This window comes from Micromonospora sp. NPDC000121, assembly GCF_042899165.1.
In the GTDB taxonomy this organism is placed as follows: domain Bacteria; phylum Actinomycetota; class Actinomycetes; order Mycobacteriales; family Micromonosporaceae; genus Micromonospora.
The window spans coordinates 112932-225461 of record NZ_JBIAZP010000004.1 but is presented as its reverse complement, the minus strand read 5'-3'; the positions used below and the strand labels follow the sequence as shown (position 1 = coordinate 225461).

At 74.4% G+C, this 112530-nt stretch carries 104 protein-coding genes and 1 tRNA gene (2 of these 105 running past the window's edge); 42 read left to right on the top strand and 63 right to left on the bottom strand.

The features are described 5' to 3' along the window. On the bottom strand, positions 1-52 hold the beginning of the coding sequence (locus tag ACFY23_RS14520) for a hypothetical protein (RefSeq protein WP_350683662.1). The gene continues 410 nt to the left of window position 1, outside the view; only the first 52 of its 462 coding nucleotides appear in the window; its start codon is at positions 50-52; its stop codon lies off the left edge, out of view. 149 nt (positions 53-201) lie between these two features. Here ACFY23_RS14520 and ACFY23_RS14515 point away from each other — a divergent pair, with 149 nt between their 5' ends. From ACFY23_RS14515 to ACFY23_RS14485, 7 genes are all read left to right on the top strand, one after another. Continuing rightward, complete coding sequence (locus ACFY23_RS14515) at positions 202-630, top strand: hypothetical protein (protein ID WP_350683664.1); 429 nt, start codon at positions 202-204, stop codon at positions 628-630. Between the two features lie 164 nt (positions 631-794). Next, positions 795-1022 carry a hypothetical protein gene (locus ACFY23_RS14510; RefSeq protein WP_350683666.1) on the top strand — a complete coding sequence of 76 codons (228 nt, stop codon included), beginning with the start codon at positions 795-797 and terminating at the stop codon, positions 1020-1022. Next, positions 1013-2446, top strand: a complete 1434-nt coding sequence (locus tag ACFY23_RS14505; RefSeq protein ID WP_350683668.1) for an FtsK/SpoIIIE domain-containing protein — start codon at positions 1013-1015, stop codon at positions 2444-2446. Before ACFY23_RS14510 ends, ACFY23_RS14505 begins: the two co-directional genes overlap by 10 nt. Continuing rightward, positions 2443-3105, top strand: a complete 663-nt coding sequence (locus tag ACFY23_RS14500) for a DUF2637 domain-containing protein (protein ID WP_350683670.1) — start codon at positions 2443-2445, stop codon at positions 3103-3105. Before ACFY23_RS14505 ends, ACFY23_RS14500 begins: the two co-directional genes overlap by 4 nt. 65 nt (positions 3106-3170) lie before the next feature. Then, complete coding sequence (locus ACFY23_RS14495; protein ID WP_350683671.1) at positions 3171-4883, top strand: replication initiator; 1713 nt, start codon at positions 3171-3173, stop codon at positions 4881-4883. 77 nt (positions 4884-4960) lie between these two features. Then, positions 4961-5158: a helix-turn-helix domain-containing protein gene (locus ACFY23_RS14490; protein ID WP_350683672.1), complete on the top strand. Its 198-nt coding sequence runs from the start codon at positions 4961-4963 to the stop codon at positions 5156-5158. Continuing rightward, entirely contained in the window at positions 5158-6399 is a 1242-nt protein-coding gene (locus ACFY23_RS14485; protein WP_350683674.1) for a site-specific integrase, read from the top strand. Before ACFY23_RS14490 ends, ACFY23_RS14485 begins: the two co-directional genes overlap by 1 nt. A gap of 73 nt (positions 6400-6472) precedes the next feature. On the opposite strand, the gene ACFY23_RS14480 is transcribed toward ACFY23_RS14485, so the two are convergent. After that, positions 6473-6549 (bottom strand) — tRNA-Thr (locus ACFY23_RS14480). Between the two features lie 333 nt (positions 6550-6882). Here ACFY23_RS14480 and ACFY23_RS14475 point away from each other — a divergent pair. Further along, positions 6883-7974 (top strand): sn-glycerol-3-phosphate ABC transporter ATP-binding protein UgpC, encoded by a 1092-nt coding sequence (locus ACFY23_RS14475; protein ID WP_350683676.1) that lies wholly within the window; start codon positions 6883-6885, stop codon positions 7972-7974. Between the two features lie 193 nt (positions 7975-8167). On the opposite strand, the gene rlmB is transcribed toward ACFY23_RS14475, so the two are convergent. Together rlmB and cysS are read right to left on the bottom strand one after the other, a co-directional pair. Further along, on the bottom strand, positions 8168-9298 hold the full coding sequence (rlmB, locus tag ACFY23_RS14470; RefSeq protein WP_350818948.1) for a 23S rRNA (guanosine(2251)-2'-O)-methyltransferase RlmB: 1131 nt from the start codon (positions 9296-9298) through the stop codon (positions 8168-8170). Next, positions 9298-10713, bottom strand: coding sequence for a cysteine--tRNA ligase (cysS, locus tag ACFY23_RS14465; protein ID WP_350681670.1), 1416 nt, complete (start codon positions 10711-10713; stop codon positions 9298-9300). The genes rlmB and cysS overlap by 1 nt, the downstream gene beginning before the upstream one ends. A 63-nt stretch (positions 10714-10776) precedes the next feature. On the opposite strand from cysS, the gene ACFY23_RS14460 reads away from it, so the two are divergent. Further along, the gene (locus ACFY23_RS14460) at positions 10777-11424 is read left to right on the top strand and encodes a helix-turn-helix domain-containing protein (protein WP_350681672.1); all 648 of its coding nucleotides are present in this window, start codon (positions 10777-10779) and stop codon (positions 11422-11424) included. 134 nt (positions 11425-11558) lie between these two features. Then, entirely contained in the window at positions 11559-12545 is a 987-nt protein-coding gene (locus ACFY23_RS14455) for a hypothetical protein (RefSeq protein WP_350681674.1), read from the top strand. A 125-nt stretch (positions 12546-12670) separates the two neighbouring features. Here the strand turns inward: ACFY23_RS14455 and ACFY23_RS14450 are convergent, their stop codons facing one another. Both ACFY23_RS14450 and ACFY23_RS14445 read right to left on the bottom strand, forming a co-directional pair. Then, positions 12671-13378, bottom strand: coding sequence for an HAD family hydrolase (locus ACFY23_RS14450; protein ID WP_350681676.1), 708 nt, complete (start codon positions 13376-13378; stop codon positions 12671-12673). 13 nt (positions 13379-13391) lie between these two features. After that, a complete protein-coding gene (locus ACFY23_RS14445; RefSeq protein WP_350681678.1) occupies positions 13392-14357 on the bottom strand; it encodes an EamA family transporter in 966 nt (321 codons plus the stop codon). 76 nt (positions 14358-14433) lie between these two features. Here ACFY23_RS14445 and ACFY23_RS14440 point away from each other — a divergent pair, with 76 nt between their 5' ends. Beyond that, entirely contained in the window at positions 14434-14979 is a 546-nt protein-coding gene (locus tag ACFY23_RS14440; protein ID WP_350681680.1) for a CGNR zinc finger domain-containing protein, read from the top strand. A gap of 111 nt (positions 14980-15090) precedes the next feature. Here ACFY23_RS14440 and ACFY23_RS14435 read toward each other — a convergent pair whose 3' ends face one another. Then, positions 15091-16491, bottom strand: coding sequence for a class II fumarate hydratase (locus ACFY23_RS14435; RefSeq protein WP_387036059.1), 1401 nt, complete (start codon positions 16489-16491; stop codon positions 15091-15093). A 215-nt stretch (positions 16492-16706) separates the two neighbouring features. Between ACFY23_RS14435 and ACFY23_RS14430 the strand changes: the two genes are divergently transcribed. Continuing rightward, positions 16707-19148: a hypothetical protein gene (locus ACFY23_RS14430; protein ID WP_350681684.1), complete on the top strand. Its 2442-nt coding sequence runs from the start codon at positions 16707-16709 to the stop codon at positions 19146-19148. 61 nt (positions 19149-19209) lie between these two features. On the opposite strand, the gene ACFY23_RS14425 is transcribed toward ACFY23_RS14430, so the two are convergent. From ACFY23_RS14425 to ACFY23_RS14415, 3 genes are all read right to left on the bottom strand, one after another. Beyond that, positions 19210-20877, bottom strand: a complete 1668-nt coding sequence (locus tag ACFY23_RS14425; RefSeq protein ID WP_350681686.1) for a fumarate hydratase — start codon at positions 20875-20877, stop codon at positions 19210-19212. Positions 20878-20944: 67 nt separating this feature from the next. Then, positions 20945-22384 (bottom strand): PQQ-binding-like beta-propeller repeat protein, encoded by a 1440-nt coding sequence (locus tag ACFY23_RS14420; RefSeq protein ID WP_350681688.1) that lies wholly within the window; start codon positions 22382-22384, stop codon positions 20945-20947. A gap of 127 nt (positions 22385-22511) precedes the next feature. Further along, complete coding sequence (locus ACFY23_RS14415) at positions 22512-23000, bottom strand: Lrp/AsnC family transcriptional regulator (RefSeq protein WP_350681690.1); 489 nt, start codon at positions 22998-23000, stop codon at positions 22512-22514. Between the two features lie 178 nt (positions 23001-23178). Between ACFY23_RS14415 and hppD the strand changes: the two genes are divergently transcribed. The 4 genes from hppD to hisC are packed head-to-tail and all read left to right on the top strand — an operon-like array spanning position 23179 to position 27152. Then, positions 23179-24384 carry a 4-hydroxyphenylpyruvate dioxygenase gene (hppD, locus tag ACFY23_RS14410; protein WP_350681692.1) on the top strand — a complete coding sequence of 402 codons (1206 nt, stop codon included), beginning with the start codon at positions 23179-23181 and terminating at the stop codon, positions 24382-24384. A gap of 11 nt (positions 24385-24395) precedes the next feature. Further along, the gene (locus ACFY23_RS14405) at positions 24396-25115 is read left to right on the top strand and encodes an RDD family protein (protein ID WP_350681694.1); all 720 of its coding nucleotides are present in this window, start codon (positions 24396-24398) and stop codon (positions 25113-25115) included. A gap of 22 nt (positions 25116-25137) precedes the next feature. Next, positions 25138-26052, top strand: a complete 915-nt coding sequence (locus ACFY23_RS14400; RefSeq protein ID WP_350681696.1) for an RDD family protein — start codon at positions 25138-25140, stop codon at positions 26050-26052. Then, complete coding sequence (gene hisC, locus ACFY23_RS14395) at positions 26049-27152, top strand: histidinol-phosphate transaminase (RefSeq protein ID WP_350681698.1); 1104 nt, start codon at positions 26049-26051, stop codon at positions 27150-27152. Before ACFY23_RS14400 ends, hisC begins: the two co-directional genes overlap by 4 nt. Positions 27153-27265: 113 nt before the next feature. Here the strand turns inward: hisC and ACFY23_RS14390 are convergent, their stop codons facing one another. From ACFY23_RS14390 to ACFY23_RS14355, 8 genes are all read right to left on the bottom strand, one after another. Continuing rightward, entirely contained in the window at positions 27266-28285 is a 1020-nt protein-coding gene (locus tag ACFY23_RS14390; protein ID WP_350681700.1) for a hypothetical protein, read from the bottom strand. A 79-nt stretch (positions 28286-28364) separates the two neighbouring features. Next, positions 28365-28907: a hypothetical protein gene (locus ACFY23_RS14385; protein ID WP_350681702.1), complete on the bottom strand. Its 543-nt coding sequence runs from the start codon at positions 28905-28907 to the stop codon at positions 28365-28367. A gap of 59 nt (positions 28908-28966) precedes the next feature. Continuing rightward, positions 28967-29500: a hypothetical protein gene (locus tag ACFY23_RS14380; protein WP_350681704.1), complete on the bottom strand. Its 534-nt coding sequence runs from the start codon at positions 29498-29500 to the stop codon at positions 28967-28969. Between the two features lie 57 nt (positions 29501-29557). Further along, positions 29558-30808, bottom strand: coding sequence for a PQQ-binding-like beta-propeller repeat protein (locus ACFY23_RS14375; protein ID WP_350681706.1), 1251 nt, complete (start codon positions 30806-30808; stop codon positions 29558-29560). A 186-nt stretch (positions 30809-30994) separates the two neighbouring features. After that, positions 30995-31468: an SRPBCC family protein gene (locus tag ACFY23_RS14370; RefSeq protein WP_350681708.1), complete on the bottom strand. Its 474-nt coding sequence runs from the start codon at positions 31466-31468 to the stop codon at positions 30995-30997. Positions 31469-31569: 101 nt separating this feature from the next. After that, entirely contained in the window at positions 31570-31779 is a 210-nt protein-coding gene (locus ACFY23_RS14365) for a DUF397 domain-containing protein (RefSeq protein ID WP_350681710.1), read from the bottom strand. Positions 31780-32008: 229 nt separating this feature from the next. Beyond that, on the bottom strand, positions 32009-33208 hold the full coding sequence (fahA, locus tag ACFY23_RS14360) for a fumarylacetoacetase (RefSeq protein ID WP_350818946.1): 1200 nt from the start codon (positions 33206-33208) through the stop codon (positions 32009-32011). Further along, entirely contained in the window at positions 33205-34086 is an 882-nt protein-coding gene (locus tag ACFY23_RS14355; RefSeq protein WP_350681714.1) for a hypothetical protein, read from the bottom strand. Before ACFY23_RS14355 ends, fahA begins: the two co-directional genes overlap by 4 nt. 95 nt (positions 34087-34181) lie before the next feature. Between ACFY23_RS14355 and ACFY23_RS14350 the strand changes: the two genes are divergently transcribed. Then, entirely contained in the window at positions 34182-35348 is a 1167-nt protein-coding gene (locus ACFY23_RS14350; RefSeq protein ID WP_350681716.1) for a cupin domain-containing protein, read from the top strand. A 164-nt stretch (positions 35349-35512) separates the two neighbouring features. Here ACFY23_RS14350 and ACFY23_RS14345 read toward each other — a convergent pair whose 3' ends face one another. Genes ACFY23_RS14345 through ACFY23_RS14330 form a run of 4 tightly spaced genes read right to left on the bottom strand, consistent with a single transcriptional unit; the run spans position 35513 to position 38285 of the window. Then, complete coding sequence (locus tag ACFY23_RS14345; RefSeq protein ID WP_350681718.1) at positions 35513-36538, bottom strand: tetratricopeptide repeat protein; 1026 nt, start codon at positions 36536-36538, stop codon at positions 35513-35515. Between the two features lie 10 nt (positions 36539-36548). Beyond that, positions 36549-37031, bottom strand: a complete 483-nt coding sequence (gene ispF / locus ACFY23_RS14340) for a 2-C-methyl-D-erythritol 2,4-cyclodiphosphate synthase (protein WP_350681720.1) — start codon at positions 37029-37031, stop codon at positions 36549-36551. A gap of 16 nt (positions 37032-37047) precedes the next feature. Next, positions 37048-37743 carry a 2-C-methyl-D-erythritol 4-phosphate cytidylyltransferase gene (ispD, locus tag ACFY23_RS14335; RefSeq protein WP_350681722.1) on the bottom strand — a complete coding sequence of 232 codons (696 nt, stop codon included), beginning with the start codon at positions 37741-37743 and terminating at the stop codon, positions 37048-37050. A gap of 56 nt (positions 37744-37799) precedes the next feature. Continuing rightward, positions 37800-38285, bottom strand: coding sequence for a CarD family transcriptional regulator (locus ACFY23_RS14330; RefSeq protein WP_007073334.1), 486 nt, complete (start codon positions 38283-38285; stop codon positions 37800-37802). 326 nt (positions 38286-38611) lie between these two features. On the opposite strand from ACFY23_RS14330, the gene ACFY23_RS14325 reads away from it, so the two are divergent. After that, the gene (locus ACFY23_RS14325) at positions 38612-39307 is read left to right on the top strand and encodes a hypothetical protein (protein ID WP_350681724.1); all 696 of its coding nucleotides are present in this window, start codon (positions 38612-38614) and stop codon (positions 39305-39307) included. Positions 39308-39431: 124 nt separating this feature from the next. Here ACFY23_RS14325 and ACFY23_RS14320 read toward each other — a convergent pair whose 3' ends face one another. From ACFY23_RS14320 to ACFY23_RS14305, 4 genes are all read right to left on the bottom strand, one after another. Then, the gene (locus ACFY23_RS14320; RefSeq protein ID WP_350681726.1) at positions 39432-40139 is read right to left on the bottom strand and encodes a hypothetical protein; all 708 of its coding nucleotides are present in this window, start codon (positions 40137-40139) and stop codon (positions 39432-39434) included. A gap of 38 nt (positions 40140-40177) precedes the next feature. Next, a complete protein-coding gene (locus ACFY23_RS14315) occupies positions 40178-41227 on the bottom strand; it encodes a type III polyketide synthase (RefSeq protein ID WP_350681728.1) in 1050 nt (349 codons plus the stop codon). 103 nt (positions 41228-41330) lie between these two features. Continuing rightward, entirely contained in the window at positions 41331-42497 is a 1167-nt protein-coding gene (locus tag ACFY23_RS14310) for an acyl-CoA dehydrogenase family protein (protein ID WP_350681730.1), read from the bottom strand. Between the two features lie 42 nt (positions 42498-42539). Then, positions 42540-43433 (bottom strand): methyltransferase domain-containing protein, encoded by an 894-nt coding sequence (locus tag ACFY23_RS14305; protein WP_350681732.1) that lies wholly within the window; start codon positions 43431-43433, stop codon positions 42540-42542. Positions 43434-43478: 45 nt separating this feature from the next. Here ACFY23_RS14305 and ACFY23_RS14300 point away from each other — a divergent pair, with 45 nt between their 5' ends. From ACFY23_RS14300 to disA, 4 genes are all read left to right on the top strand, one after another. Further along, complete coding sequence (locus ACFY23_RS14300; RefSeq protein ID WP_350818945.1) at positions 43479-44318, top strand: UbiA family prenyltransferase; 840 nt, start codon at positions 43479-43481, stop codon at positions 44316-44318. A gap of 139 nt (positions 44319-44457) precedes the next feature. Then, positions 44458-45213 carry a hypothetical protein gene (locus ACFY23_RS14295; RefSeq protein WP_350686641.1) on the top strand — a complete coding sequence of 252 codons (756 nt, stop codon included), beginning with the start codon at positions 44458-44460 and terminating at the stop codon, positions 45211-45213. An 88-nt stretch (positions 45214-45301) separates the two neighbouring features. After that, a complete protein-coding gene (radA, locus tag ACFY23_RS14290; protein WP_350686640.1) occupies positions 45302-46756 on the top strand; it encodes a DNA repair protein RadA in 1455 nt (484 codons plus the stop codon). Positions 46757-46899: 143 nt separating this feature from the next. Further along, a complete protein-coding gene (gene disA, locus ACFY23_RS14285) occupies positions 46900-48081 on the top strand; it encodes a DNA integrity scanning diadenylate cyclase DisA (protein ID WP_350686639.1) in 1182 nt (393 codons plus the stop codon). A 30-nt stretch (positions 48082-48111) separates the two neighbouring features. Here disA and ACFY23_RS14280 read toward each other — a convergent pair whose 3' ends face one another. The 3 genes from ACFY23_RS14280 to ACFY23_RS14270 all read right to left on the bottom strand — a co-directional run bounded on the left by ACFY23_RS14280 (position 48112) and on the right by ACFY23_RS14270 (position 50055). Next, a complete protein-coding gene (locus tag ACFY23_RS14280; protein WP_350686638.1) occupies positions 48112-48825 on the bottom strand; it encodes a hypothetical protein in 714 nt (237 codons plus the stop codon). Positions 48826-48961: 136 nt separating this feature from the next. Continuing rightward, complete coding sequence (locus ACFY23_RS14275) at positions 48962-49546, bottom strand: peptide deformylase (protein WP_350686637.1); 585 nt, start codon at positions 49544-49546, stop codon at positions 48962-48964. Beyond that, positions 49543-50055, bottom strand: coding sequence for an ACT domain-containing protein (locus ACFY23_RS14270; protein ID WP_350686636.1), 513 nt, complete (start codon positions 50053-50055; stop codon positions 49543-49545). Before ACFY23_RS14270 ends, ACFY23_RS14275 begins: the two co-directional genes overlap by 4 nt. 141 nt (positions 50056-50196) lie before the next feature. On the opposite strand from ACFY23_RS14270, the gene ACFY23_RS14265 reads away from it, so the two are divergent. Further along, a complete protein-coding gene (locus ACFY23_RS14265) occupies positions 50197-51096 on the top strand; it encodes an A/G-specific adenine glycosylase (protein ID WP_350686635.1) in 900 nt (299 codons plus the stop codon). Between the two features lie 188 nt (positions 51097-51284). Here ACFY23_RS14265 and ACFY23_RS14260 read toward each other — a convergent pair whose 3' ends face one another. From ACFY23_RS14260 to lysS, 4 genes are all read right to left on the bottom strand, one after another. Continuing rightward, the gene (locus ACFY23_RS14260) at positions 51285-51941 is read right to left on the bottom strand and encodes a C39 family peptidase (RefSeq protein WP_387036035.1); all 657 of its coding nucleotides are present in this window, start codon (positions 51939-51941) and stop codon (positions 51285-51287) included. Between the two features lie 674 nt (positions 51942-52615). After that, a complete protein-coding gene (locus tag ACFY23_RS14255) occupies positions 52616-55147 on the bottom strand; it encodes an ATP-dependent Clp protease ATP-binding subunit (protein WP_387036032.1) in 2532 nt (843 codons plus the stop codon). Positions 55148-55596: 449 nt separating this feature from the next. Then, the gene (locus tag ACFY23_RS14250) at positions 55597-55947 is read right to left on the bottom strand and encodes an Lsr2 family protein (RefSeq protein WP_342672168.1); all 351 of its coding nucleotides are present in this window, start codon (positions 55945-55947) and stop codon (positions 55597-55599) included. Positions 55948-56056: 109 nt separating this feature from the next. Further along, on the bottom strand, positions 56057-57565 hold the full coding sequence (gene lysS, locus ACFY23_RS14245) for a lysine--tRNA ligase (protein ID WP_350685925.1): 1509 nt from the start codon (positions 57563-57565) through the stop codon (positions 56057-56059). Between the two features lie 91 nt (positions 57566-57656). Between lysS and ACFY23_RS14240 the strand changes: the two genes are divergently transcribed. After that, complete coding sequence (locus ACFY23_RS14240) at positions 57657-58397, top strand: class I SAM-dependent methyltransferase (protein WP_350685923.1); 741 nt, start codon at positions 57657-57659, stop codon at positions 58395-58397. 51 nt (positions 58398-58448) lie between these two features. On the opposite strand, the gene ACFY23_RS14235 is transcribed toward ACFY23_RS14240, so the two are convergent. The 7 genes from ACFY23_RS14235 to ACFY23_RS14205 form a co-directional block, all read right to left on the bottom strand. Beyond that, entirely contained in the window at positions 58449-59207 is a 759-nt protein-coding gene (locus tag ACFY23_RS14235; RefSeq protein ID WP_350685921.1) for a type III pantothenate kinase, read from the bottom strand. A gap of 32 nt (positions 59208-59239) precedes the next feature. Continuing rightward, positions 59240-60136, bottom strand: coding sequence for a carboxylating nicotinate-nucleotide diphosphorylase (gene nadC, locus ACFY23_RS14230; RefSeq protein WP_350685919.1), 897 nt, complete (start codon positions 60134-60136; stop codon positions 59240-59242). Next, a complete protein-coding gene (locus tag ACFY23_RS14225; protein ID WP_350685917.1) occupies positions 60133-61827 on the bottom strand; it encodes an L-aspartate oxidase in 1695 nt (564 codons plus the stop codon). Before ACFY23_RS14225 ends, nadC begins: the two co-directional genes overlap by 4 nt. An 87-nt stretch (positions 61828-61914) precedes the next feature. Continuing rightward, entirely contained in the window at positions 61915-62808 is an 894-nt protein-coding gene (locus ACFY23_RS14220) for a septum formation family protein (RefSeq protein WP_350685915.1), read from the bottom strand. Positions 62809-63007: 199 nt separating this feature from the next. Next, complete coding sequence (panD, locus tag ACFY23_RS14215; protein WP_350685913.1) at positions 63008-63430, bottom strand: aspartate 1-decarboxylase; 423 nt, start codon at positions 63428-63430, stop codon at positions 63008-63010. A gap of 36 nt (positions 63431-63466) precedes the next feature. After that, a complete protein-coding gene (gene panC, locus ACFY23_RS14210) occupies positions 63467-64315 on the bottom strand; it encodes a pantoate--beta-alanine ligase (RefSeq protein WP_350685911.1) in 849 nt (282 codons plus the stop codon). A 29-nt stretch (positions 64316-64344) separates the two neighbouring features. Beyond that, entirely contained in the window at positions 64345-65322 is a 978-nt protein-coding gene (locus tag ACFY23_RS14205; protein ID WP_350685909.1) for a Rossmann-like and DUF2520 domain-containing protein, read from the bottom strand. 153 nt (positions 65323-65475) lie between these two features. On the opposite strand from ACFY23_RS14205, the gene ACFY23_RS14200 reads away from it, so the two are divergent. From ACFY23_RS14200 to ACFY23_RS14190, 3 genes are read left to right on the top strand one after another with little or no spacing between them, the layout of a single operon-like run. Further along, positions 65476-65787, top strand: coding sequence for a hypothetical protein (locus ACFY23_RS14200; protein ID WP_350685907.1), 312 nt, complete (start codon positions 65476-65478; stop codon positions 65785-65787). 4 nt (positions 65788-65791) lie between these two features. After that, the gene (locus ACFY23_RS14195; RefSeq protein ID WP_350819430.1) at positions 65792-67039 is read left to right on the top strand and encodes an SAM-dependent methyltransferase; all 1248 of its coding nucleotides are present in this window, start codon (positions 65792-65794) and stop codon (positions 67037-67039) included. Then, the gene (locus ACFY23_RS14190; RefSeq protein WP_350684989.1) at positions 67036-68223 is read left to right on the top strand and encodes an NADH-quinone oxidoreductase subunit D; all 1188 of its coding nucleotides are present in this window, start codon (positions 67036-67038) and stop codon (positions 68221-68223) included. The genes ACFY23_RS14195 and ACFY23_RS14190 overlap by 4 nt, the downstream gene beginning before the upstream one ends. Before the next feature lie 22 nt (positions 68224-68245). On the opposite strand, the gene ACFY23_RS14185 is transcribed toward ACFY23_RS14190, so the two are convergent. From ACFY23_RS14185 to ACFY23_RS14170, 4 genes are all read right to left on the bottom strand, one after another. Then, a complete protein-coding gene (locus ACFY23_RS14185) occupies positions 68246-69916 on the bottom strand; it encodes a hypothetical protein (RefSeq protein WP_350684990.1) in 1671 nt (556 codons plus the stop codon). A 115-nt stretch (positions 69917-70031) separates the two neighbouring features. After that, entirely contained in the window at positions 70032-71036 is a 1005-nt protein-coding gene (locus ACFY23_RS14180) for a glycine betaine ABC transporter substrate-binding protein (RefSeq protein ID WP_350684991.1), read from the bottom strand. 392 nt (positions 71037-71428) lie between these two features. Beyond that, positions 71429-72151, bottom strand: coding sequence for an ABC transporter permease subunit (locus tag ACFY23_RS14175; protein WP_350684992.1), 723 nt, complete (start codon positions 72149-72151; stop codon positions 71429-71431). Positions 72152-72206: 55 nt separating this feature from the next. Then, entirely contained in the window at positions 72207-72893 is a 687-nt protein-coding gene (locus ACFY23_RS14170) for an ABC transporter permease (RefSeq protein ID WP_350684993.1), read from the bottom strand. Positions 72894-72895: 2 nt separating this feature from the next. Between ACFY23_RS14170 and ACFY23_RS14165 the strand changes: the two genes are divergently transcribed. Then, positions 72896-73897 (top strand): ATP-binding cassette domain-containing protein, encoded by a 1002-nt coding sequence (locus ACFY23_RS14165; protein WP_350684994.1) that lies wholly within the window; start codon positions 72896-72898, stop codon positions 73895-73897. A 111-nt stretch (positions 73898-74008) separates the two neighbouring features. Here ACFY23_RS14165 and ACFY23_RS14160 read toward each other — a convergent pair whose 3' ends face one another. The 7 genes from ACFY23_RS14160 to folP form a co-directional block, all read right to left on the bottom strand. Continuing rightward, positions 74009-74506, bottom strand: a complete 498-nt coding sequence (locus ACFY23_RS14160; protein WP_350684995.1) for a hypothetical protein — start codon at positions 74504-74506, stop codon at positions 74009-74011. Positions 74507-74565: 59 nt separating this feature from the next. Beyond that, a complete protein-coding gene (locus ACFY23_RS14155; RefSeq protein WP_350819428.1) occupies positions 74566-74880 on the bottom strand; it encodes a hypothetical protein in 315 nt (104 codons plus the stop codon). Between the two features lie 84 nt (positions 74881-74964). Beyond that, positions 74965-76179: an ABC transporter permease gene (locus ACFY23_RS14150; protein WP_350685033.1), complete on the bottom strand. Its 1215-nt coding sequence runs from the start codon at positions 76177-76179 to the stop codon at positions 74965-74967. 119 nt (positions 76180-76298) lie between these two features. Further along, positions 76299-76841 carry a DUF3180 domain-containing protein gene (locus ACFY23_RS14145; RefSeq protein WP_350685034.1) on the bottom strand — a complete coding sequence of 181 codons (543 nt, stop codon included), beginning with the start codon at positions 76839-76841 and terminating at the stop codon, positions 76299-76301. Positions 76842-76860: 19 nt separating this feature from the next. Continuing rightward, the gene (gene folK, locus ACFY23_RS14140) at positions 76861-77385 is read right to left on the bottom strand and encodes a 2-amino-4-hydroxy-6-hydroxymethyldihydropteridine diphosphokinase (protein WP_350685035.1); all 525 of its coding nucleotides are present in this window, start codon (positions 77383-77385) and stop codon (positions 76861-76863) included. Next, positions 77382-77747: a dihydroneopterin aldolase gene (gene folB / locus ACFY23_RS14135; RefSeq protein WP_350685036.1), complete on the bottom strand. Its 366-nt coding sequence runs from the start codon at positions 77745-77747 to the stop codon at positions 77382-77384. The genes folK and folB overlap by 4 nt, the downstream gene beginning before the upstream one ends. Next, the gene (gene folP, locus ACFY23_RS14130) at positions 77744-78658 is read right to left on the bottom strand and encodes a dihydropteroate synthase (protein WP_350685037.1); all 915 of its coding nucleotides are present in this window, start codon (positions 78656-78658) and stop codon (positions 77744-77746) included. The genes folB and folP overlap by 4 nt, the downstream gene beginning before the upstream one ends. 343 nt (positions 78659-79001) lie before the next feature. Here folP and ACFY23_RS14125 point away from each other — a divergent pair, with 343 nt between their 5' ends. The 7 genes from ACFY23_RS14125 to ACFY23_RS14095 are packed head-to-tail and all read left to right on the top strand — an operon-like array spanning position 79002 to position 87421. Next, on the top strand, positions 79002-79316 hold the full coding sequence (locus ACFY23_RS14125; protein ID WP_091101477.1) for a hypothetical protein: 315 nt from the start codon (positions 79002-79004) through the stop codon (positions 79314-79316). 13 nt (positions 79317-79329) lie between these two features. Then, complete coding sequence (locus tag ACFY23_RS14120; protein ID WP_088976442.1) at positions 79330-79692, top strand: hypothetical protein; 363 nt, start codon at positions 79330-79332, stop codon at positions 79690-79692. Positions 79693-79741: 49 nt separating this feature from the next. Continuing rightward, positions 79742-83137, top strand: coding sequence for an ATP-binding protein (locus ACFY23_RS14115; RefSeq protein WP_350685038.1), 3396 nt, complete (start codon positions 79742-79744; stop codon positions 83135-83137). 1 nt (position 83138) lies between these two features. Then, positions 83139-85085 (top strand): MFS transporter, encoded by a 1947-nt coding sequence (locus ACFY23_RS14110; protein ID WP_350685039.1) that lies wholly within the window; start codon positions 83139-83141, stop codon positions 85083-85085. Further along, positions 85082-85639 (top strand): hypothetical protein, encoded by a 558-nt coding sequence (locus ACFY23_RS14105; protein WP_350685040.1) that lies wholly within the window; start codon positions 85082-85084, stop codon positions 85637-85639. The genes ACFY23_RS14110 and ACFY23_RS14105 overlap by 4 nt, the downstream gene beginning before the upstream one ends. Next, complete coding sequence (locus ACFY23_RS14100) at positions 85636-86805, top strand: M23 family metallopeptidase (RefSeq protein ID WP_350685041.1); 1170 nt, start codon at positions 85636-85638, stop codon at positions 86803-86805. The genes ACFY23_RS14105 and ACFY23_RS14100 overlap by 4 nt, the downstream gene beginning before the upstream one ends. Before the next feature lie 13 nt (positions 86806-86818). Further along, positions 86819-87421 carry a hypothetical protein gene (locus ACFY23_RS14095; protein ID WP_350685042.1) on the top strand — a complete coding sequence of 201 codons (603 nt, stop codon included), beginning with the start codon at positions 86819-86821 and terminating at the stop codon, positions 87419-87421. Between the two features lie 4 nt (positions 87422-87425). On the opposite strand, the gene ACFY23_RS14090 is transcribed toward ACFY23_RS14095, so the two are convergent. Further along, positions 87426-87989 carry a hypothetical protein gene (locus ACFY23_RS14090; RefSeq protein WP_350685044.1) on the bottom strand — a complete coding sequence of 188 codons (564 nt, stop codon included), beginning with the start codon at positions 87987-87989 and terminating at the stop codon, positions 87426-87428. Between the two features lie 195 nt (positions 87990-88184). Between ACFY23_RS14090 and ACFY23_RS14085 the strand changes: the two genes are divergently transcribed. Together ACFY23_RS14085 and ACFY23_RS14080 are read left to right on the top strand one after the other, a co-directional pair. Further along, complete coding sequence (locus ACFY23_RS14085) at positions 88185-90743, top strand: FtsK/SpoIIIE domain-containing protein (RefSeq protein ID WP_350819426.1); 2559 nt, start codon at positions 88185-88187, stop codon at positions 90741-90743. Further along, positions 90740-91504 (top strand): hypothetical protein, encoded by a 765-nt coding sequence (locus ACFY23_RS14080; protein WP_350686508.1) that lies wholly within the window; start codon positions 90740-90742, stop codon positions 91502-91504. Before ACFY23_RS14085 ends, ACFY23_RS14080 begins: the two co-directional genes overlap by 4 nt. 105 nt (positions 91505-91609) lie before the next feature. Here the strand turns inward: ACFY23_RS14080 and folE are convergent, their stop codons facing one another. The 4 genes from folE to ACFY23_RS14060 all read right to left on the bottom strand — a co-directional run bounded on the left by folE (position 91610) and on the right by ACFY23_RS14060 (position 95580). Then, positions 91610-92275, bottom strand: a complete 666-nt coding sequence (gene folE, locus ACFY23_RS14075; protein ID WP_350686509.1) for a GTP cyclohydrolase I FolE — start codon at positions 92273-92275, stop codon at positions 91610-91612. A gap of 38 nt (positions 92276-92313) precedes the next feature. Beyond that, positions 92314-94338, bottom strand: coding sequence for an ATP-dependent zinc metalloprotease FtsH (gene ftsH, locus ACFY23_RS14070; protein ID WP_350686507.1), 2025 nt, complete (start codon positions 94336-94338; stop codon positions 92314-92316). 428 nt (positions 94339-94766) lie between these two features. Next, positions 94767-95342 (bottom strand): hypoxanthine phosphoribosyltransferase, encoded by a 576-nt coding sequence (gene hpt, locus ACFY23_RS14065; RefSeq protein ID WP_350686506.1) that lies wholly within the window; start codon positions 95340-95342, stop codon positions 94767-94769. A 100-nt stretch (positions 95343-95442) separates the two neighbouring features. Further along, a complete protein-coding gene (locus ACFY23_RS14060) occupies positions 95443-95580 on the bottom strand; it encodes a hypothetical protein (protein ID WP_350686505.1) in 138 nt (45 codons plus the stop codon). A 150-nt stretch (positions 95581-95730) separates the two neighbouring features. Between ACFY23_RS14060 and ACFY23_RS14055 the strand changes: the two genes are divergently transcribed. After that, positions 95731-96690, top strand: coding sequence for a helix-turn-helix domain-containing protein (locus ACFY23_RS14055; protein ID WP_350686504.1), 960 nt, complete (start codon positions 95731-95733; stop codon positions 96688-96690). A 6-nt stretch (positions 96691-96696) separates the two neighbouring features. Here the strand turns inward: ACFY23_RS14055 and ACFY23_RS14050 are convergent, their stop codons facing one another. The 4 genes from ACFY23_RS14050 to dacB form a co-directional block, all read right to left on the bottom strand. Continuing rightward, the gene (locus ACFY23_RS14050) at positions 96697-98340 is read right to left on the bottom strand and encodes a gamma-glutamyltransferase family protein (RefSeq protein WP_350819424.1); all 1644 of its coding nucleotides are present in this window, start codon (positions 98338-98340) and stop codon (positions 96697-96699) included. Between the two features lie 48 nt (positions 98341-98388). Then, on the bottom strand, positions 98389-99381 hold the full coding sequence (gene tilS / locus ACFY23_RS14045; protein ID WP_350687205.1) for a tRNA lysidine(34) synthetase TilS: 993 nt from the start codon (positions 99379-99381) through the stop codon (positions 98389-98391). A 9-nt stretch (positions 99382-99390) separates the two neighbouring features. Continuing rightward, entirely contained in the window at positions 99391-100461 is a 1071-nt protein-coding gene (locus ACFY23_RS14040; RefSeq protein WP_350687204.1) for a zinc-dependent metalloprotease, read from the bottom strand. A gap of 112 nt (positions 100462-100573) precedes the next feature. After that, positions 100574-102328, bottom strand: coding sequence for a D-alanyl-D-alanine carboxypeptidase/D-alanyl-D-alanine-endopeptidase (gene dacB, locus ACFY23_RS14035; protein ID WP_387036003.1), 1755 nt, complete (start codon positions 102326-102328; stop codon positions 100574-100576). 154 nt (positions 102329-102482) lie between these two features. On the opposite strand from dacB, the gene ACFY23_RS14030 reads away from it, so the two are divergent. Next, positions 102483-102989, top strand: coding sequence for an inorganic diphosphatase (locus ACFY23_RS14030; protein WP_350686387.1), 507 nt, complete (start codon positions 102483-102485; stop codon positions 102987-102989). A gap of 37 nt (positions 102990-103026) precedes the next feature. On the opposite strand, the gene eccD is transcribed toward ACFY23_RS14030, so the two are convergent. After that, positions 103027-104427 carry a type VII secretion integral membrane protein EccD gene (gene eccD, locus ACFY23_RS14025; RefSeq protein WP_350686389.1) on the bottom strand — a complete coding sequence of 467 codons (1401 nt, stop codon included), beginning with the start codon at positions 104425-104427 and terminating at the stop codon, positions 103027-103029. Between the two features lie 101 nt (positions 104428-104528). On the opposite strand from eccD, the gene eccCa reads away from it, so the two are divergent. The 3 genes from eccCa (at position 104529) to ACFY23_RS14010 (ending at position 110986) form a co-directional block, all read left to right on the top strand. Next, the gene (gene eccCa / locus ACFY23_RS14020; protein ID WP_350686391.1) at positions 104529-108488 is read left to right on the top strand and encodes a type VII secretion protein EccCa; all 3960 of its coding nucleotides are present in this window, start codon (positions 104529-104531) and stop codon (positions 108486-108488) included. Between the two features lie 88 nt (positions 108489-108576). Continuing rightward, on the top strand, positions 108577-109941 hold the full coding sequence (gene mycP, locus ACFY23_RS14015) for a type VII secretion-associated serine protease mycosin (protein WP_387035998.1): 1365 nt from the start codon (positions 108577-108579) through the stop codon (positions 109939-109941). Positions 109942-110128: 187 nt separating this feature from the next. Further along, positions 110129-110986 carry a phosphatase PAP2 family protein gene (locus tag ACFY23_RS14010; RefSeq protein ID WP_387035995.1) on the top strand — a complete coding sequence of 286 codons (858 nt, stop codon included), beginning with the start codon at positions 110129-110131 and terminating at the stop codon, positions 110984-110986. A 117-nt stretch (positions 110987-111103) separates the two neighbouring features. On the opposite strand, the gene ACFY23_RS14005 is transcribed toward ACFY23_RS14010, so the two are convergent. Next, positions 111104-112282: a MarP family serine protease gene (locus ACFY23_RS14005; RefSeq protein WP_350819422.1), complete on the bottom strand. Its 1179-nt coding sequence runs from the start codon at positions 112280-112282 to the stop codon at positions 111104-111106. A gap of 64 nt (positions 112283-112346) precedes the next feature. After that, positions 112347-112530: the final stretch of a CoA pyrophosphatase gene (locus ACFY23_RS14000; protein ID WP_350679304.1), read on the bottom strand. The gene runs 509 nt beyond the window's last position; 184 of the gene's 693 nt are visible here — the last part of the coding sequence; its start codon lies off the right edge, out of view; it ends in the stop codon at positions 112347-112349.

The window sequence follows — 112530 nt, the reverse complement described above, 5'->3', positions numbered from 1 at the left end:
AGTGGCCGTAGTGGACGGAGACGGAGATGTTATGCGCGGCAAGGGGTTCCACGTGGCTGAGACTCTCAGCGCCCTCTGACACTCCGACATGAACCAGCCTCATTAGACCTTGCTTGTGTTTACAAGCTGACGTAGCTTGTTAGATCAACCGGTTGTCAGGTAGACGACTGGTAAGGCTAGGAGGCTGTCCACGTGGTTCCGATGACGTTGAAGGTTCCGGTCCCGTCCGAGTACGTGTTCCCCGCCGGGGCGCTCTGCCTTGGTGTGTCGCCGCAGATCGACTTTGAGCGGCGTGGTGAAGCGGACAACCAGGCGCGGGACAAGGAGACCGGGGAGCGGGTCTGGGTGGTGCGGGTGATGGACCTGGACCCGGAGGCGGGGAAGTTCGGTCGGTCGACCGAGGTGAAGGTGAAGGTGGTGGCGGCGCAGCAGCCGGTGCCGCCGCCGTCGACGGTGCCGGGTTACCCGCCGGCGGTGGAGTTCGAGGGCCTGACCTTGACCCCATATGTGGATTCGCAGCGGTGCAAGCCGGGCCGCTCGTCGGGTGACTGCCGTTCCCGGATGGCGTACTCGCTGCGCGCCACCGCGATCCGGCCGGCGTCGGCGGTGCCGGGTTCGGTGGCGGCCTGACTGGTTGTCGTTTGGCGCGCGGGGCGGGGCGTTTCCCCGCCAAGAGTCCCGGCCCGTCCCGCGCTCTTCCATCCCTCACGTGTGAAGGAGGGCGTGATGCCCACCGTAGTTCCCCCTGCCCTGAACTGCTTTGAGAGCTGCTGCTCGTCGGGGTGGTGGTTCTGATGTCCCGTACCCGTCTGGTCGGTCTGCGGCACGCCTACCGGGAGGTGGAGGCGGCCTTCCGGTCCGTGCTGCGGTTGCCGCCGGCTTCGGCGCGGGTGTGCGCGATCCGCTGCCCTCGCTGTGAGCAGTGGGTGAAGCCGCGCCGGTTCGACCTGCGGCGCATGTCGTGCCGCTCGTGCATCGCCACCCTGGCCCGTCCTGGCAGGGGTGGTGACCTGTGCCTCTGATCAACATCATTCCGGGCGACAAGATCCCGGTGGCGCCGATGAACGTGCGCCTGCCGGCGTGGCGGGTTCCGGGTTGGCTGCTGGTGTTCTGGTGGCTGGCCCGGGGCCTGTTCCGGATCACGGTCCTGGCGGTGCGGTACTGGTGGCTCACCACCCCGACCGTCGCCTCTCTGTGGGTGCGGGCCGAATACGGGGGCCTGGTCCTGGCCGGCGTCGTCCTGGTCGTCACCGCCGGCTGTGCAGCCTGGTGGCGGTGGCACCCGTCGTCGTGGCTGCGGTTCGGCTGGTACCCGATCGTCAGCCGCGTCCGGGCTCTGACGGTGTATCGGCGACGGTGGGCGTCGGTCATGGCGACGTGTGGGCTGGCGACGGCGTTCGCCAGTGACCGGTACGTGCCCCAGCTTCTCAAGGTGCGCTGTGACCGGCACGGCGACGAGGTGACGGTACGGATGCTGCCCGGTCAGATCCCGGACGATTGGGGGCAGGCCGCGGAACGCCTCGCCTACGCCTTCCGCCTCCGCCAGGGCCAGGCCCGGTCCACGGACCGGCCGGACCAGGTCGTGCTGCGGTTCCTCCGCCGTGACCCCCTGGCCGGCACGGTGGCGCCGCTGCCGGTGCCGGCGGTGCCGGACCTGGCCAGGCTGCCGCTCGGTGTGCGGGAGGACGGGCAGCCCTATGAGCTGCGCTTGGCCGGCTCGCATGTGCTGATCGCGGGGGCGACGGGGTCGGGCAAGGGGTCGGTGTTGTGGTCGCTGATCCGCTCGCTGGCCGGTGGCGTGCGGTCGGGGTTGGTGGAGCTGTGGGCGTTCGACCCCAAGGGCGGCATGGAGTTGGCGGCCGGGGTGCCGCTGTTCGCCCGGTTCTCCTACGACGACCCCGACGGCATGGCCGGCGTCCTGGAAGAGGCCGTCAAGCGGATGCGCCTGCGGGCGGCCCGCCTGCGCGGGATCGCCCGCCAGCACACACCGACTGTCGACGAGCCGTTGATCGTCCTGGTGGTCGACGAGCTGGCGGCGTTGACGGCGTACATCACCGATCGGAAGGTCCGCGACCGGATCAAGGAAGCCCTCGGCCTGCTGCTCAGCCAAGGGCGCGCGGTCGGGGTGCATGTGGTGGCGGCGTTGCAGGACCCGCGTAAGGACGTGCTGCCGTTCCGGGACCTGTTTCCCACGCGCATCGGTCTGCGGCTGACCGAGCCGGAGCAGGTGGACATGGTCCTCGGCGACGGCGCCCGCGACCGGGGAGCACTGTGCGACCGCATCCCCGAATCCGCCCCCGGGATCGGGTTCGTCGTCCTCGACGGCGTCCGCGAATCCGTCCGGGTTCGGTTCGCCTACCTCACCGACGACGACATCCGCGAGCTGGGTCGTGACTACCGGCGGCTCTGCGACGACACCAGCGACGAGCAGGAGGTGACCAAGTGAAGGCCAACGCGGATCGGGTGGAGGGCGTGGTCCTGGTGCTCATCGTCCTGACCGTGGGCGGGCTGGCCGGAGCGGCATCGTTCACCCACGTCCACGACTGGACCATGGCCAACTCCCCGGCCGGTACCGGGGACTGGTTTGGCTGGGCCAACGCCGCCATCTCCGAACTCCTCCCCTTGGCGGCGCTGCTCACCATCCGGCGGCGACGCCGCACCGGCGGACCGATCGGCTACCCGATGTTCCTGCTCGTCTGCGCCGTCGCGCTGTCGCTGTCGGCGCAGCTCGCCGTGGCCAAGCCGGGCGTGTCCGGGTGGCTGCTGTCGGCCGTGCCAGCGCTGGCGTTCCTCGGCCTGTCCAAGCTCGTCTTCTCCACCACCCCAACGACAACGGCACCCGTCGACAAGCCGGCAGACGCCGACGGCTGGGGCGACGTCCCGCCCGGCTACGACCCGATCGAGGACCGGCCGTCCCTTGACGGCGTCGACGAGGACCAGGCGGCGACAGTCGCCCTGGAGACCACCGACGAGCAGCCGCGCCCGGCAACCCTCCGTCCGGTCTCCCCGATGCCGGTGGAGCGGCGGCCGGGACTGGTGCCCGTGCCGGCGGCGGCGTTCGCGCCCCGCAACGGCAGCGTCTTCGGCGGGGAGCGTGACCGGTGAACCAACTCGAACTCATCCCCACGACTCCCGTCGAACAGCCCCGCCCGGGGTCACGGGCGGACAGGATGCGCAAGCCCCTGGCCAAGGACGCGCTCAAGCAACTCGCCGAACAGAATGGCGTCTGCGTCCGCCCCCTGGCCCTGCGGCGCACCGACACCGCCACCGGCCTGACCGAGGTAGTGGAGGTGCCCTGCGGGGCGACGCTGGCGGCGAAGTGCAAGCCGTGCGCGGAGCGGGGCCGGCGGCTACGCATCCAGCAGATCCGCGAGGGCTGGCACCTCGCCGATGAACCCGCCGTCCGCCCCGACAAGCCCGGTGAAGACGTCCTCGCCCTCGTACGGGTCCGGGCACACTTGGAGTTCGAACGGGAAGCGCTGCACTACCAGCCGATGACCCCGGACGAGCGGGCCGCGCAGATCGCCGACGTGGACGCCGCGATCGCGGAACTGGACGAAGCCCTCGCCGAAACCAGCCTGCGCGGCCACCTCACCCCGAAGGAACGCGACGAACGACCCCGACGCAAGCGGTCCACCCGGCGGCGGCAAGATTCGCCGGACCTGCCCCGGCTGCCGGTCGACCCGCGCACCGTGGGCCGTGCCTACTCGGGCAAGGCAGGCAAGACGCACCGGCCGTCGATGCTCATCACGCTCACCTTGGGCTCACACGGGCCGGTGCACTCCCACCTGCGGCGGGGCGCCTACGTCGCCCCGTGCGAGTGCGGCCAGCGGCACGGCCCCAACGATGCTGTGCTCGGCACGCCAGTCGACCCCACGACATACGACTACCGGCGGGCCGCCCTGGACGCGATCCACTTCGCCCGGGTCCTCGACCGGTGGTGGCAGAACGTCCGCCGCGCCGCCGGCTGGAACGTCCAGTACGCCGGCGCCGTCGAGCTGCAACGACGCCTCGCCCCACACGCCCACTTCGCCATCCGCGGCACCCTGCCCCGCCGGCTGCTCAAGCAGATCGCCGCCGCCACCTACCACCAGGTGTGGTGGCCGGCCTTCGACGAGCCGGCCTACCCCGTCGACAAGCCACCGGTCTGGGACGTCGACCGACAGGCGTACGTCGACCCGAAAACCCGGGAGCCGCTGCCCACCTGGGGTGAAGCCCTCGACGCCCTGGAAGAACCCGACAGCCGCCCCGCCTACGTGGCCCGCCTCGGTCGGATTGACGCCCGGGGCATCGAACAGGGCACCAAGGATGCCGAACGGTCCATCCGGTACGTGACCAAGTACGTCACCAAGGACCTGACCGACCAAGCCAAGCCGCGCTCCGACGCGCAGAAGGCGCACTTCGACCGGCTCCACGCCGAACTGGCCGTGCTGCCGTGCTCGCCGACGTGCGCGAACTGGCTGCTGTACGGAGTCCAGCCGGACGGCGTCAAGGCCGGCTTGACCCCCGGCCGGTGCACCGGGAAGGTCCACCAACGCTCCACCCTCGGCTTCACCGGCCGCCGCGTCCTCGTCTCCCGCCAATGGTCTGGCAAGACCCTGGCCGATCACCGGGCGGACAACCGGTCCTGGGTGCGGGCGATCCTCGCGGGCGGCATGGCCGACACCGAGGAGCACGACCAGGCGGCCGACGAGACGGACGGCTCGAAGCGCTACCGGTTCGAACTCGCCCGACCCGAAGACCCTGACGTACCGCCCATGGAACACCGCCTCCTGCGCGCGATATCCGCCCGCATCCGCTGGCGCTCCGACCTCGACACCGCCCGGCTACGAACAGCCGCCGGCGGGTCAGCAACCGGCCAACCCGTCACACCCGTGGCTTGAATCCTCAAGGTGGTTCCTCCGCTGACCCGGTGCCCACCGCAGCTTGCCCTGGCCCGTCTCACGAGGAAGGCCAACCGATGTACGCCCCGACCCCGATCGATCCTCGCGTGCTGCGCGTCGAGGAAGCCGCACGAGCGCTCGGCATCGGCCGCTCGCTCGTCTACGACCTGATCCGCTCCGGCCGGCTCCGCTCCTTCAAGGTCGGCAGTCGCCGACTCATCCCGGCCGCCGCCATCGACGAGGTCATCACCACACTCATGGAAGAAGCTGCCTGATGCCCAGAGAATCCAAGCCACGCCAGACCACCGCCCGCCGTAACCCGAACGGCGAAGGCTCCATCTACCAGCGGTCCAGCGACGGCCGCTGGGTCGGACAGGCATACGTGCTCGCCACCGACGGCACCCGCAAGCGCAAGTTCGTCTACGGCGCGACCTGGGAGGAGGCCCACGCCAAGCTCGTCGAACTCAAGTCGAGATCCCAACGTGGCATCCCCGTCCCGGACCGGGCCTGGAAGCTCGCCAACTACCTGCCCTACTGGCTGTCCGCGTACGTCACTGACCTGAAGCCGACCACGGCACGCGGGTACGAAAGCGCGGTACGGCTACACCTGATCCCGGCCCTCGGCACCAAGCGCCTCGACGGGTTGCAGGTCCAGCACGTCAAGGCGTTCATGGACGAGTTCCGCCGTAAGTGCCTCTGCTGCACGAACGGTCTCGACAAGATCCGTCCGGTCGACAGGCGGTGCTGCTCCGTTGGCCGGTGCTGCCAGCGGTACCCGAGTGCCCGGCAGATCCAGTTCGTGCACGCCGTGCTGCGCAACGCGCTTCAACACGCGATGCGGGAGGAACTGGTGTCGCGCAATGTCGCCAAGCTAGTCCGCGTCCCATCGCCGCGCTACAAGGTTGGCAAGGGCCTGTCCGTCGACCAGGTGCGCAAGATCCTCGCTGCCTCCGCTGGTCACCGCCTGCACGCGCTCTACGTCGTGGCCGCGACGATGGGGCTCAGGCGCGGCGAACTGGTCGGCCTTCGCTGGTCGGATGTCGACCTGGATGAGGGCACACTGCGGGTTCAGCAGACCGTGCAGCGGGTTGCCGGGCAGCTCCACGTCCTAGACGCCAAGACCGAGGACTCGGAGGCGGTGCTGCCTCTGCCCGAGGTCACCTGGCTCGCCCTCTTCGAACATCAGGAGCGGCAGCAGAGCGAGCGGGCCGCGCTCGCCGAGGTGTGGGAAGACCACGACCTCGTCTTTCCCTCGGAACGGGGCACCCCGATCGAGCCCACCAACCTCAGTCGCTCGTTCGCCCGGCTTCGGGAGGCCGCCGGCCTGCCCGGTGTCCGCCTGCACGACCTGCGGCACACCGTCGTGTCGCTGCTGATGGAGCTGGGCGTCCCGCCGCACGTCGTCCAGGCGATCGCTCGGCACGCCGACGTGAAGATCACCCTCAAGGTCTACGCCCACGCCAACCTCGACGCGATGCGTCAGGCGCTCGGCAAGCTCGACGGGCGGCTGTCATGACCCCGGCTGCTGTCAGCGTTGCTGTCAACCGGCCGGCTCATGACAGCGCCGGGCGCGAAATGCCTGATGGAATTGGAGCCCCCGGCCGGGATCGAACCGGCGACATCTCGCTTACAAGGCGAGTGCTCTGGCCAGCTGAGCTACAGGGGCGCGTGGTGCCGACGTCAGCATAGCGACTGACGTCCGGATTTCCCGCTCGGCAGGCCCCGCGAGCACCGGAAACGTCCACACGTCGGCCCGGCACGCGCGACGGCGGGGGCGATTGATGTCCGCCCGTGCCCGAGTGACCGGTATGTGTATGCCATCCGTCCCATCCGATGCCTCCCGTCTTGGCATGCGCGGGAAAGCCGTTTACCGTGCAGTGACACGGATGACACCTCGATCATCGGCGCGTCGCCCGTGGGCCGGTGCACGCACGTGCCGGCCGCTCCTTCCACTCGGATCGTCCGGCACGTTCCTGCCGGTGAAAGGAAGCACCTGACCATGGCTACGGTCACCTACGCCAAGGCGTCCCGGATCTACCCGGGCACCGAGCGCCCCGCCGTCAACCAGCTCGACCTGGAGATCGGTGACGGCGAGTTCCTCGTCCTGGTCGGCCCCTCCGGTTGCGGCAAGTCCACCAGCCTGCGGATGCTCGCCGGCCTGGAGGACGTCGACCAGGGCTCGATCCACATCGACGACCGGGACGTCACCCACCTGCCCCCGAAGGCCCGCGACATCGCGATGGTCTTCCAGAACTACGCCCTCTACCCGCACATGACGGTGTACGAGAACATGGCGTTCGCGCTGAAGCTGCGCAAGACCTCCAAGGCCGAGATCGACCGGCGGGTCAAGGAGGCGGCGGGTCTGCTCCAGCTCGAGGAGTTCCTGGGCCGCAAGCCGAAGGCCCTCTCCGGCGGCCAGCGCCAGCGGGTGGCCATGGGCCGGGCGATCGTCCGCGAGCCGCAGGTCTTCCTCATGGACGAGCCGCTGTCGAACCTCGACGCGAAGCTGCGTGTGCAGACCCGTACCCAGATCGCGTCGCTGCAGGCCAAGCTGGGCGTCACCACCGTCTACGTCACCCACGACCAGATCGAGGCCATGACCATGGGCCACCGGGTGGCGGTCATGCTCGACGGCGTCCTCCAGCAGGTGGACACCCCGCGGGCGCTCTACGACACCCCGGCCAACGTCTTCGTCGCCGGCTTCATGGGCTCCCCCGCCATGAACATCAAGACCGTGCCGCTGAACGAGAAGGGTGCCGCGTTCGCCGAGATGCACATCCCGCTCACCCGCGAGCAGGTCGAGGCCGCCCGCGCCGACGGCGGCGACGGCAAGGTGACCGTCGGCTTCCGGCCGGAGGACTGCGACCTGGTCAGCCCGACCGAGGGCGGCATGCCGGTCGTCGTGGAGCTGGTCGAGGACCTCGGCTCGGACGCCAACGTCTACGGCCACGCCGCGCTGGAGGGCAACAACGAGCGCTTCGTGGTCCGCACCGACCGGCGCACCATGCCGAACATGGGCGACACCGTGTTCGTCAAGCCGCGCGAGGGCCGCAGCCACGTGTTCAACGCGGCCACCGGCAACCGCATCTGACGTACGACGTCACGGGGGTGTCCACCGATCGGTGGGCACCCCCGTTGTCGTCCCGGGCCCGGTGCCGGGCGGTCACCGACGCGCGACCGATCCGGCTCCGCACAGGTCGAGGCGGAGCGGGCCGCGGTGGATCCACGGAAAGGAGAAGGGGCGGCCCCGCCGGCGGGGCCGCCCCTTCTCCGTGTCTGCGGGCTCAGCCCTCGGCGGCGCGGCGGCGTGCCACCTCGGCGAGGGTGACCGCGGCGGCGACGCTGGCGTTGAGCGACTCGACGTCGGACACCATCGGGATGCTCACCGTGAGGTCGCAGGTCTCGCCGACCAGGCGGGAGAGCCCCCGACCCTCGGAGCCGACCACGACGACCAGCGGGCCGACCGCGGCCTCCAGGTCGTAGAGGTCGGTCTCGCCGTCGGCGTCCAGGCCGACCACCACGAAGCCGGCGTCCTGGCACGCCTTCAGCGACCGGGTCAGGTTGGTCACCTGGGCGACGGGCACCCGCGCGGCCGCGCCGGCGCTGGTCCGCCAGGCGGTCGCGGTGATCCCGGCCGCCCGCCGCTCCGGTACGAAGACGCCCTGCGCGCCGAAGGCGGCGGCGGACCGGATCACCGCGCCGAGGTTGCGCGGGTCGGTCACGCCGTCCAGCGCCACCAGCAGCGGCGCGGTGTGCTCCAGCGCCGCCGCGACGAGGTCCTCGAAGGGCTCGTACGCGAACGGCGGCACCTGGAGCCCGACGCCCTGGTGCAGCACCCCGCCGGTCATCCGGTCCAGCTCGGCGCGGCTGATCTCCAGGATGGCGATGCCCCGGTCGGCGGCCGTCCGGACGATCTCGTTGACCCGGTCGTCGATGTCGATGCCCTGCGCGGTGTAGAGCGCGGTCGCCGGCACCTGGGCGCGCAGCGACTCCAGGACCGGGTTCCGCCCGACCAGCAGCTCCGGGGCGTCCTTGGCCGGGTTGGACTTGCGCCCCGGGGCCACCCGGGGACCGCCGCGGCCGGCGGGGCGACCGCCCCGGCCGGCGGTGCCACGCCCGCCACCCGGCGTGCCCCGGCCACCGCCCTTGCCCCAGGTGGTGTCCTTGGTGCCGGGCTGGCCGATCTTGGGGGCGCGCCCCTCCTCGGCCGCCGCCCGGCGCTCCTTGTCCTGCTTCCAGGCGGTGCGCTGGGGCAGCTTCTCGGTGCCCGAGTACGCCTTGTGCCACGGCCGCTCGTCGGCGGGCAGGGTCCTGCCCCGCCCGGCGAGGGCGTCCTTGTTCTTGCCGCCGGAGCCCTTCGGGGCTCCCGCCTTCGGCGTCAGTCGCCGGCCACGGCGCTGCGAGTTGCCGGCCATCAGTCCTGCTCTCCAATAGTCCAACGGGGGCCCTGGGGGGTGTCCTCGACCACCACGCCGGCCTGCTTGAGCTGGTCGCGTACCGCGTCGGCGGCGGCCCAGTCCTTGCGACCGCGGGCCTGCGCGCGCTGCTCCAGGGCCAGCGCGACCAGGGAGTCCACCACGCCGCGCAGGTCGTCCGCGCGGCCGCCTCCGGTCCACGCCGGGTCGAGGGGGTCGACTCCGAGGATATCCAGCATGGCGCGGGCGGCGGCCAGCGCCGTGCGGACGGTCACATCGTCGCCGCCGGTCAGCGCGGTGTTGCCGTCGCGGACCACCTCGTGCAGGACGGCGAGCGCGGCGGAGGTGTTCAGGTCGTCGTCCATCGCCGCCGCGAAGGCGCCCGGCAGCTCGCCGAGCTGGCCGGCGCCGACGCGCTCGGCGGCCCGCTGCACGAAGCCCTCGATCCGGCGGTACGCGACGGCCGCCTCGCGCAGCGCGTCCTCCGAGTAGTCGATGCGGGAGCGGTAGTGCGCGGCGGCGTAGTAGTAGCGCAGCTCCACCGGGCGCACCCCGAGCGAGTCGACGTACGCCAGGTCGAGGGCGTTGCCGAGCGACTTGCCCATCTTGGCGCCGGCGATGCTGAGCAGCCCGTGGTGCACCCAGTAGCGGGCGAAGGGCAGCCCGGCCGCCTGCGACTGGGCGATCTCGTTCTCGTGGTGCGGGAAGGTGAGATCCAGCCCGCCGCCGTGGATGTCGAACTCGGCGCCGAGGTAGCGCCAGCACATCGCCGAGCACTCGATGTGCCAGCCCGGCCGGCCCCGCCCCCACGGCGACGGCCAGTAGGCGTCCGCCGGCTCGTCGGGCTTGGCGCCCTTCCAGAGCGCGAAGTCGCGCGGGTCCCGCTTGCCCCGGTCGGGCGCGTCCCCGGCGGACTGCATGTCGTCGGGGGACTGGTTGGACAGCGACCCGTACGCCGGCCAGGAGCAGACGTCGAAGTAGACGTCGCCGGAGCCGTCGGTGGCCGGGTAGGCGTGCCCGTCGGCGATCAGCTTGGCGATCAGCTCGTGCATCTCCGGGATGTGCCCGGTGGCCCGCGGCTCGTAGGTCGGGGGCAGCACGTTGAGCGCCCGGTAGGACTCGGTGAGGATCAGCTCGTTGGCGTACGCGATCGACCAGAACGGCCGCCCCCGCTCCACCGACTTGACCAGGATCTTGTCGTCGATGTCGGTCAGGTTGCGGATGAAGGTGACCTCGTAGCCGGCGGCGAGCAGCCAGCGACGCAGCACGTCGTAGTTGACGCCGGAGCGAAGGTGACCGATGTGCGGCGGGGCCTGGAGGGTGAGACCACACAGGTAGACCCCCACCTTGCCGGCTTCCCGCGGGACGAAGTCCCGCACCGATCGGGTGGCGGTGTCATACAGGCGTAGCGTCACCGTACAAGGGTAGCCGTCCGCGCTTTCCGGGGTCGTCCGGAGCCGGGTCGTACGCTGCTGGGCGTGGACACGACGGCGCGGGGCGGGGAGACGGCGCAGACGCTGGACCGGGGGCTGCGGCTGCTGCACCTGGTCGCCGACGCGCCGGGCGGGCTGACCGTCACCGAGGCGGCGAACCGGCTGGGCATCGGCCGGGCGGCGGTCTACCGGCTGGTGGGCGCGCTGACCGCGCACGGGATGCTGCGCCGCGACGGCGAGGGCCGGCTGCGCCTCGGCGCCGGGGTGCTGCACCTGGCCCGGCGGGCCCAGCCGCTGCTCGCCGAGGGGGCGCTGCCCGCGCTGCGCAGGCTCGCGGAGCAGGCCGGCGCGACCGCCCACCTGACCGTGGTCGAGGGCGGGGAAGGGGTCGCGCTCGCCGTGGTGGAGCCGACCTGGACGGCGTTCCACGTCGCGTACCGGACGGGGGCGCGGCACCCGCTGGAGCGCGGGGCGGCCGGGCGGGCCATCCTCGCGGGCCGGGCGGGCGCCGCCGGCCCGGTGAGCACCGCCGGAGAACTCCAGGCCGGGGCGTACGGGGTGGCCGCCCCGGTGCTCGGCGTACCGGGGCTGGAGGCGAGCGTCGGGGTGGTGGCGCTGGCCCCGCTGGACGCCGAGGTGGTCGGCGCCCAGGTGCTCGCCGCCGCCACCGCGATCGCCGCCGCCCTCTCCTGACCACCCGCCGACCGAGCGCCACTACCACATCCGCCGGCCGTCGTGGCGGTTGTCCACAGGAGGCTCCCCGGCAGGCGGGCCGGCTCGTCCACAGGGGCGCCGGGGCGGGCGGCGTGGCCGGCACCCTGGTCCACATGCCACCCTCACCGCACCGGCCCAGCACCCTGGCCTGGCAGGTCTTCCGCGGCTCCGACGCGGTCCGGCGAGGTCTCGTCACCGAGCACCAGCTGCGCAGTTCCGCCTGGATCCGCCTCCGCCACGACGTGTACGCCGACGCCCGGCTCGACCGTGATCACGCCCTGGCGTGTCGGGCGGCCGCCCTACGGCTGCCGCCCGAGGCGGTGGTGGCCGGCCCCTCGGCGGCGTACCTGCACGGCGTCGCGCACGCCGCCACCTTCGCCGACGACGTGCACGTCCTCCTGCCGAGGACGATCCGGGTCGGCCCCCAGCGTGGTCTGCGCGCACACTCCGTGGGACCGGCCACGACGCCACCGACCGCACCTGCGGCGGTGGGCGGCCGGCCACGGGATCGGGTCCAGCCGTCCGCCCGTCCGGCCGGCGGCACGTCGCCGGCGCTGCCCGTGACCGCCGGGCCACCGCCGAGGACGGCACCGGCCGCGGCGGCGTGGGAGTCGGCGGTCTGGTTGGAGCCGCTGCGTGCGGTCGGCATCATCGACGCCCTCCTCAGACAGGGCCTCACCAGCCGCGACGCGCTCGCCGAGACCGCCGACCGGAACGCCGACCGCCCCGGCGGCAGGCGGGCGCGCTGGGTGTTCGGCCTGGCTGATCCGGGGGCTGGGTCGCCCGCCGAGTCGCAGCTGCGGGTCCGGCTGGTGCTGGCCGGGCTGCCGCGCCCGGTCACCCGCCACCCCGTCCGCCTGGCCTCGGGACTCGTCCTGCACCCCCAGCTGGCCTGGCCTCGGCACCGGGTCGCCGTCGAGTACGCCGGACGCCGGCACGCCGCTACCGACCACCCGCAGCTCGACCGCCACCGGTTCGACCAGCTCGTCGGAGCGGGCTGGCTCGTGCTGCACGCGACGCGCCGACGCCTGCACCAGGAGTTCCCGGCGTTGCTGGTCGAGGTCCGCGCCGCCCTGGCGGCCCGCGGCTGGCGGCACTGACCCACGTGCCCGGCGCGCAGGGTGACCGGGGCAGGGCCAGCCCATGGGACTTTCTGTCGAAGCTTCGAACAGTCACGGGCACTCCGTGATCCGCTCGAAGCCTGGGCTGGGCCGCTGTCCGGCGACTACGCAGGCGCTACGGCTCCGCTAGGCGCCGACGAGAGTCGCTCGACCACCTCCGGCAGCTCCCACAGGGCGGACACCTCGGCGTCCGGGAGCAGCCCCGCCGGGCGGGACAGGCCGAGCCGGTTGAGCCAGACAGCCCGCAGGCCGGCCCGACGGGGCCCTTCGACGTCGTGCGCCGGCGAGTCGCCGACGTGCACGATCTGCTCGGCCGGCACCCCGGCGGCCTCCACCACCGCCGCGTAGAACCCGGGTGCGGGCTTCTTCGGCAGGCCGTTCTCGTGTGCGTACAGCTCGAAGGCGAACTGCCCGGTCAGCCCGCAGCGCTCGGCGCGGCTGTTGCCGTTGGTGGCGAAGCCGAGCGTCCAGCGCTGACGCAGCGCCGCGAGCACAGGCAGCACGTCCGGGTACGGCCGGGTCAGCGCGAAACGGCGGGCGAAGAACAGGGCCGCGAGGTCGTCCAGGTGGTCGTCGAGCCCGGCCCGGGCCAGGGACCGGGCCAGCGCCGCCCGGCGGATCTCCCGCACGGGCGCCGCCGCGAGCTCGCCGAAGACCGCGTGCCAGTCCGACTCCAGGTCTGCGAGGGACACTCCGGCCGCCGCCGGGGTCAGCCGCCGCATCTCCCCGAGTACGGCCACCAGCCCGCCGGTCACCGCCGGGCGCAGGTCGAGCAGGGTCTCGTCCGCGTCGAACACCACTGTGGTCAGCACGACCGCAAGGGTGTCACGGCAGGGCGGGCTCGGCGGGGCGCGGCTCCGGGCGTTCCGCGGGCCGGGGCGCGCGCAGTTCGTCGACGCGCACCAGCGCGACGCCGGCGACGATCAGGGCGCCGCCGAAGAGCTGCACGACGGTCGGCAGCTCGCCCAGCACCAGCCAGGCGATGAGGACGGCGAACATCACCTCGGTCAGGCCGACGAACGACGACAGGCGGGCCCCGAGGATCCGGGTCCCGGCGATCCCGGCGAGGTACGCGACCACCGCGGCAACCAGCGAGAGGCCGGCGATCGGGAGCAGCCAACTGGTGCGCTGCCCCGCGAAGGTGACCTCGCCGAAGGTGGCCCGCAGCGGCAGTGCCCCGACCGCCCCGAGCAGCAGCAGGACGACCGCGCCGACTGCCATGCCGCCGCTGGCCATGGCGACCGAGGGCAGGCCCGCGTCGGCCCGCCCCGCGAGCACGAAGTAGCCGGCGAGACCGACGGCCGCCCCCAGCCCCCACAGCACGCCCACCGGGTCGAGCCGGGTGGCGCCGGTCAGGTCGAGGACGAAGAACAGGCCGGCCATCGCCGCCGCCGAGCCGGCAACGGTCAGCCGGCGGGGGCGGTGCCCGTGGACCAGCCACATCCAGCCCACGACCAGGATGATGCCGAGGTACTCCAGCAGCAGCGCGACGCCGACCGGCAGGTAGCGGACCGCGTTGAAGAAGCAGACCTGCGCGGTGGCGACCCCGAGCAGCCCGAACACGCCGATCGCGGCGAGGTTGCGCCACAGCACGTCCCACTTCCCGCGCAGGGACAGCGCCGCCGGGACCGCCACCACCAGCGCGGCGATGCCGACCCGGGCGGCCACGGCGGCCTCGGCGGACCACCCGGCGTCGATCAGGGAGCGGGCGAACGTGCCCGAGGTGGCGAACGTGACGGCGGAGAGCAGGGCGAGGCCGAGCCCGAGCCCGGCGGCGGGTGGTTGGCGCATCGGTCCGCTCCTAGCTGTCATGAGTCAAGCGTGGCTATGCTCATGACGCTAGGCCGGCGCACCGACAGGAGTCAAGTTGCCTTTCGCCCATGACACGGACTGCTCCCTGACCGCGGCCGCCGCGCTCGTCAACACCGACGGCCCCCACGGCGACGGGCTGCCCGACATCGCCGCCCTGGACGCCTTCTACGCCGCGCACGCCTACACCGGGCGGCACGAGCACACCGAGGCCGAGCTGCGGTCGGTGCGCGACCTGCGCCCCCGGCTGCGCCGCATCTGGTACGCCGACACCGACGAGGTCGTCGCCATCGTCAACGGGCTGCTCCGCGAGAACCACGCGTTGCCGCAGCTCATCACGCACGACGACGAGCCGTACCACCTCCACGCCGTGCCGCGCGACGCGCCGCTGGCGACCCGGATCGCCGTGGAGGCGGCGATGGCGATGGCGGACCTGGTGCGCTACGGCGAGCTGAGCCGGCTGCGGATCTGCGACCACCCCGACTGCACGAACGTGCTGGTCGACCTGTCGAAGAACCGCTCCCGCCGGTTCTGCGACGCGGGCTGCGGCAACCGCGCCGCGGTCGCCGCCTACCGGGCCCGCAAAGGCCGCCCCCGGCCGTGAGTCGGCCCCGAAACGGCGCTGGGGCCTGACAGTGCCCGCCTCCTGACTCGGCCGACGGGACCGAGCGGGGCGAACCCGACCGGGGCGGGAACCGACCGGCCGCGGCGTGGCTCAGGGGTGGGTCATGCGGAGCAGGTCGAGCGCCTCGTCGAGCTGGGTCTCGCTCAGCCTGCCCGAGTCGACGTGCCCCCGGGAGATGACCACCTCCCGGATCGAGACCTGCTTGGCCAGCGCCTCCTTGGCGATCGAGGCGGCCTCGTCGTACCCGAGGTGGCGGTTGAGCGGGGTGACGATCGACGGCGAACCCTCCGCGTACGCCAGACAGACCTCGGCGTCCGCGACCAGGCCGACCACCAGGCGGTCGGCGAAGAGCCGGCTCGACGCGGCGAGCAGCCGGATCGACTCCAGCAGGTTGCGGCCCATCACCGGGAGCATGACGTTGAGCTCGAAGTCGCCCTGCGAGCCGGCGAAGCCGACGGCGGCGTCGTTGCCGATCACCTGCGCGCAGACCTGCCGCATCGCCTCGGCGACCACCGGGTTCACCTTGCCGGGCATGATCGACGAACCCGGCTGGAGGTCGGGGATGCGCAGCTCGCGCAGGCCGGCCCGGGGGCCCGAGCCCATCCAGCGGATGTCGTTGGCGATCTTGTAGAGGCCGACGGCGATCGTGCGCAACTGCCCCGAGGTCTCCACCAGGGCGTCCCGGGCGCCCTGCGCCTCGAAGTGGTTACGCGCCTCGGTCAGCGGCAGCCCGGTCGCGCCGCGCAGCCTCTCGATGACCTTCGCGGCGAAGCCGAGCGGCGTGTTGATGCCGGTGCCCACCGCCGTCCCGCCGAGCGGCAGCTCGGCCAGCCGGGGCAGCGACCCCTCCAGCCGCTCGATGCCGTAGCGCACCTGGGCGGCGTACCCGCCGAACTCCTGCCCGAGGGTCACCGGGGTGGCGTCCATCAGGTGGGTACGCCCGGCCTTGACCACCGTCTCGAACTCCACCGCCTTGCTTTCCAGCGCCTCCGCGAGGTGGGCCAGCGCGGGCAGCAGGTCCCGCGCGACGGCCTCGGTGGCGGCCAGGTGGATCGACGACGGAAACACGTCGTTGCTGGACTGCGAGGCGTTCACGTCGTCGTTCGGGTGCACGTCCCGGCCCAGCTCACGGCTGGCCAGGGTGGCGATGACCTCGTTGGTGTTCATGTTCGACGACGTGCCGGAGCCGGTCTGGAACACGTCGATCGGGAACTGGTCGTCGTAGCCGCCGTCGGCCACGTGCGCCGCCGCGGCGGCGATCGCCGCGGCCACGTTCGCGTCGATCACGCCCAGCTCGCCGTTGACCTCGGCCGCCGCCCCCTTGATCTGGGCCAGCGCCCGGATCTGGGCCGGCTCGATGCCCCGGCCGGAGATCGGGAAGTTCTGCACCGCGCGCTGCGTCTGCGCCCGCCACAGCGCCTCGGCGGGCACCTCCACCTCGCCCATCGAGTCGCGTTCGATCCGGTAGCCCGTCGCCTCTGGAGTCGTCACGCCTTCCATCCTGCCGCGTCGACGAGGGACTCGCAGATGATCGCCCAGTCCGGCTCGGCGCGCAGCGGCACCGCAGCGCGCCGGTCCGGCGACGCGTCGGGACGCACCGGCGCCAGCCGTCAGGTTCGTCGCCTGATCATCCCCGCCGCCCGGCCGAAAGTCCGGCGCGCGACACAAACTGACGGACTTAAACTCATGAAAATCCCATCTCTCCAATGGAGGGTTCCAACTTGCACAGCAACGGGGGCTCCACCGGTGTGCCCGTCGCACGCCGCCGGCGCGTTCCGCGCCGACTCCTCGCCACTGGCCTCGCCGCCCTGCTCGCCGCCACCGGCACGCTGATCGCCACCGCACAGCCCGCCGCGGCCGGGCTCACCTTCCTCCGCCCCACGAGCGTCGCCGTCACGGACGCCGAGCGCCCCAACGACACCTTCCCCGCGACCGACGGCACCGTGCCGGTCGGCTCCTGGAAGGACTCGGACGGCGACAAGCACACGTCCCGGGCGTACTTCACCTTCGACCTGACCCGGTACCACGGGCAGCGGATCATCAGCGCCCGCGCCATCACCGGCGAGCGGACGGTCAACGACTGCGACAAACCGCGACAGCTGGAGCTGTGGCTGACCGACACTCCGACCACCCCGCCCACCTGGAAGAACGCGCCCACCGCGCAGAAGAAGATCGCCGATCTGAGCCTGCCGGAGGCGCCCTGCCCCTGGGACTACCTCTCCAAGCTGGTCACCGACACCGTCGCCACCGCGGTCACCGCCCAGCAGGACACCGTGACCCTCATGATCCGGGTCGGTGACGGCGAGGAGGACCTCCACTACGGCCGGCGGATCACCAACCTCGGCCTCTCGCTGGAGCACAACGCGACGCCGAACGCGCCCGGCAAACTGAGCGTCAGCGGCGTCGCCTGCACGGACGAGACCTTCATCGGCTCCACCAGGCCCGAGTTCCAGGCCGAGGTGACCGACCCGGACGTCAACGAGACCGGCGGCAGTGACCAGGTGACGGCGACCTTCGCCTGGTGGCCGGTGGACCGGCCCACCGAGCGGACCGAGTACACCTGGCCCTACTCGATGCACGCGCCTGCCCGGTTCCGCTACGTGGTGCCGGAGGGGCAGCTGGTCCACGGTGGGCGCTACGCCTTCGCCGTCCGCGCGACCGACCAGTACGGGGACACCTCGGACTGGTCGGCCGAGTGCCGGTTCACGGTCGACACCCAGAGGCCGGCAGAGCCGGCCGTCGTCTCGACCGACTTCCCGCGCTACCCCGAGCAGTCCGTCATCGGGCCGAACGTCCCGGGCCGGTTCACCGTGACCGCCAACGGCTCGGACGACGTCGTCCGGTACCAGTACTGGGGTTACGACGGATCAGGGCAGGTCGCCGCCGACGGGCTCGGCGGTGGCGGCACCTTCACCTACACCGCGAAGCGCCCCGGCCCGCACCGTGTCGAGGTGTACAGCGTGGACCGGACCGGCAACCGCTCAGCCACCGTCAACTACGAGTTCTGGGTCCGGGACACCGCACCCCGGGTCACCGACGGCAACCCGGAGGGCCGGCTGGGCCAGCCGCGGGAGATCACCTTCTCCCCGGTGATGGCGGACGTGACCGAGTACGTGTGGTGGTTCAACGGCCAGGAGCGCACCGTCGCGGCCAACGCCGACGGCGTCGCCACGGTGACGGTGACCCCGACCGAGATCCAGAACACGCTGCGGGTGCGCAGCCGCACCAGCGGCGGCGTGCCCTCCGGCGACGCGGAGTACAACTTCCGCGTCCGGACGTCACCCTTCGTCACCTCGGAACAGTGGCCGGACGGCGGGACGCCCGGCGCGCCGGCGGGCACCGAGGGGACCTTCGTGTTCCGGCCGGCGATGGACGACGTCGTCGAGTACGTCTACAGCTTCGACTACGGCGACCCGCAGACCGTGCCGGCCGGCCCGGACGGCAGCGCCACGATCACCCACACTCCGCGCGACGCGTCGAACTACACCCTTGAGGTGTTCAGCCGGACCGGCGCCGGGGTGCAGTCGGAATCCACCTTCTACTCGTTCTCCCCGGCCTCCGTCGCCCCTGAGGTGAATTCGGAGGTGTACCCGCGGAACCTGACCGGTGGCGGGCCGGGCGTCCCGGGCACGTTCACGTTCACGCCGCACGCCGGCACGAGCGGGGTCACCTCGTACGTCTACCAGTTCACGGGTGAGCCGGAGCGGACGGTCGAGGCCGGCGCCGACGGCACCGCCACCATCGAGTGGACTCCGCGGACGTCCAACAGCGAGTTCGGCGGCTGGACCCAGCTCCAGGTGCGGGCCAGGACGGCCGGCGGAGTCGTCACGGACGCGCAGTACTACTCGTTCCGGGTCAACCCGCAGAGCCCGCTGGTCACGTCCGACGTGTTCAGCCACCAGGGCGGGGCAGTGGTCGGCCAGACCGGCGAGTTCGTGTTCACCAGCCAACTGGCCGGCAGCACCGAGTTCGTCTACTCCATCGACAGCGGCCCGGAGCAGACCGTCGCGGTCGGCGCGGACGGCACGGCCCGGGTGACGTGGACGGCGGACTCGGCGTACAGCCACAACCTCAGGGTTCGGAGCCGGACCGCGGCCGGCGTGGTCTCCGGCGAGACGTACTACAACATCTGGATCGACTGGAGCTGACGCAGGACACACCGAAGGGGCGCCGGGGTGGCCCGGCGCCCCTTCGCGTACGTGCGTCGGGTCAGCGGCGGCCGACGGTCAGCACCGGCTTGGTGACCTCGGCGAAGAAGTCGTTGCCCTTGTCGTCGACCACGATGAAGGCCGGGAAGTCCTCCACCTCGATCTTCCAGACCGCCTCCATGCCCAGCTCCGGGTATTCCAGGACCTCGACGTGCTTGATGCAGTCCTGGGCGAGCCGGGCGGCGGGGCCGCCGATCGAGCCGAGGTAGAAGCCGCCGTGCTGCTGGCAGGAGCGGGTGACCTGGGCGGACCGGTTGCCCTTGGCGAGCATCACCTGCGAGCCGCCGGCGGCCTGGAACTTCTCCACGTACGCGTCCATCCGGCCGGCCGTGGTCGGGCCGAACGAGCCGGACGCGTAGCCCTCCGGGGTCTTGGCCGGGCCGGCGTAGTAGACGGCGTGGTCGCGCAGGTACTGCGGCATGGGCTCGCCGGCGTCCAGCCGCTCGGCGATCTTGGCGTGCGCGATGTCGCGGGCCACCACGAGCGGGCCGGTCAGCGAGAGCCGGGTCTTCACCGGGTACTTCGACAGCTCGGCCCGGATCTCGTCCATCGGCCGGTTGAGGTCGACCCGGACCACCTCGGAGGAGTCGAGCTGCGCCTCGGTGACGTCGGGCAGGTAGCGCGCCGGGTCGGTTTCGAGGCGCTCCAGCCACACGCCCGACGGGGTGATCTTGGCGACCGCCTGCCGGTCCGCCGAGCAGGAGACAGCGATCGCCACCGGGCAGGACGCGCCGTGCCGGGGCAGCCGGACCACCCGCACGTCGTGGCAGAAGTAGCGCCCACCGAACTGCGCGCCGATGCCGAAGTTGCGGGTCAGCTCCAGCACCTCGGCCTCCAGCTCCAGGTCCCGGAAGCCGTGCGCGGTCATCGAGCCCGAGGTGGGCAGCGCGTCGAGGTACTTGGCGCTGGCGTACTTGGCGGTCTTCAGCGCGTACTCGGCGGAGGTGCCGCCGATGACGATGGCCAGGTGGTAGGGCGGGCAGGCCGAGGTGCCGATCAGCCGCAGCTTCTCCTCCAGGAACTGCATCATCCGCGTCGGGTTCAGCAGCGCCTTGGTCTCCTGGTAGAGGTACGACTTGTTGGCCGAGCCGCCGCCCTTGGCCATGAAGAGGAACTTGTACGCGTCGGCGTGGCCGTCCGGGTCCTCCGCGTAGAGCTCCACCTGCGCCGGCAGGTTGCTGCCGGTGTTGCGCTCCTCCCACATGGTGAGCGGGGCGAGCTGCGAGTAGCGCAGGTTGAGCCGGGTGTACGCCTGGTAGACGCCGCGCGAGATCGCCTCGGCGTCGCTGCCGTCGGTCAGCACGTGCCGGCCGCGCTTGCCCATCACGATCGCCGTGCCGGTGTCCTGGCACATGGGCAGCACGCCGCCGGCCGCGATGTTGGCGTTGCGCAGCAGGTCGAGCGCGACGAACCGGTCGTTCGGCGAGGCCGCCGGGTCGTCGATGATCGACCGGAGCTGGGCCAGGTGCGCGGGGCGCAGGAAGTGCGCGATGTCGTGCATCGCCTCCGCGGTCAGGGCGGTGAGCGTCGTCGGCTCCACGGTGAGGAACCGGCGGCCTCCCGGACCGTTGACGACGTCGACGCCCTCGTCGGTGACCAGGCGGTATTCCGTCTGGTCCGGACCGGTCGGCAGCAAGGGAGCGTACGAGAACGCGGCGGCACTGCTCATGAGCGGAAAGCCTAGGGCAGAAGGGTCGATCAGTCCCACCCGCCGGGTCGGTCCTGGGATGCCGCTCTCACCCCGGGCAGAGTTCGCGCTTCGGGCCGCAGCTGTCCACCGGCCCGGGGACCCCCGCCGTGCCGCCGGGGCCGGGAACGCCACCGCGTCCGGGGGCGCCGCCGTCGCCCGGGGGCGCCGGGGCGACCGCCGTGCCGTCGAAGCGGACGTACCCGATCTCCCGCCCCTCTCCGACGACCATGCCGTTCGGGCCGACCGCGAGGGCGTTCGCCGCGGTCCGCAGATTCGCCAGCTCCCGCCCGGTACGCGGGTCGAGCGCCACCAGCCGGGACGGCTTCTCGTCGGCGACCACGGCCGCGTACGGGGTGAGGGCGGCACCCGCCTTCGCACCGGCGGGACGGGTCCACCGGACGCGCCCGGTGCCCAGCTCGTGGCTGACCACCGTCCGCTTGTCGGCAGGGCGGACCAGGGCGTAGCGGTCGTCGACGGCGAGCAGCCGCTCCCCGGCGGCGGTCACCAGCAGCAGCCGCCCGTCGTACCCGTCGAGGACCGCCTCGCGGGCGTCCGGGGCGACGCCGATCAGCACGTTCCGCGCCCCCTGCGGGTCCTCCCGCTGCACGCAGCCGGCGTTGTCGGCGGTGCGCAGGTTGACCCCGGCCCGCTGCCAGGTCTCCCGGCCGGTCGCCGGGTCGCGCCCGGAGATGGCGAAGTAGCAACTGCCATCCTGGGAGCGGGCGGTGATCCGCAGGAGCCGGCCGCCGACCACGGACAGCCGCTCGTCCCGGCCGGGCTCGACGTTTTGGAGCACCCGACCGCTGGCGGTGTCGAGCACGTGCACCCGGCCGTCGATGGGGAAACCGAGCAGCGGCGGCACCGCCTCCGGCCCCGCCACGTCCTCGTCGATCCGGACGGCGTCGAGCCGGCGGGTGTCGAGCAACCCGGGATTGTCCCCGAGCAGCCCGCTGCGCACCCCGGGCACGAAGGCCGTCCACAGCGGGGCGGTGCCGCGCGGCTCCCAGGCGCTGATCGTGCAGTCGGTGGCGTCGACGCAGCGGGCGTCGAGCAGCAGGTTGCGGTACGTCCAGACGGCCACCGCGTCGCCGTCGCGCCGCCGCGTGGCACCGGTGGTCGGGTCGAGCACCTCGTACCCCTTGACCAGGAGCTTGCCCACGACGACGACCGCGTCCCGGTCGCCGCCGGCCACCGCGGACCAGTCGGCCTTGCGCTCCCACAGTTGGTCGCCGGTGGCGAGGCTGCGCGACTCCACCCGGGTGCGCTGCTCGACCACCACCGTGTCGCCGGCGATGGTCACGCTGCGCGGGGTGCCGCCGACCCGCTGCTGCCAGACCACGTCCGGCTCGGAGATCGGCTCGCTGCGGTCGACCCAGTCCCACACGCCGGGGAACGGGTTCCACACCCCGGTGGCGGCGAGCACGACGACCACGATCAGCGCGAGCAGCAACCCGCCACGCCATCCGAGGCCGCCCGCCTTCGCCACACGCACACCGTAGCGACGACCGCCGCGCTCCCGCCGTCCCGCGCCGCCGTGTCGCCGCCCTTTCTCCACGCGGGTGCGGTAAGGAAGGGCCCCCTGTTATCGCTTTTTGTACAGGAAGGGCCCCTCCTCACCCCCGGGCGGCGGAGCGGACCAGGGGGAGGGTGCGGTACGGGATCTGCTCGGCCAGCGCGATGATCGTCGAGGCGCGGCGGATGCCCTCGTACGAGACGATCTGGTCGATCACCCGCTGGAGGTCGGTGTTCGAGCGGGCCACGATCCGGCAGAGCAGGTCGCTGGAGCCGGTGATGGTGTGCGCCTCCAGCACCTCCGGGATCGCGGCCAGGTGGGCGGTGACCGGGTCGTGCCCGTGCCGCTGGCTGATCTCGAGCGTGACGAAGCTGGTCACCCCGAACCCGATCGCCGCCGGGGAGATCTCCGGGCCGAATCCGCCGACGACCCCCCGCTCGACCAGCTTGTCGAGCCGGGCCTGCACGGTGCCCCGGGCCACCCCGAGGCGCCGGGAGCATTCCAGCACCCCGATCCGCGGCTCCTCGGCGAGCAGTTCGATCAACCGCGCGTCGAGGGCGTCGAGCTGCACAACCTGACCAGCGTTCATGGCTTAACACCCTACTGAATGCGCAACCTGACCAGCGATCTGGCCGACAGTTGCCCAGTGAGCCGGGTCACCGCGATCCTCGCCACAGGGAACGGCGGGCAGCGCGCGCAACAGCCCGACCACCCGCACCGACCACGGCGGCGGCCACGAGGCCGGCCGGTACTTGAGGGAGACCGCGATGACCCAGGCGATCGACCGACCCCACGGGAGCGACGACGTCGACATCGACGTGCTCGTCGGCGCCGTCGACCACGACATCAGCCGCGACCCGTTCCCCGTCAAGGGCCTCGACCACGTGCACTTCCTGGTGGGCAACGCCAAGCAGGCGGCGCACTACTACTCCACCGCGTTCGGGATGACCTGCGTGGCGTACCGGGGGCCCGAGCAGGGCTACCGCGACCACGCCCAGTACGTGCTGACCAGCGGCTCGGCCCGGTTCGTGTTGACCGGCGTCGTCCGCCCGGACGCCGAGGGCGCCGAGCACGTGACCAAGCACAGCGACGGCGTCTCCGACATCGCGCTGGAGGTCCCGGACGTCGACGCCGCGTACGCACACGCCACCGCGCAGGGCGCGACCGGCCTCGTCGAGCCGCACGACGTCAGCGACGAGCACGGCACCGTCCGGCTGGCCGCCATCGCCGCGTACGGCGACACCCGGCACACGCTGGTCGACCGGTCCCGCTACACCGGCCCCTTCCTGCCCGGCTTCGTGGCCCGCAAGCCGATCGTGGACCGGCAGCCGATGATCGACGCCGGCGTCCAGCCGAAGCGCTTCTTCCAGGCCGTCGACCACGTGGTCGGCAACGTCGAGCTCGGCCGGATGGACGAGTGGGTCGACTTCTACAAGCGCGTCATGGGCTTCTCGAACATGGCCGAGTTCATCGGCGACGACATCGCCACCGACTACTCGGCGCTGATGAGCAAGGTCGTCGCCAGCGGCACCCGCAAGGTGAAGTTCCCGCTCAACGAGCCGGCGATCGCCCGCAAGAAGTCGCAGATCGACGAGTATCTGGAGTTCTACCAGGGCCCGGGCGCACAGCACATCGCCGTGGCCACCAACGACATCCTGGCCAGCGTCGACGCGATGCGCGCCGCCGGCGTCGAGTTCCTGGACACCCCGGACTCGTACTACGACGACCCGGAGCTGCGCGCCCGGATCGGCGAGGTGCGGGTGCCGATCGAGGAGCTGAAGGCCCGCAAGATCCTGGTCGACCGCGACGAGGACGGCTACCTGCTCCAGATCTTCACCAAGCCGGTGCAGGACCGCCCGACGGTCTTCTTCGAGCTGATCGAGCGGCACGGCTCGCTCGGCTTCGGCAAGGGCAACTTCAAGGCGCTCTTCGAGGCCATCGAGCGGGAGCAGGAGAAGCGCGGCAACCTGTAACACTGTCGAGCGTGACGCAGCCTCCGACGTACCCGACGCCGCCGGCCGGTGGGCCCACGCCCGCCGCCGGCGGCTTCGCGCCGCCCACCGGTCCCACCAGCCAGGGGTACGCGGTGCCGCCGCAGTACGCCCCGCCCGGGCACGTCCCGCCGCCGGGCTGGACCCCACCGCCGGGTTGGGCGCCGCACCCCGCGCCGCCGCCGCTCGGCCCCGGCGGTCAGCCGCTCGCCAGCTTCGGCGACCGGCTGCTGGCGTACCTGATCGACCTCGGGATCAGCATGCTGGTGGCGATGGTCCTCTTCCTGCCGGCGTTCATGCTCTTCTTCTGGAACATGACGGACGACCTGACCCGGACCAACCCGGACGGCACGCTGGTCGAGCCCGACCCCGGCTCGTTCGTGACGGACTTCTTCCTGCCGATCCTGCTGCTCGAACTGGGCCTGGTGGTGGTGCTGCTCGGGCTCTACTGGCTCTACCACGTGGAGTACATGAAGCGCACGGGGCAGACGTACGGCAAGCGGGTGATGAAGCTGCGGGTCGTGCCGCTCGACCCGGCCGCCACGCTGGACCGGCGGATGGCCGGCAAGCGGTACGCCGTGCAGCACGTCGCCGCGACGTTCCTCCCCGGCCTGAGCTACCTCGACGGGCTCTGGCAACTGTGGGACAAGCCCTGGCAGCAGTGCCTCCACGACAAGTTCGCCGGCACCGTCGTCGTTAAGGTGTCTGCGTGAGCGAGCGCAGCGAGGCCAGGCCGTGAGCGTCGAACCGGGCTGGTACGTCGACCCGGCCGACCCGGACACCCGACGCTACTGGGACGGCGGGGGCTGGATCGGCGCGCCGATCCCCGTCGACGCCACCCCGCCCGAGGGCCCACCGCCGCCCGAGCCGCCGCCCGCCCCGACGCCGCCCGCGGCCCCGGTCTCCGCGCCGGGCGCACCCGCGGACCGACCGCCCCACCCGGGGCGGCCGCATCCCGGTCAGCCCTATCCCTGGCAGCCGCCGCAGGGCCTCGGCCATCCGCAGGGCCCGCCGCCCGGCTGGCCGCCGGGAGGCTGGCCGGGACGGCCCCCGGAGCCCCGCCCGCACGGGCTCCCGCTGGCCGGGTTCGGCGCCCGGCTGATCGCCCGGCTGATCGACTTCGCCATCGTGTTCGCGCTGAACGCCGTGGTCAACGGCTGGTTCGTGTGGCGGCTGGTCGAGGAGGTCACCCCGTACTGGCGGGAGGTGTTCCGGCGGGCGATGGCCGGCGACACCTCCACCGAGGGGCTGCCACAGCCCAGCGAGCAGGCCGGCGGCCTCCAGGTCGTCATCCTGCTGATCGCCACCGCACTCTGGCTCGCGTACGAGGTGCCGACGACGGCCGCCGGCGGGCAGACCTTCGGCAAGCGGGTGGTGGGCATCAAGGTGCTCCCGATGGCCGCCGACGAGCCGCTCGGCTTCGGCCGGGCGCTGCGCCGGTGGAACACGCTCGGCCTGCCCACCCTGCTGTGGTACTGCTGCGGCCTCGGCCTGCTGCTCCAGCTCGTCGACGCACTCTCCCCGCTCTTCGACCACCCGCTGCGCCAGGCCCTGCACGACAAGCGGGCGCAGACCGTGGTGGTCCAGCTCCCCCGCACCCGCCGGACGACCCCGGACGACCGCACCGACCCCTCGGGAGACACCCCATGACCGACACCGGACGCCACCAGCCGGCGCTGCGGCTGACCCGCGCCGACCTGGACGCGCTGCCCAACTACGTGCCCGGCCGCAGCCCGGCCGACCTGGCCCGCGAGCTCGGGCTCCCCGAGGCGATCAAGCTGGCCAGCAACGAGGTCCCGTACGGGCCGCTGCCCGGCGTGGTGGAGGCCGTCGCCGAGGCCGCCGCCGGGGTGCACCGCTACCCGGACATGGGCGTGGTCGCGCTGCGCGAGGCGCTGGCCCAGCGGTACGGCGTGGACGCCGACCGGATCGCCACCGGCTGCGGCTCGGTGGCGCTGGCCGAGCACCTCGTCCGCGCCACCTGCCTGCCCGGGGACGAGCTGCTCTACTCGTGGCGCTCCTTCGAGGCGTACCCGATCATCGCGGCGACCAGCGGCGCGACCAGCGTGCGGGTGCCCAACGACGCCGGGCACGGGCACGACCTGGCGGCGATGGCGGCGGCGGTGACGGACCGGACCCGGATGATCCTGGTCTGCAACCCGAACAACCCGACCGGCACGTCCGTCCGCCGGGCCGAGCTGGACCGGTTCCTCGACGCGGTCGGCGAGGACGTGCTCGTGGTGATCGACGAGGCGTACCGGGAGTTCGTCACCGACCCCGAGGTGCCGGACGGCCTCACCTACCTCGACCGGCCGAACGTGGTCGTGCTGCGGACGCTCTCCAAGGCCTGGGGCCTGGCCGGCCTGCGGATCGGCTTCCTGGTCGCGCAGCCGGCGGTGGCGGCGGCCGTACGCAAGGTCGTCACGCCGTTCTCCACCAGCATGGCCGCGCAGGCCGGCGCGCTCGCCGCGCTCGGCCAGGCCGACGAGGTGCAGCGGCGGTGCGCCCTCGTCGTCGCCGAGCGCGACCGGGTGACCGAGGCGCTGCGCAAGCTCGTCCCGGACGTGCCGGGCAGCCAGGCGAACTTCGTCTGGCTGCCGCTGGGCGAGCGGGCGGTGGACTTCGGCAAGGCGTGCGAGGCCCGGGGCGTGATCGTCCGGCCGTTCCCCGGCGACGGGGTGCGGGTCACCATCGGCACCCCGGCCGAGAACGACGCCTTCCTCGCCGCCGCCGAGGCGGCGCTGGCCTGAACCGGGTCGACCCGACCAGGCCGGCCGACGGGCCATCCCGCGGCCGGCCGGGTCGGGGCATCGTGCCGTGACCGGGTCGGTCCGCCATCCCCCCGCGGACCGACCCGGACGTCTCAGGCGGCCGGCACCGGCGGCCGGAACCGGGCCCGCCGGCGGTACGCGTAGACCGCGAAGAGCGCCAGCACCAGCCCCGAGGTGACCAGCCCCCCGGTGAGCATCTCGTCGGAGCCGTCGGCGGCGCTGGCCGCGGCGGGAGCCGCGCCGAAGCTGACCGTGCCGGTGCCGGTCCGCTTGGTCCAGCCGCTGGCCAGGGCCAGCTTCGCCGACCAGGGACCGTCGGGCAGGCGGCGGTCCAGGGCGACCCGGACGGTGGTCGTGCCGCCCAACGCGAGCGTGCCCGCCTCCGCCTTCACCGGCCCGGCCGAGAGCCCGCCCGGCCCGTCGGCGAGCCACAGTTCGCCGGCCAGGTCCAGCGCCCGCTTTCCGGTGTTGCGCACCTCGGCGGTGACGAAGGGAGTCCCGTCGGCCTCCCGCCCGCCGGTCAGCGGGGCGATCTCGAAGCCGGAGGGAGGCTCGCCGCCCGGCCCGACGGAGAGGTAGACCCGGATCCCGACCCGGCCGACGTTGCGCACGTTCTGGCCGTCGGCGCCAGGGACCTCGGCCCACACGACGGCGTACCGTTCGCCGGCCTCGGCGGCGCGGGGCACCGCGATCGTCACCAGGACCTCGGTCTTCTCGTCCGGCGCCAGGTCCAGCTCCCGACGGTTGACGGTGATCCAGCTGCTCAGCTCGTTCCCGGTGCGGCCGGGCGCGAAGACGAATCCGTCGCCGGTGACGTCGGCGGCGGCGGCGTAGACCGAGACCGGGCGGCGATCCTCGGACGGGTTCTCGACCATGATCCGGCGCTCGATGGTGGTGCCGGGGCGGAGGTGGTCGACGACGTACTTGTGCGCCCGGGTGTCGTCGCGCCGGTTCACCGGGGCGTCGAGCAGGCGCACCCCCACGGACGTCGGCGGGCCGCTGGAGCTCGGTTGCGCCGAGGGGCGGGGCGAGCCGCTGCCCCCGATCGGCTCGACGGCCGGCACGCCGGCCTCGGGCACCCCCGGCGCCGCGAGCGCCGCCCGCCCGCCCACGAACGCCGGCCCGGGCTGCGCGGCCGACGCCGACGCCCCGGCCGTGAGCAGGACGGCCAGGGCGAGGGCGCGGGTGCGGTCAGGCCACCGAATGGGTGATCACCCCCGTGTAGGTGCCGCCGACGGCGGTCTCCGGCACCGCGATCCGGATGTCCGGCGCCCAGCTTGCGGAGTTGTTGCCGCTGCCCGAGGTCTTGGAGAAGGCGGTACGCGGCGTGCTCAGGCTGATCGCATCCGCCTGGGTGGGCTGGCCGGGTACCAGATCGCCGGTGCCAGTTCTGCCGGTGAACCCGCCGGACCAGTACTCCACCAGTGCCGGCGAGATGGTCTCCTCGGGGGTGGCGTCGCCGGTGGCGAAGGAGCTGGCCGAGACGTTGACGCTCCAGGTGGCGTTCAGCGCGGCGCGGCTGTCGGTGACTGTCACCGTGCCGAGTTCGCCGGTCAGCACGCCACCGGAGAAGACGGAGCCGAGGTTCACACCCGAGGGGACGCTGATGTTCAGGTCGGCGGCGGCCACGGTAAAAGTGACGATGGTGTCACCTGTCGGCGCGGCTGCGGCGGGCGTCGCCAGGGCCACCACGGCGGCCGTGGCGGCGGTCAGGGCAAGAAGCGGCTTCTTCATGCGGCTCACGCTAAACATCCCTCCCGCACGCGGTCGGCATGATTCCGACAAATCACCCATCAGGCGACAGAGTGGACAATGGTGCCCCGGTAGCCGCCGGCGACGACCCCGACCGGGATGGCGACCCTGATCGTCGGCGACCAGGCCACGGCGTTGTTGCCGTTGCCGCCGGTCTTGCGGAACGCCTCGCGGGCCACGCCCAGGGTCACCGCCTGCGCCGAGGTCGGCTGCCCCGGCGCGAGCGTGCCGCCGCCGGCGCTGCGCACCGCCGGCCCGGACCAGTACGAGATCCGGTCGGCGGCGATGGTCCGCCCGGGACCACCGGTGCCGACGATGAAGTCGGTTGCGGACACGGCGGCGACCCAGGTGTTGGGGTCCACCGACCCGCGCGAGTCGCGTACCTCCACCGTGCCCAGTTGGCCGGTCAGGGTGCCGCCGGTCATCCCGGCGCCGAGGTGCACCGCGGCGGGCACGGTGATGTCCACCCCCACGGTCCTGGCGAGCCGGACCGCCCGACCGGACGGCGCGGCGTCGGCCGGCGACGCCGTGACCAGGATCAGGATCGCACCCAACAGGGCAGCCAGGAGACGCACAGTGGGACTATAAGTAACTTATGTCCGCTTTGTCGAGCAGGCGGGGCGCCCCGCGTTTCACGTCGCGGCGAGGATCACCGGTTCCGAGGTGAGGTAGTAGCGCTGGTCGTCCCCCGTCGGATCGACCGGCTCGCGGAGCCGCTCCACGGCCACGAAGCCGTCCGCCGCGTACGCCGCGCCGGGCGCCCAGCCGACCCCGTCCGAGCCCGCGTTCAACGCGAACCAGGACCGCTGCGCGCCCGTCACCGGGTCCAGCGTCACCAGGTCGTTCGTCTCGGTCAGCAGGTGCACCCGGCCGGGCTGGACCGCGAGCAGCCGCGCCGCCGGCAGGTCGGGACGGCGCCACAGCTCCGCCCCCGTGCGGGCCGAACGGGCGACCAGCACCCCGTCCACCACCGCCACCGCCGTCCCGTCGACGAGGTCGGCGTCCGGCCGGTCCAGGGCGGGGGCGGGGACCGGCTCCCCGTCGCCGATCAGCCAGCCCCGGCCCGCGTCCTCCCCCGGCGCGGCCGTCCGCAGGGCGACGCACCCGACCCGGCCGGTCCCGCAGCCCACCGGCGTCGCCACCAGCTCGTCGCCGGCCCCGGGCGGCCGCCAGCGGACGCCGACCACGCCGGTCGCGGCGTCGCGGAACTCCACCACGGCCGGGCCCGCACACGCGTCCACGGTGATCAACTGCCCCGACGCCGTCGTGCCGACCGCCTCCCGGCAACCGGCGTCCGCGTCGGCCCGCCACAGCTCACGACCGTCGGCCAGGTCGATACCGCGGACATCCGCGCCCGCCGCCACCACCACCTGCCGGCCATCGGCCGCCCGGGCGACGAAGACGCCCCGAGGGTCCCAGACCGTGGCCGCACCGGTGCGCCGCACCGTCCGCTCCCCGACCGGCGCCGGCCCGTCCGCCTCCCAGGCCACCCGGCCGGTACGCGCGTCGAGCGCCACCAGCCGCCCGTCCGACCAGCGGCTGACCACCGTCGTCCCGCTCGCCACCACCCCGTCCAGTTCCGCCGGCCAGCGCCGGTACGACCAGTACGGGGTGGTCCGGTGCCGGCCGGTGACCGGCCGGTCCGCGTAGACCTGACGGTGGGCGGCGTAGACCCGCAGCCGGCCGTCCACGATCAGCGGGGCGACCGGGAGCCGGCCGACCACTCCGACGGCCGCGGCGGCGGCCGGCGGGTACGCGCCCCGGGCGGGCGTGCTGACCTCGGCGGGGGCGAGCACCCGGTAGACCGTCGCCGCGACGGCGGCGGTGGCGAGCAGCGCCGCGACCGCCACCACGATCCGTCGCCGGCCCTTCGGGAACCCCATGCGCACCTCCGCCCGGCACCCTACCCAGCGGGGCCGGTCACGGCCCTGTCAGGTCGCCGCGCCCGCCCGGCCCCCCGTCCCCGGCCTTCGGTCCGGGGCGGGCGTCGCCGAGGCAGCGGACCCGGGCGGCGGCCCGCGCCACCGCGGTCGAAGACGACCTCGGAGATGCCGGCGGCCTTGGCCCCCTCAGGCCGCCTCGGCGGTGCCGGTGGCCGCCGCCGCAGCCAGGTCGGCGAGGTCCTGCCGCAGGGCGCGCTCGACCGCCCGGGCGGCCAGCCCGCCGAGCAGCAACGCGACCACGCGGCCGTACGGGGCGGTCGGCACCGCCTCCTGCTCGACGGTGACGGCGGTGCAGCCGCGACGGCGCCGCTCGACCGGGCGCAGCGTCCAGGTGATCCGGTAGTCCACCCCGGCGCCCCGCGAGCCGAGCACCAACCGCCGGGGCGGCTCGGCCTCGACGACGACGAACTCCTCGACCAGCGCCGTGCCGTCGGGCTGGGAACGGGTCTCCCGCCAGGCGGTGCCCGGGCCGAACGCGCCGGGGGTGAGCACCTCCACCGGGCCGGTGAAGCGCCGGGTGCGGGCGGTCAGGTCGGTCAGCAGCCGCCAGAGGTCGGCGTCGTGCGCCTCCACGAACTCCGTGACCGCCACCGTCGACATGCCACCTCCCGTGGCGTCGACGGTACGCCGGGTGAGCGCGGAACGGGGCCCCCGGAGCGGAATTTCCACCGCCGAGGGCCCCGATCTCGGGCCGGGGCCCGTCAGCGGCCGAAGTGACCTGCCCGGATCGCCCCGACGAAGGCCGCCCACCCCGGCGGGCTGACCGCCAGTGTGGGGCCGGCCTGGTCCTTGGAGTCGCGTACGCCCACCACACCGAGGACGTCGACCAGGTTGTCCGCCACCTCCACGCAGAGGCCCTGGTCGTTCGAGCGGCTGCTGGTACGCCAGACCGCGCCCGGGAGATCGTTCATCGTCGTCACCTTTCCTGTCGTCGGGACGCCCGCCGGCGGCCGGGACGGCACCGGAAAGGCGTCCGGCCCGGCCCGGCGCGGCATGGCGACGGAATCCGCGACGATCAACGGGGAAACGACGGGCCCCGGTCGCACCATCTGTGCGACCGGGGCCGTTGCGCGCGGAGGCGGGCGGGGACGGCTGGCGGGCGTGGCGGGAGCCGTCCGCCCGGCCAGCGAGGCGGGCGGGTCAGCGCGCGGCGACGACCGTCCCGGTCACCTCGCCCAGGGCGATGGTGGTGCCGTCCGGGCCGGGCGCGGTGGCCGTGATGCTCACCGTGTCGCCGTCCTCCAGGAACGTGCGGGTCTCGCCCCCGGCGAACTTCACCGGCTCGGCCCCGCCCCAGGTCAGCTCCAGGAACGAGCCGACCTGCCCCCGCTCCGGCCCGGAGACGGTGCCCGAGGCGTAGAGGTCGCCGGTGCGCAGCGAGGCGCCGTTGACGGTCAGGTGGGCCAACTGCTGCGCCGGCGTCCAGTACATGGTGGCGAAGGGCGGCTCGCTGACGCGCTCGCCGTTCCACTCCACGACGAGGCGCAGGTCCAGCCCGAGGTGCGGCACGTCGCGCAGGTAGTCGGCGACCGGCGGGTCCTGGTCGGGCGCGGGGACGAAGGCGTCGCCGAGCGCGTCCAGCGGGGTCACCCAGGCGGACACCGAGGTGGCGAAGGACTTGCCCAGGAACGGGCCGAGCGGCTGGTACTCCCAGGCCTGGATGTCCCGGGCCGACCAGTCGTTGACCAGCACCACGCCGAACACGTGGTCGGCGAAGTCGTCGACGGAGACCCGGGTGCCCAGCCGGCTGGGCACGCCGACCACGAAGCCGACCTCCGCCTCGATGTCGAGGCGTACGGACGGGCCGGTGACCGGCCCCTGCGGGGTGGCCCGCTGCCCGCTGGGCCGCACCACGGGGGTGCCGGAGACGACCACCGTGCCGGCCCGGCCGTGGTAGCCGATCGGCAGGTGCTTCCAGTTCGGCAGCAGGGGCGGCTGGCCGGGGCGGAAGATCTGCCCCACGTTGCCCGCGTGGTGCTCGGAGGAATAGAAGTCGACGTAGTCGGCCACGTCCTCCGGCATCTGCATCCGCACCTCGTGCAGCGGCACCAGCAGCGGCTCCACCGCCGGCCGGTGGGCGGCGTCGGTGAGCAGCTCGGCCACCCGCTGCCGGACGGCCGTCCACTGCGGGCGGCCGAGGGCCATGAAGTCGTTGAGGGTGGGTCGGCCCAGCGTGCCGGCCGCCAGCACCAGGCCGGCCGCCTCCGCGCCGCCCAGGTCGAGCACGAAGTCGCCGATCCGTACGCCGACCCGCGGTTCGCCCTCCCCGTGGCGGAACACCCCGTACGGCAGGTTGGCCACCCCGTACGGCGATCCCTCGGCACCCGTCACCCAGCTCACGCGTCAAACCCCCCGTTCACCAGCCCCAGCCGGATCAGATCGGTCAGTGGTTCCAGGATGCTGCACGAGCCGAAGCCGACCCACAGCGGGCGCGTGGCGGCCAGCCCGCCCTCGACGCGCTGCAGCAGCGGGCGCGGATCGGTCGCGGTGAGCAGTTCGGCGACCCGCGCCACCGCGGCGCCGTCGGCGGCGGCCAGCGTCGCGGCCAGGACGTTGGCGAAGCCGTGGTGGGCGAAGCCGGTCTCCGGGTCGAGGTGCCGGACCGCCTCGTGCAGCCCGGCGGTCAGCTTGAACGGCAGGCCCCGGTCCCGGCAGGCGCAGATCACCGCGGCCAGCTCGGCCGGGGTCGGGAAGAGTTCGGCGGCCAGCCCGCCGGTGCGGAACTTCGCCGCGACCGGCAGCCCGTCGGCGCGGGCCGCGGCCAGCGCGTCCAGCGCCCCCATCAGCCCGAACGTCAGCGGCACCTCGGCGTAGACGGCGAGTCCGCCGTCGGCGGGACCGTCGGCCCGGTTCGCCCTCCGGGCCAGCCCGATCAGGTCGGCCAGGCCCGGCAGCGGGTCCTCGCCGCGCTTGGCGACGGCCGCCTCGATCTGGCGGACGCGGATGCGCGGGTCGGCCCCCGTTCGCGCCTCGTCGAGCCGGGCGACCGGCACGTCCCCGATGACGCCGACCTCGATCCGCTCTCCCGCGTCGAGCAGGTCGGCCAGCTCGGCCAGCCGCGTGGCGGGGACCAGGAGGGGACCGACGAGGTCCGCGTACCAGGAGGCGCGGTGCCGCCGGTGCGCGGCGACGGCGTCGGGCAGCGGCGCGCTGCCGGGCGGGAAGACGGCGGCGTCGTCGACGAGGCCGTCGAGAAGCGCGGGCACCTGCGTTGACACGAGACAAGAATGTACGGGACGCTACGAGGAACGGACAACAGCGTCCGATTACCGGACGTCGTTGGATCGGTGAACGGGACGAACCGGGAGGCGAGATGCCGTACTACCGCAGCGTCGGCGAGGTGCCACGCAAGCGCCACACCCAGTTCCGTCAGCCCGACGGCAGCCTCTACGCCGAGGAGCTGATGGGCCAGGAGGGCTTCTCCTCCGACTCGTCCCTGCTCTACCACCGGCACGCGCCGACCGCGATCGTGGCGGCCGAGGAGTTCGCCCCGCCGGCGTTCACCCGGGTGCCCAACCTGCCGCTCAAGCCCCGCCACCTGCGCACCCACAAGCTCGACGGGGCCGGCGCCGACCCGGTGCTCGGCCGGCAGTACCTGCTCGCCAACGACGACGTGCGGATCGCGTACGTGCTGGCGGACCGGCCGTCCCCGCTGTTCCGGGACGCGACCGGCGACCACTGCCTCTACGTGGAGTCGGGCACCCTGCGGGTGGAGTCGACGTTCGGCGTGCTCGACGCGGTGGCCGGCGACTACGTCGTCATCCCCACCTCGACGATCCACCGGCTGGTGCCCACCGGCGACGAGCCGGTCCGGCTGCTCGCCGTCGAGGCGGCCGGGCACATCGGTCCGCCCAAGCGCTACCTCTCCGTCCGGGGCCAGTTCCTGGAGCACTCGCCGTACTGCGAGCGGGACGTGCGCGGGCCGGACGCGCCGCTGCTGGTGGACGACACCGACGTCGAGGTGCTGGTCCGGCACCGACGCGGATGGACGCGGTACGTCTACGCGCACCACCCGTTCGACGTGGTCGGATGGGACGGGCACATGTACCCGTGGGCCTTCTCCATCCACGACTTCGAGCCGATCACCGGCCGCATCCACCAGCCGCCGCCCGTGCACCAGACGTTCCAGGGCCCGAACTTCGTGATCTGCTCGTTCGTGCCGCGCAAGGTGGACTACCACCCGGACGCCATCCCGGTGCCGTACAACCACCACAACGTCGACTCCGACGAGATGCTCTTCTACACCGGCGGCAACTACGAGGCCCGGCGCGGCTCGGGCATCGAGCAGGGCTCGATCTCGCTGCACCCGTCCGGCTTCACCCACGGCCCCCAGCCGGGCGCCGCCGAGCGTTCCATCGGCGCCGACTTCTTCGACGAGCTGGCCGTCATGGTCGACACCTTCCGCCCGCTCGACCTCTGCGACGCCGCCCGGTCCTGCGAGGACGACGGCTACGCCTGGACCTGGGCGCGCCGCCCGTAGCCCCCTCCGCGGGTGGGGGTTCGCCGGGACCCGCCCCCCACTGCCCGGTGCGCAAGCGACGGGCGGCCGGTGACTCCAACGGGTGTGGCCGGAGCCCGGCCCGCGGAGGGATCGAGCCTGACCGCCCGGAGCGGGCCGGGCTCCGGCCACACCCCCGACAGGCGTCAGACCGCGGTACGCGACAGGACGGCGAGTTCGGCGGCGGTGGCCGTGACGATGGCGAGGACCAGCGGCCATGGGGTGCCGACCAGGGCGTAGAGCAGGATCAGCGTGGGCGCGGCGGCCGCCGCGTAGACGGCCAGGGCCAGCGTGCGGTCGGAGCGGAGCAGGCCGGGCAGGATGGTCCGGGTCAGGCCGGGCAGTTTGGCGGCGAAGCGCCACACCACGAGCGCCCCGCCGAGCGCCGCGAACGCCGCCGCGACCCGGGACAGCCCGGCGCTGCCCGGCGCCATGCAGGCGATCAGCACGGCGGTGATCATCGTCCAGCCCGCGCCGTAGACCACGAGCTGCCGCAGCCCGGTCGAGATGGTGCGCCCGGAGTCGACCCGGCCGGGGCTCATCGCGGCGGCCTCGGCGAGGTGCTCCAGCGCCTCGCTCCAGCGCCGCTGCTCCAGCCGGAGCACGCCGATGTCGTGCCGGGCCTCGGCGAGCTGCGGGTCCAGCCGCAGCGCCTCGCGGTAGGCCCGCTCGGCCAGGTCGAAGAGCTGCATGTTGGCGGCGACCAGCCCCAGCACCAGGTGCGCCTCCGGCTCCTCGGGGGCCAGCTCGACCCCGCGCCAGGCCGCGTTCAGCGCCGGCTGCCCGTTGCGCGCGCCGGCCAGGATCGCCGCGGCGCTGCGCTGGGCGTACGCGTCGTCGGGCCCCAGCGCGAGGATCCGGTCGGCGGTGCGGGCCGCCTCGGCGTACTCCTCGAGGTCGGTCAGGGCGAGGGCGCGGGCGAGCAGCGCCGGCACGGCGTCCGGCGCGGCGGCGACCGCGGCGTCGGCGGCGGTGCGCGCCTCCGTCGGCCGGCCGGCCGCGAGGTGCACCCGGGACAGCATGGTCAGCGCCCCGGCGTTGGCCGGCTCCAGGGCGACGGCGTAGGAGACCTCGGCCGCGGCCTCGTCGTAGCGGCCCAGCTCCGCGAGGAGCTGGGCACGCTGGAGGTAGCCGTGGAAGGCGGACCGGTCGGAGGTGGCGTCGCTGGACATCGCGGCGAGCCTAGGCGGCCGGAGCCTCGTACACCAGGGCCACCGCGATGCCGGTGAGGCCCTCGCCGCGCCCGGGGAAGCCGAGGCCGTCGGTGGTGGCCGCGGAGACGGTGACCGGCGCGCCGACCGCCTCGGAGAGCACCCGCTGGGCCTCCTCTCGGCGCGGACCGATCTTGGGCCGGTTGCCGATCACCTGCACCGACACGTTGCCGATCGCGAAGCCGGCGGCCCGCACCCGGCGGGCGCTCTCGGTTAGCAGCGCGACGCCCGACGCGCCGGCCCACTCCGGCTGGCCCACCCCGAAGTTGGCGCCCAGGTCGCCGAGGCCGGCCGCGGAGAGCAGCGCGTTGCAGGCGGCGTGCGCGGCCACGTCCGCGTCCGAGTGCCCGGCCAGGCCGTCCTGGTCGGGCCAGAGCAGACCGGCCACCCAGCACGGCCGGCCCGCCTCGAAGGCGTGCACGTCGGTGCCGATGGCCACCCGGGGAACGATCATGCGACGAGGGTACGCGTCAGCCGCCGGCGGCCAGCAGGTGCTCGGCCAGCGCCAGGTCGAACGGGCGGGTGACCTTCAGCGCGTACTCCGAGCCGGGGACGCAGAGCACCGGGACGCCCTGCTTCTCGACCAGACCGGCGTCGTCGGTGAGCGGGTCGCCGGCGGCGGCGTGCGCGGCGGTCAGCACCGCCCGACGGAAGCCCTGCGGGGTCTGCACCGCGCGCAGGGCGGAACGGTCGACGGTGCCGAGGACGACCTCGCCGGCGCCGACCTCCTTGATCGTGTCGACCACCGGGAGCACCGGGATCACCGCGTCGTGCCCGGCGCGGACGGCCGCCGCGACGGACTCCACCAGGTCGGGCGGGGTCAGCGCCCGGGCGGCGTCGTGCACGAGGACGATCTCCGGGCCGGCCGGCACCGCGGCGAGGGCGGCGGCCACGGAGGCCTGCCGCTCGGCACCGCCGGGCACCACGGTCACCGGGGCGATCGGGCCGAGGAGGTCGCGGACGGCCGTCACCTCGGCGGCCGGCGCGGCCACGACGATGGTGTGCACCGAGGGCGCGGCGGCGAGCCGGCGGACGGCGTGCGCCAGCAGCGGCTCCCCCGCCAGCAGGCGCAGCGCCTTGGGCCGGCCGGGCCCGAGGCGTACGCCGGCACCGGCCGCAGGCACGAGGACCGCGACGTCACCGCGCGGATTGAGCTGCGCGGTCACGTCGCGGTCCTCGGTGGTTTCTTCGCTACGAATCGGGTACGACGATGCTGTGGGGACTAGGCCTCGGTGAGCACCTTGTCGAGCAGCGTCTCCGCCTCGTCCTTGGTGCTCTTCTCGGCCAGCGCGACCTCGCCGACGAGAATGTCGCGGGCCTTGGCGAGCATGCGCTTCTCACCCGCGGAAAGGCCCCGCTCCCGCTCCCGGCGCCACAGGTCGCGGACGACCTCGGCGACCTTCAGCGGGTTGCCCGAAGCCAGCTTCTCCAGATTCGCCTTGTAACGCCGCGACCAGTTGGTCGGCTCCTCGGTGTGCGGTGCACGGAGCACGTCGAAGACCTTGCCGAGGCCCTCTTCGCCGACCACCTCGCGCACACCCACGATCTCGGCGTTCTCGGCGGGCACCCGGACCGTCAGGTCACCCTGCGCGACCCTCAGGACGAGGTACTGCTTAGGCTCGCCCTTGATGACCCGAGTCTCGATTGCCTCGATGAGTGCGGCCCCGTGGTGGGGGTAAACAACGGTCTCGCCGACACTGAAAACCATAGGTTCGAAACCCCTTTCGCTGTGTCTAGGGTAACACGCTCAGGCACCGATGTCTCACCGCTGTCCTGACCGTTGGCGCAGCTCAGGGGCCCTGTGAGAGGTATTTCTTCGGCTTGACAGACCATCAAACCAATGATTCGAACACGCTCCGTAACCTGTGGATGACGGCCCGGCACGAGTGACGCGAACGTCGAGATCAAGGGCTATGCGCTCCTCCCATGGTATCCCGCCGCCCGCGTACGCGCCCAGGTGTAGCGGTACGAGGGCCCGTGCGGGACGCTGGAGGTCGAGCCGCTGTCCGCTCACCGAGACGTCCTGGGGGTCCGATGGGCAAGCCCGACGCAGACGGCCCCGAACTGCCCGACCTGCCGCCGGAGTGGGGCCGGGTGGTCGTGCCGGACGACGCCTCCGCCCTGGCGGCCGAGGCCGAACAGGTCCGCCGCGAGCTGCGCGCGCGGGCCGCTCAGGGCAGCCGACACCCGGTCGCCCGGTCGCCGTTCGCGCTGCCCCTGCTGGTCCTGCTGGTGACGGTGCTGGCCACGGTCGCCGGGCTGGTGGCGGTCACCTGGCCCCGCTCCGGCCGGACCGCCCCGGGGCCGACCCCCGCGCCGTACGCCCCGCCGGCCGGGATGACCGGCCGGCCGCTGCCGGCGCTGGACCTGGTCGACGCGGGGCAGTCGCCGGTGCCGCTGCGCGGGCTGCTGCCCGCGATGATCATCCTGGTCGACGGGTGCGAGTGCCCGGACGACGTGGCCACCGCCGCCGCCCTGGCGCCGGCCGGGGTCACCGTCGTCACCGTCGCCGAGGACCGGGCCGTGCCCGTCGCGCCGTCGCCCGCCGGAGCGACCGTACGACCACTGGCCGACCCGGCCGGCGGGCTGCGCGCGTTCCTGCACCTGCCGGCCCGCCCCGGCGTCGCCACCGCACTGCTGGTCGACCGGGCCGGGGTGCTGGTCGCGGTGGTGCCCGAGGTGCGCTCCGCGGAGGACTACCGCGCCGACCTGGCCGACCTCGCCGCCTGACCCGACGCCCGACCTGTCCCCGCCGGCCCGACGTGTCCCCGGCGGCCCGACGTGTCCCCGGCGGCCCGACGTCTCCCCGGCGGCCCGACGTGTCCCCGGCGGCCCGACGTGGGTGCCGGCCGCGTCAGGGCAGGGCGACCAGCTGCGCGTCCACGCGGAGCGGCTCGGCGTCGGCGGTCGACAGCGAGACCCGGAACGGCCCGCCCACGGCGGTCAGCTCGATCGACACCACCGTCCCGTCGCACTCCACCGCCGGGAAGGGGGCGGCGGACCTGACCCGCTCGAGCACGACCAGCAGCTCACCCGGCCCCGTGCAGCGGTACTGGAGCAGGAAGCGGGTGGCGGCCTCACCGGCGGCCTGCTTGACCACCCGGCCGTTCTCCCGGTTGAGCGTCGCCCGCTCCCGCCAGATCGTGTTCGGCAGACGGTTGAGCCGCCGCGCCTCGGAATCGATCCGGACGGCGGTACGCCCACCGGAGTCGACCCGGAACGCGGCACCGGTGCGTGGGTCGACCCGGTAGCTGGCTCCGCCGTCGCCGGGCAGGGTCCAGACGGAGACGACCCTCTGACCGTCGACGGCCACCATCGAGGAGACGGGGGCGTCATCGTTGCCGGACCGGCTCTGCGCGGACGGGGTCGGCGCGACGGCCAGCGGGCCGGTGGCCGGCGCGCTGGTCTGCCACCACCAGCCCCCGGCGACCAGAGCCGTCAGGGCCGACCCGGCCAGCACCGCCGCGCGCAGCCGGTCGCGGGCCGCCGCGGGTGCCCGGTCCGCCCCGGCGCGCGGTCCGTCCGCATCCGTCCGCGGCCGCCGTGCCGCCTCCGCGTCCATTACCAGAGGGTAGCCTCGGCGCGCCCCCGACGTCGCGATCAGTCCTGCCGTTCGAGAAGCGCGGCGTAGAGGGTCAGGCCCGGCCCGAACGCCAGCATCACCACCCGCCGCGGCGGCGACGCGGCCCGGCGCAGCCGGTCGAGGATCAGCAGCACCGTCGGCGACGAGCAGTTGCCGTGCTCGGCCAGCGTCGCCCGGGACGCCGCCAGCCCCTCCGGCGGCAGGGCCAGCTCCCGCTCGACCACGTTGAGGATGCGCGGACCGCCCGGGTGCACCGCCCAACCGTCCACGTCGGACCGCGTCGCGCCGTGCCGGGCCAGCAGGTCGTCGACCAGGCCCCGGACGTGCCGGGAGAGCACCTGCGGCACCTTCGGCGACAGCCCCATCCGGAAGCCGGTGTCGGTGACGTCCCAGGTCATGTGGTCGGCGGTGGAGGTGTCCGTGACGGAGGTGACCTCACGCAGGGCGTACCCCCGGCCGCCGGGGACGACCACGGTGGCGACCGCGGCGTCCGAGAAGAGCGCGTGGGAGACGATCTGCTGGGTGTCCACCCGGGCGGTGGAGGGCTGGATGTGCAGGCTGGTCAGCTCCGCGCAGAGCAGCAGCGCCGGCCGGCCGCGGGCGGTCACGAAGTCGCTCGCCGCGCCCAGCCCGGGCAGGGCCGCGTAGCAGCCCATGTGGCCGACGAACATGCGCTGCGTGTCCGGGGCCATGCCCAGGTCCCGGGCGAGCAGGATGTCCAGCCCCGGGGTGGCGTACCCGGTGCACGAGCAGACGACGAAGAGCCCGACGTCCCCGGCTGCCAGGTTGGCGGCGGTCAGCGCCCGGCCCACCGCCTCCTTGCCCAGCGGCAGCGCCTCGACCTGGTAGCGGCGCATCCGCCGCTCCGTCGGCCAGTCGGAGACGTCCTCCAGCAGCGGGTTGACCGCGGCCTGGCGGCGGGTGACCCCCGAGTGGGCGAAGATCCGCTCGGCCAGCGCCCGCGTGCCGCCGGTGAAGTGCTTCGAGAAGAAGCCGTCCCACAACTCGTCCTGCGCCGCCGACGGCGGGTGCGCCGTCCCCAGCCCCGCGATCACCGGTACGGCCACGATGCCCACCTCTCGTCCGGCCCTGCGCACCTGGCGGCCCGCCCCGCCGCCGTCCCCCGTGCCGGGGGCCGCTCCGCCCGCCGCCCCGACGGACCTCCCACGCTCACCAACGAGGGACCGTTCCGTCGCGGTCCGGGTCGCCGCCCAACGCGGCGATGCCCAACCAGTCGGCGCAGACGTCCGAGGTCGCCGGGTGCAGCGAGCCGCAGCGGGCGTCCCGGTAGAGCCGCTCCAGCGGATGCCCCCGCCGGGTGGCGGAGGTGCCGGCCGCCTCCAGCATGGACGCCGCCACGTCGGCGGCGGTCGTGCCGGCGAGCAGCTTGGCCCGCCACACCCAGCGGTTGGTCTCCGCGTCCCCCGGCGCCTCGTCCACCCGCCGGGCGGCCTCCGCGACCGCCAGGTGGGCGGCCGCCACGGCGGCGTCGGCCCGGCCGAGGCGGGACCGGACGGCCGGCAGGCCGGCGAGGTTGCGGGCGTTCAGGTGCTCGGCCGCCGCGTCGACCGCCGCCCGCGCCACCCCGACGTAGACGGCGGCGTAGCTGGCGACCAGCCAGTGCGGCATGAGCTGGGCGACCACCAGGGCCAGGCCCTCCACGCCGCCGAGCAGCCGGTCGGCCGGCACGGTCACGTCCAGGTGCAGGTCGTGCGAGGAGGTCGCCCGCATGCCGAGCGAGTCCCAGGTGGGCTCGACGGTCAGCCCGTCCCCGGCCGGCACCAGGAACTGGGAGACCACCGACTGGTCGGCGGCGCTGCGGGCGGCCACGAGGTAGCCGTCGGCGTGCCCCGCCCCCGAGCAGAACGTCTTGCTGCCCTTGAGGTGGTATCCGCCGTCGACCGGCTCGTAGACGGTGCTGAGCTGGGACAGTCGCGCGCCGGCGCCGCGCTCGCTCATCGCCACCGCGTACCAGGAGCCCTGGGCGGCGGCGGTGAGGAGCCGGTCCCGGGCGGCCAGCGCCTCGTCCGGCACGCCGAGCGCCTCGGCCAGTTCCTCGGTGACCGCGCCCAGGGCGCCGGTGACCGAGGCGTGCATGTTGAACACCAGGGCGGTCGCCCCGTTGCCCCGCGCCAGCTCGGTGGCGACCGCCGCGTACTCCGCGAAGGTGGCGCCCGCCCCGCCCAGCCCGGTGGGGACCATCAGGCCGAACAGCCCGGCCTCGCGCAGGTCCCGGAAGTCCTCGACCGGGAACGAGCCGTCGCGGTCGTGCTCGGCCGCGCGGGCGGCCAACCTCGGTGCCAGGCGGCGAGCCGCCTCCAGCGCGTGCAGCGTCATACAGCCCCTCCTCGGCCCTGTGCTACCCAGGGATCCGTCCCGCTATCCGCTCCGCGTGCCCCGCCCCTGGTAGAGCACGGCGGTCGACCAGGTCGGCACGATCCGTGGCGCCGCGCCGGCCACCGGGCGCGGACGGCCGGGAACCGTCGCGCCCGGACGCTCGGCGACCGCCGCACCGGAGTGGACGGCGGTGGCCGCGGCCGGCCGGTCCGCCGCCTCCGTCCCGCCCGGACGGTCGGCGGCCGTCGTGTCCGGACGGTCGGCCTCGACGCGGTGGGCACGGGCGGCGGCCCAGACGCGGCGGGCGAGCCAGCCGAGCAGCCCGGGCACGCCCGGCCGGATGCCCCGCAGCCGCAGCCGGACGCCGTGCCGGGCGCACTCGGCGACGAGCGCCCGGGCGTCCACGAACAGCCGTGGGTCGTGGATGCCCCTCGGGACGGTCGGCAGCCGCTCGGCGATCCGGACGGCCAGCAGCCGGCTCAGCGCCGTGTCGTTCAGCGTGTCCAGCACGAGCAGGCCGCCGGGGCGGAGCAGCCGGCACGCCTCGGCCACCGCGCGCCGCCAGTCGGGCACGTGCTCCAGGATCTCGCCCGCGGCCACCACGTCGGCGCAGCCGTCGGCCAGCGGGACGGCGGTGACGTCGCCGTTGACGGCGGTCACCCCGTGCGCGGCGGCCTGCGCCAGGGCCGACCGGGTGAGGTCGACGCCGACGTGCCGGTAGCCCCTGCCGGCCAGGTGCGGGGCGAGCAGCCCGGCGCCGCAGCCGAGGTCGACCAGGAGGGCGCCGGGGCGGGACGCGGGCGGCACGAGCGCGGCGCGCGCCTCCGCCAGCCAGTGCAGCATCGCGAACGCGCCGTCCGGACGCCACCACTCGCCGGCCAGGTCGTCGTACTGGCGCGGATCGTTGCGCGGCAGGGTGCGGCCCGCGTCTCGCATGGACCGAGCGTGGCACGACTGCCCGGTAACGACCAGACTTTCCTCATGTCGTCAACGGTGCTAGGGCTGGTCAGGGCGAGCCACCCGGAGCCGGCCGCCGCGGTCACCACCGTGGCCGGGCTGCTCGCCTGGGGCGCCGGGCACCGGCCGGCCGGCGTCCTTGCCGTGGCGCTCACCGTGGCGGCCAGCCAGCTCGCCGTCGGCTGGGCCAACGACGCGCTCGACGCGGACCGGGACGCCACGGTGGGGCGTACCGACAAACCGGTCGCCACCGGCGCGGTGGGCCGGCGCACCACGGCCGTGGCCGCGGCGGTGGCCGCGCTCGCCACCCCGGCGCTCGCGCTGGCCACGGGACCGGCCGCCGCGCTCTGCGCCACCGTCGGGCTGGTCTCCGCGCTGCTCTACGACTGGCCGCTGAAGTCGACGCCGGTCTCGGTGCTGCCCTACGCGGTGTCGTTCGGCTCGCTCCCCGCCTTCGTCGTGCTGGCGCTGCCCGGGGCGCCGGCCCCGCCGGTCTGGATGGTCGCCGCCGCGGCCTGCCTGGGTGCCGGGGCGCACTTCGCCAACGTGCTGCCCGACCTGGCCGACGACGCCCGGACGGGGGTGCGCGGGCTGCCGCACCGGCTCGGCCCGGCCGGCAGCCGCGCCGCCGCCGCCGGCCTGCTGCTCGCGGCGACCGCCACCCTGGTCGTCGGGCCGCCCGGGCGGCCCTCGGGCGTCGGCGTCGCCGCGGTCGCGGCCGCCGTCGTGGTGCCGCCCCTGAGCTGGTACGGCGGGCGCGCGGCCGCCCGGGCCGGAGGTCGGCCGGTGGCCGCGTTCCGGGCGGTCATGCTGATCGCCCTCATCGACGTCGTCCTGCTGGTCACGAGCGGTCGGCTGGTCTGAGCCCCACCCCCGGGAGTGGCATCCCCGGGTCGGCGTGCGGGCGTGGATCAGGCCCAACTACCCTGGAGCGCGGTCTGCGCGGGCATGGCCACCGTGCCCGGCGTGAGCACCGGGTGGGATCGTGACGAGGAGGACCGACGTGACGCGCTCGATCAGGGGTTCCCGGCGGGCGGCCCTGCTGCTGTCCGGGATGGCGGCGGCGACCGGGCTGCTGCTGTCCGGCTGCGGCGCCGGCCAGGTCTCCGAGACCGCCAACAAGGAGCCGTCGGTCCAGGGCGTCAACCTGTCCGCCCGCAACGGCGACTACGCGGTCCGCGGCCTGCTGGTCGAGTTCCCTGGCATCGAGGGCTACAAGGCGGGCGCCAACGCCGTCCTGAACGCCGTGATCTACAACGACTCGGAGGAACCGGTCACCGTGACCGTGACCACCGACAGCGCCCGCGAGGTCGTGATCGTTGGCAAGGGCGCCACGGCCAGCCCGACGGCGTCGCCGACCGAGTCGCCCTCCGAGTCCCCGTCGCCCACCCCGTCCGCCCCGGAGTCGGAGTCGCCGAGCCCGGGCGCCCCGGAGAGCCCGAGCGCCCCGGCCAGCCCGTCGGCCCCGGAGAGCCCGGCGGCACCCGCCGGCGAGCCGGCCCGGATCGAGATCCCGCCGCTGAGCTACGTGCAGCTCAACACCGAGGCCGACCGCGTCCTCCAGCTCATCGGCCTGAACGAGTCGCTGCGCTCCGGCCAGAACGTCTTCCTGACCTTCGACTTCGGCAACGGCGTCACGGTCACCGGCCCGGCGCCGATCGCCGTGCCGCTCACCCCGGCCGCGCCCCCGTCGCCGATCATCCACCGCGAGGGTGGGTACGAGGACGCGGAAGAGGGCGGCCACGGCGGCGGCCACTGACCTCCGCTCCCGACTCCGACGACACCGCCGGCGTGGCGACCACCACGCCGGCGGTGTCGTCGTCGTACCGGCGGACTAACGTCCCCATGTGACCACCTCTCGATCGACGTCCCCGCGCGCCGGCGCCGCCGGCGGGCGCGGCCGGGCGTCCAGCCGCGAGCCCCGACCGGCCTACGAGTGCGACGCCTGCGGGCACCAGCCGCCGAAGTGGGTCGGGCGCTGCCCGGAGTGCGGCGAGTGGGGTTCGGTGGTCGAGTGCACCGTGACCGGCCCGACCGTCTCCGGCAAGGTGGTCAGTTCGCGGATGCCGGCCGAGCCGGCCCGGCCGATCGCCACCATCAGCGCCGCCCCGGCGCGGGCCCGGCCCACCGGGGTCAGCGAGCTCGACCGGGTGCTCGGCGGGGGCCTGGTTCCCGGCGCCGTGGTGCTGCTGGCCGGCGAGCCGGGCGTCGGCAAGTCCACCCTGCTGCTCGACGTGGCCCAGCAGTGGGCTGCCGGGGCCGGCAGCCCCTCGCTGGTGGTCAGCGGCGAGGAGTCGGTCAGCCAGGTCCGGCTGCGCGCCGAGCGGATGGGCACCCTGCACGACCAGCTCTACCTCGCGGCCGAGAGCGACCTCGCCGCGGTGCTCGGCCATCTCGACGCGGTCAAGCCGGGCCTGCTGGTGCTCGACTCGGTGCAGACCATCTCCACCACGGGCGCCGAGGGCGTGTCGGGCGGGGTGACGCAGGTGCGGGCGGTCACCGCCGCGCTGGTCGCGGTCGCCAAGGAGCGCGGCATCGCCACCGTGCTGGTCGGCCACGTCACCAAGGACGGCCAGGTCGCCGGCCCCCGGGTGCTGGAGCACCTGGTCGACGTGGTGCTGCACTTCGAGGGCGACAAGCACTCCTCCCTGCGCATGGTGCGTGGCGTGAAGAACCGCTTCGGCGCCGCCGACGAGGTGGGCTGCTTCGAGATGCACGAGGGCGGCATCAGCAGCCTGGCCGACCCCTCCGGGCTGTTCCTGACCCGCTATTCGGAGCCGGTGCCGGGCACCTGCGTCACGGTGGCGATGGAGGGCCGGCGGGCGCTGGTCACCGAGGTGCAGGCGCTGATCGGCGCGACGGTCGCCGGGTCGCCCCGACGCACCGTCTCCGGGCTCGACTCGGCCCGGCTCGCGATGGTGCTGGCCGTGCTCCAGCGCCGCACCGAGCGGCTGACCCTGCACGACCGGGAGGTCTTCGCGGCCACCGTCGGCGGCATCCGCGTCGTGGAGCCGGCGGCCGACCTCGCGGTCGCCCTGGCCGTCGCCTCGGGCGGGCTCAACCTCGCCATCGCGCCGCACCTGGTGGCGATCGGCGAGGTGGGGCTCACCGGCGAGGTGCGCCGGGTCGGCGCGGTGCCGCGACGGCTGGCCGAGGCGGCGCGGCTGGGGTTCCGGCTCGCGCTGGTGCCGACCGGGTGCGGGCCCGAGAGCACCGGCGTGACCCCGGGAGGCATGCGCGTGATCGAGGTCACCGACGTCCGCTCGGCGCTCCAGGCCGTGGCCCGCGCGTCCGCGGAGTGACCGGCGATGGCGGGGCGACGGGACCGCCTGGGCGATTCCGGACCGCCCGGCAGACGGCTCTCGTTCCGGGCGGCGTGTGACATCGCGACACATCACAGTAACCACGACAGCACCCACCGCAGGGCAGTCCGTAGACTGTGCCCGTGCCGATCGACCGCGATACCACCAAGCCTGCCGGCGCGACGCCCCACGCCCGCACCGGCGCCGTGGGCTCGCCCGCCCGCCCGATCAGCGTGAACGTGACCGGCAGCACCGGAGGCGCCGGCGACCCGCTGCGGGCCAACCTGGCACTGATGGCCCCGGGCACCGCGCTGCGCGACGGCCTCGAGCGGATCCTGCGCGGCCGCACGGGCGCGCTGATCGTCCTCGGCTACGACAAGGTCGTCGAGGGGCTCTGCACCGGCGGGTTCCCGCTCGACGTCGAGTTCTCCGCCACCCGCGTCCGTGAGCTGTGCAAGATGGACGGCGCGGTCGTGCTCTCCAGCGACGGCACCCGCATCGTCCGGGCGGCCGTGCACCTGATGCCCGACCCGAGCATCCCCACCGAGGAGTCCGGCACCCGGCACCGCACCGCCGAGCGGGTCGCCCGACAGACCGGCTACCCGGTGATCTCGGTGAGCCAGTCCATGCGGATCATCAGCCTCTACGTCAACGGCCAACGGCACGTGCTGGACGACTCGGCGGCGATCCTGTCCCGCGCCAACCAGGCGCTCGCCACGCTGGAGCGTTACAAGCTCCGGCTGGACGAGGTCTCCGGCACCCTCTCCGCGCTGGAGATCGAGGACCTGGTCACCGTACGGGACGCGGTAGCGGTGGTGCAGCGGCTCGAGATGGTCCGCCGGATCGCCGACGAGATCGCCGGCTACGTGGTGGAGTTGGGCACCGACGGCCGCCTGCTGGCCCTCCAGCTCGACGAGCTGATGGCCGGCGTCGACGCCGACCGCACCCTCGTCATCCGGGACTACCTCCCGGCCGGCCGGAAGTCCCGCACCCTCGACGAGGCGCTGGTCGAGCTGGACCTGCTCGGCGCGACCGAGCTGATCGACCTGGTCTCCGTCGCCAAGGCGATCGGCTACCCGGCCGCCTCGGACGCGCTGGACGCGGCGGTCAGCCCGCGCGGCTTCCGGCTGCTCGCCAAGGTGCCCCGGCTGCCGGCGGCCGTGGTCGACCGCCTCGTCGTGCACTTCGGCAGCCTCCAGCGCCTGCTCGGCGCCACGGTGGAGGACCTCCAGGCCGTCGAGGGGGTCGGCGACGCCCGCGCCCGCGGCGTCCGGGAGGGGCTGTCCCGGCTCGCCGAGGCGTCCATCCTGGAGCGCTACGTCTGACCGGGCCGGCCCGCGGCGGCTCCCGGCCGCTCAGCCGTCGGTGACGGTGAGCTTCACCGGCTCGCTGAGCTTGGTGCCCACCCGGGCGAAGACCTGGTACGTCCCGGCCGGCGGGTTCGGTCCCGCCGCCACCCCGCCGGCGCACTTGCTGCTGTCGCGGCCGTTCCAGCCCACCTGGTAGGAGCGCTCGAAGCCCGGCGTGAAGGACTGCACGTCGGAGCCCTCGCCGGTGCCGCAGGTGTCGGACGACCAGATCTTCTCGGCCCCCGACTTGATGAACAGCTCCTGCTCGTCGGCGCCGACGTCGCGGCTGCACGTCCGCTCGGACCGGTTCTTCACCTTGAGCTGGAGGTCCACCACCGCCCCCCGGACCACCGACGTGGGCAGGGCCACGGGGGTCACCGTGATCTCGGCGTCCGTGCAGGCGCCGTCGCCGGCGGCCGGCACGACCGGCGCCGCCGGCGGCGTGTCGGTGGTGGTCGGGCCGCCCGACGGGTCGGCGCCCGACGCGCCCGGCGAGGGCGCGCCGGTCTGCGGGCTGAGCACCGGGCCGGTGGGCCCCGGTGTCGCACCGGACGACGTCGCGCCCGGCGCGGGCTGCGCGTCGCCGCTCTTGTCGGGGTCCGGGTCCGGACCGGTGCACGAATAGAGCAGGACAATCAGGAAGAGAAGCCCCGCTCCGAGTACGACGGCGCGACGCCGCCAGTAAACGGCGGGTGGCAGGGGGCCGACCGTCAGACGCATGATGCCCCCACCGTAGCGGCGCGGGGCACGGCAGCCCGGCGCGACGCGCCGAGGTGTCCGCAGCTCACCGTTCCCGCCCTCCACATGCGACGTTCACATCTGCCGACGGTGCCCCACCGGCGACGCTGGGTCGCGGTCAGAGATAAACCTTGCGCTGGTAGATGGCGTGAGCGCCGGCGACCCGGTCCAGGAAGAGCAGCCCCGCGCAGTGGTCGATCTCGTGCTGCAGGGCGCGCGCCTCGAACCCGTCGGTCACCAGCCGTACGGACTTGCCGCTGCCGGGCAGCACGCCCTCCACCACCAGCCGGCTGGCCCGCTTGACGTCGCCGGTCAGGTCGGGCACCGACATGCACCCCTCCCGGGCCACCTTCCACCGGCTCGCCTCGACGACCCGGGCGTTGCACAGCACGAAGGTGCCGTGCACCGTGACCGCCTTCGGATGGCCGGTCACGTCGACCGCGAAGACCTGCGCGCCCACGCCGATCTGCGGGGCGGCCAGCCCGACGCAGCCCGGCGACACCCGCATGGTGGCGATCAGGTCGGCCGCCAGGCGTACGGTCTCCTCGGCCGTCGGGTCGACCTCGCCGCCATGCCGGCTGAGCACCTGGTCGGGGGCGGACACCACCGGCCGCACCTCCCCCGGCACGTCCAGGAACTCCGGGGTCCAGTCGCCGAGGCCGGCGTACGCCTCGGTCTCCGGGGCACGCTCGTCGCCGGTCACAGCAGATCCGGGTCGGCCGGCCGGAGGGTCACCCCGACACCCAGGTCGGCGGCGGTCGACGCGAGCCGGCCGGCCACCTCGTCGGCCGTGCCGGGCGGCAGGTCCACCTCGGCGACCACCACGTAGAGCGACCCGGTCAGCCGGGTGCTCAGGTCGGTGACGTTGCCGCCGGCGTCGGCGAGCACGCGGGTCATCGCCGCGACGATCCCCATCCGGTCCGCGCCGTGCACCGCCATCACGTACGGCTCGCCGGCCGGAGCCGTCTCGCCGTCGGGGGTGACCTCGCGTACGGTCGCCAGCAGCTGGCCGTCGGCGGAGAGCGGCGCGAGCGCGGCCTCGACGTCGGCGGCGGCCGGGCCCACGCAGACCAGGGTCATCGCGAAGTGCCCCCGCAGCCGGGTCATCGTGCTGTCGGTGAGGTTCGCGCCGAGCCGGGCCAGCACCTCGGCGACGTCGGCCACGATGCCCGGCCGGTCCCGGCCGATGACGGTGATCGCGAGCTCGTTCATCCGGGCATTCTGCCCGATCCGCCGGCCGCCGCCGCAGCGCCCCGCCCAGATCGCCCAGCCAGCGGGACGGTACGGCCGCAGCCGCGAGCCCGCCGCCCACGCCGTGTCGGGGGGTGCCCGCGTGACATCATCGGCGACGCGATGTCTGAACCAACTTTCGCCACCCTGGTCAGCCGGTGGTACGAGGAGAACGCCCGCGACCTGCCGTGGCGGAAGCCCGACGTCACCCCGTGGGCGATCCTGGTCAGCGAGGTCATGCTGCAGCAGACGCCCGTCGTGCGGGTGCTGCCCGCCTGGGCAGCGTGGCTGGACCGCTGGCCCGACCCGGCCGCGCTGGCGGCCGACAGCCCGGCGGAGGCGATCCGGATGTGGGGACGGCTCGGCTACCCCCGCCGGGCGGTACGGCTGCGGGACTGCGCCGTCGCGATCGTCGAACGGCACGGCGGCCGGGTCCCGGACCGGCTGGACCAGTTGCTGGCCCTGCCGGGCGTCGGGACGTACACGGCCCGGGCGGTGGCCGCGTTCGCGTACGGCCAGCGGCACCCGGTGGTCGACACCAACGTGCGGCGGGTCGTCTGCCGGGCGATCGCCGGCGAGCCGGACGCCGGCCCGGCCACCCGCCCGGCCGACCTGGTGGCCACCGAGGAACTCCTGCCCGTCGAGCCGGCCGCCGCCGCGCTGGCCAGCGCCGCCTTCATGGAGCTGGGCGCGGTGGTCTGCACCGCCCGCTCGCCCCGCTGCGGAAGCTGCCCCGTCGAGTCGGTCTGCGCCTGGCGGGCGTCCGGCCGGGAGGCCCCCGCCGGTCCGACCCGGCGCCCCCAGCGGTACGCCGGCACGGACCGCCAGGTACGCGGGCTGCTGCTCGGCGTGCTCCGGGAGGCGACCGGCCCGGTGCCGCACCAGCGTCTCGACCAGGTGTGGGCCGACGACGTGCAGCGGGCCCGGGCGCTCACCGGGCTGGTGCGGGACGGCCTCGTGGAGCCGGTGGGCGAGTCGTCGTTCCGGCTCGTCGGCGACGGCCCACCGGTCCCCGTCGTCTGACCGTCGCGGGCCGTGGGCCTGCACCTCGGCGCAAGACCCGTCCGACCTGCGCGGCCGTCGCGTGCGCCTGCGTGTCATCTGGTCTGCCGGGGCCGCCGCGTGCGGCTGCGGGCATGACGAAAGGGCCGGCCCCCGTTTGGGGGCCGGCCCTTGTCGTTGGTGTTCGGTTGTGTGTTGCCTTGCCTGGATCAGGCGGCGTAGCCGCGGGTGGCGATCCAGTCGGCGAGGGCCTCGGTGGTGATCCAGTAGGAGGCCTGGGCCGGGTCGGCGGAGTCGGCGATCTTCACCGTCTGGCCGTTGTCGCGGTAGCCGACGACGCTGATGTAGTGCCCGCCCTCGAAGGAGTGGACGCCGCCGTCGGTGTCGGTGGCGGTGCCGGCGATGTTGGCCACCGGGGCGCGGCCGTCGTCGACGGCCTTGACGACGTCGGCGCGCAGCTTGGTGGTCTGCTTGTCGTCGGCCCTGGCCTGGCTGATCTCGACGCTGTGGTAGGCGTTCTTGCCGGTTTCCTTGTTCAGCACGGGGGTGATGTCGTTGATGGAGTCGGTGCCGGCCTCGGTGGTGCCCATCTGCTCAGCCATGGCGTCGACGTTGATGTCCTTGCCCTGCACGCTCAGGGCGTTGCGGGTGGCGGCGGGGCCGCAGTAGTAGAAGTTCGGCTGGGCCTCGTAGGCGACGTCGAGTTCCTTCTGTCCGCCCTTACGGTCACGGTCCTGGGTGACGGTGGCGGGCTTGCTGTCGACGGGGGCGGCGTACGTGGCGGTGACGGGGCCGGCGATGGCGCCGCCGGTGAAGGCGAGGCCGGCAGCGGTCAGGGCGGTCTTACGGATCAGATCGGTACGCATGATCGTATGCACCTTTCGATCGGGGGTACGCGGCACACCGAAAAAGGGGGGGTGGGTGGCCACGGGTGAGGAAAGGTCGAAGACCAGAAGGGGTGCGCCCGCGCTTGGGGGCGCGTCCCGGGGAGATGTAACCGGCTGGGCCGGCCACGCATTCCGGCGGCCACCGCTCCAGCGGGCCCTGGGGTCCGGGGGATGTAACGACGGCAGGCGGCCGGTCATTCCAGCCGGCGTGCCGCCTGGACCGGACCGCCAGGGCGGCGGTGCCGCGGGTCTGGAGGATGTAACGACGCGGGCCCGTGCGGCATTCCGACCGTCGTCCCGAGCTGTCGAGACGGCCCGGGGCCACGCGCTCACGACGGTTACAACGCCCCGGGCCCCCGGCCCATGCCCGCCGGGCCGGTGGCCCCCGCCACCCGCAACCCACCCTTAACCGGCCACGGCGCCCACAACGCACCGGCCTGCCCTCGCCGAACCGGACACACACCCCAGGCAGGCCCTCAGCCGGCAACCGGTGGGCGCACGGTTGACAAGGCCCATCTGTCAGGGCAGCCCGACAGGGGTCGGGCGGCGGCACCCCCGAGCTGAACCGTTTGCAACATCAGCTCGACAGGGACAAGGAAAGGCGACGGCCCGGTGGCTGGTACCACCGGGCCGTCGCCTTTGTGCTGTTTGCCTTACTCGTCCGCCCCCGCGGCGGCGGTGCCGCCGAGGTCGGCCGGGACGGCGTCCGGCACGCTGGCCGGGCGGTCCGCACCCTTGAAGACGAGCTTCGACTTGTCGATGTTGCTGGGGTCGCCTTCGCAGTCGACGACGACGATCTGGCCGGGGGTCAGTTCGTTGAACAGGATCCGCTCGGACAGGTTGTCCTCGATGTCGCGCTGGATCGTGCGGCGCAGCGGCCGCGCGCCGAGGACGGGGTCGAAGCCCTTCTTCGCCAGGTACTTCTTGGCGTTGTCGGTCAGCTCCAGACCCATGTCCTTGTTCCGCAGCTGCGTCTCGATCCGAGCGATCATGATGTCCACGATCGACAGGATCTCGTTCTCGCGCAGCTGGTGGAACACGATCGTGTCATCGATACGGTTGAGGAACTCCGGCCGGAAGTGCTGCTTCAGCTCGTCGTTGACCTTCTGCTTCATCCGGTCGTAGTTCGACTCCGAGTCCTCCGACGCCTGGAAGCCCAGCGACACCGCCTTCGCGACGTCACGGGTACCGAGGTTGGTGGTCAGGATGATGACCGTGTTCTTGAAGTCCACGATCCGGCCCTGACCGTCGGTGAGGCGCCCGTCCTCCAGGATCTGCAGGAGCGTGTTGAACACGTCCGGGTGGGCCTTCTCGATCTCGTCGAACAGCACCACCGAGAACGGCCGACGCCGCACCTTCTCCGTCAGCTGACCGCCCTCGTCGTAGCCGACGTAGCCGGGAGGGGCACCCACCAGCCGGGAGACCGTGTACCGGTCGTGGAACTCCGACATGTCCAGCTGGATCAGCGCGTCCTCGCTGCCGAACAGGAACTCGGCGAGCGCCTTGGACAGCTCGGTCTTACCGACGCCGGACGGGCCGGCGAAGATGAACGAGCCGGACGGGCGCTTCGGGTCCTTCAGGCCGGCCCGGGTACGGCGGATCGCCTTCGAGACGGCCTTGACCGCGTCCTCCTGCCCGATGACGCGCTTGTGCAGCTCGTCCTCCATGCGCAGCAGACGCGAGGTCTCCTCCTCGGTCAACTTGTACACCGGGATGCCGGTCCAGTTACCCAGCACCTCGGCGATCTGCTCGTCGTCAACCTCACTGACGACGTCCAGGTCGCCGGCCTTCCACTCCTTCTCCCGCTGCGCCTTCTGACCCAGCAGCTGCTTCTCCTTGTCCCGCAGCTGCGCGGCCCGCTCGAAGTCCTGCGCGTCGATCGCGGACTCCTTGTCACGGCGCACCTGCGCGATGCGCTCATCGAAGTCACGCAGGTCCGGCGGCGCGGTCATCCGACGGATCCGCATCCGCGCACCCGCCTCGTCGATCAGGTCGATCGCCTTGTCCGGCAGGAACCGGTCGGAGATGTACCGGTCGGCCAGGGTGGCGGCGGCCACCAGGGCGGCGTCGGTGATGCTCACCCGGTGGTGCGCCTCGTAGCGGTCCCGCAGGCCCTTGAGGATCTCGATGGTGTGGGCCAGCGACGGCTCACCCACCTGGATCGGCTGGAAACGACGCTCGAGAGCGGCGTCCTTCTCCAGGTGCTTGCGGTACTCGTCCAGCGTCGTCGCGCCGATGGTCTGCAACTCACCACGAGCCAGCATCGGCTTCAGAATCGACGCCGCGTCGATCGCGCCCTCCGCCGCCCCAGCCCCGACGAGGGTGTGGATCTCGTCGATGAACAGGATGATGTCGCCCCGGGTGCGGATCTCCTTGAGCACCTTCTTCAGGCGCTCCTCGAAATCACCCCGGTAGCGGGAACCAGCCACCAGCGCACCCAGGTCGAGCGTGTAGAGCTGCTTGTCCTTCAGCGTCTCCGGCACCTCGCCCTTGATGATCTTCTGGGACAGGCCCTCCACCACAGCCGTCTTACCGACACCGGGCTCACCGATCAGGACCGGGTTGTTCTTGGTACGGCGGGACAACACCTGCATGACCCGCTCGATTTCCTTCTCGCGCCCGATGACCGGGTCGAGCTTGCCCTCGCGGGCGGCCTGGGTCAGGTTACGGCCGAACTGGTCCAGCACGAGGCTGGTCGACGGCGCGGCCTCGCCCGGCGCGGCACCGGCCGCAGCGGGCTCCTTGCCCTGGTAACCCGACAGCAGCTGGATCACCTGCTGGCGGACCCGGTTGAGGTCGGCACCCAGCTTCACCAGCACCTGGGCGGCGACACCCTCACCCTCACGGATCAGACCCAGCAGGATGTGCTCCGTACCGATGTAGTTGTGGCCGAGCTGCAACGCCTCACGCAGCGACAGCTCCAACACCTTCTTCGCCCGCGGCGTGAACGGAATATGCCCGCTCGGCGCCTGCTGACCCTGGCCGATGATCTCCTCGACCTGCTGACGCACACCCTCCAGAGAGATACCAAGACTCTCCAGAGCCTTCGCAGCCACACCCTCACCCTCATGGATCAGGCCCAGCAGGATGTGCTCCGTACCGATGTAGTTGTGGTTGAGCATCCGGGCCTCTTCCTGGGCCAGGACGACAACCCGTCGCGCTCGGTCGGTGAACCGCTCGAACATGCCCTCGTGCTCCTCACGTGCCGTGCGCCTTGATGGTCAGATCTCGGCGGGGCCGGTGCGCGGACGTCCGGGATGGGCGTCCGTGCCTCATTACTCTATCGCCGCAGACCGACTCGGCTGAGGTCGTGTGTCCCCGCCGGAGGCCGCGTACGCGTCGTTTTACTCAACCGTCCGCGCTCAGGGGGTGTTCCGCGACCCCCGCCTGTACGCGCAGAGCGAAATTCGGCCACCGCCCGGACCGCCTCCGCAGGCCGGTGCCGGTGCCGGTGCGGCCCCGATCCGGGCCGCCCGGGAGTCGTCCACAGGCTGTGGACAGATCCTCCACCGGCTGTGGACAACCACCGTCGCGGCGGAATTCTTCCCGGTCCGGACGCACCCGGGGGCGGATACGGCGACGCCGGCCCGGAGTCGTGCTCCGGCCCGGCGTCTGTCGCCCGTCGGCGGTCGGGTCAGTGACCGGCCTTGGAGTGGTACTCGTCGACGATCTCCTGGGGGATCCGGCCCCGGTCGGAGATGTCCTTGCCGGCCTTCTTGGCCCAGGCGCGGATCGCCTTGTTCTGCTCCCGGTCGGCGGTGGCGCCGCCCCGGCCGCGCGCGGCCCGGCCACCCACGACGACACCGCCGCGGCCCACCTTGGTGCCGTGGGCGATGTAGGGAGCGAATACGTCACGCAATTTCTCGGCGTTCGAGCTAGACAGGTCGATCTCGTACTGAACGCCGTCGAGCGCGAACTTGACGGTCTCGTCAGCGTCCCCGCCGTCCAGGTCATCGACCAGCTTATGAATGATCTGCTTGGCCACGTCCCACATTCCTTTCGAGCAGGGTGCTCCTGCAAACTGAGAGCACAATAACCCGTGCGATGCTTGCCGCGTCAATAGGATGCGGTAACGACCCGGTGCGAGTCCGCGACTACTCCGGCCGCACCAGGGGGAAGAGGATGGTTTCCCGAATTCCCAGGCCCGTCAGCGCCATCAAGAGTCGATCGATTCCCATTCCCATACCCCCGGCGGGCGGCATTCCGTACTCCATCGCCCGGAGAAAGTCCTCGTCCAGCCGCATCGCCTCGTCGTCGCCGCGGGCCGCGAGCTGCGCCTGGGCCAGCAGCCGCTCCCGCTGCACCACCGGGTCCACCAGCTCCGAGTACGCCGTCCCCAGCTCGAACCCGAGCACGTAGAGGTCCCACTTCTCGGCCAGCCCCGGCTCGCTGCGGTGCGCCCGGGTGAGCGGGCTGGTCTCCTCCGGGTAGTCGCGGACGAAGGTGGGCGCCTGGAGGCCGGGGACGACCAGTTCCTCGAACAGTTCCTCGGCCAGCTTGCCCGGCCCCCACTTCGGGTCGACCGACAATCCGACCTTGTCGGCGTACTCGACGAGGCGGGCGTGCTCGGTGCGTACCGTGACTTCCTCGCCGAGCGCCTCGGAAAGCACCCCGAAGAGGGTCACCGAGCGCCACTCGCCGCCGAGATCGAACTCCCGGCCGTCGGCGTGGGTCACCACGGTCGAGCCGGCGACCGCGATCGCCGCCTGCTGCACGAGATTGCGGGTCAGCTCCGCCATCGTGTCGTAGTCGCCGTACGCCTGGTACGCCTCGAGCATCGCGAACTCCGGCGAGTGCGAAGAGTCGATGCCCTCATTACGGAAGTTGCGGTTGATCTCGAAGACCCGGTCGACGCCGCCGACGACGGCCCGCTTGAGAAACAGTTCCGGCGCGATTCGCAGATACAGATCGGTGCTCAGCGCATTGCTGTGGGTCACGAATGGCCGGGCCGCCGCGCCGCCGTGCAGCAACTGGAGCATCGGGGTCTCCACCTCGATGAAGTCCCGGTCGTGCAGCGAGTCGCGCAGGCTGCGGACGGTCGCGGCGCGGGTGCGCACCATCTGGCGCGCCTGCGGCCGGACGATCAGGTCGACGTAGCGCTGCCGGACCCGCGCCTCCTCGCTGAGCGGCTTGTGCGCCACCGGCAGCGGGCGCAGCGCCTTCGCCGTGACCGCCCACTCGTCGGCGAGCACGGACAGCTCGCCCCGGCGACTGGTGATCACCTCGCCGGTCACCCCGACGAGGTCGCCGAGGTCGACGAGACGCTTCCAGTCGTCCAGGCGCTCGGCGCCGACCCGGTCCAGCGAGAGCATCGCCTGCAACTCGGTGCCGTCGCCGTCCCGCAGCGTGGCGAAGCAGAGCTTGCCGGTGTTGCGTACGAAGATCACCCGGCCGGTGACCGAGACGCGGTCGCCGGTGGCGGTGTCGGTGGGCAGCTCGGCGTACTTCTCGCGGATCTCGGCCAGCGTGCTGGTCCGGGGGAATCCGACCGGGTACGGCTCGACGCCCTCGGCGAGCATCCGGTCCCGCTTCTCCCGGCGGACCTTCATCTGCTCGGGAAGGTCGTCGGCGGGATCGACTGGCACGGGAGTCTGCTCGGTCACGGCACGCTTCCTCAGAAGGAGATTTCGGGCGGGGTCAGGCCCCGAGCGTACTCAAGGCGCCAGGGAGGCGTTACGGGATAACCTGCCCGCCATGACCGACCCCACTCACGCCCTGTCGTTCGGCGCGGCCGCCGGCGAGTACGACCGGTTCCGGCCCCGCTATCCGGAGGAGGCGGTGCGCTGGGCGCTCGACGGGGTGGGCGCGCCCGCCCGCGTCGTCGACCTGGGCGCCGGGACCGGCATCCTCACCCGCGGGGTGCTCGCCCTCGGTCACGAGGTGGTGCCGGTCGAGCCGGACCCCGGGATGCGGGCCCGCCTGGACGCCGTCACCCCGGGCACCACCGCCGTGGCGGGCAGCGCCGAGTCGGTGCCGCTGCCGGACGGCGCGGCCGACGCGGTGCTGGCGGGGCAGGCGTACCACTGGTTCGACCGGGAACGCGCGCACGCCGAGATCGCCCGGCTGCTCCGGCCCGGTGGCGTCTTCGCGCCGATCTGGAACCTGCGGGACGAGCGGACCGGCTGGGTGGCGGAGCTGACGAAGATCGCCCGGATGGGCGGCAGCGCCGACGACCTGGCCAGCCGGGTCGGCGACTTCGGGCCGGCGTTCGCGCCGACCGAGCAGGCCGTTTTCGCGCACCGCACCACGCTCACCCCGGACGAGCTGGTCGGGATGGTCCGGACCCGCTCGTACTACCTCACAGCCGACCCGGAACGACGGCGGGACCTCGACCGGGAACTGCGCGAGCTGCTGGACACCCACCCCGACCTGGCCGGGCGGGAGCGCTTCGACCTGCCGTACCGCACGCTCGTCTGCCGCGCCCGACGGCGCTGAGGCCGGCGACGGTGCCCGGCCCCGACAGCGGCCGGGACCGGGGCCGGCGGGTCAGACGTTGCGCTCGTAGACCATCCGCAGGCCGATCAGGGTGATCATGGGCTCGTGGTGGGTGATCGTGCGGCACTCGTTGATCACCAGACCGGCGAGCCCGCCGGTGGCGATGACGGCCCGCACCTCGCCCAGCTCCTCGGTCATCCGCTCGACGATCCGGTCGACCTGGCCGGCGAAGCCGAAGTAGAGGCCGGACTGGAGGCACTCGACGGTGTTCTTGCCGATCACCGAGCGCGGCCGGGTGGCCTCCACCTTGCGCAGCTGGGCCGCGCGGGCGGCGAGCGCGTCGAAGGAGATCTCGATGCCCGGCGCGAAGGCGCCGCCGAGGAACTCGCCCCGGCCGCTGATCACGTCGAAGTTGGTGGTGGTGCCGAAGTCCACCACGATCGACGGGCCGCCGTAGAGGGTGTACGCGGCGAGGGTGTTCACCACCCGGTCGGCGCCCACCTCCTTGGGGTTGTCGATGGCGAGCTGCACACCGGTGCGCACCCCGGGCTCGACGATCACGCTCGGCAGGTCCGCGTAGTAGCGCGACAGCATGGTCCGCAGCGAGCGCAGCGCGGCCGGCACCGTGGAGCAGGCCGCCACCCCGGTGATCTCGACCGCGTCCCCGGCGAGCAGACCCCGGAACTTCAGGCCCAGCTCGTCCGCCGTCGACCGCGCATCGGTCTTGATCCGCCAGGAGTGCACCAGCTTGTCGCCGTCGAAGGTCGCCAGCACGGTGTTGGTGTTTCCGATGTCGATGCAGAGCAGCACGCACGAAGCCTAGACAACGGCCAGCCGCCGGTTCACTCGGTGCGCAGGTCCATGGCGATGTCGAGGATCGGCGAGGAGTGGGTCAGCGCACCCACCGACAGGAAGTCGACGCCGGTCGCCGCGTACCGCGCCGCGACGTCGAGGGTCAGCCCGCCGGTCGCCTCCAGCTCCGCCCGGTCCCCCACGGCGGCGACCACCTCGGTGAGCGTCTCCGGTGTCATGTTGTCCAGCAGCAGGAAGTCCGCCCCGGCCTCGACGGCCTCCACCGCCTCGGCCACCGTGTCCACCTCGACCTGCACCGGCACGTCCGGGAAGGTCTCCCGGACCCGGCGGAAGGCCGCCGTGATCCCGCCCGCCGCCAGCTTGTGGTTGTCCTTGATCATCACGACGTCGTGCAGGCCCATCCGCTTGTTGGTGCCACCCCCGGCGCGGACCGCGTACTTCTCCAGGGCGCGCAGGCCGGGGGTGGTCTTGCGGGTGTCGAGCACCAGCGCCTTGGTGCCGGCCAGCGCGTCCGCCCAGGCCCGGGTGTGGGTGGCCACCCCGGACATCCGGCAGAGCAGGTTGAGCGCCGTCCGCTCGGCGGTGAGCAGCAACCGCGTCGGGCCGGTCACCGTGGCCAGCACGTCGCCACGCGCCACCCGCGCGCCGTCGTGGGCGACCACCGACACCTCGACCGTACGGCCGGCGCCGGTCGCCTCGCCGACCAGCTCGAACACGGCCGCCGCCACGGCCAGCCCGGCCACCACGCCGTCGGCGCGGGCCACCAGGTCGGCCGTGTCGGTCTGCCCCGCCGGGATGGTGGCGACGCTGGTGACGTCGAGGAAGTCGGGCCCCAGGTCCTCGGCGAGCGCGTTCTCGACCACCCGCCGCACCTGCGCCGGGTCCAGGCCGGCGTCCCGCAACGCCCGCTCCGTCGACTCCGTCATCGGATCCCCTCCCACTGAGACGTCAACCGGCCCTGCGCCCCGACCGCGCCGACGAGGTGGCCCAGCCACCGCTCGTCGGCCGTCGGGAAGTCCTCCCGCCAGTGGCAGCCCCGGGTCTCCCGGCGGGCGTACGCGGCGGCGACCAGCGCCGACGCCACGGTGATCAGGTTCGTCGCCTCCCAGTCGGCCGTCCGCGGCCGGCCCCGGCCCTCGCCCAGCCCGGCCAGGACGTCCGCGGTCCCCGCGAGGGTCTGCGCCGAGCGGAGCACGCCCGCACCCCGGGTCATCGCCCGTTGCAGGGTCGGCGTCGCCTCGGCCGGCACCACCCAGCCCTCGCCGCCGACCCAGGCGCCGGTCGACGCCGGCTGGGCCTGCTCCGGCAGCCCCACCGCGACGTCCTCGGCGATCCGCCGGGAGAACACCAGCCCCTCCAGCAGGGAGTTGCTGGCCAGCCGGTTCGCGCCGTGCACGCCGGTGCAGGCGACCTCGCCGCAGGCGTACAGGCCGGGGATGGAGGTGCGGCCGCGCAGGTCGGTGCGGACGCCGCCGGAGGCGTAGTGGGCGGCCGGGGCGACCGGGATCAGGTCGGCCGCCGGGTCGACCCCGATGGCCAGGCAGGACGCCACGATGGTCGGGAAGCGCCGGGCCAGGAAGTCGCCGCCCAGGTGCCGGGCGTCGAGGAAGACGTGGTCCGCCCCGGTGGCCAGCAGCACCCGGTGGATGCCCTTGGCCACCACGTCCCGGGGCGCCAGCTCCGCCAGTTCGTGCTGCCCGACCATGAACCGCTTGCCGTCGCCGTCGACCAGGTGGGCGCCCTCGCCGCGCAGGGCCTCGGAGACCAGCGGCTGCTGGGCGTGCCCGGCGCCCAACATGCCGGCGCCGGCCGGGGTGATCAGCGCGGTCGGGTGGAACTGGACGAACTCGACGTCGGTGACCGCCGCGCCGGCGCGCATCGCCAGCGCCACCCCGTCCCCGGTCGAGACGGCCGGGTTGGTGGTGGCCGCGTAGATCTGGCCCATCCCGCCGGTGGCCAGGACGACCGCCCGGGCCAGGATGGCGCCCACCCCGTCCTCGCTGCCCTCGCCGAGCACGTGCAGGGTGATGCCGCAGGCCGGGCCGAGCCCGCCCGGGCCCTCGCCGGGCGCGCGCAGCAGGTCCAGCACCAGGGCGTGCTCGACCAGCCGGATCCACGGGTCGCGGCGGACGGCGGCGTGCAGGGCCCGCTGCACCTCGGCCCCGGTGGCGTCGCCGCCGGCGTGCACGATCCGGTCCGCCCGGTGCCCGCCCTCGCGGGTGAGCATCAGCGAGCCGTCCGGGTTGCGGTCGAACTCCGCCCCGATCCGCATCAGCTCGCGCAGCCGGGTCGGGCCCTCCTCGACCAGCACCCGCACCGCCGCCGGGTCGCAGAGCCCGACGCCGGCGATCTCCGTGTCGGAGGCGTGCGCGGCCGGGGTGTCGTGCGGGTCGAGCACGGCGGCGATGCCGCCCTGCGCCCAGCGGGTCGAACCCTCGTCGATGTTGACCTTCGTGACCACGGTGACGTGCAGGCCCGCCTCGCGCAGGTGCAGCGCGGCGGTCAGCCCCGCCACCCCGGAGCCGACCACGATCACGTCGGTGGTCTCCACCCAGCCGGGCGCGGGGGCGGCCAGCAGTCGGGGCAGCGCCGGCAGGTCCACGGTCGGAAGGTCCATGCCCACAGTCAACCCGAAGGGCCCTCGCGAGGGGCGGCGGGGGCGGGACGAGTGGTTTGGGCCATCGCGTCCGGACGCCGACGGTGCCTACCTCGTCCGGACCGGCAGGGCGGCCGGGCCCGCGCCCTTCAGCGAGCCGGTCACCGTACGGTGGTCGAGCCAGAGGTAGCAGCGGACGCCGCGGTCGCCGACGCGCCAGCGCCCGGCCCCCGGCGGGCGCACCACCACCCCGCTGCGGAAGCGCAGGTCCGCGTCGTCGGGCACCCCGACGTAGCGGCCGAGCACCGAGCGGCAGCCGGCGTAGAGCGGGGCCCAGTCGGCAGGCCGTTTCGGGTACGGGCGGTCGGGCGCCCGCCAGACCCCGACGAACTCGGCGTCGTGCCGGGTGGCGCAGTCGACCGGGAGCAGCGTCCGCACCACCCCGCCGGCGGCCCGGGCCTGCTGGCAGCCCAGCCGCAGCGGCGACGGCCCGCGCAGCGCGTCCCGCAGGCTGCCGGAGCGGGTGACCACCGTGGCGGCGGCCTCGGCGGTGCTCACCTCGGTCAGGTCGCACCGGTACCAGCGGGCGCCGGCCGCCCAGCCGGGCCCGGACGGCAGCGCCACCGCCAGCCGGAGCCGCCCGGCCCGCCAGTCGTCGCCGACGTGCCCGGTGGCGCGGGTGTCGCAGTCGGCGAACGCGCCCCGCAGCTCCGCCGAGCCGCCCGGCGGCGGGGTGGCCCGCTCGGCCGGGAAGGCGCCCACGTGCACGGTCTCGACCCGGTGCGGCGCGGCGCAGTCCACCGGCGCGTACGCCGCCAGGGTCACCACGTCGGTGAAGTCGGCGGCCTGGCAGACGCCGGCGGCCGGGGTGAACGGGCCGGGCGCGGGCAGGGCGGCCCAGTCGTCGGCCAGATCACCGTCCAGCCCGGCGGAGCCGGCGCAGCCGACCAGGAGGACTGCCGCGCTGACGGCGGCGAGCAGGGTGGTCATCGAACGGCGCATCGCGGCCTCCCCCAGCCACCGCGTCTCTCCGACGGGTGACCAGACTACCCACCGCCGCCCTCCGGTGACACACCGCGTTCGCGCCCCCATCCACCCCGATGTGCCACGATCTTGCAGTTACCGCCCGGACAACAAGGACTTATGGCGACAAAGCCGGGTCGGAAGTGCAAGATCGCGGGGAACGGACGGGGCGGGCGGGTCAGACGGCGGCGTAGGGGTTAGGGATCGGGGCGCCGGCGGTGCCGGGGGCGGCGGTGGTCGGGTCGGCGTTCAGGTCGACGATGCGGTTGTCGGCGTCGACGTGCACCACCCGCGGCCGGTACGCCCGGGACTCCGCGTCGTCCATCTGCCCGTACGAGATGAGGATGACCAGGTCACCCGGGTGCACCAGGTGGGCGGCGGCACCGTTGATGCCGATCACGCCGCTGCCCCGCTCGCCCGGGATCACGTACGTCTCCAACCGGGCCCCGTTGGTGATGTCCACGATCGCCACCTGCTCGCCCGGCAGCAGGTCGGCGGCGTCGAGCAGGTCCTCGTCGATGGTCACCGAGCCGACGTAGTGCAGGTCGGCCTGGGTCACCGTGGCCCGGTGGATCTTCGACTTGAGCATGGTGCGCAGCATCGGATGCCTTTCGCGGAAGACGTGGTGGGGGTCGGTTCAGGAACGGGGGGCGAGCCGGATCGCCGCGTTGTCGATCAGCCGGGTGCTGCCGACCCAGGCGGCGACGAGCAGCCGCGCCGGACCGGACACCGGCCCCGGCTCCAAATCCGGATCGGTGAGCACCAGGTAGTCGAGCCGCGCGCCGGGCGTACCGGCGCCGAAGGCGGCGTGCGCGGCGGCCAGCACAGCCCCCGCGTCACCGCCCGCGGCGGCGGCCTCGGCACCGGCCCGCAGCGCCGCCGACAGGCTCAGCGCGGTCTCCCGCTCGGCCGGGGAGAGGTAGCGGTTGCGGCTGGACAGGGCGAGCCCGTCGGGCTCCCGCACGGTGGGCACGCCGACCACCTCGACCGGCACGTCGAGATCCCGGGCCATCCGCCGCACCAGGGTGAGCTGCTGGTAGTCCTTCTCGCCGAAGAACGCCAGGTCGGGGCGGGTGAGCTGGAGCAGCTTCAGCACCACCGTCAGCACCCCGTGGAAGAACCCGGGGCGGCTCTGCCCCTCCAGGTCCTCGCCGAGCGGGCCCGGGTTGACCCGGACGCGGGGCTGGCCGTCCGGATACATGTCCGCCACCGAGGGGGCGAACACCACGTCGGCGCCCGCCCGCCGGCAGATCTCCAGGTCGGCGTCGAGGGTGCGCGGGTAGCGGTCGAAGTCCTCGTTCGGCCCGAACTGGAGCGGGTTGACGAAGATCGTGACGATCACGTGGTCGGCCCGCTCCCGGGCCGCCCGCAGCAGCGTCTCGTGCCCGGAGTGCAGGGCGCCCATGGTCATCACGACGCCGACGGTGCCCTTGAGCCCGTCCCGCGCCGCGGCCAGCTCGGCGCGGGTGTGCACCAACTCCGTCACGCGGTTCCCTCCGTCCACCGTCGGCCCGGTCACGCGGCCACCTCCCGCCGGGTCCCGGCCAGCACGCCGAGCAGCGACTCCGCGTCGACCGGGCGGAGCCGGCCGGCGGCGATGGCCCGGTCGGCCGTACGCCGGGCCAGGGCCAGGTAGGGCGCGACCGACTCGGGCGCGGTGGCGGCGAGCCGGGCCAGGTGCCGCTCGACCGTGCCGGCGTCGCCCCGGGACACCGGCCCGGTCAGCGCGTCGTCGCCGAGGCGCAGCGCGTTCTCCAGGGCGGCCCGCAGCAGCGGGGCGAGCACCTTCTCCGGCTGGGCCACCCCGGCGTCGCGCAGCCGGTCGGCCGCCTCGTTGACCAGGGTCACCAGGTGGTTCGCGCCGTGCGCAAGCGCCGCGTGGTAGAGCGGCCGGTCGGCCTCGCCCACCCACTCCGGCACGCCGCCGAGGTCGGCGACCAGCCGGGCGGCCAGGGGGCGCAGCTCCGCCGGGGCGGTCACGCCGTACGAGATGCCGGCCAGCCGGGCGAGATCGTCCGGCGTACCGGTGAAGGTCATGGCGGGGTGCAGGGCGAGCGGCCGGGCGCCGACCGCGGCGGCGGGGGCGAGCACGGCCAGCCCGTGCGCGCCGGAGACGTGCGCCACCACCTGGCCGGGACGCAGCGCGCCGCTGTCGGCCAGGGCGGACACCACCCCGGCGAGCGCGTCGTCGGGCACGGCGACCAGCAGCAGGTCGGTGGCCGCGCGGGCCACGGCGGCGGCGGAGCGGCGGGGCACGCCGGGAAGCAGCAGCGCCAGCCGGGCCCGGGAGGCGCCGGAGCCGCCCGTGGCGGCGACGACCCGGTGGCCGGCGGAGGCGAGCGCGGCGCCCAGCGTCGCACCGACCCGGCCGGCGCCGACGACGCCGACGGTGAGCGTGCGGGGGAAGGAGAGCGGGGCGCCGGATGTGGCGCCGCCCGACGGTACGGCGGCCGTACGCGGGGTGGCCGCGCGCGGGCGCAGCGGTGCGCTCATGGCAACGATCCAGTCCTCGAAGGGGGTACCGGTCGATCGCAAGTATGCGCCGCCGTGACGGAGCCGAAACAGGGTCTGTGAAAACCTTCACCGGGCGGTGCGCGGGGGCCTTCCCGGCGGCGCGGACGGCCGACTGCGGCTACAGTGCCGCCTGTGACGGAGCGGGTCGTGGTGGACGAGGTCGGCATCCGGACGGAGGACGACCGGCACACCTCCGGCTGGCCCTGGTCGGAGATCCAACACGTCTCGGTCGCCGCGCTGCCCATCGAGGAGCACCGGTTCCTGTACCTCGAGGTCACCCACGTGTCGGGCGAGTTCATGGAGGTCGGCGAGACGGTCGACGGGTTCCGGGAGGCGGTGCGGGTCATCTCCACCCGCGGCGGGCGGGCGGCCCCCGACCTCGACGCACTCCGGCCGTCCGACCCCATGCTCGAGATCTGGTCGCCCGCGCGGGACGAGGGATGACCTGATGCCGGTCCGCTGGCGGGACGCCATGGACCGGGCGCTCTACGGGCCGGGCGGATTCTTCGTCTCCGGTCCCGGCCCGGCCGACCACTTCCGCACCAGCGTGCACGCGTCCCCCGCCTTCGCCGCCGCGCTGCTGCGGCTCGTCGAGCAGGTCGACGCGGCCCTCGGCCACCCGGCTGTCCTCTCCGTCGTCGACGTGGGCGCGGGCCGGGGTGAGTTGCTGCGGGCACTCTCCGCCGCGCTGAGGGTTGCCGGGGAGCCCGCCCGCTCCGGGCGGTCAGGCTTGATCCCTCCGCGGTCGGGCTCCCCGGCAACCCCGACTCCCCCGGCCGCCGCCCGGCCCTGGCTCTCGTCCGACCCGCCGTCCGCCGGTCCCGCGCCCTCCGCGCCGGTTCCGCTCGCCCATCGGGTACGCCTCACCGCCGTCGAGAAGGCTCCCCGACCGGCCGACCTGCCTGCCGGCATCGAGTGGCTGGACGGGATCCCCGACGGGATCACCGGGCTGCTGGTGGCCACCGAATGGCTGGACAACGTGCCGCTCGACGTGGCGGTGCACGCCGCCGAAGGCTGGCGCTACCTGCTGGTCGACCCGGCCACCGGTGCGGAGACCGTGGGCGACCCGGTCGACCCCGCCGACGCGGACTGGCTGGCCCGGTGGTGGCCGGTGCCGGCGGCCGGAACCGACGGGACCGGCTCGACCGGGTCGGGGTTCCGGGCGGCCCGACCCGCGGAGGGATCAAGCCTGACCGCCCGGAGCGGGTCGGGTCGCCCGGAACCCCCCACCGGGGTGCGGGCCGAGATCGGCCGGACGCGCGACGAGGCCTGGGCGGACGCCGTGGGCCACGTCGACCGGGGGCTGGCGTTGGCCGTGGACTACGGGCACCTGCGCGACGACCGGCCCGTGAACGGGACGTTGACCGGGTACCGGGGCGGGCGGCAGGTGCCGCCGGTGCCGGACGGAAGCCGTGACGTCACCGCACACGTCGCCGTCGACTCCGTCGCCTCCGCCGGTGAGCGGGTCGCCCGGTGCGCGTACGACCTGGTGTCACAGCGGGAGGCGCTGCGGGCGCTCGGGGCCGACGGCGGGCGGCCGGCGCTGAGCCTGGCCGCCAGCGACCCGGTCGGTTACGTGCGGGCGCTCGCCGCCGCCTCGGCGGTGGCGGAGCTGACCGACCCGGCCGGGCTGGGCGGGCACTGGTGGCTGCGGCAACCGGTCGGCGTCGACCCCGAGCGGTTCATGGCACGATGACGGACATGACCACGGACGCCGGCGACCTCCGCGAGCTGACCGTCGGCACCGGAGCCGGCCTGGTGGCGGGCACCGGCGGGGAGCAGCTCGGCACCGACATGGTGCTCAACATCGGGCCACAGCACCCCTCCACCCACGGCGTGCTCCGGCTGCGGCTGGTGCTCGACGGCGAGCGCGTGGTGGCCTGCGAGCCGATCGTCGGCTACATGCACCGGGGGGCGGAGAAGCTCTTCGAGGTCCGCGACTACCGGCAGATCATCGTGCTGGCCAACCGGCACGACTGGCTCTCGGCGTTCTCCAACGAGCTGGGCGTGGTGCTCGCCGTGGAGCGGCTGATGGGCATGGAGGTGCCGGAGCGGGCCACCTGGCTGCGGATGGCCCTCGCGGAGCTGAACCGGGTGCTCAACCACCTGATGTTCCTCGGTTCCTACCCGCTGGAGATCGGCGCGATCACGCCGATGTTCTACGCGTTCCGCGAGCGGGAGACCATCCAGGCGGTCATGGAGGAGGTCTCCGGCGGCCGGATCCACTACATGTTCAACCGGGTGGGCGGCCTCAAGGAGGAGGTGCCGTCCGGCTGGACCGGCCGGGCCCGGGCCGCCATCGCCGAGGTCCGCCGGCGCATGCCGGACCTGGACGACCTCATCCGGCGCAACGAGATCTTCCTGGCCCGCACGGTCGGCGTCGGGGTGCTGTCCGCGGCGGACGCCGCCGCGTTCGGCGCGTCCGGGCCGGTCGCCCGCGCCTCCGGCCTGGACCTCGACCTGCGCCGCGACGAGCCCTACCTGGCCTACGACCAACTGGACGTGCCGGTGGTGACCCGCACCGCCGGGGACTGCCACGCCCGCTTCGAGGTGCTGCTCGACCAGGTGTACGCCTCGCTCGACCTCGCCGAGCAGTGTCTGGACCGGGTGGACCGGCTCACCGGGCCGGTCAACACCCGACTGCCGAAGGTGCTCAAGGCGCCCGAGGGGCACACCTACGCCTGGACCGAGAACCCGCTCGGCATCAACGGCTACTACCTGGTCTCCCGGGGCGAGAAGACGCCGTGGCGGCTCAAGCTGCGCACCGCGTCGTACGCGAACGTGCAGGCGCTGGCCACCCTGCTTCCCGGCTGCCTGGTGTCGGACCTGATCGCCATCCTCGGCTCGATGTTCTTCGTGGTCGGCGACATCGACAAGTGACCCGCGCGGCCCCGGTCGCCGGTCAGCGCCAGCGGTCGGCCGAACGCGAGCCGCCCGACCGGGGCGCGTCGTCCTGCGGCGGGTAGCCGTAGCGCTCCTCCTGCCGCCGGCCGTGCCGCTCCGGCTCGGGCTCCGGCTGGCGGGCGCGGCGCGCCTCGGGCTGGTGCCCCCGCTGGCGGGGCGGGCGCCACTCCTCGGGCACCGGCACCCCGCCCGCCGGCAGCGCCGGCGCGTCCTCCGGCTCCGCCCAGCCGCCCCGCCATCCGTCGTCCGCGCGCTCCCGGCGCGGCTCGTCCCGGCGGACCGTCGCCCAGCGGTCCGCGACCCGGTACTCGGTGCCGGTGGCGTCCGCGTGCACCTCGGCACGCCGCTCCCCGACCCGCAGCTCCCGGCCCCGGTCGTCGTCCCGGACGGCCGCCCACCGGTCACCGGCGCGCAGCTCCGACCAGTACTCACCGCTCTCCGGCCCCGCCTCGTCGGGCTGGTACGGCCGGCCCCACCCCGGCTGCTCGGCCGGCGCGGCCCCGGCCGCCGGGCCGCCCGTGCCGTCCCAGCCCCGGTCGTCCCACCGCTGCCCGCGCTCCTGCCGCTGCCCGCGTTCGTCCCGCCGGCCCGGCCACTCGCGGTCGGTCCCCTGCCCGGACCACTCGCCCCCGTCGCGCGAACGCGACCGGTCGTCGTCCCGGGCCGCGCCGGGCGTCGCCCACGACCGGTCGTCGTCCCGCTGGGAACGGTCGTCGTCGCGCCGGGACCGGTCGTCCCGGTCGCCCTGGCCGGCCCGGGACCGGTCGTCCGGCTCGCCGGACCACGGCCGCTCCTCCGCGGCCGGCGACCAGCGTCCCGCGTACCCGCCGCCGTACCGGGTGCCGGGGTCGCCGGGCACGGAGGCGGCGCCGTCCACGATGGTGTGCCGGGTGGTGACGTGCACGGTCTCGGTGTGCCGCACCACTCCGAGCGGGCGCGCGGCGGGCTGGCCCTCGGGCTCGGCCGCCCGGGCCGCCCCGTACACCCCCGCCGCGCCGCCGGTGGATCGGTCCCCGCCGTACACCCCGGCGGATCCGGTGGCGGGCCGGTCCCCGCCGTACCCGCCGGCCGAGCCGCCCGCGGGCCGGTCCCCGCCGTACGTCCCGGCCTGCGCCGCCGGCCGGTCGGCGCGCGGGCCCGGCTGGGGCCGGCGGGCGGGCTCCTCGTCGTCCTGGTCGGCTCGTCCCCAGCGGGGCGCCGGATCGTCCTGGCCCGACGCCCGCCCCCGGCCGGAGAACCCGTCGTCGGCGGCCCGGCCCCGGCCGGCATCGGCCTGGTCGTCGAGCCCGGCCAGCGCGGCGCTGCTGGCGTCCAGCCGCCGGCGCAGCGCGGTGACCGCCTCCTGGGCCCGCTGGGCCTGGTCGAGCGCCTGGTTGCCGCGCTGGGCGGCCGCCACGATCTCCCCGCGCAGCTCACGGCGGAGCTGCTCGATCTCGTCCAGCAGCTCCTCGGTCCGGGCCGGGCCCGCGCCGTCGGCGCGCAACGCGATCGACAGGCCGATCAGGACCACGGCCAGGATGGCGAGCACGGCGGCGAACCGCAGCGGGCCGTTGCCGTCGGCGACGAGCAGGATCAGCGCCGCCACCGGCGCCAGCGCGACGCCGATCCAGAAGAGCACGGTGAGCAGCTGTGGATTGCGCTTGTCGGCGGGGGCGACCGGGGCTGGCATGGGTCCGCAGCCTACCGAGAGTTCCCCCGCGTGGGAACGCCTGGAGAGCCCCGGCGGGACGGAACGGCGCAGCCGGTCGCCGGCGGTGCGGGGGCCGCCGGCGACCGGCCGGGGATCAGCTGACGGCCAGCGCCCCGTCCGAGGAGAAGACCAGGCCCACGCTGGCGGCACCGGTCTTCAGGGCGTTCTTGGTCTGCGGGCCGCCCTGGTCCAGCGAGCTGAACGAGCCGGCCTTGAAGTCGTAGACCTGGACCAGCCCGGCCTCGCACTTCGGCCGCTGCGGGCACTCCGGCGGCCCGGCCAGCACGGTCGCCTGGCCCGAGCACTTCGCGGCCAGCTCCGACAGCGTGCGGACGCCGTACTTGTCGGCGAAGGCCTTGGTCACGGCGAAGGCGTTCTGGTCCTGTGCGGCGGCGGGCGTGCCGAAGACGATGCCCACCTTGTCGCCGGCGGCCTTCAGCGCGGCGACGGTCTTCTCCAGCTCGGGCGAGGACACCGGCTGGGCGTCCTTGCCGTTGGCCTTGGTGTTGAGGAACTCGGCCATGGTCGCCGCGTACTCCGGGACCACCTGGATCTCGCCCCGCTCCAGGGCCGGCTCGTAGAGCTCGCGGTTGCCGATCTGCTGCACCTTGACCTCGTAGCCGGCGGCGGTCAGCGCGATCTTGTAGAGCTCGGCCAGGATCTCGTTCTCCGTGAAGTTGGCCGCGCCGATCACGATCTGACCGCCGGGCCCCTTGGCGATGCCCGTGGTGACGCCGTTGGCCGCGGCGAACTCCTCGGCAGCCTGCCGCGCCGTCTTGCGGTCCACGTCGACGGCCTTGTTGAGCTGGATCAGCTTCGGCGTGTCGAGCGCGGCGGAGACCTTGTCCAGCGCCGCGAACAGCTGCGGGTTGGCCGCCTTGGCGTTGACCGCCGGGATGACGTTGTCGGTGTTCTGGAGCTTCTTGTCGTCGTCGAGGACGACGAGCTGGTCACCGGCGACCGGGGCGCAGCCGGCCCCCGAGGCCGCCGGCTCCGGGGCCTCCGTGCCGGAGGAGCCGGCGTCGCCGCATCCGGTCAGCAGCCCCGCCGCGGCGAGGGCTCCCACCGCACCGACCGCCAGTCGTGTACGTGCGCGCATCAGTGCCCGCCTTCCGTGTCCCGGCGCGACCCGTCCGGGCCGGCCGCGTGTCCGACGGGCGATCCCTGTCCGGCCGCCCGCTGTCCGCCAGGCGGCCCCTGTCCGGCCGCCCGCGATTTTCCACCCAACATCTTCCACACGGGTCCGACAACCCGAGGAAAGGTTTGTCACCGGATCGTCACCCGTCGACAACCATCGAACCGCGACGCATTCCCGGTGTGACGCCCGCCGGGGCGATGCGCGTCACTCCCGGTGCGACACGCGCGTGGGCGCGCGCATTCCCGGTGTGACGCCCGCCATGCGACGGTCATCGGCGGCTCGAACCCGGAGCCGCCCACCTGACGGGCGGCGAAAGCATCCCCGGTTGCGGCGTCCGCCGGGCGGGCCGGAACTCAGCCGCCGGCGACCGCGTCCGCCGCGCGGCGGCGGGCCCGGCGGCGGGTGGCCCGCAGCGGGCGCGGGGTGACCAGCCGCTCGACCAGGGCCAGGACCAGCTCGACCAGGACGGCGAGCCCGGCCACCAGCACGCCGCCGGCGAGGATCTGGCCGCCGCCGGCGGCGATGTCCAGCCCGAACCCGGCGCGGATGATCTGCCCGAGGCCGCCGCCGTTGACGAAGGAGGCCAGCGCGGCGGTCGCCACCACCTGCACTGCCGCCGTGCGGAATCCGGCCGCCAAATAGGGCACCGCCAGCGGCAGCTCGACCCGGCGCAGCAACTGCCACCCGGAGAAGCCCATGCCCCGCGCCGCGTCCCGGGCCTCCGGATCGACCTGCCGCACCCCGGTGTACGCGTTGGCCAGCAGCGGCGGCACCGCGAAGACGGCCAGCGCGACCACCACCGACGGCTGGCCGAAGCCGAGGAAGGTCAACGGCAGGATGGTGAGCAGGGCCAGCGTCGGCACGGCGAGGGTGACGTTCGACACCAGCACCACCAGGCCCCCGCCCCGGCCGGTGTGCCCGAGCCAGAGCCCGATCGGCCAGGCGACCAGGCAGCCCAGCGCCACGGCTGCCGCCGACATCGACAGGTGCTCGCCGAGCCGCTCCAGGATCCCGCCCGGGTTCGTCCAGTTCAGCGGGTCGTTGAGCCAGACCAGCGCCGCCTCGACGGGGTTCATCGGGCCCGCCCTCCGTTCGTGACCGCGGGACCGCCCCACGCGGCGTTCCGACCGCTCACGCCGCCCTGCTCCGCAGCCAGGGGGTCAGCAGCCGGCCCACGCCGGCCAGGAGCAGGTCGAGCACCAGGGCGAGCAGGACGCAGAGCAGCGTCCCCGTCATGATCTGCGCCTTGTAGAAGTTGTTCTGGAAGCCGGCGAAGATCAACTGCCCGAGGCCGCCCCGCCCGATCACCACGCCCACGGTCACCAGGGCCACCGTGGAGACCGTGGCCAGCCGCAGCCCGGTGAGGATGCCCGGCAGGGCCAGCGGCAGCTCGACCCGGAACAGCCGGCCCCAGCGGCCGTACCCCATCCCCTCCGCCGCCTCGCGCACCTCGGGGGGCACCTGGTTGAGCCCGGCGAGGGCGTTGCGGACGATGACCAACAGCGCGTAGAGGACCACCACGCTCAGCGCCGTCACCGCGCCGATGCCCAGATAGGGCGCGATGAACGCGAACAGCGCCAGCGACGGCACCGTGTAGAGCACCCCGGTGACGGCCAGCACCGGCCCGGCCAGCGAGCGGAACCAGTACGCGGCCACGGCCAGCGGCACGGCGACCAGGGCGGCGATCAGCACCGCGCGCACCGTCAGCGAGGCGTGCTCCCGCACGGCGGCGAGGATCGTGTCAGAGTTGTCCCGCACGTACTGCCAGGAGAACCACGGGTTACCCGGGTCGGCCCGGTAGCTCAGGCGGAAGGACATGTGTGGACGTTACCCCGGCAACCACGGATCACGGCGGGCCGCGTGCGGCGTCCATCGCGCTGGAGGGCATCCACAAGCGCTACCCGGACGGCACCGAGGCCGTCCGCGAGCTGAGCCTCGACATCGCCGCCGGCGAGCTGGTGGTGCTCATCGGACCGTCGGGCTGCGGCAAGTCGACGGTGCTGCGGATGGTCAACCGGCTGATCGAGCCGACCGGCGGTCGCATCCTGCTCGACGGCGAGGACGTCACCCGGGTGGACCCGGTCCGGCTGCGCCGCCGGATCGGCTACGTGATCCAGAACGTCGGGCTCTTTCCGCACCAGACGGTCAGCGCCAACGTCGCCACCGTGCCCCGGCTGCTCGGCTGGCCCCGCGAGCGCAGCCGCCGCCGGGTCGACGAGCTGCTGGAGCTGGTGGGGCTCGACCCGGCGACGTTCGGCCGCCGCTACCCGCACGAACTCTCCGGCGGGCAGCGGCAGCGGGTCGGCGTGGCGCGGGCCCTCGCCGCCGACCCGGTGGTGCTGCTGATGGACGAGCCCTTCTCGGCCGTCGACCCGATCGCCCGGGCCCGGTTGCAGGAGGAGTTCCTGCGGTTGCAGGCCGAGGTACGCAAGACGATCGTGCTGGTCACGCACGACCTCGACGAGGCGGTCCGGCTGGGCGACCGGATCGCGGTGCTCTCCCAGGGCGGTCGCCTGGAGCAGTACGACACGCCGGCCGCCGTGCTCGGCGCGCCCGCCACGCCCTTCGTCCGCGAGTTCGTCGGCGCCGACCGGGGCATCCGCCGGCTGGCGGTCACCCCGCTGACCGGCGCGGCCGTCGAGCCGCTGCCGGCGACCGGGGTGGCCGAACTGCCGACGGTGTCGCGGGGCGGCTCGGCGTACGACGCGCTGGGGGCGCTGCTGACCTCGGCCGCGGACCGGGTGGTGGTGACCGACGAGGGGCGGCCGGTAGGCGTGCTCAGCCGGACGCGGCTGCTCGAACTGGGCCGACCCGACCGTTGACCGGGGCGGCCCTGGTCTCGCCCGCCGCCGGGGCGGCCCCCCGACGCCGGCTGCCGGGGACGGCCGCGGGCAGCGGGATCGGGTCGGGCGACGGGAACGCGGGCCGGCGGGTCAGGCCCGGCCGCCGAGGCTGGCCGTGCCGATGATCCAGCCGGAGAGGAAGCCGTACGTCGCGCCGGCGCCGGCCGCCTGGATGGCGGTGAGCAGCGACGGGTCGGGGCCGAGGAAGGCGGCGAGCAACGAGGCGAAGCCACCGGCCAGGACGTAGGCGGCCCAGCCGGAGAAGAACTGGCTGCCCGACCCCTGCACCCGGGCGACCTGCGAGGCGGGCAGCAGGTAGAGGAAGACCACCGCGAGGATCACCAGCAGGACGGCCCGCAGGTTCGCGACGAGCAGGCCACCAGCGGCATCGCCGCCGTCGAAGCGCCAGGCCGGCCAGGCGAGCAGTTGCAGGAACCAACCGCCGGCGGAGTTGGGGTCGGCGCCGGCGGCCCAACCGACGTACGCCGGGCTGCCGCAGACCGCGACCAGCAGGAGCGCGGCGAGCGCGCCCGTGCCCGCCGCCGTCCCGTGACGGCCGCCGGCCCGCGGCGGGTTGGTGAGCGCCATGATCGATCAGTTCCCGGCGGACCTCGGGGCGCAAACCTGCCCGGGCCCGTCGGAATTCGTCACTTCCGCGGGTGCGTCATCAGGTAGTCGATGAAGGCGGCCCGCAGCAGCGGAGCGGACTCCTCGTAGCCGTGCCCGGTCAGCTCCCGCCACAGCGCCGCGGCCTCGTCGATCGTCGGCCCCACGGAGTTGGGCGCGCCGTCCAGGGCGGCGGCCTCGTCCGCGTTCGGCAGGTGCCGCAGCACCGACCAGAAGAAGCCCACGTCGCGGCGCTCCCGGGCGACCGCGAAGGCCCGCTCCCGCAGCTCCTCAGTGGACAGCGCGTCGAGCTGCTCGAACGACGGGCCGGCGGGGGTCGATGGTGTGTCGGTCATGCCGCCGAGCCTAACCGCCGAGATCACCGCCGGCAGGGTGGACGCGGCACCGACCGACACCGCCGGCCGCCCCGCGGCGACGGCTCAACGGTCGTCGCTCTCCCACCGGCGGGGCCCGCTCTCCCACCGCGGCACGGTCCAGGGGTCCGCCGGGCTCTCGGTGGACTGCGCCGGCAGGGCGGGCGGCCAGTCGCCGACCGGGTCGGGCCGGGGCGCCGCCCAGCCCGTGCCGATCCGGCCGTCCCCGACCGGGACCGGTTCCGCCGCCGCGCCGCACGCCGGCCGCCCGTACGCCTCGACCAGGCGGGTGACCAGCAGCCCCACGCCGAGCGCCGCCGCGCCGACCGCCCACCGGCTCACCATCCAGCCTCGGGCCTGCGCGTACGCGAAGAAGACCGCGACCAGGCACACCGCCAGCAGGGTGCCGAACACGCCGCCCCGCCGGCCGTAGGCGCTGGTGCCGGCGAGCAGCGCCATGCCGACCGCCAGCACCGTCCAGTCCAGCCCGGCGTCGGGCGCGACCGGCCCGGTGGCGCGGGTCGCGGTGAGCAGGCCGGCGAGCGCGGCCAGCACGGTCGAGCCGACGAGCGCGCCGGAGGTCACCACCGCCGCCACCACACCGCGGCGGCGGGCCGGGTCGACGACCGGGCGGAATCGGCCGACCAGCCGGCGGACCGCCCGCACCGCCCCGAGCAAGCCGCCGAGCACGGCGACGGCCGCGAGCCCGGCGAAGAGGTGCAGCGCACCGCTCCCCGGGTCGTAGTCACCCTGCGGGAGGACCGGCGCGGTGCGCTGCTCGACGTACACGACGACCCCCGCCGCGCCGGCGAGGCTGGCGGCCCAGCCGGGGACGTGCAGCACCACCACCGCCAGCGCCAGGGCGAGCCCGCCCAGCGCGGCGACCGCCACGGCCGGCCCGGCGGCCGCCGTGACGCCCCGGTCGCCCTGCTCGGCCATGTGCAGCGCGGCGGCGACCGCCACCGGGCCCACCGCCAGGTTCACCGCGGCGGTACGCAGGCTCAGCCCGGCGGCCAGCGCCAGCAGCCCGAGCACGACCGCGTCCAGCAGCAGCGCCCGCAGCCCGGCCCCGCGCAGCGCGTCCGGGTTCTCCCGCCAGAGCAGGAACGCCCCGACGCCCAGCGTGACGAGGAGCAGCGACTCCCAGACGACGTGGACGGCGAACCGGTCCCGGCCGGGTTCCCCGTGCGCGGGGTCGTCGAAGACGTTCTCCAGGACGGCGGCCGGGATCCCGGACGACGGCTCGGTGGACGCGTCGCGCCCCGGTTCGTCGTACCCCATAGCCGCCGCCTCCCACGTGGCCGCTCGTCCAGGTCCGACGCGCGGGCGGGCCGGGGCGGCCGTTGCTCTCCGGTCGCAGGCACGGTACCCGCGCGGAAGGCCGGGCGTAACCCCCCGGATCAGCGCGGGCCGGGGCGGTTCTCCCGGTCGCCGGGCTCGCGGTCCTCGTCGTCCTCCTGCTCCGGGACCCGGCAGGCGCGCTCCAGCCAGAGCGCCGCCGCCACCAGGGCCAACCCGGCGAGCAGGCCGGCGCCGGCGATCGGCCGGTCGTCCATCGCGGCGTCCGTGCGCTCCACGAAGAGCCAGCCGGTCAGCCCGGCGTAGAAGCCGGCGAAGATCGCACCGGCCAGCGAGGACGCCTTGGCCAGCACCACGAACCGGGCGACCAGCAGCGGGTTGACCGGGTCGCGGCCCGGCCGGCGCTCGATCCGGTTCCGGGTGTTGACCGCCGCGTACCCCTCCAGCACGGCGAGCGCGGCCAGGGTGACCACCGGCAGCCACGGCAGGTCGGGCAGGTAGTCGTAGTAGAGGATGCTGATCAGCAGCCAGGCCACCGCGGCGGCGCCGAGGCCGGCGACCAACAGGGTGGAGATCCGGGTGGGGCCCATCCGGAACCGGTCGGGATCCGTCCCGCCCGGGCGTGGGGATCGCGCCTGCGTCATGCCGGCCGGCTCCACTGGCTCATGCCGTCGACTCTATCGCCAGATCCGGCCGGGGGCGCAGATCCAGGGCGTCGGCGGCGGCCGGGCCGGTGTTGAGCAGGTCGGTCAGCCAGCCGTGTCCGGGCAGCCGCCCGTACGGCTGGATGTCGATCCACGGCCGCAGCACGAAGGCCCGCAGGTGCGCGCGGGGGTGCGGCAGGGTCAGCTCCGGATCGTCGCTGACCACCGGCTCGTCGTCGGCCCAGACGGCGACGACGTCGACGTCCAGGGTGCGCGGCCCGAAGCGCCGCTGCGGATCGCGGGTCCGCCCGGCGGCGCGCTCCGCCGCCCGGGCCCGCTCCAGCCAGTCGCGCGGCGTCGCGGCCGGGTCCTCGGCGAGCAGCACCGCGTTGAGGTATGCGGGCTGGTCCTGGTCCCCCCATGGTGGAGTCTCGTAGACGCCGGAGACCAGGAGCACGTCGTCGCCGAACGCCGACACGGCGGAGCGCAGGTGCGCCAGCCGGTCGCCGAGGTTGCTACCGAGGGAGAGGACGGCCCGGGTCACCGGTCGCGCCGCCGGGTCATGGTGACGGCCACGTCGGTGAAGGTGTGCGGGACGGGCGCCTCCGGCTTGTGCACGGTGACCGTGGCGACCTCGACCCTGGGGTCGGCCAGGCAGACGGTCAGCAGCCGGTCGGCGAGCGTCTCGATCAGGTTGACCGGCTCGCCGGTGACGACGGCGACCAGCCGCTCGGCCAGTTCGCCGTAGTGGACGGTGTCGCCCACCTCGTCGGAGCGCGCCGCCGGGGCCAGGTCCATCTCCAGGACGGCGTCCACGACGAAGTCCTGCCCCTGGGCGCGTTCGAAGTCGTACACCCCGTGCCGGCCGTGCGCCCGCAGGCCGGTCAGCTGGATGCGGTCGGTCATCGGTCTCCTCCGTGGTCGGCGGTGCCGCCCGGCCGGGCGGCGCCCGCGTGGGCCGGCGCGCCGGTGGTCGCGGGCGTCAGGCGGGGCGCGCCGGTGGCCCGCCAGACGGCGAGCGCGTCCGCGGTGGCGCGGACGTCGTGCACGCGGACGCCCCAGGCGCCGGCCGCCACCGCGAGCAGGCTGGTCGCGACGGTGGCCACGTCCCGGCCGTCCGTCGGGCGGGGGACGCCGTCGGGGCCGGCCAGCAGCCGACCCAGGTACGCCTTGCGGCTGGACGCGAAGAGCAGCGGGAAGCCCAGCTCCAGCAGCTCGGGCAGGCGGGTGCTCAGCTCCCAGTTGTGCGCGGCCGTCTTGGCGAAGCCGAGCCCCGGGTCGATCACGATGCGGTCGGCGGCGACGCCGGCCCGCAGCGCCTCGTCGACGCGCCGGCCCAGCTCGGCGCGCACGTCGGCGACCACGTCGGTGTACTGGGCCAGGTCGCCCATCTCACGGGCGTGGCCCCGCCAGTGCATCAGCACCCAGGGGCAGCCGGCGTCCCGGACCACCCGGGCCATGTCGGGGTCGGCGAGGCCGCCGGAGACGTCGTTGACCACCGCCGCGCCGGCGGTGAGGGCCGCCTCGGCGACCCGCGCGCGGGTGGTGTCGATGCTGACCGGCACGCCGGCGGCGGCCAGCTCCCGGACGACCGGCAGCACCCGGGCCGTCTCGGTGTCGGCGTCGACCCGGTCGGAGCCGGGCCGGGTGGACTCCCCGCCCACGTCCACCAGGTGGGCGCCGTCGGCCCGCAGGCGCACGCCGTGTCCGACGGCGGCGTCGAGGTCGGCGTACCGTCCGCCGTCGGAGAAGGAGTCGGGCGTGACGTTGAGGACGCCCATCACCACCGGGGCCGAGGCCCGTACCAGATCGGTCACGACTAGACGGTACCGGTCGGCCGGCGCACCCCGGGCGGGCCGGGTCGAGGGCGGTGACATGCGTATTCGAACGGGTGTACGATCGGTCGTCCGGGTCGGATCGGGCAGACTCTTCGCGGCTTGTCGCATTGAGGGCCTGCCCGTACGCTTTGGAATTGCCCGGCATCGAGATGGCGAAGCCTGGAGGGAGGGCCGAAGCGGGAGAATCCGCCCAAAGCTCACCACCCTCCGTGGTGGGTAACGAACGCAGGGTCGTCGACGCTGCGGCCAGTGAGCACCGTTCCCGCCAGGCATGCCTACTGCACCACCGCGGCGCCGCCGGCCGCGACTTGGGGAGGTTCCAGTGATCGCCATCGAGCTGATGGAGACGGTGACGTCCGCCGCCGCCCACACGCTCTCCACCCTGGCGTCGACTCCACTCGCCGAGCCCGCGCCGAAGGGCATCGACACCGAGGGTGTCGTCACGTTCTTCGCCAGCAAGATCGCCCCGATCCTGCTGGCCGTGCTGGGCGTCATCTTCATCGGGCGGGCCAGCCGGGGCGAGATCTCCAAGGTGCTGACCAGCTCGGCCATCGCGATCGTCGGGCTCGCCTTCATCGCCGGAGCCGCCACGCTCTTCTTCATCGGCGACTACCTGATCGACCTGATCTTCGAATAGGCGCGGGCACGACATGCGGCTGCGCACCGACGACGACATCTACCGGGCTCGCCTGGTCTACCTCGGGCCGCCCGGCTACACCCTTCCGGTCCACCTGCCCTACGCCCAGTACGGGCTGTTCATGCTGCTCGTCCCCCTCTACATGTTCATCCACTGGTTGTTCACGTTGCAGGTGGAACTCTTCCCGGCCTGGGAGATCGCGCTGGCCATCGTGACCACCTCGTTCATCTTCCGGTACGTCGATCCGGACCGGCCAGCGCGCATGGTGATCCGCACCGCGCTGACCGACTGGCGGCGGACCCGGGAGCCGGCCGCCGAGCAGCGGGACCCCCGCCTGGTCGGCAGCCGGATCAGGATCCGGGAGGAACTGGCATGACCGGGCGTACGCCGATCAGGCAGTCGCACGACGCGGGTGAGGCGGTCGCATGAGTCGCTCTTCCACGCCGGGTTCCCCGGCCGGGCGTCCGGGCGCCCCGCGCGGTAACCGTGCGCGGTCGTTCGACTACGCGGACGAGCCCGAGCGGGACGAGGTGGCCCTCGACCCGGCCCTCGTGACCACCCCCGGGCACGGCGGCGTCGGCGTCTTCCAGGCGCCCCGCCCGGTGCAGCGTCGGACGCCGCCGGTCGACCCGGGGCCACCGACCGACAGCGCCGACATCGACTCGCCCTTCCTCGACCTGTTCGGGGGGGCCCGCCCCGGCACGCGGCCGGCCACGCCGCCGCGGGTCACCGGGCGGGAGCGCCCGGCCATCCCGCAGCAGCCAGCCGCCGTCGAGCCGGCCCCGGCCGCCCCGGCCCCGCCGCGCCCGGCCGCCCTGCCGCCCGCCCGTCCCACCGGCACGGCCGACCCGGCGCCCGCGATGGCACCGCCGCCGGCGGACGTCGACGACGAACCCCCGGCCGGCGCGTACGAGCAGCCCGCGGGCGTGTACGAGCCCCCGGCGGTCGCCTACGAGCCGCCGGCCGTCGCGTACGAGCCCCCGGTGGTCGCCTACGAGCCGCCGGCCCAGGCCGCTCGGGTGCCGCACCAGCCCGGGGACCGGCTGCCGACACTCCGCCCACCGGCGGACGAGACGGCGGCCGGCGTGACCCCGCCGCCCCCGCCGACGCCACTCGACCCGGCGCCCTCCGAGCGGCCGTCACGGCGGGCCGGGGAGCGGCTGCCGGAGCGCACCGGGCGGGACGTGACGCCGCCGCGCCAGCGCTCCGCCGGCCGGCGCGACCAGCCCACCAAGCCGGTCCGCGTCAAGCCGCCGAAGATCAAGTTCGGCGACCGGGACCCGGCGGTCGAGCTGGCCATCACCGAGATCGCCGGCCACCTCACCTTCACCCCCAACACCGTCACCGCCTGGTACTGGCTGCCCGAGGTGCGCTGGGCGTTCCGGCCGGACGCGGAGCGGGAGGCGCTGCTCTCGGCGATCTCCGAGCAGTACGCCGGCCTGGCCGGCTTCCGGCTGCACCTGCGGCGCACCACCCGGCCCTTCCCGGCGGACGAGTGGGCCCGCACCATCGACGCGCACACCCGCTCCCCGCTGCCCGACGTCCCGGGCACCGCCGGCTGGGCCGACCACCTGGTGGCCGCGCAGCGGCACCTGCTCTCGGTCAACCACGCCGAGGGGCAGACCTACCTCGGCGTCACCTTCGCCCGCCGCTCCCTCGGCGACTCGCTCACCGAGCGGCTGCTGCGCACCTTCGGCCGCGGCGTGGCCGAAGGCGAACGCCGCAAGCTCGGGCGCACCGTCGAGCAGTTCGACGAGGTGCTGGGCGCGTTCGGCATGCGCGGGCGACGGGTCACCGCGCAGGAGCTGGAATGGCTGCTCTACCGCTCCGTGGCGCTCTGCATGGCACCGCCCGGCCGGCTCTCCCCGATCACCGACGGCCGGTGGGAACGCGGCGACCTGCTCGCCCTCACCGAGCAGGTGGAGCGCTACCGCACCCCGTACGGCTCCACCGTCAAGCTGGTCAACCGGATGACCGGGGAGGAGCGGCACGTCGCCGTGCTGGCGGTGGGCCGGATGGAACCGCTGGAGATCCCCGAGCGGCACGAGCCATGGCTGCACTTCCACGAGCGGTTGCCCTGGCCGATGGAGCTGTCCACCCGGGTCGACATCCTCGGCTCCGGCGACTCCTTCCGTAACCTCGAGCACCGGCTGCGGATGATCCGCTCCCAGCAGCTCGACTACGCGGAGCACGGCATCGACGCCCCGCCCGAGCTGGAGCGGCTCGCCAAGCGGGCCCTGGTGATCGGCGACGAGATGACGACCGGCCTGCCGGTCGACTCCGCCCGGGCGCACGGCTGGCACCGGATCGCCGTCGGCGGACGGACCCGCGAGGAGTGCCTGGAGCGGGCCCGACGGCTGATCCAGCTCTACTCCCGGGAGCTGCGCATCTCGCTGCAACACCCGAAGAACCAGGACTGGCTGGCCCGCGAGTTCATCCCCGGCGAGCCGATCGCCAACACCGGCTACGTCCGGCGGATGCCGGTCAACCTGCTCGCCGCCGCCCTCCCGCAGGCCGCCTCCACGGTCGGCGACCGGCGCGGCGACCTGATCGGCCGGACGGCGGGCACCTGCCGCCGGCCCGTCTTCCTCGACCTGCACTTCCCGATGGAAGTACGCGAGCGCTCCGGCCTCGCCGTCTTCGTCGCCGAGCCGGGCGGCGGCAAGTCCACCCTGCTCGGCGCCCTCGGCTACCTCGCGGCCCGGCGCGGCGTCCAGGTGACGCTGCTCGACCCGTCCGGCCCGCTCGCCCGGCTCTGCGCCATGCCCGAGCTGCGCCCGTACTCGCGGGTGCTGAACCTGACCGGCTCCGAGCACGGCACCCTGGCGCCGTACTCGCTGATCCCGACGCCGCTGCGCACCGAGTTCGGCAGCGGGGCCGCGGGCGACCGGGAGTTCGAGATCGCCGTCTCCAACGCCCGCGCCGAGCGCCGGATGCTCGTGCAGGACATCTGCATGATGCTGGTGCCGCCGCAGGTGGCCCGCGAGGCGTCCACCGCCACCCTGTTCCGGCACGCCGTACGCCAGGTGCCGGCGGAGGAGACCTCCACCCTGGACGACGTGGTCGCCTGCCTCAGCCAGCTCGACGACGACGCCGGCAGGGAACTGGCCAACCTGCTGCTCGACACCGCCGAGATGCCGCTGGCCATGCTCTTCTTCGGCCGACCGCCGGAGGGGCTGCTCGGCGCGGACGCGGCGCTCACCGTCATCACCATGGCCGGGCTGCGGCTGCCCGACCTGAAGATCGAGCGGGAGTACTGGTCGGCCGAGGAAGCGCTCGCCCTGCCGATGCTGCACACCGCGCACCGGCTGGCCGTACGCCGCTGCTACGGCGGGTCGATGTCGTCCCGCAAACTCGTCGGCCTGGACGAGGCGCACTTCATGGAGGGGTGGCGCTCCGGCCGCTCGTTCCTGGTCCGGCTCGCCCGCGACTCCCGCAAGTGGAACCTCGCCGCGCTGGTGGCCTCGCAGAACCCGCGCGACATCCTCGGCCTCGACGTGCAGAACCTGGTCTCGACCGTCTTCGTCGGCCGGATCGCCGAGGACGCGGAGATCGCCTCGGAGGCGCTGCGCCTGCTGCGGGTGCCGGTCGACGACGGCTACGAGGCCACCCTCGCCTCGCTCTCCACCGCGGACGCGACCTCCGCCACCCGGCTCGGCTTCCGCGAGTTCGTCATGCGGGACGTCGACGGTCGGGTGCAGAAGGTCAGGGTCGACGTCTCGTACGTCGACGGGCTGCTTGACCACCTCGACACCACTCCCGCCGCGATCGCCGCGGCCGCCGGGGTGCTGCCGGCCGTCCTGCCGAACCTGGAGGCGTGACATGGCGGGGGCCCGGGCACGGCTGGCGGCGTTCCTCCTCGCGCTCGGCGTACTCGCCGGGGCCACCATCGGCTGGCCGGCACTCGGCGCGACACCGGCCGTCGCCGCACCGCCGACGACCCAGGCAGCGGCGGCCGACCTCTGCACCACGCAGGAGTGGCAGGCCGACTTCCGCGCCTGCGTCGCCAAGCTGAACGAGGTCGCCGAGAACGAAGTGGAGTGCCGGAACGCCCCGACCCCCGGCGCCCCGGACTCCGGGCTCGCCGGCTGGTTCGCCTCGCGTCCGGAGTCGGCCACGAAGCCGGGCCCGAAGGGCTTCTACAGCGACTACGGCTACGCCGGCTACAGCTACTCGACGTACGACATCGACAGCGGCTGCGCGACCGCGGTGCTGCACCCGGACTACAAGTTCACCAACACCGTGGCCAACGGCGAGTTCATGATGGCCACGGCGATCGTCGGCGCCTCGAACGCGCTCCGGGAGCGCGCCTGGGATCCGCGCTCGATGTGGGGTTGGGCGGACCCGCTGGTGGACCAGGCGACCAAGGCCGTCTACCAGAAGGTGTTCAGCGTCTTCGGCATCGTCACGCTCTGCGTGGTCGGTCTCTATCTCCTCTGGCGCTCCCGCCAGTCGGACATGAGCAACGCGATGACCACGGCGGGCTGGGCGCTGCTGGTGATGGTGGCGGTGACCGCCCTGGCCGCCTGGCCGGTCAAGTCGGCGAACATCGCCGACGGCACACTCGTCACCACCCTTGGCGTGGTACACGACGCTGTCGGTCCGGCTTCCAAGGACACCCCGCCGAGCCAGTGCGACGACCCGAACCCCGAGGCATGCAAGGACAACCGACCACCCGCTGTCCGGGCCAGTGACACGGCGACCGAGGCCATGCTCTACCGCAACTGGCTGCGGGGAGCGCTCGGCTCGGCCGACAGCGAGACCGCCAAGAAGTACGGCCCGGCCCTCTACGACGCGAAGTCGCTGTCCTGGGAGGAGGCGGCGAAGCTCCGGTCGAACCCCGCCACCCGCGATGCCACCATCAAGGCCAAGCAACAGCAGTGGGCCCGGGTGGCGCAGCAGATCGAGACCGAGGACCCGGAGGCGTACGAGTACCTCCAGGGGGTCCGGGACATGGACCGGGTCGGAGCCGGGTTCATCGCGGTGCTCGCCGCCGTGCTCTTCGCGATGTTCGACCTGACCGCCTCGTTGCTGGTGCTGCTGGGCTTCCTGATCTTCCGCTGGGCGGTGATCGCCGCGCCGATCCTCGGCACGGTGGGCCTGCTGCGACCGGCCAGCGCCGGGCTGCGCCGGCTGGGAAACGCGGTGGTCGCCGCCGTCTTCAACATCGCCATCTTCGGCACCGGCGCCGCCATCTACCTCTTCGCGGTAGACCTGATCATGAGCACGCCGACGCTGCCGGGCTGGCTCCAGGTGGTGCTGGTCTGGCTCTGCGGTGTGGTCGGGTGGCTGCTCCTGCGCCCCTACCGACGGATCACCCAGCTCGGCGGCAAGGACAGCAGCGAGGCGGTCAGTTCGGCCGGCTCCTGGCACCGGCGGTTCTTCCGGGACATGCGCACGGCCGCCCGGCTCGACGTGGCGGAGCCCGGTGGCACTGCCGAGCCGGCGATGGGCCGTCGCCGCGCAGTCGTCGCGGAGAAGAGCACCCTGCGGCCGGAGGCCCGCCGGGAGGACCCGTCGCACGCCCGCACGAGTGGCGATCAGGATCGGCAGCGGCCGGACGGCCGCGAGTCGGTCGCCGATGCGCCGGAAACCGCGGAACGGGAAACACCTCGCCCGGCCGCGCCCCGGCCCCGTCGGCGGCAGCCAGCCGCCTGGACCGAGCCGGACGTGCCCGACGAGAACCCGTCCTTCGTCATCTACCGTCCGGGCTCGGCCGAGCGTGAGCCGGCACGGCCCGCGCCACGGATCCGCTCCGAGGCACGGTGAGTGCGGTGCGTCGGGCCGTCGAATTCCTCGTCACCCGGGTGCTGCGGTCCCGGTTCGGCATCGCGCTCGCCCTCGCCGTCGCCGTGTTCGGGGTCATCGGGGCGGCCCGGCTGGTCTCCGGTCCTGGCGACCCGACGGACGGGCTCAGCAACCGTCCGAGCAGACCCATCACCACGGTCGCCCCGACCGCCGGTGACGACGGGGCGTTCTCGACGGGCGCTCCCCCGTCGCCGGTCACCCGCGCGGGTGAGCCCACGCCGGAGGAGACCGCCGAGCGCTTCGCCGCCGCGTGGCTGGGCAAGCCGGGCGTCACCGCTGACCAGTGGCAGGAGGGGCTGCGCCCCCTGTCGACTCCGGCGCTGACGGAAAAGCTGGCGGGTGCCGACCCGTCGGGCGTGCCGGCCGGGCAGGTCACCGGTGACGTCACGCTCCGGCCCCGGACCGAGAACTTCGTCGAGGTGCTGGTCCCGCTCGACGCGGGACGGCTCCGCCTCGAACTGGTGGCGCCCGACGGGCGGTGGCTGGTGGACGCGGTGGACTGGGAGCAGGAATGAGCGACGAGACCCGACCGCGCCGTCGACAGCTCCGGCTCGGCGCCCTGGCCGCAGCGCTGACCGCGACGTTCGCCCTGCTCTGCTGCACCGGCGGCGCCGGAGCCTTCTTCCTCACCGAACTCGGTGGTGACGCCGGCGACCGGATGACGCCGGCCAGCCTGGACTGCACGGAGGACTTCCGAGTCGACATCCGGGGCAGCATGCCCCGAATGGCCCACTACGGCGAGGTCGAACTCCGCAACGCGGCCCGGATCATCAAGGTCGGGCAGGAGATGAAGGTGCCGCCGCGCGGCTGGGTCATCGCCGTGGCGACCGCCATGCAGGAGTCCCGGCTGCGCAACCTGGCGAATCCGACCGTCGGCGAATCCGAGAACCTGCCCAACGAGGGCATGGGGGCCGACCACGACTCGGTCGGCCTCTTCCAGCAGCGGGCCAGTTGGGGAAGCGTCGCCCAGCGAATGACGCCCGAGTACGCCGCCCGGAAGTTCTACGAGAAGCTGGTCAAGGTGCCCGGCTGGGAGCGGATGCCGCTGACGCGGGCCGCCCAGGCGGTGCAGATCAGCGCCTTCCCGGACGCCTACGCCAAGCACGAGGAGATCGCCTCGCAGATCGTCAACGCTTTGGCCGGTGGGGCGGCCCGGACCGTGCTCGTCGGCGGGAAGCAGGCGTGCGACCGCGCCTCCGGCGGGGAGATCGCCGCCTCGGGTTGGACGGCGCCCATCCCGGGCGGCGTCGGGTCGGGCTTCCGCACGGCGAGCCGGCCCGGGCACAACGGCGTCGACATCGCCGCCCCGAAGGGCACCCTGATCCGGGTCGCCGCCACCGGCCGCGTCCTGGTCTCCCGCTGCGACCCGGACAATCGCGGGCGGCTCAGCTGCGACGCCGACGGCTGGCCGGACAAGGGCGGCTGCGGCTGGTTCGTCGACGTCCTGCACGCCGGCGGTTTCATCACCCGCTACTGCCACATGGTCAGCAAGCCCCGGGTCTCCGTCGGCCAGACCGTCCAAGCCGGCGAGGTCATCGGCGAGGTGGGCAGCAGCGGCAACTCCTCCGGCCCGCACCTGCACTTCGAGGTGCACGAGGACGAGGACCGCAGCAGCCGGGGCGCGATCGACCCGGTGCCGTTCATGCGCTCGCGGGGTGCGCCGCTCAAGGGCGCGGCGTGAGGCGCCAGCCGTCATGAACGAGCAGCTCCCCGACCCGTTCGCCGACCAGCCCGACTGGGCCCCCCGGCCGCCCCGGCCGATCGAGATCGTGCCGGCCACCGGGCGGGTCGAGCTGCGTGGGCGGCGGGTCCTGGTCGGCCTGCCCGGGCTCGGCTGGCGCGGTGACCTGCGGGCCGACGAGCGGGTGGTGCAGGGCAGCCGGACCTACGTCCCGGTGATCCCCGAGCACGAGTGGTACCGGGCGGAGTCCGACCAGGTGGAGGTGTTCGCGCCGCTGGTTCCGGTGGAGCGGGTCTGGGTGGAGACGGTGGGGAGCCGGCGGCCGGACACGTCGGCGGGCCGCGAGGCGGGCGTCCGTCTCGTGTCCCTGGACGCCCCGGCGCACCGGGTGCCGACCCCGGTCTTCGAGGCGGACGCCGTCACCGGCCGCCGGGTGGTGCACGTCGTGGAGTCTGTGGAGCACCGGGACCTGCGGGCGGTGACGGAGACCTACTCGGGCGCCGACGGGGACATCTGCGTGCGGGTCACGCCGGAGGTCGAGTGGTACCGCTGGGCCTGGCGGGGCCAGTCACCGACCACACTGGAGGTGCCGGTCCACCTGCTCTGGATCGAGTGACGGCTCACGCGGCCTTGCGACCAGCGCAAACCCTCCATCCCTCGTCGCCTTCCACCACATCGAACACCCAGTCCTCACGGCGGCTGCTGCGAGGTTGCCCGTCGGCGGAGCTGGAGATGGAGAGAGTCGTGGCGACGGATTCGCCCTCGCCGGTCTCGGTGCGGGTGAGAGGTCCCCAGCTGACCCGCACCACGACACCGAAGTTGGCCTCACGCTGCTCGAACTCCTGGCGCAAGCCGGACACCGCAGTCAGCTCAGCGCCTCCCTCGCAGGTGAAGAGGTTGGCGCGGGTGTCGTTGCGGTCCACCAGGAACGCTCGGAGGTAGTTGTCCACCACCACGTCGGGCGCGCTGCGGTCGGGGGCGGCCGCGCGGTTGTAGAGGACGAATCCGGCAGCCACGCCGCCGAGGCAGAGCGCCGCGACGATGCTCGCGACGACCGTGAGCACCGTGCGCGTCCGTCGCCTCGGCCGCTCCGGCGCCGGGGCCGGTGACGGCGGCGCCAGGTGGTCGGAGGGGGGCCGTTGCGCCGGTACGCGGGAGACCTGGGAACCGGCGGGGGGCTGCACTGATTCCACCCTCTGAGGCTAGCGGCTGGGCGGCGGAGACCCAATGCCCCAGATCCAGCGGATCGTGACGGACCACTCCCCATTGGTGAGATCCACGACAACACCGGCGCAGCGCCGCCGCGCATCCCGGACGAGCCGCTCCGGCTGGGTTACCGTCTCTGCGCGGGGAGGGGTTGCCAACCTCGGACAGAGGGGGTGGACGCGGTGACGGGTCCGAAGGCACGGACGAACCGCGCCGCCGCCCTGCACCGGCGGGCCGCCGCCACCGCGACCGCCGCCGCCGGCATCCTCGACGACACCCGTCCCGTGCCCGCCGACCAGCATCGCCAGTACGAGCTGGCCGACCGCCTCCGGTCCGCGGCGGCGGTGCTGGCCCCCGGCTGGGCGGGCGCTCCCCTGGAGACGGTCGCCCCGACCGCGCCGGCCGGCGAGGGGCCGCCCGCCTTCGTCCGGGTCGGCACGGCGGCGCCGCTGGACGACGCGCGCTTCCCCGCGCTGGTGCCGCTGCTCGGCACGGGGCATCTCGCCGTGGACGCCGACGCCCGGGATCCCAGGGTGGCGGGGCTGCTCCGGGCCGTACTGCTGCGGCTGTTGGCGGCGACCCCGGCCGGCGCGCTGCTGGTCCGCGCGGTGGACGCGACGGGTGCGACGCTGGAGCCGTTCGCGGCGCTCGCCGACGCGGGCCTGCTGCCGCCCCCGGCGGTGGACGTCGCGGGCGTGCGGGCCGTGCTCACCGAGGCCGAGCAGTGGGTGGCCCCGGGGGCGAGCGGGCGTCGCCGGCATGACCGGACGCTGCTGCTGGTGATCGCCGCGCTGCCCGACCTGACGGGCCCCACCGACCTGGCCCGGGTCGAGGCGCTGGCCGAGCGGGGGCCCGCCGCCGGGCTGCACCTCGTCGTGGCCGGCTGGCCCCCGGCGGGCCCGTACGCCGACCGGGCCCCGCTGCCGCAGGCGACCACGCTGGCGGTCCGCAACGCGTACGCGCTGCTGGGGGATCCGCCGGGCGGCTCGTTCTCGGGCCCCGGCGCCGATCCTCCGGGCGGGCTGAACTCGCCGGTCTTCGTCGAGGCGGACCCGCCCGCCGACCTCGTCGACGCGGTGTGCCGCCGGTTGGCCGCGCAGGTGGAGGCGGGTTCCCGGCTGGCCCTGGCGGACCTGCTGCCGCCGCCCGACGAGGAGCTGTGGACGGCGACCGCGGTTGCCGGGCTCGCGACGACCGTCGGCGACGCGGGCGGGCGGCCGGTGTCGCTCGGGTTCACGGAGCTGACCCCGCACTGGCTGGTCAGTGGGCGCTCCGGCGCGGGCCGGTCCACCTTCCTCACCACGGCGCTGCTGGGTCTGGCCGCCCGGTACGGCCCCGAGGAGCTGGCCCTCTACCTGGTGGACCTCGCCGACGCCGAGTCCTTCGTGGAGTTCCTGCAGACCGAGCGGGACCGCTCGTGGATCCCGCAGGTCCGGGCCGCGGCGATGGCGGCCGACCGGGAGTACGTGTTGAGCCTGCTCGACGAGCTGGCGGCGGAGGTGCGCCGCCGCGAGGAGGCCGGCAGCCGGGCGGGCGGGCAGCGCTTCGCCGAGCTGCGGCAGCACCGCGCGATGCCCCGGATCGTCTGTGTGCTGGACAATCTTCCGCTGCTCTTCGCCGAGCGGGACCGGCTGGCCGTGGACGCCGCCGCCCGGCTGGACGCGCTGGCCCGCACGGGGCGCGCGTACGGGGTGCACCTGGTGCTGGCCGGCGAGGGCGACCTGGGGTTGGGCTCGCGTACGGACCGCGACTCGGTGCTGGGGCAGTTCCCGGTGCGGGTGGCGCTGCCCGGCGGGGGCGCGGTGCTGGAGCCGACCAACGACTCGGCGGCGGGGCTGCCGGTGGGCAGTGCGGTGGTGAACACCGCGGGCGGGCTCGGTGGGCCCCGGGGCGCCATCCGGGGGCACGAGCGGATGGTCCGCTTCCCGGACCCGCAGGACGATCCCGACACGGTCGGACAGGTGCGGCAGCGGCTCTGGTCGGCGCGCCCGGAGGGGGCCACCCCGCCTGTCGTCTTCGCCGGCTACGCCCGCCCGCTGCTGCGCAACGATCCGCGGTACCGGGCCGCGCTGGCCGGGCGGGCGCCCGGCCCCGCCGCCCTGCTGGGCCGGGCCGTGGACGTGCCCCGGACAACGGTCGCGGTGCCGCTGGGGCCGGCCCCGGGGCGTAACCTGGCGGTCCTCGGCCCCGGCCCGGAGGCGGCCGGGCTGCTGGCGACGGCGGCGCGCAGCGCCGCCGCCCACCACGCGCCGGGGACCGCCCGCTTCGTGCTCTCCGCGCCCGACGACGACTGCCGGCCGCTGGCCGAGGCGCTGGCGGCAGAGTTGGCCGGGCGGCACCCGGTCGAGACGGTGGACGTCGCCGGCCTGCTCGCCGCCGTGGACGCCACCGAGCCGGCGTACCTGGTGGTCTTCGGCCTGGACGTGCCGTCGCCGGAGCAGTTGCCCCCGGAGCGGCTGCGCGCGCTGCTGCGGGAGGGCCCGCCCGCCGGGCGGCACCTGCTCGGCCGCTGGCGCACGGCACCGTCCTTCGCGGCGCTGCTGGAGCCCGACGGCGAGGTCGACAAGCTCGCGGTGGTGGCCGTGGTAGACCTGCCCGGCGCCCAGCTCGCGTCGGTCTTCGGCCGGCCGGTGGAGTGGCGGCCCCGCCCGGGCCGGGCGGTGCTCTGGGACTGGCCGGGCGAGCAGGGCACCGTGTTGGTTCCCTTCGCGGAGCAGGGAGAGCCGACATGACCCGCAGCGGGGCGCGGAGCAGGGCGGCCCATGCCGGGCCGGGACGCCAGCGGTCCGCCGCCGAGCCGCCGCCGGGCGGGCCCGCCGCGGCGACGCCGCCGGGGGCCGTCGCGGGCGGCGACCCGCTGTCCGCCGCGTGGATCGACTACCTCGCCGCGGCCCGCCAGCTCGACGGGGTACGCCGGGACGCGGCCACCGCCGCCGGTGAGCAGGCCCGGTCGGTGCAGGCCGCCCGCGAGGAGCTGACCGCCGTCCGCACCCGGCTCGCGGCGCAGGAGACCCGGCTGCGCGAGCGGGGCGTACGGCCGATCTCGCTGGTCCCGACGCCGCCGGAGCTGACCGAGGCGGCCCGGTCGATGGCGGGCGGGCCGGCTGCGGTGCTGACCGCGCTCCGCGCCGCCCGGGGCCGTGCGGACGCCGCGGACGCGGCGCTGGCCGCGCGCGGCCTGCCCCGCCTGGCCACCTGGCCGGCGCGCCCGCGCAACCTGCTGCTGTACGCGCCGCTGGCCCTGCTGGTGCCGCTGATCCAGGTGGCGCTGTTCGTGGCGACCGGTCCCGGGGCGGCGAGCGTGGCGGCGCTGCTCTGCGGGCTGCCGATGCCGGCGGTGGCGTTCGCGGCGGGCTGGCTCGGCGTCGGCCGGCTCTTCCCGGCCGGGGAGGGTGGGCGGGTGGACCGCACGGCCCGGCTCGGCGCGCTGGTGTGCCTGGTCCCGTCGGTGCTGGTCAGCGCGGGTCTGCTGCTGGCGATGCTGGCGGGCTGAGCGGAGCCGCCACGCGGCTCGGCGGAGCCGCCACGCGGCCCGGCGGAAACAACACGGCCGGCCGACCCGGGGTGCGGGTCGACCGGCCGGTCGCGTCGGTCGCGGTCAGCGGGGAATGATCAGCGCCATCGCCTCGGCGCGCGACTTGGCGTCGTGCTGGAGGGTGCCCCGCACGGCCGACGTGATGGTCTGGGCGCCCGACTTCTGGATGCCGCGCATCGCCATGCACATGTGCTCGCACTCGAGCACCACCACCACGCCGCGCGGCGCGAGCTGTTCCATCAGCAGGTCGGCGATCTGCGAGGTGAGCCGCTCCTGGACCTGCGGCCGGCGGGCGAAGACCTCGACCAGCCGGGCCAGCTTGGACAGGCCGGTGATCCGGCCGTCCGGCCCCGGGATGTAGCCGATGTGGGCGCTGCCCCGGAACGGCAGCAGGTGGTGCTCGCACAGGCTCATCACGTCGATGTCCCGGACCAGCACCAGCTCCTGGTGGTTGGCCTCGAAGGTCGTGCTGAGCACCTGGGCCGGGTCGACGCGCAGGCCGGCGAAGAGTTCGGCGTACGCTCGGGCCACCCGGGTTGGGGTCTGCTGGAGCCCGTCGCGATCCGGATCCTCCCCGACGGCGATGAGGATCTCGCGGACCGCCTTCTCGATCCGCCCGAGGTCCACGGTGTCCTCGACGGGTCGGCCGGTGAGCTTGCCGCTGATCAGGCGCGCGGCCACGTAGTCGAGGCCGTCGTCGCCGTCGGGCTCGGTCGCGGAGACGGCCAGTTCCCGGTCGTCCCGGGAACTGGCCGTCGGGTCGGTGCTCAGTGCGTACCGTCCGAGTTGTTCGAGCTGGTCGAGGTGGTGCCGCCGACCGTCGCCTGGGCGCCGTCGGCCTGGGCCTGCACCTTGAGCGCCTCCTTCTCGGCCGGCGTGAGCACCGGCGGCTCGGTGGAGGGCTGGCGCTTGCCGAAGCCGTTGTACGGGGCCATCGGCGGCCGCTTGGCCACCCGGGCGCAGATCCGGGCCATGTCGGCGGTGGAGAGGGTCTCCTTCTCCATCAGCTCCAGCACGATGTTGTCCAGGACGTCCCGGTATTCCACCAGGATCTCCCAGGCCTCGTCGTGGGCCAGCTCGATCAGCGCCCGCATCTCGCCGTCGATCTCGGCGGCGACGGCGTCGGAGTAGTCCCGCTCGTGGCCCATGTTGCGGCCGAGGAACGGCTCGTCGCCGCTGGTGCCGTACTTGATCGCGCCGAGCTTGGAACTCATGCCGTACTGCGTGATCATCGCGCGGGCCAGCTGGGTGGCCTTCTCGATGTCGTTGCCGGCGCCGGTGGTCGGCTCGTGGAAGACCAGTTCCTCGGCGGCCCGGCCACCCAGCGCGTACGCCAGGGTGTCGACCATCTCGGCGCGGGTCTGGGTGTACTTGTCCTCGGTGGGGAGCACCAGGGTGTGGCCCAGCGACCGGCCGCGGGACAGGATCGTCACCTTGTGCACCGGCGCGGCGTGCGGCAGCGCCCAGGCGACCAGCGCGTGCCCACCCTCGTGGTACGCGGTGATCTTCTTCTCCTGGTCGCTCATCACCCGGGTCCGGCGCTGCGGACCGGCGATCACCCGGTCGATCGACTCCTCCAGGGAGTCGTTGGTGATCGCCCGCTGGTCCTTGCGGGCGGTGAGCAGCGCGGACTCGTTGATCACGTTGGCCAGGTCGGCACCGCTGAAGCCCGGGGTACGCCGGGCCACCGCGTCGAGGTCGACGTCGGGGGTGAACGGCTTGCCCTTGGCGTGCACCCGCAGGATCGCCTTGCGGCCCTCCATGTCGGGGGCGTCCACCGGGATCTGCCGGTCGAAGCGGCCCGGGCGCAGCAGCGCCGGGTCGAGGATGTCCGGCCGGTTGGTGGCGGCGATCAGGATGACCCCGCCCTTGGTGTCGAAGCCGTCCATCTCGACGAGCAGCTGGTTGAGGGTCTGCTCGCGCTCGTCGTGACCGCCGCCCATGCCGGCGCCGCGGTGGCGGCCGACGGCGTCGATCTCGTCGACGAAGACGATGGCCGGCGCGTTCGCCTTGGCCTGCTCGAAGAGGTCGCGGACCCGGCTGGCGCCGACACCGACGAACATCTCGACGAAGTCCGAGCCGGAGATCGAGTAGAAGGGCACCCCGGCCTCGCCGGCGACGGCGCGGGCCAGCAGCGTCTTACCGGTGCCGGGCGGGCCGAAGAGCAGGACGCCCTTCGGGATCTTGGCGCCCAGGGCCTGGTACTTCGCCGGGTTCTGCAGGAAGTCCTTGATCTCGTGCAGCTCCTCGACGGCCTCCTCGGCGCCGGCCACGTCCGCGAACGTGGTCTTCGGCGTGTCCTTGGTGATCATCTTCGCCTTGGACTTGCCGAAGTTGAGCACCCGGGAGCCGCCGCCCTGCATCTGCGACATGAAGAAGAGCAGCAGAAGCACCAGCAGGGCGATCGGGAGCAGGTTGACCAGCAGGCTCACCCAGATGCTGTCGGACGACACCTTGGCGTCGGCCGGGCCGGTGACCCTGTTGTTGGCCTTGGCCTCGAGGACCTCGTTCCAGACCTCGTCGCCGACCTCGTAGGGGAACTGCGCCTCGATCCGGTCGGTGGTGGTGTCACCGAACTTGGCCTTGTCCTTCAGGTCGAGCTGGAGCGTCTGCTCCTTGTCCTGGAAGACGACCTTCTCGATGCCGCCCTTGTTGAGCTGGTCGAGCGCGATGGACGTGTCCACCCGGTGGTAGCTGGGACCAGCGGTGAACAGTTGACTGAGCACAACGGCGCCGAGGATGACCAGGATGATCCAGACCACCGGTCGGCGGAAGAAACGCGTACGTTCCATGCTGTTGTCGAGCGCCGAGACGCCCGCATCCTCCTGATCGACGTCCTGTCCGTCTGATGGTGTCGCCGCCTGCGGCGGCGGCCGGAGCCGCCGTGCGGGCCGACTCGACCCCGAGGCGCGAAGTTTGCCGCGCCGCGGTCATTCGACGGTACACCGTGTGCGCGAGGAGTGAGCTTGCGAGCCCCGCAGTCGCGCACGAACGGAACATCGTGCGCGCGGAGCGAGTCCGCGAGCCCAGCAGCCGCGCGTCGGGCGAACCGGGTCCAGCCGACGTGACGGGAGCTCCGCGCCCGGCCGCCCGACCGCCCGGTCCCGCGGTTCGAGGGGTCGGGCGTGGAGGGTGCCTCCACGCCACCGACCTATACCGTAGTCCGATTCGCTGAGAGCCCGCTGAACGTCCGCTCGATGGACGCCGATGCGAGGAGGGCTCAGGCCCGGGCGTAGACCTCGGGCTTGAGCACGCCGACGTACGGCAGCTCGCGGTAGCGCTCGCCGAAGTCGAGGCCGTAGCCGACGACGAACTCCGTGGGGATGTCGAAGCCGACGTACTTCACCGGCACCGGCACCTTGACCGCGTCCGGCTTACGGAACAGCGCGACGACCTCGACGCTGGCCGCCGAGCGGGACTCCAGGTAGCGCAGCAGCCAGGAGAGGGTCAGGCCGGAGTCGACGATGTCCTCGACGACGACCACGTGCCGGCCGGCGATGTCCCGGTCCAGGTCCTTGAGGATGCGGACCACCCCGGAGGAGGTGGTGCCCTGGCCGTAGGAGGAGATGGCCATGAAGTCCAGCTCGGCGGGCGGCCCGTTGCGGCCCAGCGCCCGGGCGAAGTCGGCCATGAACATCACCGCGCCCTTGAGCACGCAGACCAGCAGGAGCCCGTCATCGACGTCGGCGTAGTCCGCCGAGACCTGCTTGGCGAGTTCCGCGGTCTTTTCGCGGATCTGCGCCTCGGAGATGATCACGTGGTCGATGTCGGCGTCGTACCAGGAGCCGTCAGCCATGACTCCTAGCCTGCCGTACGCCGGATGGCCTTCGTCGGCGGGGCCGCCCCTTTTGGAGCGGTCCCGCCAGGGATGAATTACGCGAAGGCGACTAATCACCTCAGCAGGCACGCGACCGCCAGCGGCGGCCGTCCTCGGTCGGCTTCCAGTCGGCCGAGTCCCGGGTGTCGGCGGTGAGGCCGGCGGCCGAGGCCACGGCGAGGAGGACGAGGAAGAAGAGGAAGAGCAGGAACTCCATGGCGGCGCTCGCTTTCGCACGATTGATGTCGGTTTCGCCGCCGGTGCGCACCGGACTGAAATCAGTCTCCGCCGGGCACCACCGCCCGGACAGTGGCAGGAATGCCACTCCCCCTCGATTTCCTGCCACTCGTGCGGTTACCCTCGTCACATGCTCAGCTCGATCGCCGTCCTCGCCCTGGACCGGGTCGCCGCGTTCGAGCTCGGCGTCCTCGCCGAGGTCTTCGGCACCGACCGCACCGCCGACGGGTTCCCCGGCTACCGGTTCCACGTGTGCAGCCCCGACGGCGGGCCGGTCCGCACCACGTCGGGCTTCCACCTGGTCCCGCACGCCGACCTCGGGCCGGTGGAGGACGCCGACCTGGTCGCCGTGCCGGCCCACGGGTACGAAACCGCGGTGCCGGCCCCCGTGCTCGACGCGCTGCGCCGGGCCGCCGACCGCGGGGCGTACGTGTTCAGCGTCTGCTCCGGAGCGTTCGTGCTGGGCCAGGCCGGCCTGCTCGACGGCCGGGAGTGCACCACCCACTGGCGGTACGTCGACGAGCTGCAACGCCGCCACCCGACGGCGAAGGTCCGGTGCAACTCGCTCTACGTGCAGGACGACCGCCTGATCACCAGCGCCGGCACGGCGGCCGGCATCGACGCCTGCCTGCACCTGGTACGGCAGGAGCACGGCTCGGCGACGGCCACCCGGCTGGCCCGCCGGATGGTGGTCCCCCCGCACCGCGACGGCGGCCAGTCCCAGTACGTCGAGGCCCCCATCCCGAAGACCCCCGAGGCGCCCACGCTGGAGCCGGTGCTGGAGTGGCTGATGGGGCACCTGGACCGGCCGGTGACCGTGGACGAGCTGGCCGCCCGGGCCGGGATGGCCCCGCGCACGTTCGCCCGGCGGTTCCGGGCCGAGACGGGCACCACGCCGCACGACTGGCTGACCAACCAGCGGGTGCTGCTGGCCCGCCGGCTGCTGGAGGAGACCCGGCTCAGCGTGGAGGCGGTCGCCGACCGGGCCGGCTTCGGCGACGCGGCGGCGCTACGGCACCACTTCGCCCGCCGCGTCGGCGCCACGCCGCAGACCTACCGGGCCACCTTCCGCGACCGGGTGGGGGTCTGAGCCCGGTCACCAGCCGCCCATCGCGCCGTCCACCCGGGATTCCGAGCCGGCGACATAGCCGCCGTCCGGCAGCCGCCAGATCGCCTGCCCGTACCCGAAGACCGCCGGCTCGTCGGCGACGGCGATCTCGTGACCCCGGGCCCGCAGCTCGGCGACCGCCGCCCGCCCCTCCGCGGTGCCGACCAGCTCCGGCTCGACCAGCACCGACCGCCCGGCGTGCCAGTACCAGCGCGGCGCGTCCAGCGCCGCCTGCGGGTCGAGCCCGCCGTCGAGGGTCGCCGAGACGAGCTGCACGTGCCCCTGCGGCTGCATGTGACCGCCCATCACCCCGAACGGCCCCACCGGCCGCCCGTCCCGGGTGAGGAAGCCGGGGATGATCGTGTGGAACGGCCGCTTCCCCGGGCCCACCGCGTTCGGGTGCGCGGGGTCCAGCCGGAACCCGAGCCCCCGGTTCTGCAGGGCGAAGCCGTGCCCGGGCAGCACCACGTGCGAGCCGAAGGCCAGGTAGGTCGACTGGATCAGGCTGACCATCATGCCGCCGGCGTCGGCGGCGCAGAGGTAGACGGTGCCGCCGCGCTCCGGGTCGCCCGCGGTCGGCTCCCCGGCCCGCTCGGTGATCAGCGCCCGGCGGGACGCCGCGTACCCGGGCGAGAGCAGCGCCCGCGTCGGCACGGGCACCCGCTCCGGGTCGGCGACGTGGGCGTGCGCGTCGGCGAAGCCGAGCTTCACCGCCTCGATCTGCCGGTGCAGCCGCTCGGCGAGGGGCAGCGCGGCGAGGGCCGATCCGTCCAGGATGTGCAGCGCCAGCAGCGCGGCGAGGCCCTGCCCGTTCGGCGGCAGCTCCCAGACCTCGTGTCCGCGGTAGCGGGCGGACACCGGGGCCACCCAGGTCGAGCGGTGCCGGGCCAGGTCGTCGCCGGTGAGCAGGCCGCCGGTGCGGGCCGCGTGGGCGTCGAGCGCCTCGGCGACGCCGCCGCGGTAGAAGTCCTCCGCCCCGGTGGCGGCGATCCGCCGCAGGGTCTCCGCCGCGTCGGGGTTGCGCCACCGCTCGCCGGGCCGGGGCGCCCGGCCGCCGGGGGCGAACACCCGGCCGAACTCGGCGTACTCCTCCCCGGTCAGGCCGGCGTGCGCGGCGAGCGCGCGGGACCAGGTCGCCGCCACGCCCGTGGAGACCGGGTACCCGTGCTCGGCGTAGCCGATGGCATCGGCGAAGAGTTCGGCGAAGGGCAGCGAGCCGAACCGGTCGTGCAGGTCCCGCCAGCCCGCCGGCGCGCCGGGCACCGTCACCGGCAGCCAGCCCCGGGCGGGCATCGCCGGCCCCGCCGACTGGGCGCCGCCGAGCGCCTCGACCGGGGCCGCGCCGCGCCCGCCGGTCGCGGCGAGCACCAGCTCGCGGGTCAGCGCCGCCGGGGACCGGCCGGAGGCGTTGAGGCCGTGCAGCCGCTCGCCGTCCCAGACGATCGCGAAGAGGTCACCGCCGATGTCGTTGGACGGGGGCTGCACCACGGTGAGGGTGATCGCGGTGGCCAGCGCGGCGTCGACGGCGTTGCCGCCGCGCCGCAGCACCGCCAGGCCGGCCGCCGCGGCCAGCGGCTGGCTCGTCGCCACCGCGCCGTGCGGCGCGAAGAGCGGCTGTCGGGGGTACGCCATGCGCCATGTCTACCGCCTCCCGGCGGCTCCCGCGCCCCCGCGAAGGGGTCAGCGGGGGACGACGGGGGTGAGCCGGCCGTCGCGGCGGACCACCCGCAGCCCGCCCGGCAGGTGCGCCGCCCCCTGCCCCCGCCAGCCGGTGACCAGCGTGTCCAGCGCGGTCACGTGCCGGTGCGACAGGGCGGCGGGCGGGGCGCCCAGCTCCCGGGCCCAGGCGTGCAGCACCCGGCCGCGCACCGCCGGCGACAGGGCGGCCAGGGCACCCACCGAGAGCCCTCCGTCGGGGTGGCGGACGTCGGCCAGCGCGGCGACGGCCAACTCGTCGAGGACGGCATTGTCCGCCGCCACCAGCCGGGCCGTCCGGGCCAGGTTGTCCAGCACCCCCGGCCCGAGGGCGCGGACCAGGGCGGGCAGCACGTCGGCCCGCACCCGGGCGCGGGCGTACGAGGGGTCGGCGTTGTGCGGGTCCTCCCACGGGCTCAGCCCGAGCACCGCACACGCCTTGCGGGTCTGTTCCCGCCCCACCTCCAGCAGCGGACGCAGCAGCGGCACCCCGTCGAGGTCCCGCCGGGCGGGCATCCCGGCCAGGCCGCGCGGGCCGGCGCCGCGGGCGAGCGCGAGCAGCACGGTCTCCGCCTGGTCGTCGCGGGTGTGGCCGGTGAGCACCGCCGCCGCCCCGCACCGGCCGGCGGCCTCGGCGAGCGCCCGGTAGCGGGCCTCGCGGGCGGCCGCCTCGGGCCCGCCCGGCCGCCCGGCGACGTCGACCCGCACCGACTCGACCGGCGCCAGGCCGATCTCGCGGGCCCACGCCGCCACCGCCGCGGCCCGCTGCGCCGAACCCTCCTGGAGGCCGTGGTCGACCGTCACCAGGCCGGCGGCGCGACCCAGCCGGGGCGCCACGAACGCGGTCGCGGCGGCCAGTGCGAGCGAGTCCGCCCCGCCCGAGCAGGCGACCAGCACCGGCCCCCCGGGCGGCAGGTCGGCCAGCGCGCGGCGGACCGCCACCCGGATCGCGGCCACCGGCGGGGCGAGCGCGGCCACGGCGTACGGTCAGCCCGTGGCCTGGACCGGGCCGACCGGCCCGTGCACCCGGGCCACCCAGGCGTCCGGGTCGCCGAGTTCCTCCAGCCGGGGCAGGGTCAGCGGCGAGCCGAAGATCTTGTTGAAGCCGTCCATGCCGACCCGGTCGACGACCCCGTGCACGAACTTGCGGCCCTCGGCGTACTGGCGCATCTTGACCTCCACGCCGAGCAGCCGGCGGATGGCCTTCTCCAGCGGGTTGCCGGCCTCCCGGCGCCGGTTGAAGCCCGCCCGGATCCGCTCGACGCTCGGGATCACCTCCGGGCCGACGCCGTCCATGACGAACTCGGCGTGCCCCTCCAGCAGGGTCATCAGCGCGGTGAGCCGGTCCAGCACGGCCCGCTGCGCCGGGGTCTGCACGATGTCCAGCACGCTGGTGCGGCTCTCCGGGTCCTTCACCGCGTCGGAGAGGGTGGCCACGCCCCGGCGCAGCCGCTCCAGCAGGTGCTCGCCGCCGCTCGACGACGCGTCCACGAAGGCCTGCACCTCGCTGAGGAAGTACGCCCGCATCCAGGGCACGGCGGTGAACTGGGTCCGGTGGGTCACCTCGTGCAGGCAGACCCAGAGCCGGAAGTCGCGGGGATCGGCCTCCAACTTCCGCTCCACCTCGACGATGTTCGGCGCGACCAGCAGCAACTGCCCGGGGTCGGCGGAGAACACCTCGTACTGGCCGAGGACCCGGCCGGAGAGGTACGCCAGCACGGTGCCGGCCTGCACGCCGGTCAGCCGGGACCCGATCGCCTCGGTCAGCGGGCCGGGCTGCTTGTCCTTCGTGAGCCGGCCGACCAGCGGCGTGATCACCTCGCGCAGCCCGGCGATGTTGGTGGCCGCCCAGTCCCGGCGGTCCACCACCCGCACCGGCGGGTGCGACACCTGCGAGCGCAGCCCGGTGTAGTCGGCGACGTGACCCGCCGCCTCGTCCGTCAACCGCCGCAGGTCACCCACCACATCGGTGGCCTCGGCGTACGACACCCGGGGGCCCGACTTGCCCAGCGCCCCCGCGGTCGCGGCGGCCAGATCCCAGTCCACGAACTGCGCCATGCACCCACCGTACCCGCGCCGGGACACCCCGGCCCCGGCTCGCGTCGGGGTGATCGACGCCGGCCGTGCCCCTTCCTCGGACTCGACGCCCGGGCTGGTCCTGCCCCTGCGGTCAGCCGCAGCCGCAGCCGGCCAGGGCGGCGCCGATCCGGTCCAGCGCCACGCGGGCGGCCTCCAGCCCGTCCGGGGGCACCTCGTCGGTGAGCACGGCGAAGGTGAGCAGCCGCCCGTCGGCGGTGCTGACCACACCGGCGATCGCGTGCACCTTGGTCAGGGTGCCGGTCTTGGCCCGGACCACCCCGGCGCCGGCCTTCGTCGCCGCCGTGCCGAACCGGTCGGCGAGCGTGCCCGACCAGTCGGCCACGGGCAGGCCGCCGAAGATCGCGGCCAGCTCGGGGCGGCTGCCGTCGCCGGCCAGCGTGATCAGATCGGTGAGCAGCGAGGGGCTGATCCGGTTGCTGCGCGACAGCCCGCTGCCGTCGGCGAGGGACAGCTCGTCGGCCGGCAGGCCGAGCTCGCCCGCCACCGCGTCCATCGCCGCGCCCGCGCCCTCGAACGAGGCGGGCTCGTTGCGGGCCAGCGCGACCTGGCGGGCCAGCGCCTCCGCGATGATGTTGTCGCTGTCACTGATCATGATGTCGACCAGCCGGACCATCGGCAGCGACTCCACCTTGCCCAGCTCGGCGCCGGGCCCGGGCGTGCCGGTGGCGGCGCCGCCGTCCGCGGCGGGGGCGGTGCCGCGCTTCACCGCGTCGGTCGGCACGCCGAGCAGCCGGGCGAAGGCCCGACCGGCCGAGAGGTCGGGCTGCGCCACCCGCTCGGCCCAGTGGTTGCCGGCCGCGTCGTCCTTCTTCGCGCGCGGCACGTCGCTACGGGCGCCGTCGGTCATCAACGCGGTGATCGCGCCGCCGTAGCCGCCAGTGGGGATGTCCTCGTCCCACCCCGGCTCGTGGACGGGGCCGGAGTAGAGCGACGAGTCGACGATGACCTTCGTCGGCTCGGTGCCGCCGAGCGCCTGCTTGACCTGGGCGGCGAGGTCGTCCAGGCGGGCGGCCCCGGGGTAGAAGCCATTCTTGTCGACCGCCAGGGTGGGGTCGCCGCCGCCGACGAGCACCACCTCGCCGGGGTTCGGGCCGGCGACCGCCCGGGTCGGGATGCGGTACGCGGGGCCGCGCGCGGCGAGCACCGTCACCCCGGTCACCAGCTTGGTCACCGAGGCGGGCACGGTGCCGTCGTCCTCGCCCCGGCCGTAGAGCGGCTGGCCGGTGGCCACGTCGGCCACCGCGACGTTGACCCGGTCGCCGAGCGCGGGCACGTCCACCAGTGGGGCGAGCGCGGCGCGTACCCCCTCGGGGGTGGGCAGCGGGGCGTTCGCGTCCGCGCCGGACAGCACCGCCACGGGTGCCGGCTCCGCCGCCTGCGCGGCCCTGCGCTCGGCCGGCTCGTCGCCCAGCCACTCGGCGACGGGGCCCGGCCGGACCACGGCGATCCCGACGGCGGCGAGCACGAGCACGAGCACCGCGGCCAGCGCGACGGGCAGGACCCGGCGGCGCCGCGCCGGGCCGGGCGCCGGGGGCGCCGCAGGGGGCGGGCCGCCCGGGCCGGACGGTCCGCCGGCAGGGCGGGCCGCGGCGGCGTTCCAGAGGTCGGTCGGCCCGGGCCGGGACGGCTGGCCGTAGGCAGCCGGGCCGGGGTCGCCGAGAGCCCCGGGCGTGCGGGCGAGATGGGCGTCGCCGGGGTTTCCGGGCGTGCGGGGAAGGTGGGCGTCGGGCACCGGGAACCGCCCGGTGGCCCCGCCGGAAGCAGATCGCCCGGTACCTCGTCCAGCACCGGCCTCCGGACGGTAGTGTGAATCTTCCCTCCCCACGACCCCCTCCTCCCCCCGCGAAAATCTGCTTGGGTGACACTACTTCGGTCCGAACACTATGCGGCGGCCGGAGCCGGCGGGTGGGGATTCACCCGTCGGGAGCGGCGTGCCGCTGGTTCCGTTAGCCAGCGTGGGCAAACGAGGGAGCGTGCAGATGGATTTCGACGTGACGGTTGAGATCCCGAAGGGTCACCGCAACAAGTACGAGGTCGACCACGCGACCGGCCGGATCCGGCTGGACCGCACGCTCTTCACCTCCACGCAGTACCCGGCGGACTACGGCTTCATCGAGGGCACCCTGGGCGAGGACGGCGACCCGCTGGACGCGCTCGTCCTCGTGCCCGAGCCCACCTTCCCGGGCTGCCTGATCCGGTGCCGCACCATCGGCATGTTCCGGATGACGGACGAGAAGGGCGGCGACGACAAGGTCCTCTGCGTCCCCTACGAGGACCCGCGCCAGGAGCACCTGCGGGACATCCACCACCTCGGCGAGTTCGACCGGCTGGAGATCCAGCACTTCTTCGAGGTCTACAAGGACCTCGAGCCGGGCAAGTCGGTCGAGGGCGCCACCTGGGTCGGCCGGCAGGAGGCCGAGGCCGAGATCGCGGCGTCGTACCGCCGCGCCAAGGAGGCCGAGGAGCGCGGCGAGTCCGCGCACTGACCCCGGCACCGAAGACGTCGACGGGCCCGGGGGCCGCTCAGCCGAGCAGCCCCCGGGCCCGTTCGTACAGGTCGAGCACCGCGCAGGCGACCGGCACCACGGAGACCACCAGGGCGGTGTCGGCCAGGTCGGCGACCCGACCGACGTACGGGGAGACCGGGCGGCGGGCGTACGTGGTGCCGGCGGCCACCACCAGCAGGGCCAGCGCCAGCCCGCCGACGACCAGCGCGAGCCGGCCGGCCGGGCCGGAACGCTCGGCGAGGACCGCGCCCAGCACGGCGTACCCGGCGAGGCCGGCGACCACGGTCGGCACCCGGTGGCGCAGCGCCACGAACAGCCGGGAGCGCAGCAGCAGCACGGCCGCGGCGACCGCCACCAGCAGCCGGCCGGCGACCCCGCCGGAGATGCCGAGGACCAGCGCGGCGGCGGCCGCCAGCACCGCGTGCCCGAGCAGCATCCCGGTGAGCATCTCCTCGGTGCGGGCGACCGCCGCGTAGACCCGGTCCCGGTCGGGCAGGTCCCGGGCCCGGTCGGCGTCGCCCGGCTCGCCGGTCGGCAGGGTGATCGGGGGCAGCGGTACCTTGCCGAGCCGGATGGCCAGCAGCGGGACCGCCCCCACCGCGAAGACCAGCACGCAGAGCAGGACCGCCGCCGTCCCGGCCGGGCTGAGCAGCAGGCCACCGAACGCCGCCAGCGCGCCGACGGACCCGGCGGTGGCGCCGGCCACGAAGACCCGCAGCCGGGTGGCGATGCCGACCAGCCCGAGCACCGACACCAGCAGCAGCGCCACCGAGCCGGCCAGCAGCTCGGGCGCGCCGACCCAGCGCAGGCCGGCGACCGGCCCGACCGGGTCGCCGGAGCTGACCGCCAGGGCGCCGGCCAGGGTCGCGTACGGCAGGGCGTAGCCGCCGAGGGTCGCGCCGGTCGAGGCGTCGCCGTGGGCGCGGGACGCCACCACCCCGGCGAGGGTGAGCAGCAGCGCCACCACGGCGGCGGCCGGCCAGGCGGCCCGGTGCCCGGGCCCGCCGGCCGCCAGGGCGAGCAGCCCGACGGCCAGCGGCACGGCCGCCCCGGCCAGGGCGGCGGCCCGGGTGGCGGCGGGCGACCACGCGCCGCCGCGCCGCCGGGCCCCGTCGGCGATCGCCTCGACCACGTCGTCGTACTCCAGCTCGGGCCACTGCGCGCGGGCCGGCACGAGGTGCAGCACCTCCCCGTCGCGGACGCCCTGCGGCAGCAGCGCCTGGGCGGTGGCCAGCACCGCGCCGTCGGTGCGCCGCAGCACCCAGCCGCCGTGCCGCTCGCCGTCGTCGGCGAGGCCCTCGCCGGCGTGCCGCAGCACCTCGGGCAGCAGCTCGGCCAGGGGCACCTGCTCGGGCAGCGCGACGTCGACCCGCCGTTGGGGGGCGCTGATGGTGACCCGGGCCAACCCGATTGTCATCGACTGATCTCCATATCGAACGGGGTTGGTGGCTGCGCGGACGACAGGACTTTACCTACCATGTGTCGGGCTCGGATCACCGAGCGCTGTCGGGAGGTCGAGTGTCCACTGTCGTCATCAAGCGGCCACCACGACGTCCGGCGCCGGAGATCCCGGTCGGCGAGCTGCCGGTGGAAGCGCCACCGGAGATCCCCGCCGTCACCGGCGGGCGCTGGCAGCAGCTGCTCATGGTGCTGCCGATGCTCGGCGGCACGGTGGCGATGGCGATGATGTTCGGCCGCGGCGGTGGGGCCTACTCGTACGTGGTCGGGGGCATGTTCGGCCTCTCCTCGCTGGCCATGCTGGTGACCTCGTGGGGCAGCGCCTCGGGCACCCCGAAGAAGTCGGAGATGATGGCCGCCCGGCGGGACTACCTGCGGCACCTGACCGCGCTGCGCCGCCGGGTCCGGCACACCGCCGGGCAGCAGCGCGCCGGGCTCTACTACCGGCATCCGGATCCCGGCCGGCTCTGGTCGACCGTCGACAGCCACCGGGTCTGGGAACGGCGTCCCACCGATCCGGACTTCGCGGTGGTCCGGGTCGCCGTCGGCCCGCAGACCCTCGCGACCCCGCTGGTCCCGCCGGTCACCCGCCCGCTGGAGGAGCTGGAGCCCATGACGGCGGGCGCGCTGCGCCGGTTCCTGGACGCGTACTCCGTGGTGCCCGACCTGCCGGTGGCGCTCTCGCTGCGCAGCTTCGCCCGGGTCTTCGTACGGGACGCCACCGGCGGTCCGGGCGACGGGGCGGCCGGGCAGGCGCTGGCCCGGGCGATGCTCGCCCAGCTCGCGGTCTTCCACGCCCCGGACGAACTGCTCGTCGCGGTCTGCGCCGGGCCGGAGCGGCGGGCCGCCTGGGAGTGGGTCAAGTGGCTGCCCCACGCCCACCACCCCACCCGCACGGACGCTCTCGGCCCGGTGCGGCTGGTCACCAGCGCGGCGGCCGAGCTGGAACGGCTGCTGGACGAGGTGCTGGCCAGCCGGTCCCGGTTCAGCCCGGCCGGGCCCGCGACCGACGGCCCGCACGTCGTGGTGGTGCTCGACGGGGGCGACCTGACCGGGGCCACCGACCTGACCGGGGACGGCGGCATCGACGCGGTGACGGTGATCGACCTGGACACCCCGCCGCCACGCCTGCTGGACCGGTTCGCGCTGCTGCTGGAGCTGCGCCACGGCCGGCTGCACTCCCACTCGGCGGAGGGGCACGCCGAGGTGGGCACGGCGGACCGGCTCGACCTCGTCGACGCCGAGGCGATCGCCCGGCGGCTGGCCCCGCTGCGGCTGGCCACCGCCGTACGCGGCCCGGACGCCCCGCCGGGCGCCGAGCCGGGCCTGCCCGAGCTGCTCGGTCTGGGCGACCCGGAGGGCTTCACCGCCGAGCAGGGGTGGGCGCCCCGCTCCGCGCGGGAGCGGCTGCGGGTGCCGATCGGGGTGGGCGCCGACGGCGGCGCCATCGAGCTGGACCTCAAGGAGTCGGCGCAGGACGGGATGGGGCCGCACGGCCTGCTGATCGGGGCGACCGGCTCCGGCAAGTCGGAGCTGCTGCGCACGCTGGTGCTCGGGCTGGCCGCCACGCACAGCTCGGAGCAGCTCAACTTCGTGCTGATCGACTTCAAGGGCGGTGCCACGTTCGCCTCCTTCGACCGGCTCCCGCACACCGCCGCGGTGATCACCAACCTGGCCGACGCGCTGCCGCTGGTGGACCGGATGGTCGACGCGATCAACGGCGAGCTGGTACGCCGCCAGGAGCTGCTGCGCCGGGCGGGCAACTTCGCCAGCCTGCGCGACTACGAACGCGCCCGCGCCGCCGGCACCCCGCTCGCCCCGCTGCCGTCGCTGCTGCTGATCTGCGACGAGTTCTCCGAGCTGCTCTCGGCCAAGCCCGACTTCATCGACCTGTTCGTGCAGATCGGCCGGCTGGGCCGGTCGCTCGGCGTACACCTGCTGCTGGCCTCGCAGCGGCTGGAGGAGGGGCGGCTGCGCGGGCTGGACACGCATCTGTCGTACCGGATCGGGTTGCGGACCTTCTCGGCGCTGGAGTCCCGGACGGTGCTGGGGGTGCCGGACGCGCACGAGCTGCCCCGCTCCCCCGGGCACGGCTACCTGCGCTTCGGCACCGAGCCGCTGGTGCGGTTCAAGGCCGCGTACGTCTCCGGGGCGCTCCGCCGCCGCGACACGACGCCGGGCGCGGGCGGGGCGGGTGCCCCGCGCCTGCTCACCTTCTCCACGCACCTCGTGCCGAAGCCGGAGCCGGTCGGGCCGCCCGCCCTGCCCGCCACGGCCGACGAGGGCGGCACCGGGAGCCTGCTGGAGCTGATGGTCGACCGGCTGGCCGGCCAGGGCCCGCCCGCGCACCAGGTCTGGCTGCCCCCGCTCGGGCGGGCGCCGGCGCTGGACGAGCTGCTCGGGCCGACCGCCGCCGACCCGGCGCGCGGGCTCGCCTTCGGCAACCCGGACCTGCACGGCGCGTTGCAGGTGCCGGTGGCGGTGGTCGACAAGCCCTTCGAGCAGCGCCGCGACCTGCTCTGGTTGTCGCTGGACGGCGCGGCGGGGCACGTCGCGGTCGTCGGCGGGCCGCAGAGCGGCAAGTCGACGGCGCTGCGCACGCTGATCTGCGCGCTGGCGCTCACCCACACCCCGGCCGAGGTGCAGGTCTACTGTCTCGACTTCGGCGGCGGCGGGCTGGCCGCGCTGCGCGACCTGCCGCACGTCGGGGGCGTCAGCGGCCGCGCCGACCCGACGGCCGTCCGGCGTACGGTCGGCGAGATCGCCACCCTGCTCGTCGACCGGGAACGCCGCTTCGCCGAGCTGGGCGTGGAGTCGATGGCCGCCTGGCGGCAGCGGCGGGCCGCGGCGGCCGGCACCGGCCAGCCGGGCGCCGACCCGTTCGGCGACGTGTTCCTGGTGGTGGACGGCTGGGCCACCCTGCGCGGCGAGTACGACGACCTGGAGCCGCTCGTCACCGACCTGGCCACCCGCGGCCTGTCGTACGGGGTGCACGTGGTGGCGACGGCGGTGCGCTGGCTGGACTTCCGGCCGGCGATCCGGGACCTGTTCGGTTCCCGGCTGGAGCTGCGCCTCGGCGACCCGTCCGACTCGCTGGTGGCCCGCCGGGCGGCGGCGAACGTGCCGGAGAAGACCCCCGGCCGGGGCGTCACCGCGGAGAGCCTGCACTTCCTCACCGCGCTGCCGCAGCTGGCCGCCTCCGGCGGGGACACCACCGACCTCGTCAAGCAGGTCGCCGGGAGCTGGGCGGGGCCGGTCGCGCCCCCGGTGCGGCTGCTCCCGCCGGTGCTCCCGTACGCCGAGCTGGATCTGACCTCGACCACCGGCCTGCGCATCCCGGTCGGGATCGCCGAGGCGGACCTGCGCCCGGTGGTGCTGGACTTCGCCACCGAGCCGCACTTCGTGGTCTTCGGCGACGCCGAGTGCGGCAAGTCGTCGTTCCTGCGCGCGCTGGCCACCTCGATCATCACCCGGTTCACCCCCGAGCAGGCCCGGGTGATCCTGGTCGACTACCGGCGCAGCCTGTCGGACCTCACCGAGGCCCCGCACCTGATCGGGTACGGCTCCGCCGCCGCGCACACCACCGAGCTGATCGATTCGGCCGCCGGCTACATGCACGCCCGGGCACCCGGGCCGGAGGTCTCCCCCGCGCAGTTGCGGGAGCGGTCGTGGTGGTCCGGGCCGGAGCTGTTCGTGCTCGTGGACGACTACGACCTCGTCGCCGGCGGGCCGGCCAACCCGCTGCGCGCGCTGGAGGAGCACCTGCCGCACGCGCGGGACATCGGGCTGCACCTGGTGCTCGTCCGGCGTTCGGGCGGCGCCGGCCGGGCCCAGTACGAGCCGATCGTGCAGCGCCTCCGCGAGCTGTCCACGGCCGGGCTGGTGATGGCGGGCAGCCCGGACGAGGGGGCGCTGGTCGGCCCGGTGCGGCCCGGACCGCTGCCCCCGGGACGCGGCCGGCTCGTCACCCGACGCGAGGGCGTACGGCTGGTCCAGTTGGCGTATCTGCCGTCGCCGTGACGGGTGTCCCCGGAACGCCCCGCAAGGCCGCGGGGAACCGGTAATCTCCGATCGTCATGTTTGCGTCTGGGATGAACGGCTTGGGGATGTGACCACGGTGCGGCACAGCTGTCCGCCGACGGGCCGGCGGATCGCCGGACGCGCGTTGCTCGGGGTGGCGGCCGCCGTCGCCTCAATCGCCGGTCCGGTCACGCCGGCCGACGCCGCCCCCCGACCGGCCGCCGCCGTCCCCGTGCCGCTCGCGCCCACCGAGAGCCAGAGCCGCCCCGACCAGATCCGCGACGAGCAGTGGCAGCTCGACGCGTTGCGGGCGGAGGCGGCCTGGCGCAGCTCGACCGGGCGCGGGGTCACCGTCGCGGTGATCGACTCCGGGGTGGACGCCTCCCATCCCGACCTGGCCGGCCAGGTGCTGCCCGGCCTCGACCTGGTCGACCCCGGGGGCTCCGCCGACGAGCCCGACCCGGTAGGCCACGGCACGACCGTTGCCGGACTGATCGCCGGGCGCAACGACGACAAGCACGGGGCGGTGGGCCTCGCGCCGGACGCCCGGATCCTCCCGGTCCGCGTCCTCGACTCCGAGAACCGCTACGACGACGCGATGATCGTCGCCAAGGGCGTGCGCTGGGCGGTGGACAACGGCGCCCGGGTGATCAACCTGTCCCTCGGCGGCAGCGGCGACAGCGCCGCCCTGGCCGCCGCGATCGACTACGCCTTCGCCCGGGACGTGGTGGTCATCGCCTGCACCGGCAACGTGGCCGCCTCGTCCGGCTCGAAGGTCTGGTACCCGGCCCGGGAGCCCGGCGTGATCGCGGTCGCCGGGCTGGACGGCGACAGCGAAAACCTCTGGTCCGGGTCGATCACCGGTCGGGCCACGGCGCTCGCCGCCCCGGCCACCGGCCTGGTCGGGGCCCGCCCGGGCGGCTACTGGCGCGTGCAGGGCACCAGCTTCGCGGCGCCGCTGGTCGCCGCCACCGCCGCGCTGGTGCGGGCGCGCTACCCGCAGATGTCCGCCGGAGACGTCGTGAACCGGCTGCTGACCACCGCCCGCGACATCGGCCCGACCGGTCGGGACGACCGCTTCGGGTACGGCCTGGTCGACCCGGTGGCCGCGCTGGACGCCGAGGTGGCCCCGGTGGGCCGCAACCCGCTGGACGACCAGTCCTCGCCGGGCGTGGTCGGGTTCGGTCCCGCACCCGGCTCGGCACAGGCCCACGTCGCCGGGGCCGGCAGCGACCAGCTCGGCTTCACCGCGCCGCGCCGGCCGACCCGCTGGACGGCGCAGCCGGCGGGCACGCACGAGGAGGCCGCGCCGGAGCGGCTCTGGACCGGGGCCGCCCTCTTCGTCGCCCTGCTCACCGGGGCGGCGCTGATGGTGCGCCGGTTCCGCCAGTGGACCCCGCTGGCCGCCCCGCGTCGCCCCGCCCGGGCAGGCCGCCGCCCGTCGGCGGGCTGAGCGGGCAGCCCGAGCGCCGGCCGGAGCCGTGGCCCGAGACGGCAGGTCGGGCCAGCGGCCGGACGGGGCGGACAGCCCGAGCGGACAGCCCGGGCCGGCGGCCGGACGGGTCCGACCCGCACCGCGAGCCCGCTCCGACTGCCCGGTACGGGTCTGACCTGGCCGCGGGCCGGGTAGAACTGATGCCATGAGCACGCCGGGCCCGCGTACCCTCGCCGCGCCGCCGCGACCCTCGTGGCGCAGCCGCCGCCTGCACCCTGACCACTCCCGCGGCCTGCGGCTGACGCTCGCCGTCGGGGCCGCCTTCCTGGTGGTGGTGCCGTTCACGCTGCTGGCGCTCCTGGTCCTGGGCGACTGGCCCCCGCTGCGCCGCCTGGACACGGCGGTGACCGACGCGCTGGCCGGCTACGCCGCCGACCATCCGGCGTGGGTACGCCTGATGTCCCTCTGGACCGACGTGTTCGCCCCGATGTCGCTGCGCGTCGGCGCGCTGGTCCTGGTCCTCTGGCTGGTGGGGCGGGGGGCCCGGCAACTGGCGGTCTGGGTCGCCGTCACGATGACGGTCGGCGGCCTGCTCAGTCCGCTGCTCAAGCTGCTCTTCGGCCGGCCGCGGCCCGACCTGCCCGATCCGGTGGCCCAGGCGCCCGGCCTGGCCTTCCCGTCGGGGCACGCGCTCAACGCCGCCCTGGCCGCCGGGGTGCTGCTGGTGGTGTTCCTCCCGCACGCCGGGCCGGTCGCCCGCCGGATGGTGGCCACGGCCGCGCTGCTGCTCGCCCTGGTGACCGGCTTCAGCCGGGTGGCCCTCGGTGTGCACTGGACCAGCGACGTGCTGGCCGGATGGGTCCTCGGCGCGGCCGTGGTCGCCGCGACCGCCGCCGCCCTCACCGTCTGGCGGGCCACCCCGCCCGGCCGCCCGCCCGGACCTGCGCAGCGCCCGGCGGGCGCGGGCCGGCCGGGTCGGCCGGCAGAGCCCGGCCCGTCGGCCGGCGACCGCCGGGGGTGGCCATCGGGACCCGGGCCGGCTGGCGGCGTGGCGTCGCGCTGACGCCGACCGGGAGGGTTGACCACGAACTGCCTCCCGTCGCCCCGCTGACGCCCTCCGGGAGAGGAGGGGTGACCACGAACTGCCTCCCGTCGCCCCGCTCGACCCGGCGGGCAGCGGTCAGGTGCACTCGCCGGTGCCGACGGCGCGGGTGCGCTCGGCGCCGGCCAGGGCGACCGGACGGGCCTCGGCCGCGGTCACCGCGAACCCGGTGTTCGGGTCGTCGGCCGCCGCCGCGAAGATCACCCCGAGGACCAGCCCGTTCGACGAGACCAACGGGCCGCCGGAGTTGCCGCTCTGCACCAGCGCCCGGATCGTGTAGATCTCCCGGGTCACGTTGCCGGCGGAGTAGATGTCCGGCCCGGTGATCCGGTCGACGTCGCGGACCCGCGCCGACTGGGCGTTGTACGGCCCGTCGAGCGGGAAGCCCAGCACGATGGCGTCCGCGCCGCTGCCCGCGTTGCCGGCGGCGAAGCGCATCGAGGGGCCGGGCAGCCCGGGCACGTGCAGCACGGCCAGGTCCCGGTCGGGGTCGTAGACGACCACCTTGCTGTCGTACCGGTCACCGTTCAGCTCGACGACCGTGGAGCGGGTGCCGGCGACGACGTGCGCGTTGGTCATGACCCGGTCGTCCGCGTAGACGAAGCCGGAGCCCTCGATGCGCCGCGAGCAACTCGGGGCGGAGCCGAGCACCTTGACCACCGACTGCTGGCTGTTGACCACCACCTGCGAGCCGGCGAGCGCCGGGTCGGGCGGGGACACCTGCCGGGCGCGGGTGGGCGCCAGGTCGCCGAAGACGTCGGGGAAGCCGTTGGTGTCGACGGTGTCCCGCAGCGCCGTGGAGAGCTGCTGCGCCTGGTCCGGCAGGACCCGGTCCACCACGGTGAGCAGCGCGCTGTTGCGGACCGAGGAGGCCAGCCAGGGCAGCGACGACGAGCCCAGCGGCACCGCGACGAGCCAGGCGACCAGCAGCACGGCGAAGAGCGAGACGAACGCGCCGCCGACGTCGTCGGCCCGCCTGCCCACGTCGCTGGTGATCACCTTGCGGAGGTGGGAACCGAGCCATCCGGCGAGCGCCTGACCGACCACCGCCAGCCCGAAGACCGCGACCAGGGAGATCAACACGCGGGTGCCGCTGTCGACGAACTGCTGCGCCAGCAGCGGCCCGACCTGGAGACCCACCAGCGCGCCCAGGAAGAAGCCGCTGAACGACAGCACCCCGATGACGAAGCCCTGGCGGTATCCGCTGATCGCGAACACGAGCATGAGCAGCAGCAGTACGAGATCCACGGCGGACACGCGTCAAGCGTACGGGCACCCGGCCCGCGGAATGACCATCGCGTGCGGAAGGGTGGTCGTCCGTTCAGCGCACCGGGGTCTCGTCCACCGCGTCCGTGCCGGCCGAGGGCGCCGGGGTCGCCCCGGTCGGCGGCAGGTCGACGACCCGGTCGCGCGGCCACGGGCGGGCCCAGCCGCCCATCTCCAGCAGGGCGGCCAGGACCCCGGCGGTGAAGCCCCAGACGAGCATCCCGCGCGCCGAGAACGCC

What these genes read in the sequence shown, in the direction of transcription:
- ACFY23_RS14120 (WP_088976442.1), top strand. Translation starts at nt 79,330, where the DNA reads ATGCGGCTGCGCACCGACGACGACATCTACCGGGCTCGCCTGGTCTAC.
- ACFY23_RS14100 (WP_350685041.1), top strand. Translation starts at nt 85,636, where the DNA reads ATGAGCGACGAGACCCGACCGCGCCGTCGACAGCTCCGGCTCGGCGCC.
- ACFY23_RS14350 (WP_350681716.1), top strand. Translation starts at nt 34,182, where the DNA reads ATGCCGTACTACCGCAGCGTCGGCGAGGTGCCACGCAAGCGCCACACC.
- ACFY23_RS14345 (WP_350681718.1), bottom strand. Translation starts at nt 36,538, where the DNA reads ATGTCCAGCGACGCCACCTCCGACCGGTCCGCCTTCCACGGCTACCTC.
- ACFY23_RS14170 (WP_350684993.1), bottom strand. Translation starts at nt 72,893, where the DNA reads ATGTCCTTCCGCCTGAGCTACCGGGCCGACCCGGGTAACCCGTGGTTC.
- ACFY23_RS14415 (WP_350681690.1), bottom strand. Translation starts at nt 23,000, where the DNA reads ATGAACGCTGGTCAGGTTGTGCAGCTCGACGCCCTCGACGCGCGGTTG.
- ACFY23_RS14095 (WP_350685042.1), top strand. Translation starts at nt 86,819, where the DNA reads ATGAACGAGCAGCTCCCCGACCCGTTCGCCGACCAGCCCGACTGGGCC.
- ACFY23_RS14425 (WP_350681686.1), bottom strand. Translation starts at nt 20,877, where the DNA reads ATGAGCAGTGCCGCCGCGTTCTCGTACGCTCCCTTGCTGCCGACCGGT.
- ACFY23_RS14280 (WP_350686638.1), bottom strand. Translation starts at nt 48,825, where the DNA reads ATGCGTCTGACGGTCGGCCCCCTGCCACCCGCCGTTTACTGGCGGCGT.
- ACFY23_RS14060 (WP_350686505.1), bottom strand. Translation starts at nt 95,580, where the DNA reads ATGGAGTTCCTGCTCTTCCTCTTCTTCCTCGTCCTCCTCGCCGTGGCC.
- folB (WP_350685036.1), bottom strand. Translation starts at nt 77,747, where the DNA reads ATGACCGACCGCATCCAGCTGACCGGCCTGCGGGCGCACGGCCGGCAC.
- ACFY23_RS14080 (WP_350686508.1), top strand. Translation starts at nt 90,740, where the DNA reads ATGACCCGCAGCGGGGCGCGGAGCAGGGCGGCCCATGCCGGGCCGGGA.
- ACFY23_RS14255 (WP_387036032.1), bottom strand. Translation starts at nt 55,147, where the DNA reads ATGTTCGAGCGGTTCACCGACCGAGCGCGACGGGTTGTCGTCCTGGCC.
- ACFY23_RS14195 (WP_350819430.1), top strand. Translation starts at nt 65,792, where the DNA reads ATGCCGGTCCGCTGGCGGGACGCCATGGACCGGGCGCTCTACGGGCCG.
- ACFY23_RS14220 (WP_350685915.1), bottom strand. Translation starts at nt 62,808, where the DNA reads ATGCGCCGTTCGATGACCACCCTGCTCGCCGCCGTCAGCGCGGCAGTC.
- ACFY23_RS14180 (WP_350684991.1), bottom strand. Translation starts at nt 71,036, where the DNA reads ATGCGCGCACGTACACGACTGGCGGTCGGTGCGGTGGGAGCCCTCGCC.
- ACFY23_RS14510 (WP_350683666.1), top strand. Translation starts at nt 795, where the DNA reads ATGTCCCGTACCCGTCTGGTCGGTCTGCGGCACGCCTACCGGGAGGTG.
- ACFY23_RS14010 (WP_387035995.1), top strand. Translation starts at nt 110,129, where the DNA reads ATGAGCACGCCGGGCCCGCGTACCCTCGCCGCGCCGCCGCGACCCTCG.
- ACFY23_RS14240 (WP_350685923.1), top strand. Translation starts at nt 57,657, where the DNA reads ATGACCGACCCCACTCACGCCCTGTCGTTCGGCGCGGCCGCCGGCGAG.
- nadC (WP_350685919.1), bottom strand. Translation starts at nt 60,136, where the DNA reads ATGACGGAGTCGACGGAGCGGGCGTTGCGGGACGCCGGCCTGGACCCG.
- ACFY23_RS14515 (WP_350683664.1), top strand. Translation starts at nt 202, where the DNA reads ATGACGTTGAAGGTTCCGGTCCCGTCCGAGTACGTGTTCCCCGCCGGG.
- ispF (WP_350681720.1), bottom strand. Translation starts at nt 37,031, where the DNA reads ATGATCGTTCCCCGGGTGGCCATCGGCACCGACGTGCACGCCTTCGAG.
- ACFY23_RS14325 (WP_350681724.1), top strand. Translation starts at nt 38,612, where the DNA reads ATGGGCAAGCCCGACGCAGACGGCCCCGAACTGCCCGACCTGCCGCCG.
- ACFY23_RS14305 (WP_350681732.1), bottom strand. Translation starts at nt 43,433, where the DNA reads ATGCGAGACGCGGGCCGCACCCTGCCGCGCAACGATCCGCGCCAGTAC.
- ACFY23_RS14310 (WP_350681730.1), bottom strand. Translation starts at nt 42,497, where the DNA reads ATGACGCTGCACGCGCTGGAGGCGGCTCGCCGCCTGGCACCGAGGTTG.
- hpt (WP_350686506.1), bottom strand. Translation starts at nt 95,342, where the DNA reads ATGGCTGACGGCTCCTGGTACGACGCCGACATCGACCACGTGATCATC.
- ACFY23_RS14205 (WP_350685909.1), bottom strand. Translation starts at nt 65,322, where the DNA reads ATGAGCGCACCGCTGCGCCCGCGCGCGGCCACCCCGCGTACGGCCGCC.
- ACFY23_RS14055 (WP_350686504.1), top strand. Translation starts at nt 95,731, where the DNA reads ATGCTCAGCTCGATCGCCGTCCTCGCCCTGGACCGGGTCGCCGCGTTC.
- ACFY23_RS14175 (WP_350684992.1), bottom strand. Translation starts at nt 72,151, where the DNA reads ATGAACCCCGTCGAGGCGGCGCTGGTCTGGCTCAACGACCCGCTGAAC.
- ACFY23_RS14370 (WP_350681708.1), bottom strand. Translation starts at nt 31,468, where the DNA reads ATGTCGACGGTGGCGGTCACGGAGTTCGTGGAGGCGCACGACGCCGAC.
- ACFY23_RS14385 (WP_350681702.1), bottom strand. Translation starts at nt 28,907, where the DNA reads ATGAAGAAGCCGCTTCTTGCCCTGACCGCCGCCACGGCCGCCGTGGTG.
- ACFY23_RS14320 (WP_350681726.1), bottom strand. Translation starts at nt 40,139, where the DNA reads ATGGACGCGGAGGCGGCACGGCGGCCGCGGACGGATGCGGACGGACCG.
- ACFY23_RS14300 (WP_350818945.1), top strand. Translation starts at nt 43,479, where the DNA reads ATGTCGTCAACGGTGCTAGGGCTGGTCAGGGCGAGCCACCCGGAGCCG.
- ACFY23_RS14485 (WP_350683674.1), top strand. Translation starts at nt 5,158, where the DNA reads ATGCCCAGAGAATCCAAGCCACGCCAGACCACCGCCCGCCGTAACCCG.
- panD (WP_350685913.1), bottom strand. Translation starts at nt 63,430, where the DNA reads ATGCTGCGCACCATGCTCAAGTCGAAGATCCACCGGGCCACGGTGACC.
- rlmB (WP_350818948.1), bottom strand. Translation starts at nt 9,298, where the DNA reads ATGGCCGGCAACTCGCAGCGCCGTGGCCGGCGACTGACGCCGAAGGCG.
- ACFY23_RS14475 (WP_350683676.1), top strand. Translation starts at nt 6,883, where the DNA reads ATGGCTACGGTCACCTACGCCAAGGCGTCCCGGATCTACCCGGGCACC.
- ACFY23_RS14185 (WP_350684990.1), bottom strand. Translation starts at nt 69,916, where the DNA reads ATGCCAGCCCCGGTCGCCCCCGCCGACAAGCGCAATCCACAGCTGCTC.
- ACFY23_RS14190 (WP_350684989.1), top strand. Translation starts at nt 67,036, where the DNA reads ATGACGGACATGACCACGGACGCCGGCGACCTCCGCGAGCTGACCGTC.
- ACFY23_RS14365 (WP_350681710.1), bottom strand. Translation starts at nt 31,779, where the DNA reads ATGAACGATCTCCCGGGCGCGGTCTGGCGTACCAGCAGCCGCTCGAAC.
- ACFY23_RS14265 (WP_350686635.1), top strand. Translation starts at nt 50,197, where the DNA reads ATGTCTGAACCAACTTTCGCCACCCTGGTCAGCCGGTGGTACGAGGAG.
- ACFY23_RS14445 (WP_350681678.1), bottom strand. Translation starts at nt 14,357, where the DNA reads ATGCGCCAACCACCCGCCGCCGGGCTCGGGCTCGGCCTCGCCCTGCTC.
- ftsH (WP_350686507.1), bottom strand. Translation starts at nt 94,338, where the DNA reads ATGGAACGTACGCGTTTCTTCCGCCGACCGGTGGTCTGGATCATCCTG.
- ACFY23_RS14160 (WP_350684995.1), bottom strand. Translation starts at nt 74,506, where the DNA reads ATGGCGCTCACCAACCCGCCGCGGGCCGGCGGCCGTCACGGGACGGCG.
- ACFY23_RS14270 (WP_350686636.1), bottom strand. Translation starts at nt 50,055, where the DNA reads ATGAACGAGCTCGCGATCACCGTCATCGGCCGGGACCGGCCGGGCATC.
- ACFY23_RS14110 (WP_350685039.1), top strand. Translation starts at nt 83,139, where the DNA reads ATGGCGGGGGCCCGGGCACGGCTGGCGGCGTTCCTCCTCGCGCTCGGC.
- hppD (WP_350681692.1), top strand. Translation starts at nt 23,179, where the DNA reads ATGACCCAGGCGATCGACCGACCCCACGGGAGCGACGACGTCGACATC.
- ACFY23_RS14375 (WP_350681706.1), bottom strand. Translation starts at nt 30,808, where the DNA reads ATGGGGTTCCCGAAGGGCCGGCGACGGATCGTGGTGGCGGTCGCGGCG.
- ACFY23_RS14030 (WP_350686387.1), top strand. Translation starts at nt 102,483, where the DNA reads ATGGATTTCGACGTGACGGTTGAGATCCCGAAGGGTCACCGCAACAAG.
- hisC (WP_350681698.1), top strand. Translation starts at nt 26,049, where the DNA reads ATGACCGACACCGGACGCCACCAGCCGGCGCTGCGGCTGACCCGCGCC.
- ACFY23_RS14150 (WP_350685033.1), bottom strand. Translation starts at nt 76,179, where the DNA reads ATGGGGTACGACGAACCGGGGCGCGACGCGTCCACCGAGCCGTCGTCC.
- ACFY23_RS14330 (WP_007073334.1), bottom strand. Translation starts at nt 38,285, where the DNA reads ATGGTTTTCAGTGTCGGCGAGACCGTTGTTTACCCCCACCACGGGGCC.
- ACFY23_RS14115 (WP_350685038.1), top strand. Translation starts at nt 79,742, where the DNA reads ATGAGTCGCTCTTCCACGCCGGGTTCCCCGGCCGGGCGTCCGGGCGCC.
- ACFY23_RS14490 (WP_350683672.1), top strand. Translation starts at nt 4,961, where the DNA reads ATGTACGCCCCGACCCCGATCGATCCTCGCGTGCTGCGCGTCGAGGAA.
- eccD (WP_350686389.1), bottom strand. Translation starts at nt 104,427, where the DNA reads ATGACAATCGGGTTGGCCCGGGTCACCATCAGCGCCCCCCAACGGCGG.
- ACFY23_RS14050 (WP_350819424.1), bottom strand. Translation starts at nt 98,340, where the DNA reads ATGGCGTACCCCCGACAGCCGCTCTTCGCGCCGCACGGCGCGGTGGCG.
- ACFY23_RS14455 (WP_350681674.1), top strand. Translation starts at nt 11,559, where the DNA reads ATGCCACCCTCACCGCACCGGCCCAGCACCCTGGCCTGGCAGGTCTTC.
- ACFY23_RS14260 (WP_387036035.1), bottom strand. Translation starts at nt 51,941, where the DNA reads ATGCGTACCGATCTGATCCGTAAGACCGCCCTGACCGCTGCCGGCCTC.
- ACFY23_RS14145 (WP_350685034.1), bottom strand. Translation starts at nt 76,841, where the DNA reads ATGACGCAGGCGCGATCCCCACGCCCGGGCGGGACGGATCCCGACCGG.
- ACFY23_RS14495 (WP_350683671.1), top strand. Translation starts at nt 3,171, where the DNA reads ATGCGCAAGCCCCTGGCCAAGGACGCGCTCAAGCAACTCGCCGAACAG.
- ACFY23_RS14430 (WP_350681684.1), top strand. Translation starts at nt 16,707, where the DNA reads ATGGAGGGTTCCAACTTGCACAGCAACGGGGGCTCCACCGGTGTGCCC.
- ACFY23_RS14040 (WP_350687204.1), bottom strand. Translation starts at nt 100,461, where the DNA reads ATGGCGCAGTTCGTGGACTGGGATCTGGCCGCCGCGACCGCGGGGGCG.
- ACFY23_RS14225 (WP_350685917.1), bottom strand. Translation starts at nt 61,827, where the DNA reads ATGGACCTTCCGACCGTGGACCTGCCGGCGCTGCCCCGACTGCTGGCC.
- ACFY23_RS14155 (WP_350819428.1), bottom strand. Translation starts at nt 74,880, where the DNA reads ATGACCGACACACCATCGACCCCCGCCGGCCCGTCGTTCGAGCAGCTC.